The organism is Exiguobacterium sp. s46, from assembly GCF_018618875.1.
Taxonomy (GTDB): Bacteria; Bacillota; Bacilli; order Exiguobacteriales; family Exiguobacteriaceae; genus Exiguobacterium_A; species Exiguobacterium_A abrahamii.
In genome coordinates, this window is record NZ_JACSMY010000002.1 from 57,070 (window position 1) to 172,412 (window position 115,343).

The 115,343-nt window shown below is 47.9% G+C and carries 116 protein-coding genes and 2 riboswitches (2 of these 118 only partly in view); of the genes, 69 read left to right on the forward strand and 47 right to left on the reverse strand.

Annotated features, from left to right (window positions below; all coding sequences use genetic code 11):
• Positions 1-315 carry the end of a CDP-glycerol glycerophosphotransferase family protein gene (locus KNQ08_RS11890; protein ID WP_214805844.1) on the forward strand. 888 nt of this gene lie to the left of the window's left edge, so only the last 315 of its 1,203 coding nucleotides appear in the window; its start codon lies off the left edge, out of view; the stop codon is at positions 313-315.
• Between the two features lie 120 nt (positions 316-435).
• Here KNQ08_RS11890 and KNQ08_RS11895 read toward each other — a convergent pair whose 3' ends face one another.
• The 4 genes from KNQ08_RS11895 to KNQ08_RS11910 form a co-directional block, all read right to left on the reverse strand.
• Entirely contained in the window at positions 436-993 is a 558-nt protein-coding gene (locus KNQ08_RS11895) for a nitroreductase family protein (RefSeq protein ID WP_023466727.1), read from the reverse strand.
• A 124-nt stretch (positions 994-1,117) separates the two neighbouring features.
• Entirely contained in the window at positions 1,118-1,675 is a 558-nt protein-coding gene (locus tag KNQ08_RS11900) for a hypothetical protein (RefSeq protein WP_214805846.1), read from the reverse strand.
• A 130-nt stretch (positions 1,676-1,805) separates the two neighbouring features.
• Positions 1,806-3,497: a DHA2 family efflux MFS transporter permease subunit gene (locus tag KNQ08_RS11905; RefSeq protein ID WP_214805848.1), complete on the reverse strand. Its 1,692-nt coding sequence runs from the start codon at positions 3,495-3,497 to the stop codon at positions 1,806-1,808.
• 12 nt (positions 3,498-3,509) lie between these two features.
• Entirely contained in the window at positions 3,510-4,166 is a 657-nt protein-coding gene (locus KNQ08_RS11910; RefSeq protein WP_214805850.1) for an HlyD family secretion protein, read from the reverse strand.
• 192 nt (positions 4,167-4,358) lie between these two features.
• On the opposite strand from KNQ08_RS11910, the gene KNQ08_RS11915 reads away from it, so the two are divergent.
• A complete protein-coding gene (locus tag KNQ08_RS11915; RefSeq protein WP_023466731.1) occupies positions 4,359-4,964 on the forward strand; it encodes a TetR/AcrR family transcriptional regulator in 606 nt (201 codons plus the stop codon).
• Positions 4,965-5,007: 43 nt separating this feature from the next.
• Here the strand turns inward: KNQ08_RS11915 and KNQ08_RS11920 are convergent, their stop codons facing one another.
• A complete protein-coding gene (locus KNQ08_RS11920) occupies positions 5,008-6,099 on the reverse strand; it encodes a diguanylate cyclase (RefSeq protein ID WP_251133703.1) in 1,092 nt (363 codons plus the stop codon).
• Positions 6,100-6,237: 138 nt separating this feature from the next.
• The gene (locus KNQ08_RS11925) at positions 6,238-6,693 is read right to left on the reverse strand and encodes a MarR family winged helix-turn-helix transcriptional regulator (protein ID WP_023466733.1); all 456 of its coding nucleotides are present in this window, start codon (positions 6,691-6,693) and stop codon (positions 6,238-6,240) included.
• A gap of 165 nt (positions 6,694-6,858) precedes the next feature.
• Positions 6,859-7,047, forward strand: a riboswitch (Lysine riboswitch).
• A 132-nt stretch (positions 7,048-7,179) separates the two neighbouring features.
• On the opposite strand from KNQ08_RS11925, the gene KNQ08_RS11930 reads away from it, so the two are divergent.
• From KNQ08_RS11930 to bcaP, 6 genes are all read left to right on the forward strand, one after another.
• Entirely contained in the window at positions 7,180-8,661 is a 1,482-nt protein-coding gene (locus KNQ08_RS11930; RefSeq protein ID WP_214805854.1) for an amino acid permease, read from the forward strand.
• Between the two features lie 150 nt (positions 8,662-8,811).
• Complete coding sequence (locus tag KNQ08_RS11935; RefSeq protein WP_214772001.1) at positions 8,812-10,572, forward strand: solute:sodium symporter family transporter; 1,761 nt, start codon at positions 8,812-8,814, stop codon at positions 10,570-10,572.
• Positions 10,573-10,632: 60 nt separating this feature from the next.
• Entirely contained in the window at positions 10,633-10,815 is a 183-nt protein-coding gene (locus KNQ08_RS11940) for a hypothetical protein (protein ID WP_035399267.1), read from the forward strand.
• 69 nt (positions 10,816-10,884) lie between these two features.
• Positions 10,885-11,832: a peptide-methionine (S)-S-oxide reductase MsrA gene (gene msrA, locus KNQ08_RS11945; protein WP_214772003.1), complete on the forward strand. Its 948-nt coding sequence runs from the start codon at positions 10,885-10,887 to the stop codon at positions 11,830-11,832.
• A gap of 67 nt (positions 11,833-11,899) precedes the next feature.
• Positions 11,900-13,195, forward strand: coding sequence for a DUF2252 domain-containing protein (locus tag KNQ08_RS11950; protein WP_214772005.1), 1,296 nt, complete (start codon positions 11,900-11,902; stop codon positions 13,193-13,195).
• 225 nt (positions 13,196-13,420) lie between these two features.
• The gene (bcaP, locus tag KNQ08_RS11955; protein WP_047391976.1) at positions 13,421-14,857 is read left to right on the forward strand and encodes a branched-chain amino acid transporter BcaP; all 1,437 of its coding nucleotides are present in this window, start codon (positions 13,421-13,423) and stop codon (positions 14,855-14,857) included.
• Positions 14,858-14,903: 46 nt separating this feature from the next.
• On the opposite strand, the gene KNQ08_RS11960 is transcribed toward bcaP, so the two are convergent.
• Complete coding sequence (locus tag KNQ08_RS11960; RefSeq protein WP_214805857.1) at positions 14,904-16,565, reverse strand: glycerol-3-phosphate dehydrogenase/oxidase; 1,662 nt, start codon at positions 16,563-16,565, stop codon at positions 14,904-14,906.
• Between the two features lie 32 nt (positions 16,566-16,597).
• Positions 16,598-17,566 carry a Gfo/Idh/MocA family oxidoreductase gene (locus KNQ08_RS11965; protein ID WP_214805860.1) on the reverse strand — a complete coding sequence of 323 codons (969 nt, stop codon included), beginning with the start codon at positions 17,564-17,566 and terminating at the stop codon, positions 16,598-16,600.
• 57 nt (positions 17,567-17,623) lie between these two features.
• On the opposite strand from KNQ08_RS11965, the gene KNQ08_RS11970 reads away from it, so the two are divergent.
• From KNQ08_RS11970 to KNQ08_RS11980, 3 genes are all read left to right on the forward strand, one after another.
• Positions 17,624-17,890, forward strand: coding sequence for a DUF5327 family protein (locus tag KNQ08_RS11970; protein WP_050677319.1), 267 nt, complete (start codon positions 17,624-17,626; stop codon positions 17,888-17,890).
• A gap of 60 nt (positions 17,891-17,950) precedes the next feature.
• On the forward strand, positions 17,951-18,601 hold the full coding sequence (locus tag KNQ08_RS11975) for an SDR family NAD(P)-dependent oxidoreductase (RefSeq protein WP_029343173.1): 651 nt from the start codon (positions 17,951-17,953) through the stop codon (positions 18,599-18,601).
• 90 nt (positions 18,602-18,691) lie between these two features.
• A complete protein-coding gene (locus KNQ08_RS11980) occupies positions 18,692-19,387 on the forward strand; it encodes a thermonuclease family protein (protein ID WP_251133704.1) in 696 nt (231 codons plus the stop codon).
• A 41-nt stretch (positions 19,388-19,428) separates the two neighbouring features.
• Here the strand turns inward: KNQ08_RS11980 and KNQ08_RS11985 are convergent, their stop codons facing one another.
• The 4 genes from KNQ08_RS11985 to KNQ08_RS12000 all read right to left on the reverse strand — a co-directional run bounded on the left by KNQ08_RS11985 (position 19,429) and on the right by KNQ08_RS12000 (position 23,864).
• Positions 19,429-20,406 carry a cation diffusion facilitator family transporter gene (locus KNQ08_RS11985; RefSeq protein ID WP_149426653.1) on the reverse strand — a complete coding sequence of 326 codons (978 nt, stop codon included), beginning with the start codon at positions 20,404-20,406 and terminating at the stop codon, positions 19,429-19,431.
• 32 nt (positions 20,407-20,438) lie between these two features.
• The gene (locus KNQ08_RS11990; RefSeq protein WP_058265461.1) at positions 20,439-21,224 is read right to left on the reverse strand and encodes a glucose 1-dehydrogenase; all 786 of its coding nucleotides are present in this window, start codon (positions 21,222-21,224) and stop codon (positions 20,439-20,441) included.
• 17 nt (positions 21,225-21,241) lie between these two features.
• Positions 21,242-22,093 (reverse strand): GRP family sugar transporter, encoded by an 852-nt coding sequence (locus tag KNQ08_RS11995; RefSeq protein ID WP_174514744.1) that lies wholly within the window; start codon positions 22,091-22,093, stop codon positions 21,242-21,244.
• A gap of 142 nt (positions 22,094-22,235) precedes the next feature.
• The gene (locus tag KNQ08_RS12000) at positions 22,236-23,864 is read right to left on the reverse strand and encodes an ABC1 kinase family protein (protein WP_214805865.1); all 1,629 of its coding nucleotides are present in this window, start codon (positions 23,862-23,864) and stop codon (positions 22,236-22,238) included.
• Positions 23,865-24,029: 165 nt separating this feature from the next.
• Between KNQ08_RS12000 and KNQ08_RS12005 the strand changes: the two genes are divergently transcribed.
• Positions 24,030-24,635: a trimeric intracellular cation channel family protein gene (locus KNQ08_RS12005; protein WP_023466752.1), complete on the forward strand. Its 606-nt coding sequence runs from the start codon at positions 24,030-24,032 to the stop codon at positions 24,633-24,635.
• Positions 24,636-24,637: 2 nt separating this feature from the next.
• Entirely contained in the window at positions 24,638-25,006 is a 369-nt protein-coding gene (locus KNQ08_RS12010) for a DUF423 domain-containing protein (RefSeq protein WP_023466753.1), read from the forward strand.
• Positions 25,007-25,102: 96 nt separating this feature from the next.
• Here the strand turns inward: KNQ08_RS12010 and KNQ08_RS12015 are convergent, their stop codons facing one another.
• Both KNQ08_RS12015 and hemQ read right to left on the reverse strand, forming a co-directional pair.
• The gene (locus tag KNQ08_RS12015; protein WP_023466754.1) at positions 25,103-25,252 is read right to left on the reverse strand and encodes a hypothetical protein; all 150 of its coding nucleotides are present in this window, start codon (positions 25,250-25,252) and stop codon (positions 25,103-25,105) included.
• Between the two features lie 103 nt (positions 25,253-25,355).
• Complete coding sequence (gene hemQ, locus KNQ08_RS12020) at positions 25,356-26,132, reverse strand: hydrogen peroxide-dependent heme synthase (protein ID WP_058265464.1); 777 nt, start codon at positions 26,130-26,132, stop codon at positions 25,356-25,358.
• Positions 26,133-26,476: 344 nt separating this feature from the next.
• Here hemQ and pta point away from each other — a divergent pair, with 344 nt between their 5' ends.
• The 12 genes from pta to KNQ08_RS12080 all read left to right on the forward strand — a co-directional run bounded on the left by pta (position 26,477) and on the right by KNQ08_RS12080 (position 39,908).
• Complete coding sequence (gene pta, locus KNQ08_RS12025; protein WP_055969917.1) at positions 26,477-27,463, forward strand: phosphate acetyltransferase; 987 nt, start codon at positions 26,477-26,479, stop codon at positions 27,461-27,463.
• A gap of 70 nt (positions 27,464-27,533) precedes the next feature.
• Positions 27,534-27,633, forward strand: a riboswitch (purine riboswitch).
• A gap of 75 nt (positions 27,634-27,708) precedes the next feature.
• On the forward strand, positions 27,709-28,293 hold the full coding sequence (locus KNQ08_RS12030; RefSeq protein ID WP_023466757.1) for a xanthine phosphoribosyltransferase: 585 nt from the start codon (positions 27,709-27,711) through the stop codon (positions 28,291-28,293).
• Positions 28,290-29,591: a nucleobase:cation symporter-2 family protein gene (locus tag KNQ08_RS12035; protein ID WP_058265465.1), complete on the forward strand. Its 1,302-nt coding sequence runs from the start codon at positions 28,290-28,292 to the stop codon at positions 29,589-29,591. Before KNQ08_RS12030 ends, KNQ08_RS12035 begins: the two co-directional genes overlap by 4 nt.
• Positions 29,592-29,812: 221 nt before the next feature.
• Positions 29,813-31,189, forward strand: coding sequence for an amino acid permease (locus tag KNQ08_RS12040; protein ID WP_035399195.1), 1,377 nt, complete (start codon positions 29,813-29,815; stop codon positions 31,187-31,189).
• A gap of 120 nt (positions 31,190-31,309) precedes the next feature.
• A complete protein-coding gene (locus KNQ08_RS12045; protein ID WP_023466762.1) occupies positions 31,310-31,609 on the forward strand; it encodes a rhodanese-like domain-containing protein in 300 nt (99 codons plus the stop codon).
• A gap of 167 nt (positions 31,610-31,776) precedes the next feature.
• Positions 31,777-33,744 (forward strand): methyl-accepting chemotaxis protein, encoded by a 1,968-nt coding sequence (locus KNQ08_RS12050; RefSeq protein WP_251133705.1) that lies wholly within the window; start codon positions 31,777-31,779, stop codon positions 33,742-33,744.
• A gap of 168 nt (positions 33,745-33,912) precedes the next feature.
• Entirely contained in the window at positions 33,913-35,100 is a 1,188-nt protein-coding gene (locus KNQ08_RS12055) for a DUF2157 domain-containing protein (RefSeq protein ID WP_214805871.1), read from the forward strand.
• On the forward strand, positions 35,097-35,540 hold the full coding sequence (locus tag KNQ08_RS12060; protein WP_023466766.1) for a GDYXXLXY domain-containing protein: 444 nt from the start codon (positions 35,097-35,099) through the stop codon (positions 35,538-35,540). Before KNQ08_RS12055 ends, KNQ08_RS12060 begins: the two co-directional genes overlap by 4 nt.
• Positions 35,541-35,912: 372 nt before the next feature.
• Positions 35,913-36,770: an SAM hydrolase/SAM-dependent halogenase family protein gene (locus KNQ08_RS12065; protein ID WP_214805874.1), complete on the forward strand. Its 858-nt coding sequence runs from the start codon at positions 35,913-35,915 to the stop codon at positions 36,768-36,770.
• Complete coding sequence (locus KNQ08_RS12070) at positions 36,767-37,318, forward strand: ECF-type riboflavin transporter substrate-binding protein (protein ID WP_023466768.1); 552 nt, start codon at positions 36,767-36,769, stop codon at positions 37,316-37,318. The genes KNQ08_RS12065 and KNQ08_RS12070 overlap by 4 nt, the downstream gene beginning before the upstream one ends.
• 71 nt (positions 37,319-37,389) lie before the next feature.
• Positions 37,390-39,093 carry an ABC transporter ATP-binding protein gene (locus KNQ08_RS12075; protein WP_214805877.1) on the forward strand — a complete coding sequence of 568 codons (1,704 nt, stop codon included), beginning with the start codon at positions 37,390-37,392 and terminating at the stop codon, positions 39,091-39,093.
• Positions 39,084-39,908 carry an energy-coupling factor transporter transmembrane component T family protein gene (locus tag KNQ08_RS12080; RefSeq protein WP_214805880.1) on the forward strand — a complete coding sequence of 275 codons (825 nt, stop codon included), beginning with the start codon at positions 39,084-39,086 and terminating at the stop codon, positions 39,906-39,908. The genes KNQ08_RS12075 and KNQ08_RS12080 overlap by 10 nt, the downstream gene beginning before the upstream one ends.
• A 61-nt stretch (positions 39,909-39,969) precedes the next feature.
• Here the strand turns inward: KNQ08_RS12080 and KNQ08_RS12085 are convergent, their stop codons facing one another.
• The 4 genes from KNQ08_RS12085 to folE2 form a co-directional block, all read right to left on the reverse strand.
• Positions 39,970-41,763: a carbon starvation CstA family protein gene (locus tag KNQ08_RS12085; protein ID WP_029343192.1), complete on the reverse strand. Its 1,794-nt coding sequence runs from the start codon at positions 41,761-41,763 to the stop codon at positions 39,970-39,972.
• A 139-nt stretch (positions 41,764-41,902) separates the two neighbouring features.
• The gene (locus KNQ08_RS12090; protein WP_029343193.1) at positions 41,903-42,598 is read right to left on the reverse strand and encodes a LytR/AlgR family response regulator transcription factor; all 696 of its coding nucleotides are present in this window, start codon (positions 42,596-42,598) and stop codon (positions 41,903-41,905) included.
• Entirely contained in the window at positions 42,579-44,345 is a 1,767-nt protein-coding gene (locus KNQ08_RS12095) for a LytS/YhcK type 5TM receptor domain-containing protein (RefSeq protein ID WP_214805883.1), read from the reverse strand. Before KNQ08_RS12095 ends, KNQ08_RS12090 begins: the two co-directional genes overlap by 20 nt.
• 109 nt (positions 44,346-44,454) lie before the next feature.
• Positions 44,455-45,360 carry a GTP cyclohydrolase FolE2 gene (folE2, locus tag KNQ08_RS12100; protein WP_035399184.1) on the reverse strand — a complete coding sequence of 302 codons (906 nt, stop codon included), beginning with the start codon at positions 45,358-45,360 and terminating at the stop codon, positions 44,455-44,457.
• A gap of 329 nt (positions 45,361-45,689) precedes the next feature.
• On the opposite strand from folE2, the gene KNQ08_RS12105 reads away from it, so the two are divergent.
• The 9 genes from KNQ08_RS12105 to KNQ08_RS12145 all read left to right on the forward strand — a co-directional run bounded on the left by KNQ08_RS12105 (position 45,690) and on the right by KNQ08_RS12145 (position 52,886).
• Complete coding sequence (locus KNQ08_RS12105) at positions 45,690-46,547, forward strand: TerC family protein (protein ID WP_035399265.1); 858 nt, start codon at positions 45,690-45,692, stop codon at positions 46,545-46,547.
• A gap of 165 nt (positions 46,548-46,712) precedes the next feature.
• The gene (locus tag KNQ08_RS12110) at positions 46,713-47,477 is read left to right on the forward strand and encodes a TerC family protein (RefSeq protein ID WP_214805886.1); all 765 of its coding nucleotides are present in this window, start codon (positions 46,713-46,715) and stop codon (positions 47,475-47,477) included.
• 51 nt (positions 47,478-47,528) lie between these two features.
• Positions 47,529-48,662, forward strand: coding sequence for a YfbR-like 5'-deoxynucleotidase (locus KNQ08_RS12115; RefSeq protein ID WP_214805889.1), 1,134 nt, complete (start codon positions 47,529-47,531; stop codon positions 48,660-48,662).
• A gap of 11 nt (positions 48,663-48,673) precedes the next feature.
• Entirely contained in the window at positions 48,674-49,861 is a 1,188-nt protein-coding gene (locus tag KNQ08_RS12120; RefSeq protein WP_244290080.1) for a multidrug effflux MFS transporter, read from the forward strand.
• Positions 49,862-50,012: 151 nt separating this feature from the next.
• Positions 50,013-50,240: a hypothetical protein gene (locus tag KNQ08_RS12125; RefSeq protein WP_050677305.1), complete on the forward strand. Its 228-nt coding sequence runs from the start codon at positions 50,013-50,015 to the stop codon at positions 50,238-50,240.
• The gene (locus KNQ08_RS12130; protein ID WP_214805891.1) at positions 50,230-50,751 is read left to right on the forward strand and encodes an NfeD family membrane protein; all 522 of its coding nucleotides are present in this window, start codon (positions 50,230-50,232) and stop codon (positions 50,749-50,751) included. Before KNQ08_RS12125 ends, KNQ08_RS12130 begins: the two co-directional genes overlap by 11 nt.
• Positions 50,748-52,268 carry a flotillin lipid rafts scaffold protein FloT gene (locus KNQ08_RS12135; protein ID WP_023466783.1) on the forward strand — a complete coding sequence of 507 codons (1,521 nt, stop codon included), beginning with the start codon at positions 50,748-50,750 and terminating at the stop codon, positions 52,266-52,268. Before KNQ08_RS12130 ends, KNQ08_RS12135 begins: the two co-directional genes overlap by 4 nt.
• Positions 52,268-52,678 (forward strand): hypothetical protein, encoded by a 411-nt coding sequence (locus KNQ08_RS12140; RefSeq protein WP_214805893.1) that lies wholly within the window; start codon positions 52,268-52,270, stop codon positions 52,676-52,678. Before KNQ08_RS12135 ends, KNQ08_RS12140 begins: the two co-directional genes overlap by 1 nt.
• The gene (locus tag KNQ08_RS12145; RefSeq protein ID WP_149426666.1) at positions 52,671-52,886 is read left to right on the forward strand and encodes a hypothetical protein; all 216 of its coding nucleotides are present in this window, start codon (positions 52,671-52,673) and stop codon (positions 52,884-52,886) included. The genes KNQ08_RS12140 and KNQ08_RS12145 overlap by 8 nt, the downstream gene beginning before the upstream one ends.
• 68 nt (positions 52,887-52,954) lie before the next feature.
• On the opposite strand, the gene KNQ08_RS12150 is transcribed toward KNQ08_RS12145, so the two are convergent.
• Both KNQ08_RS12150 and lipL read right to left on the reverse strand, forming a co-directional pair.
• On the reverse strand, positions 52,955-53,803 hold the full coding sequence (locus KNQ08_RS12150; RefSeq protein WP_214724861.1) for a DegV family protein: 849 nt from the start codon (positions 53,801-53,803) through the stop codon (positions 52,955-52,957).
• Positions 53,804-53,819: 16 nt separating this feature from the next.
• Positions 53,820-54,641, reverse strand: coding sequence for an octanoyl-[GcvH]:protein N-octanoyltransferase (gene lipL / locus KNQ08_RS12155; RefSeq protein WP_149426668.1), 822 nt, complete (start codon positions 54,639-54,641; stop codon positions 53,820-53,822).
• Between the two features lie 145 nt (positions 54,642-54,786).
• On the opposite strand from lipL, the gene KNQ08_RS12160 reads away from it, so the two are divergent.
• The 3 genes from KNQ08_RS12160 (at position 54,787) to KNQ08_RS12170 (ending at position 58,249) form a co-directional block, all read left to right on the forward strand.
• Positions 54,787-56,094, forward strand: coding sequence for an HD domain-containing protein (locus KNQ08_RS12160; protein WP_075642766.1), 1,308 nt, complete (start codon positions 54,787-54,789; stop codon positions 56,092-56,094).
• Between the two features lie 26 nt (positions 56,095-56,120).
• The gene (locus KNQ08_RS12165) at positions 56,121-56,948 is read left to right on the forward strand and encodes a phosphotransferase family protein (RefSeq protein WP_251133706.1); all 828 of its coding nucleotides are present in this window, start codon (positions 56,121-56,123) and stop codon (positions 56,946-56,948) included.
• A 122-nt stretch (positions 56,949-57,070) separates the two neighbouring features.
• On the forward strand, positions 57,071-58,249 hold the full coding sequence (locus KNQ08_RS12170) for a NupC/NupG family nucleoside CNT transporter (RefSeq protein WP_023466789.1): 1,179 nt from the start codon (positions 57,071-57,073) through the stop codon (positions 58,247-58,249).
• Positions 58,250-58,304: 55 nt separating this feature from the next.
• Here KNQ08_RS12170 and KNQ08_RS12175 read toward each other — a convergent pair whose 3' ends face one another.
• Both KNQ08_RS12175 and KNQ08_RS12180 read right to left on the reverse strand, forming a co-directional pair.
• Positions 58,305-58,949, reverse strand: a complete 645-nt coding sequence (locus KNQ08_RS12175; RefSeq protein WP_214805900.1) for an NAD(P)-dependent oxidoreductase — start codon at positions 58,947-58,949, stop codon at positions 58,305-58,307.
• Positions 58,950-59,021: 72 nt separating this feature from the next.
• Positions 59,022-59,207, reverse strand: a complete 186-nt coding sequence (locus tag KNQ08_RS12180; protein WP_023466792.1) for a 2-hydroxymuconate tautomerase — start codon at positions 59,205-59,207, stop codon at positions 59,022-59,024.
• 168 nt (positions 59,208-59,375) lie between these two features.
• Here KNQ08_RS12180 and KNQ08_RS12185 point away from each other — a divergent pair, with 168 nt between their 5' ends.
• Together KNQ08_RS12185 and KNQ08_RS12190 are read left to right on the forward strand one after the other, a co-directional pair.
• Entirely contained in the window at positions 59,376-59,900 is a 525-nt protein-coding gene (locus KNQ08_RS12185; RefSeq protein WP_058265479.1) for a hypothetical protein, read from the forward strand.
• Positions 59,901-59,965: 65 nt separating this feature from the next.
• Positions 59,966-60,460, forward strand: a complete 495-nt coding sequence (locus KNQ08_RS12190) for a YwhD family protein (RefSeq protein ID WP_023466794.1) — start codon at positions 59,966-59,968, stop codon at positions 60,458-60,460.
• A 35-nt stretch (positions 60,461-60,495) separates the two neighbouring features.
• Here KNQ08_RS12190 and KNQ08_RS12195 read toward each other — a convergent pair whose 3' ends face one another.
• Both KNQ08_RS12195 and KNQ08_RS12200 read right to left on the reverse strand, forming a co-directional pair.
• On the reverse strand, positions 60,496-61,341 hold the full coding sequence (locus tag KNQ08_RS12195) for a metallophosphoesterase (RefSeq protein WP_023466795.1): 846 nt from the start codon (positions 61,339-61,341) through the stop codon (positions 60,496-60,498).
• A 90-nt stretch (positions 61,342-61,431) separates the two neighbouring features.
• Positions 61,432-62,988 (reverse strand): BCCT family transporter, encoded by a 1,557-nt coding sequence (locus tag KNQ08_RS12200; RefSeq protein WP_214724867.1) that lies wholly within the window; start codon positions 62,986-62,988, stop codon positions 61,432-61,434.
• Positions 62,989-63,366: 378 nt separating this feature from the next.
• Here KNQ08_RS12200 and KNQ08_RS12205 point away from each other — a divergent pair, with 378 nt between their 5' ends.
• The 3 genes from KNQ08_RS12205 to speB all read left to right on the forward strand — a co-directional run bounded on the left by KNQ08_RS12205 (position 63,367) and on the right by speB (position 66,012).
• Positions 63,367-64,038 carry an NAD(P)H-dependent oxidoreductase gene (locus KNQ08_RS12205; RefSeq protein WP_214805903.1) on the forward strand — a complete coding sequence of 224 codons (672 nt, stop codon included), beginning with the start codon at positions 63,367-63,369 and terminating at the stop codon, positions 64,036-64,038.
• A gap of 144 nt (positions 64,039-64,182) precedes the next feature.
• Positions 64,183-65,025: a polyamine aminopropyltransferase gene (gene speE / locus KNQ08_RS12210; RefSeq protein ID WP_023466799.1), complete on the forward strand. Its 843-nt coding sequence runs from the start codon at positions 64,183-64,185 to the stop codon at positions 65,023-65,025.
• Between the two features lie 114 nt (positions 65,026-65,139).
• Positions 65,140-66,012 carry an agmatinase gene (gene speB, locus KNQ08_RS12215; RefSeq protein WP_023466800.1) on the forward strand — a complete coding sequence of 291 codons (873 nt, stop codon included), beginning with the start codon at positions 65,140-65,142 and terminating at the stop codon, positions 66,010-66,012.
• 45 nt (positions 66,013-66,057) lie between these two features.
• Here the strand turns inward: speB and KNQ08_RS12220 are convergent, their stop codons facing one another.
• Both KNQ08_RS12220 and KNQ08_RS12225 read right to left on the reverse strand, forming a co-directional pair.
• Entirely contained in the window at positions 66,058-66,651 is a 594-nt protein-coding gene (locus KNQ08_RS12220; RefSeq protein WP_149426676.1) for a LysE family translocator, read from the reverse strand.
• On the reverse strand, positions 66,651-67,112 hold the full coding sequence (locus tag KNQ08_RS12225) for an Lrp/AsnC family transcriptional regulator (protein WP_244290082.1): 462 nt from the start codon (positions 67,110-67,112) through the stop codon (positions 66,651-66,653). The genes KNQ08_RS12220 and KNQ08_RS12225 overlap by 1 nt, the downstream gene beginning before the upstream one ends.
• Positions 67,113-67,329: 217 nt before the next feature.
• Between KNQ08_RS12225 and KNQ08_RS12230 the strand changes: the two genes are divergently transcribed.
• Both KNQ08_RS12230 and KNQ08_RS12235 read left to right on the forward strand, forming a co-directional pair.
• On the forward strand, positions 67,330-68,118 hold the full coding sequence (locus tag KNQ08_RS12230; protein WP_023466804.1) for a DUF4397 domain-containing protein: 789 nt from the start codon (positions 67,330-67,332) through the stop codon (positions 68,116-68,118).
• Positions 68,090-68,698 (forward strand): class F sortase, encoded by a 609-nt coding sequence (locus tag KNQ08_RS12235; RefSeq protein WP_029343216.1) that lies wholly within the window; start codon positions 68,090-68,092, stop codon positions 68,696-68,698. The genes KNQ08_RS12230 and KNQ08_RS12235 overlap by 29 nt, the downstream gene beginning before the upstream one ends.
• A 56-nt stretch (positions 68,699-68,754) precedes the next feature.
• On the opposite strand, the gene KNQ08_RS12240 is transcribed toward KNQ08_RS12235, so the two are convergent.
• The 9 genes from KNQ08_RS12240 to KNQ08_RS12280 form a co-directional block, all read right to left on the reverse strand.
• Positions 68,755-70,056, reverse strand: coding sequence for a protoglobin domain-containing protein (locus KNQ08_RS12240; RefSeq protein WP_149426677.1), 1,302 nt, complete (start codon positions 70,054-70,056; stop codon positions 68,755-68,757).
• A gap of 171 nt (positions 70,057-70,227) precedes the next feature.
• Positions 70,228-70,452: a hypothetical protein gene (locus tag KNQ08_RS12245; RefSeq protein ID WP_023466807.1), complete on the reverse strand. Its 225-nt coding sequence runs from the start codon at positions 70,450-70,452 to the stop codon at positions 70,228-70,230.
• 86 nt (positions 70,453-70,538) lie between these two features.
• Complete coding sequence (locus KNQ08_RS12250) at positions 70,539-70,745, reverse strand: cation transporter (RefSeq protein WP_035399161.1); 207 nt, start codon at positions 70,743-70,745, stop codon at positions 70,539-70,541.
• Positions 70,742-72,871 carry a heavy metal translocating P-type ATPase gene (locus tag KNQ08_RS12255; RefSeq protein WP_214805905.1) on the reverse strand — a complete coding sequence of 710 codons (2,130 nt, stop codon included), beginning with the start codon at positions 72,869-72,871 and terminating at the stop codon, positions 70,742-70,744. Before KNQ08_RS12255 ends, KNQ08_RS12250 begins: the two co-directional genes overlap by 4 nt.
• Before the next feature lie 13 nt (positions 72,872-72,884).
• Positions 72,885-73,181, reverse strand: a complete 297-nt coding sequence (locus tag KNQ08_RS12260; protein ID WP_023466810.1) for a metal-sensitive transcriptional regulator — start codon at positions 73,179-73,181, stop codon at positions 72,885-72,887.
• Between the two features lie 119 nt (positions 73,182-73,300).
• Complete coding sequence (locus tag KNQ08_RS12265) at positions 73,301-74,836, reverse strand: DHA2 family efflux MFS transporter permease subunit (RefSeq protein ID WP_050677292.1); 1,536 nt, start codon at positions 74,834-74,836, stop codon at positions 73,301-73,303.
• Positions 74,837-75,141: 305 nt separating this feature from the next.
• Entirely contained in the window at positions 75,142-75,468 is a 327-nt protein-coding gene (ytxJ, locus tag KNQ08_RS12270; RefSeq protein ID WP_029343222.1) for a bacillithiol system redox-active protein YtxJ, read from the reverse strand.
• Positions 75,469-75,473: 5 nt separating this feature from the next.
• Positions 75,474-77,102 (reverse strand): acetolactate synthase large subunit, encoded by a 1,629-nt coding sequence (locus tag KNQ08_RS12275; RefSeq protein WP_214805907.1) that lies wholly within the window; start codon positions 77,100-77,102, stop codon positions 75,474-75,476.
• The gene (locus KNQ08_RS12280) at positions 77,099-78,535 is read right to left on the reverse strand and encodes an NAD-dependent succinate-semialdehyde dehydrogenase (RefSeq protein WP_214805909.1); all 1,437 of its coding nucleotides are present in this window, start codon (positions 78,533-78,535) and stop codon (positions 77,099-77,101) included. Before KNQ08_RS12280 ends, KNQ08_RS12275 begins: the two co-directional genes overlap by 4 nt.
• Before the next feature lie 391 nt (positions 78,536-78,926).
• Between KNQ08_RS12280 and KNQ08_RS12285 the strand changes: the two genes are divergently transcribed.
• From KNQ08_RS12285 to KNQ08_RS12335, 11 genes are all read left to right on the forward strand, one after another.
• Complete coding sequence (locus KNQ08_RS12285; protein ID WP_214806092.1) at positions 78,927-80,585, forward strand: glycoside hydrolase family 13 protein; 1,659 nt, start codon at positions 78,927-78,929, stop codon at positions 80,583-80,585.
• 500 nt (positions 80,586-81,085) lie between these two features.
• Positions 81,086-81,508, forward strand: coding sequence for a YwiB family protein (locus KNQ08_RS12290; RefSeq protein WP_231681721.1), 423 nt, complete (start codon positions 81,086-81,088; stop codon positions 81,506-81,508).
• Complete coding sequence (locus KNQ08_RS12295) at positions 81,498-81,917, forward strand: hypothetical protein (RefSeq protein WP_050677289.1); 420 nt, start codon at positions 81,498-81,500, stop codon at positions 81,915-81,917. Before KNQ08_RS12290 ends, KNQ08_RS12295 begins: the two co-directional genes overlap by 11 nt.
• A 56-nt stretch (positions 81,918-81,973) precedes the next feature.
• Positions 81,974-82,411 carry an NUDIX domain-containing protein gene (locus KNQ08_RS12300; protein WP_214805910.1) on the forward strand — a complete coding sequence of 146 codons (438 nt, stop codon included), beginning with the start codon at positions 81,974-81,976 and terminating at the stop codon, positions 82,409-82,411.
• 104 nt (positions 82,412-82,515) lie between these two features.
• A complete protein-coding gene (locus tag KNQ08_RS12305) occupies positions 82,516-83,850 on the forward strand; it encodes an alkaline phosphatase (protein ID WP_075642756.1) in 1,335 nt (444 codons plus the stop codon).
• A gap of 176 nt (positions 83,851-84,026) precedes the next feature.
• Positions 84,027-86,162: a (Fe-S)-binding protein gene (locus tag KNQ08_RS12310; protein WP_214805912.1), complete on the forward strand. Its 2,136-nt coding sequence runs from the start codon at positions 84,027-84,029 to the stop codon at positions 86,160-86,162.
• 155 nt (positions 86,163-86,317) lie between these two features.
• The gene (locus tag KNQ08_RS16990; RefSeq protein ID WP_214806095.1) at positions 86,318-86,686 is read left to right on the forward strand and encodes a MerR family transcriptional regulator; all 369 of its coding nucleotides are present in this window, start codon (positions 86,318-86,320) and stop codon (positions 86,684-86,686) included.
• Between the two features lie 36 nt (positions 86,687-86,722).
• Positions 86,723-88,039: a hemolysin family protein gene (locus tag KNQ08_RS12320; RefSeq protein WP_023466825.1), complete on the forward strand. Its 1,317-nt coding sequence runs from the start codon at positions 86,723-86,725 to the stop codon at positions 88,037-88,039.
• Positions 88,040-88,218: 179 nt separating this feature from the next.
• Entirely contained in the window at positions 88,219-89,895 is a 1,677-nt protein-coding gene (locus KNQ08_RS12325; protein WP_214805915.1) for a LytS/YhcK type 5TM receptor domain-containing protein, read from the forward strand.
• An 89-nt stretch (positions 89,896-89,984) separates the two neighbouring features.
• Entirely contained in the window at positions 89,985-91,016 is a 1,032-nt protein-coding gene (locus KNQ08_RS12330; RefSeq protein ID WP_251133708.1) for an aldose epimerase family protein, read from the forward strand.
• A 70-nt stretch (positions 91,017-91,086) separates the two neighbouring features.
• Positions 91,087-91,941: a DegV family protein gene (locus KNQ08_RS12335; protein ID WP_029343233.1), complete on the forward strand. Its 855-nt coding sequence runs from the start codon at positions 91,087-91,089 to the stop codon at positions 91,939-91,941.
• Positions 91,942-91,995: 54 nt separating this feature from the next.
• On the opposite strand, the gene crcB (KNQ08_RS12340) is transcribed toward KNQ08_RS12335, so the two are convergent.
• The gene (crcB, locus tag KNQ08_RS12340; RefSeq protein ID WP_029343234.1) at positions 91,996-92,346 is read right to left on the reverse strand and encodes a fluoride efflux transporter CrcB; all 351 of its coding nucleotides are present in this window, start codon (positions 92,344-92,346) and stop codon (positions 91,996-91,998) included.
• Positions 92,347-92,745, reverse strand: a complete 399-nt coding sequence (gene crcB, locus KNQ08_RS12345; RefSeq protein WP_214805918.1) for a fluoride efflux transporter CrcB — start codon at positions 92,743-92,745, stop codon at positions 92,347-92,349.
• Between the two features lie 153 nt (positions 92,746-92,898).
• Between crcB (KNQ08_RS12345) and KNQ08_RS12350 the strand changes: the two genes are divergently transcribed.
• The 3 genes from KNQ08_RS12350 to KNQ08_RS12360 all read left to right on the forward strand — a co-directional run bounded on the left by KNQ08_RS12350 (position 92,899) and on the right by KNQ08_RS12360 (position 96,168).
• The gene (locus KNQ08_RS12350) at positions 92,899-94,368 is read left to right on the forward strand and encodes a methyl-accepting chemotaxis protein (protein WP_214805921.1); all 1,470 of its coding nucleotides are present in this window, start codon (positions 92,899-92,901) and stop codon (positions 94,366-94,368) included.
• 112 nt (positions 94,369-94,480) lie between these two features.
• Entirely contained in the window at positions 94,481-95,416 is a 936-nt protein-coding gene (locus KNQ08_RS12355) for an NADP-dependent oxidoreductase (RefSeq protein WP_050678893.1), read from the forward strand.
• Positions 95,417-95,583: 167 nt separating this feature from the next.
• A complete protein-coding gene (locus KNQ08_RS12360; protein ID WP_214805924.1) occupies positions 95,584-96,168 on the forward strand; it encodes a DUF4352 domain-containing protein in 585 nt (194 codons plus the stop codon).
• A 264-nt stretch (positions 96,169-96,432) separates the two neighbouring features.
• Here KNQ08_RS12360 and KNQ08_RS12365 read toward each other — a convergent pair whose 3' ends face one another.
• Together KNQ08_RS12365 and KNQ08_RS12370 are read right to left on the reverse strand one after the other, a co-directional pair.
• On the reverse strand, positions 96,433-97,215 hold the full coding sequence (locus KNQ08_RS12365) for a nucleotidyltransferase domain-containing protein (RefSeq protein ID WP_214805927.1): 783 nt from the start codon (positions 97,213-97,215) through the stop codon (positions 96,433-96,435).
• An 84-nt stretch (positions 97,216-97,299) separates the two neighbouring features.
• On the reverse strand, positions 97,300-97,668 hold the full coding sequence (locus tag KNQ08_RS12370; protein ID WP_214805930.1) for a winged helix-turn-helix transcriptional regulator: 369 nt from the start codon (positions 97,666-97,668) through the stop codon (positions 97,300-97,302).
• Between the two features lie 121 nt (positions 97,669-97,789).
• Between KNQ08_RS12370 and KNQ08_RS12375 the strand changes: the two genes are divergently transcribed.
• Entirely contained in the window at positions 97,790-98,638 is an 849-nt protein-coding gene (locus KNQ08_RS12375) for a VOC family protein (protein ID WP_214805933.1), read from the forward strand.
• A gap of 48 nt (positions 98,639-98,686) precedes the next feature.
• On the opposite strand, the gene KNQ08_RS12380 is transcribed toward KNQ08_RS12375, so the two are convergent.
• Positions 98,687-99,472: an NUDIX domain-containing protein gene (locus KNQ08_RS12380; RefSeq protein ID WP_023466838.1), complete on the reverse strand. Its 786-nt coding sequence runs from the start codon at positions 99,470-99,472 to the stop codon at positions 98,687-98,689.
• 272 nt (positions 99,473-99,744) lie between these two features.
• Between KNQ08_RS12380 and KNQ08_RS12385 the strand changes: the two genes are divergently transcribed.
• From KNQ08_RS12385 to KNQ08_RS12395, 3 genes are all read left to right on the forward strand, one after another.
• The gene (locus tag KNQ08_RS12385) at positions 99,745-100,326 is read left to right on the forward strand and encodes a DedA family protein (RefSeq protein WP_214805936.1); all 582 of its coding nucleotides are present in this window, start codon (positions 99,745-99,747) and stop codon (positions 100,324-100,326) included.
• 278 nt (positions 100,327-100,604) lie between these two features.
• Positions 100,605-101,972: a PepSY-associated TM helix domain-containing protein gene (locus tag KNQ08_RS12390; RefSeq protein ID WP_214805939.1), complete on the forward strand. Its 1,368-nt coding sequence runs from the start codon at positions 100,605-100,607 to the stop codon at positions 101,970-101,972.
• Positions 101,965-102,450 (forward strand): FixH family protein, encoded by a 486-nt coding sequence (locus tag KNQ08_RS12395; protein WP_214805942.1) that lies wholly within the window; start codon positions 101,965-101,967, stop codon positions 102,448-102,450. Before KNQ08_RS12390 ends, KNQ08_RS12395 begins: the two co-directional genes overlap by 8 nt.
• A 66-nt stretch (positions 102,451-102,516) precedes the next feature.
• On the opposite strand, the gene KNQ08_RS12400 is transcribed toward KNQ08_RS12395, so the two are convergent.
• Positions 102,517-103,536, reverse strand: a complete 1,020-nt coding sequence (locus tag KNQ08_RS12400; protein WP_214805945.1) for an MSCRAMM family adhesin SdrC — start codon at positions 103,534-103,536, stop codon at positions 102,517-102,519.
• A gap of 245 nt (positions 103,537-103,781) precedes the next feature.
• Between KNQ08_RS12400 and KNQ08_RS12405 the strand changes: the two genes are divergently transcribed.
• The 3 genes from KNQ08_RS12405 to KNQ08_RS12415 all read left to right on the forward strand — a co-directional run bounded on the left by KNQ08_RS12405 (position 103,782) and on the right by KNQ08_RS12415 (position 106,726).
• Positions 103,782-105,149: a hypothetical protein gene (locus KNQ08_RS12405; RefSeq protein ID WP_050676874.1), complete on the forward strand. Its 1,368-nt coding sequence runs from the start codon at positions 103,782-103,784 to the stop codon at positions 105,147-105,149.
• 63 nt (positions 105,150-105,212) lie between these two features.
• A complete protein-coding gene (locus KNQ08_RS12410) occupies positions 105,213-105,740 on the forward strand; it encodes a copper resistance CopC family protein (RefSeq protein WP_214724911.1) in 528 nt (175 codons plus the stop codon).
• On the forward strand, positions 105,674-106,726 hold the full coding sequence (locus KNQ08_RS12415) for a copper resistance D family protein (RefSeq protein WP_214805948.1): 1,053 nt from the start codon (positions 105,674-105,676) through the stop codon (positions 106,724-106,726). The genes KNQ08_RS12410 and KNQ08_RS12415 overlap by 67 nt, the downstream gene beginning before the upstream one ends.
• 51 nt (positions 106,727-106,777) lie before the next feature.
• On the opposite strand, the gene KNQ08_RS12420 is transcribed toward KNQ08_RS12415, so the two are convergent.
• The 4 genes from KNQ08_RS12420 to KNQ08_RS12435 all read right to left on the reverse strand — a co-directional run bounded on the left by KNQ08_RS12420 (position 106,778) and on the right by KNQ08_RS12435 (position 111,295).
• Positions 106,778-108,571: an acyltransferase family protein gene (locus KNQ08_RS12420; RefSeq protein WP_214805950.1), complete on the reverse strand. Its 1,794-nt coding sequence runs from the start codon at positions 108,569-108,571 to the stop codon at positions 106,778-106,780.
• Positions 108,572-108,706: 135 nt separating this feature from the next.
• Positions 108,707-110,056, reverse strand: a complete 1,350-nt coding sequence (locus tag KNQ08_RS12425; RefSeq protein WP_214805952.1) for a sensor histidine kinase — start codon at positions 110,054-110,056, stop codon at positions 108,707-108,709.
• The gene (locus tag KNQ08_RS12430) at positions 110,053-110,742 is read right to left on the reverse strand and encodes a response regulator transcription factor (RefSeq protein WP_214805954.1); all 690 of its coding nucleotides are present in this window, start codon (positions 110,740-110,742) and stop codon (positions 110,053-110,055) included. Before KNQ08_RS12430 ends, KNQ08_RS12425 begins: the two co-directional genes overlap by 4 nt.
• Positions 110,720-111,295, reverse strand: a complete 576-nt coding sequence (locus KNQ08_RS12435) for a class I SAM-dependent methyltransferase (RefSeq protein WP_214805956.1) — start codon at positions 111,293-111,295, stop codon at positions 110,720-110,722. The genes KNQ08_RS12430 and KNQ08_RS12435 overlap by 23 nt, the downstream gene beginning before the upstream one ends.
• A gap of 162 nt (positions 111,296-111,457) precedes the next feature.
• Between KNQ08_RS12435 and KNQ08_RS12440 the strand changes: the two genes are divergently transcribed.
• Genes KNQ08_RS12440 through KNQ08_RS12450 form a run of 3 tightly spaced genes read left to right on the forward strand, consistent with a single transcriptional unit; the run spans position 111,458 to position 113,886 of the window.
• Positions 111,458-112,480 (forward strand): bifunctional transcriptional activator/DNA repair enzyme AdaA, encoded by a 1,023-nt coding sequence (locus KNQ08_RS12440; RefSeq protein WP_214805958.1) that lies wholly within the window; start codon positions 111,458-111,460, stop codon positions 112,478-112,480.
• Between the two features lie 17 nt (positions 112,481-112,497).
• Positions 112,498-113,544, forward strand: a complete 1,047-nt coding sequence (locus KNQ08_RS12445; RefSeq protein ID WP_214805960.1) for a DNA alkylation repair protein — start codon at positions 112,498-112,500, stop codon at positions 113,542-113,544.
• The gene (locus KNQ08_RS12450) at positions 113,545-113,886 is read left to right on the forward strand and encodes a GNAT family N-acetyltransferase (RefSeq protein WP_214805963.1); all 342 of its coding nucleotides are present in this window, start codon (positions 113,545-113,547) and stop codon (positions 113,884-113,886) included. It abuts the gene before it with no gap.
• A gap of 40 nt (positions 113,887-113,926) precedes the next feature.
• On the opposite strand, the gene KNQ08_RS12455 is transcribed toward KNQ08_RS12450, so the two are convergent.
• A complete protein-coding gene (locus KNQ08_RS12455) occupies positions 113,927-114,505 on the reverse strand; it encodes an AAA family ATPase (protein ID WP_064300544.1) in 579 nt (192 codons plus the stop codon).
• A 132-nt stretch (positions 114,506-114,637) separates the two neighbouring features.
• On the opposite strand from KNQ08_RS12455, the gene KNQ08_RS12460 reads away from it, so the two are divergent.
• Positions 114,638-115,165, forward strand: a complete 528-nt coding sequence (locus KNQ08_RS12460; protein WP_064300545.1) for an NUMOD4 domain-containing protein — start codon at positions 114,638-114,640, stop codon at positions 115,163-115,165.
• A gap of 42 nt (positions 115,166-115,207) precedes the next feature.
• Here KNQ08_RS12460 and KNQ08_RS12465 read toward each other — a convergent pair whose 3' ends face one another.
• On the reverse strand, positions 115,208-115,343 hold the 3' portion of the coding sequence (locus tag KNQ08_RS12465; RefSeq protein WP_214805966.1) for a sunset domain-containing protein. Its footprint extends 326 nt past the window's final position; the window shows 136 of its 462 coding nt (coding positions 327-462); the start codon falls outside the window, past its right edge; its stop codon occupies positions 115,208-115,210.

The following is a 115,343-nucleotide window of genomic DNA, read 5'->3' on the forward strand; positions in this document are numbered from 1 at the left end:
GATTATTCGTCTGTCATCTTCGAGTTTGCCTTGTTGCAAAAGCCGATGATTTTCCTCGTCAACGATCTGCAGTCGTATAAAGCAGAACGCGATTTCTATTTCCCATATGAAACTTTTGTACCTGGACCAATCGTGTCGACGTTCGAAGACGTCATTGCTTGGATTAAACGTGGGCAATTCGATACACATAAAATTGAGACATTCGCGAATCAGTTCTTTACGTATCAGGACGGAGAAGCGACCAAACGAATCGTCGATCATATGTTATATGACACGATTCCAGAGGCGCCTGTCTATACGAAAACATCAGTGTGAATACAGAAAAACGTTCCGATTGCGTCTCCGTTTGGGGAGAGAGACGTCATCGGAACGTTTTTATTTTTGAATTGGGGCTTGATTGGCGCGAGCAGGGGTAGCTCGCAGAATGCGCACCTCTTAAAAGTGCGTCAACTTGTCCTTTGCGGACGTTCTAGGTTTGACAGGTGGAACGATGGCAGGCCAGCCGATTTGAATGACGCCGAGAACGCGTTCGTTTTCAGAAGCGTCAACGAGTGAGGCATACTCTGGTGTGAACCAGTGTTTCCCGCTCTTCCAACAACACCCAAGACCTCGTTCTGTTGCTACCAACTGCAGGTTTTGAATCATCGCAGCTGTTGCAAGTGTATCTTCTAGCTGTTGATCCGGTGTCCCTTGTACCTGACAAAGTACCGTTAAATAAACCGGGACTTCCCGTAATTTTTGTTCAGCCTGTTGACGTTGTTCAGACGTTTTCGTCTCGAATTGACCACGCGCTGTCAGCAATTCCATCAAGGCATCGACATACCGTGTTTGTCCGTCTTCGATTGCGAGAACAAAGCGCCAAGGCTCTCGTAATTTATGATTCGGGGCATAAATCGCCGTGTCGAGTAATGCTTCTACCAATTCGACTGGAACGGGTTGTTCCGTATAGGACCGGATCGACCGGCGTGTTTCAATCACTTGTTGGGCATGCATCCGTTTCATCTCCTCACTGAGTACTTTTTCACTATAAATGATAACGATTATCATTGTCAACGTTATTTGTCAGAAAACAAAAAAGACGATTCCCGAGAGGAAATCATCTTTCGTTGCATTCGGATTAAGAGGCTTTTCGTTTCTCGTCTTGATCTTGAGCAACAGTCGTTAGCTTCTTTTTCATAAGACGAATCCGGTATAGGGCAAATAGATAATGGGCGAAATAGATCGTAAAACCAAGGAAAATCGTTAACGCTACATGAATTTGAACGCCGGGAACAGCATGAAGCTGAATGAAGAGAAAGACAGCCATTGCCATCGTATAAAGCACCATTTCCACCGATTGTGGCATGACGCGTTGACGTTTTAAGAAAAAGGAACGCATGAGTGGCAGGACGACGAGACTGACGAGACGATCAACCAGTCCGATGACGAGCACGCTGATCACCATTGCTAAACCATTTTCAAAAGCGATTAACCGTGGGAAGACAAGATAGGTGACGAGTAATAGTGGTCCAACTAATAAAAAGATTGAAATCGAGGCACGTGCGAATACGAAGAGCCCGTTGACACTTGTTAAAAAGGCACGAACGATCTTTTGTGACCAAGGGGATGGTCGACCAACTTGCCAAGCAAAACAACAAGCAAAGATGAACGCATAAAATTGCAGAAAGGCAACCATAAAGCATCTCCTTTAGATATGAAACTCATTGTCCCTAGTGTATCGATTTTAAGGCTGAAGTGCAAAGAAGAACTTTTCGTAAAGTATAAGAAAAGACCAGCTGATAGGACATCAACTGGTCTGTCGTCAATCAATCCAGATTCGGTTCTTTTTTTCCGTGCAAGAAGAAGGACAGAATCAGTGCAAGCGCAGATAAGACGGTTGCAATCCAGAACGCATCGGTGATCCCTTGGATCGTTGCTTGTTTCGTCAGCATCGTAAACCAACTCGTCGAAGCGGCTTGTGAGCTACCCAGCTGTTGTCCAAGGTCATTTAAATGTTGCGAAAGCGTCGGGTCGAGCGTCGTGAACTGATTCGCGTCGTCTGCCAAGTGAGCCGTCGTTTGACGGGTCATGACGGTGACGAGAATTGCCGTTCCGATGGAGCCGGCGACTTGACGAAGTGTGTTTTGGGTCGCGTTTCCGTGCGGGATCATCTTCATCGGTAAAGCGTTCATACCGGCAGTCATGATCGGCATCATGATGAATGCCATACCGAATGACCGAAGCATGTAGATGCCCATGATGGAATAATACGACGTATCCATGTTCAATTGCGTCAATTCCCATGTCCCGTACGTCATCAACGTCAAACCGAAGATAGCGAGCGGTCGAATACCGAAGCGGTCAAATAAACGACCGGCAATCGGTCCGGTGATACCCATGATCAGTGATCCGGGCAAAAGGAGAAGACCTGAATCGACCGGTGAAAAACCGCGAATGCTTTGAAGGTAAATCGGTAAAAGTAACATCCCACCGAACAAGGCCATCGTAACGATGACATTGATGAAGAGGGTGAACGAAAATTCCGGTACTTTCAACACGCGAATGTTCAACATCGGATCTTCCATCGATAGCTCACGCATCGCAAAAGCAGCAATTCCAATTAAGCCGATGACGATCGTGCTGATGACGATCGGGCTATCCCAGCCGTCATTCCCGGCTTCACTGAATCCGTAAAGGAGACTCCCGAATCCGATCGTACTGAATAACACACCAAGTGCATCAAAAGAAGGTTTCGAGAGTGGCTGCGTCAGGCGGAACCAAGCCGTACCGAGTAACAACGTCACTAATCCAAAGAACGACATCGCGTAAAACATGACGTGCCAGTCATAGTTTTGAATGACATATCCCGTGATCGTAGGTCCGACAGCTGGAGCGAGAATCATCGCGATTCCGAGCATTCCCATGGCAGCACCGCGCTTATGCGGTGGGAACAATGTCATGAAGACGTTCGATCCGAGTGGCATCAAGATACCAGCCCCCGCTGCCTGAACGACACGACCGATCATCATGACCGGGAAGTTCATCGCCATCGAACAGATGACCGATCCGAAGAAAAATAGTGTCATCGAAGCGAGGAACAATTGGCGGAACGTGTAGCTTCGCATCAAAAAGGCGCTGATCGGAATCAAAATCCCATTGACAAGCATGAAGCCCGTCGTCAACCACTGGGCAGTGGACGTCGACACGTTGAAGTCATTGATCAGAACCGGTAACGCGACATTAATCAACGTTTGGTTCAAAATAGCAATGAACATACCGATTAGTAAGACCGTCAGTACTTTCGGAATACTGACGTTTTCAGTCGATATCTGTTTTGAAGGTGTTGCGACTGGTGGTGTAACGGTCATCGTCGGTTCCGTCTCGAGGGATTCCTCAAGAGTCGGTCCATCAGTCGCCAGTGCCATGTCGGATGAGCGACTTCGACGGGCGATCCAGTTGACGCCGATGATGATCAGAATCGTGAACGCACTGTATCCGAACAAGAAGGTAGTAGACATGAACGTCCCTCCTTAATCCTTATGAATGCGGACGGTCACATTCATACCAGGTCGAATGTCGAGTGATTTTTCTTGCGAGAGTGATACTTTAACCGGAATGACTTGTGCGACTTTCGTGTAGTTCGCGTTTCCGTTTGAAGAAGGCATCATTGAGAACGTGGAAGCCGTCGTCATACCGATTTGCTCGACTTCACCAGAAAGTGTCGTGTCCGGATAGCTGTCGACATAGACATCCACTGTTTGTCCGACTTTGATTTCATCGATTTCTGTTTCTTCGATGTTCGCTGTGACCCAAAGGTCGTTTAAGTCAAAACCATAGGCGAGAGGTGTACCTGCTGCGACGAAGCCGTTCTTTGTCGCCATCGACTGAACGATCGTTGCTTTTGAGGGCATTGAAACCGAGAGATCCATCGGTTTTTGTCCGGCTTGTGCCGTCATGACGTGTCCGACTGTTGCGCCACTGGCAAGTGATTCGCCTGTTTTCGCAGACCAGTCTGTTAATTTACCAGCGCTTGGACTCGCAACTGTTATCATCTTACCGTCGATTTTCGCATTGTCTGTTTTGACATAGCTCGTTGCTTGATCGTAATAGTAGTATCCGACAACACCACCACCGATTAAAACGATGAGTGTCACGATATTGATGATCAATAATTTTTTCATACTCATGGGTGTGTTAGCATCCTTTCTTGTGTACAATCGATTCAAAAAAAGTACTCCTCTGGGGGGAGGAGTAATTAATATAGTTAATTATATGGATCGTTAGCTAACAAACAACCGACAATTTCCGACAAAATGTTGGAAAAATAGATGATAACGGATTCATTAATGAAAAGATGATGAAAAAGGAGTGAAATATGGATGAATGAGAGCCGTGATCCCCGACCAAAACGGTCACGTGACCGTATTACAATGGAATTATTTCGTTTACTGAAGACGCACAGCTTCTCGAGTATTACTGTCAAAATGCTGACGGATGGAGCGGGTGTGAATCGTTCAACCTTCTACGCACACTATACGGATAAGTATGATTTACTCGACCAAATCGTTGAGGAGCAAATGAAGGCACTTGAACAAGCGATTCGGATCACGGGTACAGGAACTGTCTTTCCGACAGTCGAGCAGGTGAGTCGCTATTTTGCTCGTTTGTTCATTCATATCGAAGAAAATGAATTATTCTATCAGACGATGCTCGTTCAAGGACCGATCAAAACGTTCATCTCTCGTTTTCTCGATACATTGAAAGAGAATTATCGAATTGTGTTTCGACCACAAATCACAGAAGAAGCTACGTTCGTCGATCGGGACTTATTATTGAACTATGTCATTGGTGGACAGTTGGGATTGTTGATTTCTTGGTTACGAAACGGTCGACCGTATTCATCAGAGTATATGGCAGAACAATTAAGTCGGATGATCGTCTTTGGAACGGTTGAAAGCATCGGTTTTCCTAAAGAGACGGAATGAAGACGTAAAAAAAGACACTCCCCTACGGAAGTGTCCAATCAGTTTAAGCTTGTCGGAATTCAAGTTCTTTCGTATAGATCGTACTCCGATTCCGTCCGCTTTCTTTTGAGTAATACAACGCTTTGTCTGCCTGTTGTAATGCTTCGAGTGACGTATGCGAACCACTGGAATGTGAAATCCCAAGTGAGATCGTGATTTGCAGATCAGGTACATCTGCTGTTGGGAACAGGTTACGTGCGACCGTCAGCCGAGCTAGTTCTGCTATTTTTTGCGCTTCTTTCGCCGAAGTACTTGGTAAGATGATTAAAAATTCTTCACCACCGTACCGTCCGACGAGGTCGTCTGGACGGGTCAAGGAAGCGAGAGTCATGCCGAGTTGGCGTAACACATCATCGCCCGCATCATGACCATATGTATCATTGACATGCTTGAAGAAATCGATATCGATGAGTACAAGCGAATAGCCTTGGTCAGTCGAACCGACAAGCGAAAGCGAGTCATCCAGACGACGACGATTGGCGAGCCCTGTCAAAGCATCCGTCATGGCGAGTTTCTGCTGATACTGGATGTTTTCGAAGTGACGGCGTAATTCCGTTAGCAATCGAAAAGCGACAAAGCCAGCTAATAAATTAAAGAAGACGTACGCAATCGAGATTTTAAAGAATGTCGACCAGCTGTGCGTCAGGACGTAGATGGCGGGTAACGAATAGAGAATACCGACCAACACCATAAGCTGAAAATGACGCATCGAGACATGGACGAATCGACGAATGATCCCGATCGTCGTGATGAACAAGACGATGATCAGTGTCGATAAATAAAAGCCTTCCATTTGATCAACTGGTGTTAAAAAGTAACGTGTCCCGATGATCATTGCACCAGCAACGATGGCGCTTGGGAAACCACCGAACAGCATGGCGATCGCGACGGGAACGATACGTAAATCCACACGGGCGACATCGATTTGGATCCCATTGAACATCAATAAAACCGCAATCAGACCAGAGACTGCTCCGAGTATAAGTCGAATGCTCCATTTGGAGTTCAATGAAATACGCGGTCGATTCCGAAACGGTAAGAACAAGAGAGTAATCGTTGTAAACAGTAGACAAAAGTTAATGATGAATTGATTCATGATGGACAACAAATCCTCCCAACTCCCCCAGCTAACAGATTTCCATATATATACTTCCAGTATACTCAAGTAGATAACGGTTAGACAGAGGGAAATCTTTAGACAAAAATAGAAAAAACGGTAGAAAATCTACCGTTTTTAAGAAGATGAAGTAAGAGTATCCTCATCCATCGTCTGTAAAATTTTATCAAAGACACGAATCATCGTTTCGAGCTCTTCTTCCGTCAATGTGCCGAAGCGATCTTGTAAATAGTTTTTCCGGACGATTTCGAGATCCCGAAATGCACGTTCTCCGTCCTCCGTCAATGCGAGGACGATTGAACGACGATCTTCCGTTGAACGTGTCCGTGTGACATATCCTTGTTTATACAGCTTATCCGTCAAAGCAGTGACTTGACTCGTCGCGAGCTCAAATTGTTCCGCAAGAAGCGTCGGGCGCTGAGGACCATTTTCAGAAAGGCTTCGTAAGATGAAAAATTCACTCCGAGTCGCGGTTCCTTCAAATAGCCGGTTAAGTTCACGTCGCAGGGTACGAAGAATGACACGCATTTGTTCTTCGAGTCGATAAGTTAGCAAATCACGTTCCTGTGGCATGCAAGCAGCATCCTTTCTCTCAGTGGACTTCTACCATTTAGTGTACTAAACATATCGGATTTTTACCATCGACTACCCGATATTCGAAAAAGGCAATTGACAATTCCGTGGCGATTTGTGTAATATGGCGTAGTAATAACTAACTTAATTCAGTTCTCACTCAACCAGTGGGATGGAGGTTGCAGTTCTTAAGAGTACGGTTACGGATGTCGTCAAGCGACAGATGAGGTGGCCTGAAAGGAAGAATTGCCGAAATCAATCATCGCTTTGAAGATGATCGATTGGGATTAGATCAAATAGGTCTAATACTGTCACAAGTCGGGTATCACCTACTTGTGGAGAGCTATCTTTCACGACGGTAGAATGAGGCGCATCCATTTTATTATGTTGCGTTCTCATCTTCCATCTGGAAGATGAGGGCGCTTTTTGTTTTTTCATTCAAAAAGTGTCCTCTCAAAAAATTTATTAAAGAGAGAAGCGAACGAAATGAACAATCTAGATGTGAAACAAACAACAGATTCGACAGCAGAAGGATTAAAACGTGGATTACAAGCCCGTCATATGTCGATGATCGCCATCGGTGGGGCAATCGGAACAGGACTCTTCATTGCGTCCGGTGCTTCCGTCGCAGCAGCAGGACCAGGTGGGGCGCTCCTATCATACGCAATCGTTGGTCTGATGGTCTATTTCCTCATGACAAGTCTTGGTGAAATGGCAGCGTATATGCCAGTCGCTGGATCCTTCTCGACATATGGAACGAAATTCGTCGATCCATCATTCGGCTTTGCCCTCGGCTGGAACTACTGGTACAACTGGGCAGTTACGATCGCAGTCGAGCTAGTCGCAGCACAAATCGTCATGACGTACTGGTTCCCGGACGTTCCTGGGTTTTACTTCAGTGCCTTGTTCCTCTTACTCATGATTGGCTTGAACTACTTCTCTGTTAAAGGATTTGGGGAAGCCGAGTATTGGTTCGCGATGATTAAAGTCATTACCGTCATCGTTTTCTTAGTCGTCGGTGTTGCGATGATTTTCGGTATCTTTACATCAGAGCCACCGGTTGGCTTTAAAAACTTTGCTCTTGGCGATGCACCGTTCGTCGGTGGGATTCCTGCCGTCATCGGTATCATTCTCGTTGCCGGATTCAGTTTCCAAGGTACAGAACTGGTCGGGATTGCCGCGGGTGAATCGGAAGATCCGAAAAAGAATGTTCCAAAAGCAGTCAAACAAGTCTTCTGGCGCATCTTGCTTTTCTACGTCTTCGCGATTTTCGTCATCGGAATGCTCATTCCGTATACGAGTCCGAACTTGGTTTCCAATGACATTACGGACGTAGCGGTTAGTCCGTTTACGCTCGTCTTTGAAAAAGCGGGTCTTGCCTTCTCAGCAGCACTCATGAACGCCGTTATCTTGACGTCTGTTCTATCTGCCGGCAACTCAGGTATGTATGCTTCGACTCGGATGCTTTATACGCTTGCTCGCCAAGGGGATGCACCAAAGTTGTTCGCGAAAGTATCGAAAAACGGTGTACCGCGTAACGCCTTGCTCGCAACAGGAGCAATCGGTGCACTCTGTTTCTTGACGTCGATGTTTGGTGGACAAGTCTACTTGTGGTTACTCAATGCTTCGGGGATGACTGGATTCATCGCATGGCTCGGGATCGCGATCAGTCACTATCGTTTCCGTAAAGGGTTCCTTGCACAAGGTCACTCGTTGAAAGACTTACCATATGTTGCACCAGCGTTCCCATTCGGTCCGCTGTTCGCATTCGGTCTTTGTTTCCTTGTCATCATCGGTCAAAACTATGCCGCATTCCTCGCAGATCAAATTGATTGGGTCGGAATTGCCGCAACGTATGTTGGTATTCCATTATTCCTTGCCTTCTGGTTAGGACATAAATTCAAAAACCGGACGTCAATCGTTCGTTATGACGAGATGGACTTCCCGGAACATCCACGTCAATCATAATATGTGAACCACCTTCTAGAATGAAGGTGGTTTTTTATTCTCTTAAATGAAAACGTTTTCTAAAATATAGTTTTGAAAAAGTATAAAAAAGGAATCAATGAATACATATTCAAAAATAGAAAATATGAATAAAGAATAGGGGGGAGACGCATGACTACATCTGATTTATTTTTTACATTAGGTTCTGCAGCGTTTTTCATGTTGCTCGTTGCCTACATATCCTACCGATTGACGCGTGGGAAAACACAAGGCGTCGATGAATACTTCTTAGCAGGTCGAGGGCTAAGTGGCGTTTTCATTGCCGGATCACTACTACTGACGAATTTGTCGGCAGAACAGTTGATTGGACTAAACGGACAATCTTTCATGGGAAACATGTCGAGTATGGCGTGGGAAGTCACGGCGGGATTTGCTGCGATCATCATGGCCATCTATCTGCTTCCGAAATTTCTCGGGCTTGGGATCTCGACATTACCGGAATACTTAAGTCACCGGTATGACGAGACGGTTCGTCGGATGACAGTCTTACTCTTTTTGCTCGGATATATGTGCGTCACGATTCCTTCGATGCTTTATTCAGGTGGGATTGCTGTCTTGCAGCTATTCGATGTTCCGGAACTCTTTGGTCTCAGTTATACGCAATCCCTTTGGTTAGTCGTCTGGGTCGTCGGGATCATCGGAGCAATTTATGCGATTTTTGGAGGGCTACGTGCGGTGGCTGTCTCGGATACCTTGAACGGGATCGGGCTTGTCTTCGTCGGATTCTTAGTTCCGGTGCTTGGCTTTATTGCACTGGGTGACGGGAATTTACTTCAAGGGATGAAGACGATTGCGACTGTGCAACCGGAGAAGCTGAACGCAATCGGAAGCTCAACCGATGCCGTTCCGTTCTTCTCGATTTTCACGGGTATCCTATTTGCGAACTTATTTTATTGGTCACTCAATCAATATGTCATTCAACGTGTGCTCGGGGCAAAAGATTTGAAGGAAGGACAGAAGGGCGTCCTCATGACAGGATTCTTGAAGTTATTAGTTCCGATCTTCATGCTGATTCCTGGGATCATTGCCTATCACTTGTATGGGAACACACTAACGAGCGGTGATTTATCATATCCTCGACTCATTACGGAGTTACTGCCTGTCTCGCTGATGGGATTTTTCTTAGCTGTCTTACTCGGAGCCGTCTTTAGTTCGTTTAACTCGTTGCTAAATAGTATTGCGACACTTTTCGTCCTCGATATCTATCAGCCGGTGTTTGCGAAAGAGGCGAGTGATGAACATTTGATTCGTGTCAGTAAATGGTTCGGAACGATCGTTGCCTTAATCTCTTTCGTTATCGCTCCATTCTTGATGTACGCGCCGGACGGCTTATGGAGTTTGATCCGGCAATTCACAGGATTTTTCAATATTCCGATTCTCGTCATCGTATTAATGGGGATTTTCATGAAACGAATTCCGGCAATTGCAGCGAAAATCGTCATTGTCTTTCACGTATTCGCGTATTACTTATTCGTCTTCGGTTTTAAACAACTGTTCGGCTGGGATCATGGCATTAGCTACATTCATGGGTACGGTATTCTACTTGTGATTGAAGTGCTGTTCATGGTATTCATGGGGTATCGTTACCCGGCCGTCCAGTCAAGAAAAATCAATCGACGACAATCTGTCGAGCTCACTCCATGGAAATTTGCGATTCCAGTCTCGATCTTATTATGTACATCCATCATTTGGACGTACGTCTTGTTTTCAAAAATCGGACTGGCTTCGACAGCAGGAATCGTATCGATTTGGTTCTGGCCGGTCACGTTAGGACTTGTCATTGCAACGATCGCATTATGGCGTGTGTCGCTAAACGCTTGGGAAGCGAAGTACCGGACCTATCTCGAAGAAGAGTACCGTCAAGCCGAATAATCCTCTCGCAGAAGGCATGACATATCGGGTAAGATGAAAGAAAAACAGGAGGCGATCTTCGTGAATTACTGGTACCACTTCAAGCGTGCCTTCTTACCGATCGCATTATTGCTTGTGACGCTTGCCTTGTACCAAATGATTTATCGTTTGAATAACATCTGGTATTCGCTTGGAGGACTTCTTCTTGTCTTTGCAGCGATTTACTTCGTCATGCGTCGTCTAAAAGCGAATCCAGAGGATTGAATGAGCAGGAAAGTCGAGTCCATTCTCTGAACGCGGTAAAATAGACACATACAGAGGAGGGGAAGATAGATGGCAAAAGCAATATTTGCAGGTGGTTGTTTCTGGTGCATGGTCAAGCCATTCCATAAATATGATGGTGTAGAGCAGGTCATTTCAGGATATACCGGTGGTCATACAGAGAACCCGACTTATAAAGAGGTCTGTTCGGAAACGACAGGTCACTTGGAGGCGGTTGAAGTCACGTACGATCCGTCCGTCATTACGTACGAAGAATTACTCGAGATCTTCTGGCGTCAAATCGACCCGACAGATGGTGGAGGTCAATTCAATGACCGTGGTGAATCGTACCAACCGGCTATCTTTTATGTCGATGAAGCACAGCGTGAAGCAGCTGAACGTTCGAAAGCAGCGCTTGACGCATCAGGACGCTTCTCGCGTCCGATCGCGGTAGAGATTCGTCCAGAAAAGCCGTTTTGGCCAGCCGAAGAATATCACCAAGATTATTATAAAAAGAATCCGTTCCGTTATCAGATGTATAGTGTCGGCTCAGGTCGCGCGAAATTCATCAAGGAAGCGTGGAAGGACCACGGTAAGGAAAAAGAACTGAAAGAGCGTCTGACACCAATTCAGTATAAAGTCACACAAGAGAACGGGACAGAACCCGCTTTCCGTAACGAATACTGGGATGAAGAACGTCCAGGACTGTACGTCGATATCGTCGATGGTACACCACTCTTCACATCAAAAGATAAATTCCAGTCAAACTGTGGTTGGCCGAGTTTCGCTAAACCGATCTCAGAAGACAAGATGGAAGTCGAACTCGATACGAGTCACGGGATGACGCGGACGGAAGTGCGTTCTGCGAATGCGGATAGTCACCTCGGTCATATCTTCGATGATGGTCCGACAGAACTTGGTGGTCTTCGCTATTGTATCAACTCAGCAGCATTACGATTTATTCCGCTTGAAGAGCTTGATTCGGCAGGATATGGGGAATATAAAAAACATTTCGAGTAACACGTAAGGAGCAGTCAAACGATTTCGTTTTGACTGCTCTTTTTTCAAATGGGAGGGAGAGAATCGAATGTTTCGACCCGTATATGAAGAGATTCGACAAATGACGATTGCGAAGGTGCTTGATTTCTACGATCACGAAATCCGTCAGCTCGATGAGCAAGCACGTCAGGAAAAGTACGACAAGATGAGCTTGAGTCCGTTTCGCTTTTTCCGTGGGAGTTCGCATCTGTTTTATTATGACGTGACGCGAATCCCCCTTGGTTTTGATACGCCTCGTGATAAACCGACGTGGATTCAGGGAGATCTTCATTTTGAAAACTTCGGTGTCCATGGCAATGCGAAGGGAGAGATCATCTACGACGTCAATGACTTTGATGAAGGGTACTTAGGATCTTATCTATACGATTTGATTCGCATGGCGGTCTCCGTCCGGTTGTTCGCTGAAGAGGCAGGATACGATCCGGCTCCTGCGATTCGAAATTATGTCCTGGAATACTTACACGATTTAAAAAAGTACGCTCTCGGAAAAGATCCGAGTGATGTCTGCTTTACGCGGGATAATACGAAAGGACCAATCAAGAAGTTGATCAAAAAAGCAGAAAAGAAACGTGAGGAATTAATGGGAGAGCGGACGAAACTGGTGGGTGGCGTGAGACGTTTTTGTACATTACCGGATATGCAAGCGATAGATGATCCGACGCGAATAGCGATTGAGTCTGCTTGGTCCTCCTATATCGAGACGATTGACGCAGAGGATCGTCGTGACGAAGCGTTCTATACAATCAAGGATATCGTCCGGAAACTAGACAGTGGAACGGCATCGATTGGTCTTGAACGCTATTACATCTTGATTGAGGGGGAGGGAGGGGAAGAAGATTTGATTCTAGAGATGAAACAAGCTCAGACTTCTGTCCCTTCGTTGTTCCTTCCCGTCTATCGTCCAGAAGCAGAAACAGTTCATCAAGGACGCCGGATCATCACGTCCCAAAAAGCGATGCAGGCACATGAGGATCCATATCTTGGCTACCTGACGATTGGGAAAAAGGAATATTATGTACGTGAGCGCTCGCCATATAAGAAAAAACTAAAAGCAAAGCATATCAAAAGTCAGGAAGACCTTGAGAACGTGTTGTGTATTCAAGGTCAAATTACCGCGAAAATCCATGCGCGGGCAGATCAGGACGCCGGGATTAAAGAAAAAATTTTGACACATCATGCGGATGTTGAAATCATCCAAGCCATTGGTGTTTCGGACACTGCTTTTTTAGAGCAAATCGAGCGTTGGTCAGAAGCCTACGTGACACGAACAAAGCTGGATTACCAAGTGTTTTTAGAGTGGATGAAGACCCGAAAAACAATTTGAAAATTTAACAAACTAAGGCTCGTTAGATGGGTGTGTAACATGTGTTACATATCCATCTTTTTTGTACAGATTTTTTTGTTTAACGAATGAAAGCGTTCAACAAAATAGAAATAGGTATAATGACCTATATCAATTTATCAGAAAACTTCGTAAATTTTTGATTAAGTTCTTACGGACGACTCGCTCCGTAGGACAAATCAAAAGAGACATAGGGGGAAGTACATCATGAGCTTGACGCGGAAAAAAGATGTTTCCGCTATGATTGCTGCAAGTAAACGAAACAGTGGACTTGCTCGAAATCTTGGCGCGATGGATTTAACGTTTTTAGGAATTGGCGCCATCATCGGAACCGGAATCTTCGTTTTGACAGGAACAGGAGCATTGACTGCAGGACCAGGACTTATCGTATCATTCATTCTATCTGCCATCGCCTGTGGTCTAGCTGCTCTTGCTTACGCTGAATTCGCATCAACGATTCCGGTCAGTGGATCCGTCTATACGTACACGTACGCAACGATGGGAGAGATCTTCGCTTGGATCATCGGTTGGAACTTGATCCTCGAATATGGACTCGCCTCCAGTGCCGTTGCAGCCGGTTGGTCTGGGTACTTCCAGTCCTTACTTGCAGGATTCAACATCCATGTGCCAACAGCCTTATCAGCAGCTCCTGGAGCAGTCGAAGGAGCCAAGACATACTTCAACCTTCCAGCATTCTTAATCCTCTTTGCCATTACGGCATTGTTGTCGATGGGAATCAAGGAAACGAAACGTGTCAACAACATCATGGTCGTCATCAAGGTCGCAGTCGTCATTCTCTTCATCGTTGTTGGTGTCGGCTACGTTGAGCCATCGAACTGGACACCGTTCACACCATTTGGTTGGGGAGGCGTCTTCTCGGGTGCCGCAATCGTCTTCTTCGCGTACATCGGCTTTGATGCCGTCACATCAGCAGCTGAAGAAGTCCGCGATCCGCAAAAAAACTTGCCACGCGGGATCATCGGTTCACTCGCTGTTTGTACAGTCCTTTACGTCATCGTCGCAGCCATCATGACGGGTATCGTACCGTACCAACAGTTCGCTGGTGTCGATCATCCAGTCTCACTTGCGATTCAAATGGCCGGTCAAAGCTGGGTAGCTGGATTCATCGATCTCGGTGCGATCCTCGGAATCACAACAGTCATTCTCGTCATGACTTACGGAATGGTGCGTCTTGCGTTCGCCATCTCGCGTGACGGAATGTTCCCGAAAGTGTTCTCTGAAGTGCATCCGAAGTACCAAACACCATTCAAGGCGACTTGGATGATCGGACTGGGTAGCTCACTCGTTGCTGGATTCGTTCCGCTCGATGTCATCGCAAACCTCGTCAACATGGGTACACTCGCAGCATTCGTCTTGATCTCTGTTGCTGTCTTGATTCTTCGCAAGACACAGCCAGATCTTCCGCGTGCTTTCAAATGTCCGGGTATGCCATACGTGCCAATCGCAGCAATCGCTGCATGTCTTTTCTTGATGTTCAACTTGAAACTCGAGACATGGATTGCTTTTGGAATCTGGCTTGCTATCGGTTTAGTTCTTTACTTTACGTTTGCACGTAAGAGTTCGAATTTACACCCAGGCAACATGCCAGCAGCGGAACTCGCTGCTTCGAAAGAAGAACAGTAACACACAAGAAGACCCGATCGCCTGAAGGCGATCGGGTCTTTTGATGTTAGGAAAGTGGAACAGATCCTTTGACGCGGACCGCATCAAATTCACGACGAATACTTTCATTGGCTCTCGCTTCATCTTCTGCCGACCAGCCGAGTTCGCTACGCATCAAGGCGAGAACACCATCTGCGTACTGTTCAGCGTGAGGGAAATCAAAGAAGACGGCCGAAGCACGACGGTTCAAGAAGTCGCCAGGTTGCATGACGAGCTCAGCTTCTAATCCATATAGAAGGGCGCCGAACCAGTGTAACGGTAATTGATAACGAGCCGCCTCGTCACCACGTGTCCGAATCAACTCGTAGACACGTTCGACGTTCGTACCGTAACGTTGGATGAGCCATGTCGCCTCATTCGGTGACAATCCGAGTGCTTCTCCTTTTGGTTGTTGTTCCTTCAAGTAGCGGGCAAATCCTTTACTTCCTTGTGGATGACCACCACCAAGCAAGATATCGTGCGTACGGGAAGCGAGGTAAATCCGATTTTCTTCTGTCTTGAATTGGTCTGCGACCATATCGATGATGCGTTCTGCCATCTTCCGGTACCCGGTCAACTTCCCACCAGCAATTGACATCAGCCCGGATTTCGAGACGAAGATCTCATCTTTTCGGGACAGTTCACTTGGGTCCTTTCCATCTTCATGAATGAGTGGACGCAATCCGGACCATGTCGATTCGACGTGTTCAGGTCGTAACTCGACGTTGAACATTTGATTTGTCGCCTCTAGGATATAGTCCTGATCCTCAACGGTGACACCCGGTTCAAGAATATCTCCTTTATAGTTCGTGTCAGTCGTTCCGACATAGGTTTTCCCTTCGCGTGGAATCGCAAAGATCATCCGACCATCTGGAACGTCGAAATAAACAGCCTGTTGGAGTGGGAAATGCGCTTGATCGATGACGAGATGAATCCCTTTCGTCAGGTGGAGCGATTTTCCAGCTTTCGAACCATCTTTTTCACGTAGTTCGTCGACCCACGGACCGGTTGCATTGATGATTTTCTTCGCCCGAATCGTATACGTTTTGTCACTTAAGACGTCACGGACTTCGACACCGACAACTTTTCCATTGTAGTAGACGAGCGATTCAGCCTTCGTATAGTTGACGGCACGTCCACCGTAACCAACGGCTGCCTTTAAGACTTCGACTGTCAATCGGGCATCATCCGTTTTATATTCGACATAACGACCACCACCGACTAAGTGTTCCGAACGTAATAGTGGCTCGTAACGTAATGTTTCTTCTTTACTGAGCATCGTCCGGCGTTCATGGCGTTTGACGCCTGCGAGCTGGTCATAGACGCGTAAGCCGATCGATGTCGAGAAGCTGCCGAACGTTCCGCCTTCGACGAGTGGAAGCATCATCCACTCCGGCGTCGTCACGTGTGGGGCGTTCTCATACACGATGGCACGTTCTTTTCCGACTTCGGCAACAAGTTTGATTTCGAACTGCTTTAGATAACGCAATCCACCATGGACGAGTTTCGTCGATCGGCTCGATGTCCCTTCGGCGAAGTCCTGCATCTCAATCAATCCTGTCCGCATGCCTCGACTTTGTGCGTCAAGCAAAATACCGGCTCCCGTGATACCGCCCCCGATGACGAGTACGTCTAAAAGTTCTTGTCCCATTTCTTCTAACCAAGCTGTCCGTTCCGTACTTGAAAACATCTTGTCTTCCCCCTGTTCGTCTGAATGGATAGTTAGTCTACTTCTATCCATGTACCCGATTTTGCACTTTTTTGAGCACGATCAATGATTTTCATGACGAGTTCAGCCTGTTTCGGAGAGACAGGTGGGGTTGTTCGCTGTCGAATGGCTGGGGCGAGGTCTGTATAATAATCCCCAAATTGCCCGGAGACAAAAGGAAAGTCTTCAAGGGGACCGTTTGCTTCAGCCAATTGATACGTCGCGCGTTTCGTATCGACTTCATCGACGAAATAGCTAGCCTTTGTCCCATGTACCATAAGCGAAGGACCAACAGCCGGAACGATGGAACCGATGTGCAAAATAGCGCGTCGTGTACCGAATGCTAAAATCAGATGTGTATAGTCATCAACGATCCCGCCTTGCCGTTGGATCGTTTGGTCACAAAAGACGCGATCCGGAATTTCATCGAAGGCGACGAGTGCTTGATCGATCAAGTGTGATCCAAGATCGTACAAGAGACCAGCACCGGGTACGTCCTGTTCGCGCCAACGATTTTCAACGTCTGGACGATAGCGATCATAATGCGCTTCGAACGTTTGTATCGTGCCGAGACGTCCGGATTCGAGTAAGGTCATCAGCGTTCGAAAGTCCTTCGTATACCGACGATTATGATAAACTGTCAGTAACCGATCGTGTACACGTGCTAGTTCTGTCAACGTTTCGGCTTCTTCGAGCGTGACAGTGAACGGTTTCTCGACGAGTACATCACAGCCCGATAGCAAAGCGAGACGCGCAAGTGGATAATGTCGTTCATTTGCTGTCGCGATGACGATTAAATCGATTCGTTCTTTAGCGAGCAGGGCTTCAAGTGTCGAATAAACAGGTAGCGTCGCGTCATAAGCAGCGACTGCTTCCGGACGACTCGACTGAACAGCGACTAACTGATAATCAGGTGCGTGTAAATAAGGAGCATGTAAATGTTCACCGGCAATACCAAAACCAACTAAAGCGGTACGAATCATGGAAAACACATCCTTTTCAAGTTCATACCCTCAATCTACCATAAGGAGGAATACAAGATGATTACGGAACAACACATTATCGAAAAGATGCGTCAAGCGATGCAACGCATTGAGCAAACGACAGGAGCCGCGCAGAAAGAGCAGATTGCAGCAATGAAAACGTACTGTGAACTATTACTTGAATCTGAGGCGACATCAAGTTCAACGATATCGTTACCTACGTCAACACCTCAGGCAACACCAACAGTCGATCCGATGTTAGCGCGTTTCATGGGTGTTTCGCAGGAGAAAGAAGAAAAAGGCACTTCATTGCTCGATTTTTGAATGAAATGACGCGATTCAGGGAATAACCATCACAGTTGAAATGAGAAGGGGAGATACGTCATGAAAACAGTAATCGTCATCGGAGCAGGACCAGGAAACGGATATGAAATCAGTAAACGATTTGGACAAGAAGGCTTTCAAGTCGTTTGTGCGGCGCGGACGCAAGAAACACTTGCAGCCGTTATCACGGAACTAAAAGAAGCGGGCGTGGAAGCGGTCGGAGTGGAATGTGATGCTTCACGAAAAGCTGATATCGCATCCCTCATCGAATGGACAGAGGAGCAATACGGGCAAGTCGATGTCTTAGTCTACAATGCTTCGATTTTACATCAAGCGTCTGTCCTCGAAGTCTCGGCAGAACAGATTACGAAAGAGTTCGAAATCGACGTGCTCGGTGCACTGCATGCCGCACAACTCGTTGCTCCGTCGATGCAAGAACGGAAAGACGGCGCTATCCTGATTACTGGAGGCGGCGCTGCGATGCAAGCAATCAAATCGTTACCAGGGCTTTCAATCGGGAAGGCAGGCGTTCGCCAAGTGACGCATATGTTACACGATACGTTGAAGGAAGACGGTGTCTACGTCGGAACCGTCACGATTGCCGGGGAAGTGAAGCGTGGAACGGCACTTGATCCGAAAAATGTAGCGGAAGCGTTCTATCAACTTTATACGAACCGAAATGAAGTCGAAACGGTTCTTTCAGCAGACTAACGAATAAACAAGATAGCGTATGCGGGTTCGGGCTTTGACCGAATCCGTATTTTCATGGAAAGGAGCGAAACAGAAGTGAGACGATACGCAATGATGAGTCTACTTTTTCTATTCGTTCTCATCGGTTGTGCACCAGAGAAGACAGACTTGCTTGGCATCAAGCAACCGGATGACGAGAAGGTTACAAAGGCGACGGTCGAGCGCGTCATTGATGGGGATACGTTAAAAGTAAAGTTGGCGGATGGGAAAACGGAGGACGTTCGTTTACTGCTCGTTGATACACCGGAAACCGTCAAACCGGATACACCGATTCAACCATATGGAACGGAAGCTTCAGCATTTACGAAAGAGACCTTACCGAGCGGGACAGCGATTCGGTTGGAGCGTGATCATTCCCGGAGCGATCGATACGGAAGATTACTCGCATACGTCTGGTACGGCGATAAGATGTTGAATCAGGAGTTACTTCGAAAAGGACTCGCACGTGTAGCGTTCGTCTATGAGCCGGACACACGTTATGTCGATATGTTCGAACAGATTGAACAGGAAGCCAAGCAGGCGAAGAAAAAGATTTGGGAGCACGATGGCTACGTCACGAATCGTGGCTTCGACGCTCAAGCGATTACAGAAACGAAATCCTGCGACATCAAAGGCAACATCAACCGGTCAGGTAAAAAAATCTACCATGTACCGGGAGGTCAGTCCTACGATGAAGTGAAGCCAGAGCAACGGTTCTGTACGGAAAAAGAAGCAGAAGAAGCTGGATTCGTCCGCGCTGCACGCTAATGAATGCAAACAAAAAGCCATCGAAATCGATGGCTTTTTGTTTATTCTACAGGTGGTGAGGGGGATTGATACTGCTGTACTTTATCATCTTCATCAAAGGAAATCGTGACATCGGTGATTCCTTTAAGAATTCGGATTTGAAGTTCAAGCCGGTCCTTGATGTCGTCCGCTTGGGCAATCGTTAAGTTAGGATCCACTTCAATCTCTGTCTCGACATGGAAGTGATCCCCTTCCTTAATGACTTCAAGCTTTTCAATATCACGAACCGCTTCATCACGTAATAGGATTTCACCGATTTTAGCAGTCAGTACTTCATCAATCTCACCGAGCGCACCGGCAGCATTTTGAATAAAGACATTATAGACGACGTAGAACATCATCAGACCAATCAAAATCGATGCAATGCCCTCTGCTTGATAAAACGATGTGTAATGCGAAATCAGAACGGCAATGATCGCGATGATACCACCGAGAGTCGCAACAAGATCTTCCATGAAGACAAGACGTGTAGCTGGTTTTGCCTGCCCAAGATGAGTGAAGCTTTGTCCGACAAGCGTCAATCCTCGGGATTTGAGCCCGGTTTCATGAGCAATCTCGATCATTGCTTTATAAAAGACGCCGACTTCGAGGACAACACCAATTCCAAGTGCCGTCAAAATGATCCAAAGCCCAGTCGTCTCTTCGCCAGGACCGTGTGCGATATGCAAGATGCCTTCACGAATCGTCTCATACGCAAGGAGTGCGACGACGATGATTGCAGCAAGTAACACGAGGTTAACAAGCCGACCGAATCCGTTCGGGAATCGTTTCGTTGGTGCTTTTTTACTGAGAGCAGAACCGATATAGACGAAAAACTGATTCGCCGCGTCACCGATCGTATGCATCATTTCAGCGAACATTGCAACGTTCCCAGTCAAGATATAAGCGACGAACTTGATGATAGCAATGATCGTGTTGACGACAGCAGCAGCAAGTGCTGACTTATTGCCGCGACGGATCAATGAGAAAAAAGTGGCCATGAGCGGTTCTCTCCTTGTCTATTCAAAATAGGTTAACCGCGTCCTGCTTGGAACGATGGATAAAGTGTCATTCCGCCGTCCGCAAAGAGTGTGATACCAGTGACATAACTCGCTTCGTCCGACGCAAGCCATGCGGCAACGGCTGAAATTTCCTCAGGTTTTCCGATATTGCCCATTGGAATCATACTCTCGACTTCTTTTCGTTGTTCCGGATCTTCGAATTTTTCAGCGTTGATCGGTGTATTAATCGCACCAGGTCCAATCGCATTGACCCGAATTCCTTTTGGTGCATATTCCATCGCAAGGGTTTGTGTCATTAATTTAACGCCACCTTTACTTGCAGCGTAGTGGACGAACGTTGGCCATGGAATGATTTCATGAACACTCGACATGTTGATGATGCTACCTTTGACATCATGTTCGACGAAGTACTTCAGTGCTTCACGCGCACCGAGGAATGCCCCTGTTAAGTTGACGTCGATGACTTTTTGCCAGTCTTCGAGTGACATTTCATGAGATGCTGACGGCATCTCGATTCCTGCGTTATTGACGAAAACATCCAACTGACCAAAGTGAGCGACAGTCTCTTTGACGAGATTGATCATATCGTCTTCTTTCGAGACATCTCCTTGAATCGTGATGGCTTCGCCGCCTTTATCTTGAATCGATTTCGCAATTTTCTTCGCTTCTTCCGGATGACTGCGATAGTTGATGACGACACGCATACCTTCCTCTGCATAACGGCGGACGATGGCTTCACCGATTCCCATTGATCCACCTGTCACGATGGCTACTTTTCCCTTTAAACTTTCATACATGATGCTTCACTCCTTCATTATTGTTTCGTAAATCCAATCATGATCCCACCAGCAACGACTAAAATACAACCGATGATGACGAAGGTCATTTCTTTCTTTGTCTTCGTTTCTTTTAGTAAGAGGACACCGCCAATCGTTGAGATGACGACTCCTGTTTGAGATAAGGAGAAGCTCGTTGCGACTCCGACTTTTGCTGTGGCAAAAAGTAAAGCGACGTTCCCGACAGCCCACATGAGTCCACCGACTGTATTGCCGGCTGTTTTCTTCGTGAAGAGATCTCCTTCTCGTAAAGAAAGGAGAATCGCACTCACGACCATCCCGACAGCTTGTGGTAAGACTGCTTCCCATCCATTGATATCGAACCAACGGGCAATGACGACGTAGCCGACATACCCGACAGTCGAGATGAGAAGAAGCGTCAGTCCTTTTCCGATATTCTCATCTTCTTTACTCTTATCTTCCTTGTAAGACGTGAAAGCTGCTCCGGCAATGATCAATACAAGGGCACTGATTCCGAGAATCAACGCAGTTGTCGTTGACCACTCTCCAAAAGCGAGAACACCAAACAACGATGTTCCGACGAGTTGCATCCCTGTTGAGATTGGCATCGTCTTTGAGACACCCATTTGACGGAATGCGGCAAACTGATTTTTTTGACCGAGCGCCCAGAAGGCACCAGAAAAGAATCCGGCGACCCAAGCAGTCGTCGACAGCTCTGGGCTGACAAAAAAGAAGGTGACGATCGCGAAAAGCAACGCACCCAGAGTCGTACCGATAATTTGTTGCGCCGTTGAACCTCCGATTTTTGAGACGACGAGCGGCAACGATCCCCACATTAATGCAGGAACGATGGCAATTAAAATATCAATCAAGTGTTTCACCTCTCCTTACTGTTATCTCTCTACTTGAAGCTGTACCCCGCGAGACGCGAGGAAAAACCTCGAAGCGTGAAGAAGAATTATTCTGAAATAAAAAAACGCCCATCGAAATGGACGTTTACTGATATTTCGTTTATCGGAACGGTTCGTCAGCAATCCGGACGATTTGTCGTCCGATTCGTCGACCATTCCATAATGCGATGACGGCGATTGTCAAAGAAATGCCCATGACGTCATACTGCGTAAAATAATAGCCGAGATAGCTAAAGGGAAGACTGATGATCCCGACGAGTGAACTCGTCCACTGCCGGATTTTAAGTGATTCGATGTTCGCGACACGAGAGAACTTTTGTTGCTCCATGATCCGCCAACGCGTCGGTTCGCTGAGAGCGTCGTTGACAAGACGCGGGAAGGCGAGCAATCGCGCACCGTACGATCCAGCGATTTGCAGATAACGATTTTGGTTTTTTCCTTCATCATCGAGCCAACGCCGAACCATTGGTTTGGCTAACTCGAGTAGGTTGATTTGCGGTGAAAGAATCTGAAGAATCCCAAGAATCGTCGAGGCAGCACGACCGAAGAACGCAAACTCGGCAGGGAGCTGGATCGGTTCGTTTCGGACGAGCAATTCGATATCGGATAAGACCTTCTCAATCAGTTTCGTATCGACGTTTTCCATATCACTCTCGAGATAGAACGTGACCGCTTTTTCAATTGCTTGTCGGATATTTTGCTTATTCGCATTCGGCAACAGGAATCGTAAATCTTCGAGACCATCGACGATCGCATCATAATCTAGTGTGACGAAGGATTGGAGGATTCGTTGAATCGCTCGCATGTCATCAGGCGTTGTCGCTCCAATCATCCCAAAATCAAGCAAGACGATTTTGCCGTCGGACTGGACGAGGACGTTGCCCGGGTGTGGGTCAGCGTGAAATTTCCCGCCGAACAGTAATTGCTCACCAGCGTTCAAGAAGAGATTACGCGCTAGTTCGTCACGATCAATCTGATGTTCCGCTAAATAATCGAGATCGGTGATACGTGTTCCGTCAATCCATTCCATGACGAGCACACGATTCGTACAATGTTCTTCATAATAACTCGGAATATAGATGACAGGATTCGTCTCATACATTTTTTTAAAGTAGAGACCGTTTTTTAATTCAGTTCGGTAATTCAATTCATCACCGATGACGAAGACCATTTGGCGATACAGACTTTGTAAATCAGTCGATTTGTTTAATGAAGTCCGGCGTAACATGGCAATGACGATGCGCATGGCACGGAAATCGGTTTTGATGATTTGTTCGATGTTCGGTCGCTGAACTTTGATCGCAACTTTTTTACCATTTGATTTTAAGATTCCGCTGTACACCTCACCAATCGAGGCAGAAGCGACAGGACGGGAACTGATATCCGAGATGATCTCTTCGATCGGCATACCCCAATCCTCTTCGATGATCTTACGTGACTCTCCAAGTTTACTTGAAGGAACTTTATCGACGAGTTCGGTCAGTTCCATCAAGACGGACGGAGGAAATAGATCGGCTCGAATCGACAAGAACTGACCGAGCTTGATCAGTAACCCTTCTAACCGTAATGCTTTTTTCTTATAGTCACGCGCAATCCGGATCATGATGCGCTCAAACTCTTCGTTGTTCGTACCTGGCCGGTTTTTCCGGGTGAATCGATAGATCGTAAAGATGTAACGTGCGAACATCGTCACGATGACGATGATGCGATAAAGCGCCCAACGTTTCATACGGTCACCTAGCTTCCTGTACAGTTTGTTTCAGTATAGGTTACTTTACCTAAAAACGTCACTCGCAAACGGTCGAAACGGTGACAGAAAATTAATGCTTTACGGAAACTAAAAAGAGAGTATAGTAAGTATTGGAATTTCTTTGTAGAAAGGTGAAATGTGCGCATGTCCTGGGACTTATTGAATATCATCGGCACGGTCGCTTTTGCGATGAGTGGTGCGATTGTTGCGATGGAAGAAAAATATGATTTATTCGGTGTCTGGTTACTTGCTTTGATCACAGCATTCGGCGGGGGTGCCATTCGTAATTTACTGATTGGTGTACCGGTATCCGCTCTCTGGTCGCAAGGTGGTCTCTTTTTAGTCGCGATTCTCGTTGCGTTGTTGATCTTCATGTTACCCCAGTTGTTCTTGCCGCACTGGACACGTTGGGGCGTCCTCGCGGATGCGCTCGGATTGTCTGCGTTTGCGATTCAAGGTGCTTTGATGGCGACAGCAAAAGGACTGCCATTGTCAGCAACGATTTCAGCTGCTGTGCTGACTGGTGTTGGTGGTGGAGTGATTCGCGATTTACTCGCTGGTCGGAAACCACTCGTCTTGCATAAAGAGATTTATGCGATGTGGGCCGTCATGGCAGCACTTGTGATTGATCGTTTCCAATTGACGAATCCTCTACATTTGTTCACATTGCTCGGACTCATCACTGTTTTACGTATGCTATCGTATTATTATGAATGGAATTTACCAGCACGACGGTTAGGGGGAGAATAAGCATGAAAGTTTTCATTATGATTGGCGCGATCTCGATGATGTTATCGGTCGCACTAGGTGCATTCGGTGCACACGCCTTAAAAGATATGTTGACGGAACGGATGCTCGCGAACTGGCAGACAGGCGTTCTTTACCAGATGGTACACTCGCTCGGTATCCTAGCACTCGGGGGACTCTTATTAAAAGCATCGATTCCACAATGGTCGTTGGCTGCATGGCTGATGCTCGCCGGAATCGTCTTCTTCTCCGGTAGTCTGTACGTCATGGCATTGACGAACGTAACAAAACTGGGTGCTATCACACCGATCGGTGGCGTTTTGTTCATCGCAGCATGGATCTTTGTCGCGATTGGTGCCTACAAAGGATTATGAGGATTGACCGTTTTTCTTCCGTTATGAAGAAGAACGGTCTTTTTTGTATGAAAAACGCCTACTCGCGATGGAGTAGGCGTAGGTATCAAAACGAATTCATCGTTTTGTCGTTTGAGTTTTGTTTAGCTTCGATAATGCTTGCTCATAGCGATCCAGTACGCGATCTGCAACCGGTTTCAGCTCTTTTGAAAGCACAGCGAATTGCAATTCACGCGATCGTGTCGATCGGTTCATAGCATTCCCCATGGTAATTCCTCCTTACGTAATCAACCTACTATTTTATAGCCTGTTTTGTAGCCGCAAGGAGTATATTCCCATGAGATATTTCAATCAAACGTCATTCAACACATTAAAGTGCAAAATGAGTATTTAATTGTTCACTTTCGAGACGGTTCCCGATGAAGAACTCACCAAACTCACCGTACTTCGCGCTGACTTCGTCAAAACGCATTTCATAGACGATTTTCTTGAACTGAAGAATGTCGTCTGAGAAGAGCGTAACGCCCCATTCCCAATCGTCAAATCCAGTTGATCCACCGATGATTTGCTGAATTTTCCCAGCATAACTCCGACCAATCATACCGTGACGATACATGAGCTCTTTTCGTTTCTCCATTGAAAGCGTGTACCAGTTGTCGCCATCGCGACGTGACTTGCTCATCGGATAGAAGCAGATGTGCTTCGCTTGCGGCAAGATTGGATAGAGACGATCACGCACGTAAGGGTTCTCGTATGGGTTTCCTTCGCCTGAACCACGGTACGTACCGAGTTCGACGACAGAAACGTAAGAATACGTCGGGATCAAGTAATCATAGAGATCGAGTTTCTGCATTTTGACTTCGACGTCTTGAATTTGTTCCATCGTTGGACGAAGAACCATCAAGACGAGATCGGCTTTTTGACCGATGATTGTATAAAGTGCGTGGCTTCCGTCTTTTGCCGCTTCGACACCAGAAAGCTCTGAGAGGAAGGATTGGAATTCTTCAATCATGCGCGCACGGTCTGTCGCGTCGACTTGTTTCAAGCGTGACCAATCGATCCGGCGGAAATCATGTAATGTATACCAGCCGTCGAGTGTTTCAGCGGCTTGTTGCGTAGCAGTCGGTTCAGATGTTTGGTGTTGCATGGGATGACCTCCTGAGTCTGAAATAAATTGTCTTTTTCCATATCCTATCTTATCACATTCTATTGAAACGCTTCGCCCGAAAAGTTCTTTGTCCATGAGATCGTAACACATGAAAAAAGCAGAGAGTGGGTAAAAGGGGAAGTGGAGATTACTTTGCTTGGAAATAGTCTCTGTACCATTCTTAAAAATGACTGTAATAGTCAGTGAATATGGCTTCAGTGCTTTTGTTAGATAACTTTTTTGCAAATTGTTTTAACAACGATTGAGAACTGTGTATAATAAACGATGGAAAAGAAAATCGATCAAATCGACGACGTCGTGTTTACCTAAAAGGAGAGAAACTCATGCAATTATTCGATATGTTAGAACAAAAGATTAAAGCGCACCAACCGAAAATCGTCTTCCCAGAAGGCATTGACGCGCGTGTTCTTGGCGCAGCTGTCCGTTTGAAGAAAGACGGTCTCGTCACACCGATCGTCATCGGACCACGTGTACAAATCGAAGAAACAGCAGCAGCGAACGGAATCGATGTCACGGGACTTGATACGATCGATCCTGCTTCTTACGCTGGAATCGATGAGCTCGTCGCATCGTTCGTTGAGCGTCGTAAAGGGAAAGCAACAGAAGAGCAAGCACGTGCTGTCATCTTAAAAGACGTGAACACGTTCGGTACGATGCTCGTTCACACAGGACAAGCAGAAGGTCTTGTATCGGGTGCGATGCACGCAACAGGCGATACAGTTCGTCCAGCACTTCAAATCATCAAAATGCAAGAAGGCTATAAAAAAACATCAGGCGTCTTCATCATGGTACGTGACGATGAGCAATACGTCTTCGCAGACTGCGCAATCAACATCGCACCAGATGCGAACGATCTAGCAGAGAACGCAATTGCGTCTGCAAAAACAGCGAAAACATTCGGGATCGATCCAAAAGTAGCATTGCTCAGCTTCTCAACAAAAGGTTCAGCAAAATCACCAGAGACAGAGCGTGTCGTTGAAGCAACTCGCATTGCTAAAGAACGTGCACCAGAGCTTGCGATCGATGGCGAACTCCAATTCGATGCAGCATTCGTTCCAAGCGTCGCGAAATCAAAAGCACCAGAATCAGATGTCGCCGGTCAAGCGAACGTCTTCATCTTCCCAAGTCTTGAAGCTGGAAACATTGGCTACAAAATCGCACAACGTCTTGGTGGATTCGAAGCAATCGGTCCGATCCTGCAAGGGTTGAACAAACCGGTCAACGATCTTTCACGCGGTTGTAACGAAGAGGATGTTTACAAACTCGCGATCATCACGGCAGCGCAAGCAGTCGAAGAACGCCAAGCCTAAGCACGGTGTGAAAAAGTCTTTACTTTTTCGCTAAACCCCGTACAATGGTACACATCACGAAAATCACGAAACGTAAACGTATAGCAACGCTCGTATAATAGTGGGAATTGGCCCACGAGTCTCTACCGGATCGCCGTAACGGTCCGACTACGGGTGGTGAGTTACTGCTCTCTTTTTTGGCGTACAGTGGCTGCCCCCGGGTAGCGGCTGTACGTTTTTTCGTTTTTAAAGAGGAGAATGCATGTATGAAACGTCTACACGACATGATTAATCAAGAAGGAATCGTCTTATCGGATCAAGTATTGAAAGTGGATGCCTTTTTAAACCACCAGGTCGACCCGACCTTGATGTGGGAAATCGCCTATGAGTTCATGGACCGCTTCCAAGATGCCGGTATCACACGGATTTTGACGATCGAAGCAGGTGGTATTGCCCCGGCAATGATGACGGCGCTCCGTTTAGGGGTACCAATGGTCTATGCTCGTAAGACGAAATCCGTCACCTTGAATGAAGGAACGATTTCAGCTGAAGTCTTTTCGTTTACGAAACAACAGACGAGTACGATTACGGTTGCAGAAAAATACCTACAACCGGGGGAACGTGTCTTGATCATCGACGATTTCCTCGCGAACGGGGAAGCGGCATTTGGTCTTGCTCGCCTTGTTGAGCAAGCAGGTGCGGAAGTTGCCGGTTTTGGGATCGTCATTGAAAAGTCGTTCCAACCGGGACGTCAAAAGTTAATCGAAGCCGGGTTCCGCGTCGAGTCACTCGCTCGTGTGGAGTCGTTGAAGGACGGAAAAGCGACGTTCGTTGACTCGGTGACCGTATGAGACTATCGAACTTCAAAGCCGCTAGTCTCGGACTTCAGCATGTGCTTGCGATGTACACAGGAGCAGCTGTCGTTCCGCTGATCGTCGGGAGTGCAATTGGATTGTCGGGAGAAGAACTCGCTTATTTAGTGGCGATTGATCTCTTCATGTGTGGCGTAGCGACCTTACTACAAGTGCTCGTCACGAAATATACAGGCGTTGGTCTTCCGGTCGTCCTCGGTTGTACCTTCACTGCAGTCGGTCCGATGATCGCGATCGGTAGTCTTCAAGGGATCACGGCGATTTATGGTGCTTTGATTGCGAGTGGGTTGATCATTCTCGTCATCTCAGGCTGGTTTAGTAAGATCGCCGTCCTGTTCCCGCCAGTCGTCCTCGGTTCTGTCGTGACGATCATTGGGATTTCCTTGATTCCGGCTGCAATCAACGATATCGGGGGCGGACAAGGGGTGAAGGACTTTGGTGACGCACGTTATCTTGGACTCGCCGGACTAACGATCGTCTTGATTTTAATCTTGAATCGCTACGGCACGGTCTTTTCAAAAGCAGCAGCCGTCTTGATTGCTGTAATGATCAGTACACTCGTCGCGTTTGGCATGGGGATGATCGACTTCAGTCCGGTGGCGGAAGCGTCATGGTTCCAAATGGTGACGCCATTCTACTTCGGTGTTCCGACATTCAATGCGACGGCGATCTTGACGATGACGCTCGTTGGTCTCGTCTCAATGGTCGAATCGACAGGTGTGTTCTTGACACTTGGTGAGATCACGGATCGCCGTTTGACGGATAAAGACCTAGCACGTGGCTACCGGGCAGAGGGTGTCGCGACGATTGTTGGCGGTATCTTCAACAGTTTCCCGTATACGACATACAGCCAAAACGTCGGTCTCGTTCAATTGACTGGCGTGAAGACACGTAAAGTCATTTTATTTGCGGGTGGATTTTTAATCTTGCTCGGTTTCTTACCAAAAGTGGCGACGTTCACGACGTTGATTCCAAAACCTGTGCTAGGTGGGGCAATGTTGATCATGTTTGGAACGGTCGCAGCGAGCGGGATTCGTATTCTGTCGCGGGTCGATTTTTCGAAGAACGAACACGTCATCACGGTGGCACTCGCGCTCGGAATTGGTTTAGGAATCAGTATGAATCCTGAGATCGTAGCCGGTCTCCCGTCACAAATCCGTGTCTTGACGGACAGCCCAATCGTCGCAGGATCGCTAACGGCATTATTGCTAAATGGAATCTTCCGATTGACGAGTAAGTCGGAGTCAGTAGACGCGCCACTTGCTAAAGTTGATTAACAATTGTAACTTTCCGAAAGGAGCCGTCCTGTATACTACTTAGTAGCAGGAGGTTCCTTTTTTTATAATGCTAACGTAATCAGAATATTCCGAGTATGTGATTTTGGTAAGAAATATCATATGAAAACGTTTACAAAATCGACACATCTTCTTTATACTGACAACGTAGCGGTACGGGGAACTGCTAAGAAACAAACAGAGACGGGAAGGACGTCGTAAAAATGAAACAACAGACAGAGTTGAATCGGGGACTGGAAGAACGTCACATTACACTGATGTCGCTGGGGGCGGCAATCGGTGTCGGACTCTTCCTAGGGTCAGCAAAAGCGATCCAATTAGCAGGACCAGGGATTTTACTTGGTTATCTGATTGGTGGTGTCATCATTTTCATTATCATGCGAGCACTTGGGGAGCTTGCAGTGCGGGAGCCGGTGGCTGGTAGTTTTGCGGAGTATGCCCGGAAGTATGTCAGTCCACTAGCTGGCTTTTTAACAGGTTGGAATTATTGGTTACTCTGGATTTTTACGTGTATGGCGGAAATCACAGCAGTCGGTATTTACATGAAAGTATGGTTCCCGGATTCTCAGGGGTGGGTATGGGCACTAGCAGCACTTGTCTTGATGACGAGCATCAACTTCATTGCTGTTAAATTTTATGGTGAATTCGAATTTTGGTTTGCGTTGATTAAAATCGTCGCGATCGTCGCCATGATCATCTTAGGGACCTTGACGATTGTCATTGGTCTTGGAAACGGCGGCACACCGGTTGGAATTTCAAACCTGTGGTCACATGGTGGATTCCTGCCGAACGGATTCGGTGGAGTACTCCTTGCCATGCAGATGGTCATGTTTGCGTTCTTAGGAATTGAAGTGATTGGGGTCACAGCAGGGGAAGCGAAGAACCCGAAGAAAACGATTCGAAAAGCCGTCAATAACGTCTTCCTTCGGATTTTAGTATTCTACATCGGTGCGCTCTTCGTCATTTTATCGATTTATCCGTGGGATCAAGTCGGAGCGAACAATAGTAGTCCGTTCGTATTATTATTTGATTCACTTGGTATTCCAGCAGCAGCCGGCATCATCAACTTCGTTGTCTTAACGGCAGCACTCTCGTCATGTAACTCCGGTATCTTCTCGACAGCCCGGATGATGATGAACTTATCCGAGAACAGTGAAGCACCACGTCGTTTCTCGAAAATCTCGAAAAACGGTGTCCCGGCACTGGCGACGATTCTTTCAGGTGTCGCGTTGCTCGTTGGTGTCGCTTTGAACTACTTCTTACCGGAAGATGTCTTTGCGATCGTTACGAGTATTGCGACGTTCGGAGCCGTCTGGACGTGGGCAATGATTCTGATCGCCCAGATGCGGGCGCGGAAGGTACATGGTTCAGCAGAATTCGCTGTTCCATTCTTCCCGGTCGCGAACTACATTGCCCTCGCGGCACTTGCTGGTGTCATCGTCTTGATGGCATTTGACGCAAGTACACGCATCGCTTTGGTCGTTGGACCACTATGGTACGCGATTCTGATTGCTGTCTATTATGCACGGGGAATGCATAAGGAGACACGTCAGTCGACGCGTCGAGCATCAGGAGAATAATGAGATGGGCGGATCCGCAAACGGGTCCGCTTTTTCATCACTTCGTATCAAACGGTTTCGTTTTGTTTTGATGATGAATTTGCTACACTTACGGCAGAACCATACAGGAGGTCATACGAAATGAAAACGATTCATGTAGATGAGTTACAAGAGCGATTAGAGGCAGGCGAGGCGTTACACGTCGTTGACGTCCGGGAGCAGGATGAATACGATGCAGGACATATTCCGAACGTCCGCTTCCTTCCGATGTCTGAAATCGGTGAACGCTATACGGAGCTGCAAGAAGGTGAAACCTACTACTTAATCTGTAAAGCGGGCGCGCGAAGCGAAAACGTCGGTCGTTTCCTCGAGCAGTATGGATATGATATCGTCAACGTCGAAGGCGGCATGATGAACTGGAAGGGCGATCAAGAAGCATAAGGGTAAGCGTTACCAAGGAAGACGACTCCATACGGGTCGTCTTTTTTTCATGTGAATCAATGAACGATTATTATTTTTACTATGAATATTCTTCGCTATTCTTCCGATAAAGAAGGTAGAATAGCGAGTCCTTGCACTCGGGAATGGAGTGACACATGGAACAAAAGATGAAACGCACGATGAGCATCAAACAAAAATTAATTCTGACATCGATTCTATTATTAGTAATTCCAGCGCTCGTGATTGGATTTGTTGCCTACAATCAGGCGAAACAAACGATGACGGAGCAAATTCTACAATCGGCACATGGTGGAGTCGATCGAATGAACGATGAGATTCAGAATATCATTGATCCGATGCGACGCGATGTCGCCTTTTTTGCGGACCGAATTGACGGGACGCTCTATCAAAAAGGAAAACAAAATGCAGCGTTGAAGGAAAAAATGACGGAATATCTCGACATGCATCCGCAAGCGGCGAACATCTATTTCGCGACGACAGAAGGGGATATGAACATTTTCCCGGAACAAGTCATGCCCGAGGATTATGACCCACGTGAGCGCTCGTGGTACCAATCGGCTGAAGCAGCCGGTGGAAAAGTCGTCATAACGGATCCATACGTCGATGCTGCCTCGAACAAGATGATGGTGACATTGTCACAAACGACCGGAAACGGAAGAGGTGTCGTGGCGATTGATGTCGATGTCGACCGCATCGCGGAAATCGCGAAAAAGATTAAAATTGGTAAAGAGGGTTATGTGACGATTCTCGATTCGAATAAGAAGTTCGTTACGCACCCGACGCTAAAACCAGGTGAAAAGGCAACAGGGAACTGGGTTGCGCCACTCTACGATGACCCAGCCGGACAATTTTCGTATGAATTCGAAAATGAAGGTAAACAGATGGACTTCATGACGAACGATTTAACGAAGTGGAAGGTTGCCGGAACCCTGTACGATCATGAAATCACCGATGCGACGTCGAGTATTCTGTGGACAACGCTTGCTGTCATCGGCGGAATGTTACTCGTCGCAGCCGTCTTCATTTACTTCATCCTTCGCTCGATCTTACGCCCACTCGGTCATTTGACACGTGGGGCAGAACGGATTCAATCTGGTGATTTGACGGAACCCGTCATCGTTGAATCAAACGATGAGGTCGGACAGGTCGCGCAAAGCTTTAACGTCATGGTCGATTCACTCCGCTCGATCATCATCAATCTCGACCAGTCGATCACACAAGTGGCCGGCTCGTCGCAGGAATTAATGGCGAACTCTGCCCAGACGACGTCCGCATCGGAACAGATCGCGGGATCGATTCAACAGGTCGCAGCAGGGGCGGATCAATCGAAACGTCAACTCGATGCGAATGCCGTTTCGCTCCAGTCGATTACAGCGGGCATCATGCGAATTGCTGAGAGCTCAACCGATGTGTCAGAGCTATCACGTTCAACGGCAACAGAAGCCGAGAACGGAACGGTTGCTGTACTACAGAACGTCCAGCAGATGAAAGAAATCGATGCCTCCGTTCAAAACTTCGGTGGTGTCATCAGCTCACTCGCACATCGTTCGAATGAAATCGGGAAAATCGTCGATGTCATCAACGGCATTGCCGAACAAACGAATTTATTGGCACTGAACGCGGCGATTGAAGCAGCACGGGCAGGCGAAAACGGAAAAGGGTTCGCCGTCGTCGCAAGTGAAGTGCGTAAACTAGCAGAGCAGTCACAGGACTCAACGAAGCAGATTGCGCAACTCATTCAAAACATCAAGCAGGAGACGGATCAATCAGTCACGATGATGAAGGAAGTCTCAGGACAGACGAAAGCTGGCTTGTCGACGACAGAAGCATCAGCAGAACGATTCCAGAAGATTCTCGAACGGACACAAGAGATGACACCACGAATCGAAGACGTGACGGCAACTGTCGAGGAAATCGCAGCGAACGTTCAAGAAGTGTCAGCGTCTGCGACAGAAATCGCTCATATCGCGCAAGAGAATTCATCGGCGTCGAAACAAGTGGCGGCAACGACGGAAGAGCAGTTGAGTGCGATGGAAGAGATTTCGCAATCCGCTAAAGCATTATCCGATATGGCAGAAGAGCTACAGGTACTCGTTGCTCGTTTCCGTGTTTAACCTATCGATTATACAAAGCAAGGAAGCTAGTCTTCCTTGCTTTTTTTCGTCTGTCACTATTCTGTGACGAACTGAACAAATAGCTTGGAATCCTTGTGAATCCGGGCTTGAGATGGTACTAAATCGGGAAAATAATAAGTATCTAACACTTCGAAGGAGGTGGGTACGGTGAAGCAGTTACGCAAGATACGTGAGTGGCAGGATGCGGGTCTGTTGGATGAATCAACCGTCGAACGAATCATGAACTACGAAAAGCAACATTCAACGAAACAACGCCTCCCGCTCTTGTTGATTGTAGGGGGTACGTTCGTCGTATTGGCTGTGTTCAGCTTTTTAGCTGCCAACTGGCAAGTCATGCCGATCGGATGGAAAATCGGACTTGTCGTAGCACTCATGTGGAGCTGTTACGTCATGGCGGATCTTTCGGAACGTCGGAGTATGTTGCATCCGATTGTCTTCCGAATCGGTGGAATCCTAGCGTTTGGCGCCTCGATTCTCGTCGTTGTTCAAAGTTTCCACTTGCCGATGGAAGGATCATTACTCGGATGGTGTGTGTTTGTCGCCGCGTTAGCGCATTATGTGCTTTGGCGTCATGAAGCATACGGTGTCGTCGCCTTCCTTTCCGGATGGACGATCTTCACGAGTCTCAGTGGTTTTGGTCAAGAACAGGCGAGTTATCTCGACTGGACATCGTTCGGTCTGATGGTCGTGCTGTCGTTCAGTTGGTTTTACTTCAGTCAACGTCTGCCATCGCTTTTGTTTAGCTGGCTGTTTCTCTTCTTCAGTGGTCTCTCCTTGTTTCTCCTTGTATCATATGACGGATTCCTGTGGCCGGTCTGGACGCTATTTTTACTCGTTCCAGTTCTCTGGCTTGTTCGTGAGGAGTCCAATCGCCGGATCGTCGAAATGGTCTATCTGGTCGTTGCTGCCATCAGTTCGATCGTCTATCTGTCTGTACGTGCGGAATCAAATGCCGCATTACCATCTATGACAGAAGCGATTCTGCTAGCTATCGTATCCATCGGATTAGGAATTTTCCTCTATCAAAAACGTCGCTCCTTATTGTTTATCGTTCCGCTTGGATTCGTCGGAGTCCTGTGGCTCGATGAACAGGCAATTCTACTCGCCATCCTTTTTGAAATATCGGCGCTAGTCTATTTGTTGTATCAAGAACGCCGTCATGCGGTCGTCTGGCCAGCCTTTCTCTATTTCATTCTCGTTCAAATCGCGATATACGTCATCTATGCGTGGGATCGGTTGAACATGTCCTTATTTTTCCTCATCGGTGCGCTACTCATCTTCCTATTATCCGGTATCTTATGGTGGTTACGCCGTAGAGGAGGTGTGGCGTCATGAAACGCTATCTCATGCCCGTATTGCAGACGTGCGTCGTCGGTCTGTTGATTGTCAGCTTTTTTGCAACCTCCTGGTTCGGAACATCGTACCGTTTTCGGGCAGAACCGTTTGATCCGTTTGATCCCGTTTACGGTGAATATGTGATGCTGCAGTATCCGGATTTAAAACCAGGTCCGACGATTCAAAACGGGCGTGTTTATGTCAGCTTCAAGACAGATGCTTCTGGTTATGCTCAAATCGATCGGATTTCGAATGAACGATTCTTCGGAAGTGTTGCTGGCGACTATTACGATCAATACGTGTCGATTCCACAGTTGACGCAGTATTATGTCGAACAGGGAAGCGGAAAACAATACGAGAAAGCAAAAGCACTGGAAGTCCGTGCGGATGTGTCACCATGGGGAACGATCCGGACAACGAATTTAAAAATTTCTGAGTAAAAAACCTTGCGTCAGGAATGAAACGGTTGTACTATTAATTTAAATTTTCAGACAACTAAATCTGCATGCGTAGACGGGAAGAGTAAAGTGATCAGAAATCGATAGAGAGTCTCTGTTGCTGGAAATGAGACGATTTCGTCATTTGAAGATGGTCCCGGAGCAGTCGGAAGAACGTGAACCGTGTTCATCAGTAGAACCGACCGGTAGGACGGATACCGTTAGCATTCCATGGAGTCTCGTACTCCTAGAGGTGGCTGAACGTGAGTTGAGCCATGAACGAAGGTGGTACCACGTGATCAGACATCACGTCCTGAGAGATGAGGGCGTGGTGTCTTTTTTGTGGGGACGTTTGCGCAGGAGGAGGATGACGAGATGGCAGAAGCATTGGTATTGCAATCAGACTTTGGCGTGAGTGACGGGGCAGTGAGTGCAATGTATGGAGTTGCCCACAGCATCAATCCGGAGATTCGGATTTTTGATTTGACGCACGACATTCCGCCCTTCCACATTTGGGAAGCGTCCTATCGGTTACTGCAGACGGTGCCGTACTGGACGGAGCAAACGGTGTTCGTTTCTGTCGTTGATCCAGGAGTCGGATCAAGTCGAAAGAGTGTCGTCGCGCGGACGCATGCGAATCAATATATCATCACACCGGATAACGGAACGTTGACGCATCTTTGGCAAGCCGGATACATTGCTGAAGTGAGGCAACTCGATGATCGACGGCATCGCTTACCGCGGATGGGTGAATCGTATACGTTTCACGGACGAGATATCTTTGCCTTCACGGGTGCTCGGTTATCGAGCCATGTCATCACATTCGAGGAAGTAGGACCCGTTTTACCTGCTTCGGACATCGTCTTGCTCGACCGGACACTTGCCTCGTCGTCGGATACCGGTGTTACCGGTATCGTCGAAATTCTCGATGTTCGCTTCGGAAATGTCTGGACGAATATTCCGGTCGCTCTCGTCCGTCAGGCGGGTCTCGACATCGGTAGCCACGTCAAGGTAACGATTTCGTACCGAGAACGGATTGTTTACGAACAAACACTGCTATTTGGTTACTCGTTCGCCGATGTGCCGGTTGGTTCAGGCGTCGTCTACATCAACTCGTTGGATCAGATTGCTCTTGCCTTGAATCAAGGTTCGTTTGCGCATGCATTTGAGGTTGGGATCGGAAATGATTGGAGTGTTAACGTACAACAAATCAAAGGAGGAGATCGAACATGAAAGGATTTACGACAAAACAGATCGTCGCAACCGGGATCGGAGCAGCAGTATTCATCATTTTAAGTCGATTCGCTGTGATTCCGACAGGCGTACCGAACACGTCAATTGAGACATCCTATGCATTTCTCGCATTCATGGCAGTTTTGTTCGGACCAGTCACAGCCGGTTTGATCGGTCTGATCGGTCATGGATTAAAAGATGCGATTTTATATGGGTCCCCGTGGTGGAGCTGGGTCATCGTATCCGGGTTCGTCGGCTTTGGCATCGGATTGATCGCTAACCGGATTCGTCTAGAAGAAGGCGGATTGACGACACGTAAAATCGTCTTATTCAATGTCACACAAGCCATCGTGCAAGCGATCGGTTGGATCATCATTGCACCGGTACTCGATATCTTAATTTACACGGAGCCAGCGAACAAAGTCTTCGTCCAAGGGGCTGTCGCTGCGACATCGAACATCTTGACAGTCGGTGTCATTGGAACGTTGTTGCTCGTCACCTATGCGAAAACAAGAAGTAAAGCAGGCAGCTTGAAACGCGAAGCTTGACCGAATGAGCTATGATCCTGTGCGAAGAGACGGCAGGATCATAGCTCATTTAGCTTGGGGGGGAGAAGGACATGACAAACGTAATCGAATTTCAGGATTTTTCATTTACATATCGGAGTCAGTCGGAACCGACACTCCGACAGATTCAGTTAACGATTCAAGCAGACGAACGCATCTTAATCGTTGGACCGTCGGGTTCAGGAAAAAGTACGCTCGCCCAGTGCATCAATGGGTTGATTCCGTTCTCGTACCCTGGAACGTGGGAAGGACAGGTCCTGATCAAAGGGCAGGATGCCCGGGAGTTATCGTTATTTGATCGTTCGCTGCATATTGGAACGGTGTTACAGGATCCAGATGCGCAGTTCGTTGGTTTATCGGTTGGCGAAGACATCGCCTTTGCGCTCGAAAATAAACAGACTGGGCGACCGGAAATGCAGGAGATCGTCGAACGCGTCGCACGGATGACGGATGTCGAGATGCTCTTGCAAGCACGATTGAATGATCTATCAGGAGGACAACGACAACGGGCGGCATTAGCCGGAGTCCTCGTCGAAGATGCGGACATCTTACTGTTTGATGAGCCGCTCGCGAATCTCGATCCGGTAGCGGGACAAGAAGCGATGGCGCTTATGGATCGACTGCAACGTGATACGAACCGCACACTGATCGTCGTCGAACATCGAATCGAGGATGTACTCGTCATTCCGTTTGACCGCATCATCGTCATGGTCGATGGGGAAATCATTGCCGATGACCATCCGGATGTCATCTTAAGCAATGGCGTGCTTCAACAAGCGATTTTACGTGAACCTCTCTATGTCAGTGCCGCACGCTGGGCTGGGCTTGCCGTTCAACCTTCAGACCAGCCTAGCCGCATCGATCCCTTTTTAAAGCGATTCAACCAGACGAACGTGTTAGAGCGTTTAGAGAAAGCTGCTCAAAAAGAGACTGAAACCTCTACTGCATGGCTCGAACTTGAGCAGTTGGCGTTTCATTATCGCCAAGGAACACCGGTGCTTGAGAATGTGACAGCCTCTTTTCAAAAGGGAACGCTGACGACGATCGTCGGTCAGAATGGTGCCGGAAAATCCACGCTTGCGAAAGTGTTGAGTGGTTATCAACGGACGACAGGCGGTCGGATCCTGCTTGACGGAATCGACATCACGAACCAATCGATCGCAGAGCGAGCGGGAACGATCGGATTCGTCCTGCAAAACCCGAATCATATGATTTCAAAACACCTCGTGCAGGAAGAAATTCGCTACGGGATGCAGGCTCTCGGATTGAGTGAGGCGGAAGAAAACGAGCGTCTCGAGCAGACGTTACGTCGCTGTGGATTGTATCCGTTTCGCAATTGGCCGATTCAGGCACTGAGTTTTGGTCAGAAGAAACGGGTGACGATCGCTTCGATTCTCGTTCGACGACCGGATATTCTGATTCTCGATGAACCAACAGCCGGTCAAGATTATCGACATTATTCGGATATGATGGACTTTTTAGAAGGATTGAAGCAGGACGGGATGACGTTGCTCATCATCACGCACGACATGCACCTCGTCTTAGAATACAGCGATCAAGTCTGCCTCGTGCAAGCTGGGCGTATCCGTTATGCTGGGACATCATTTGGACTGCTGAATCAAGAACAATTACTGCATCACGCCCATTTAAAACAAACATCACTCTTTACGATAGCGCAACACCTTGAAGTCGATCCGGAACGTTTCGTCGAGTCCGTGATTACGGCGGAGCGGAAGGAGCGGGAACAATGGCTGTAGAAATGCTTGGTTATATTGAAAAAACGTCACCGATTCATCGCTTGACGGGAACGACGAAACTGATCGGATTCTTGTTATTTACGACAGCAACGATGTTCACCTATGATACACGCGTCCTACTTGTAATGGGGTTAGTCAGTATCGTGTTATTCCGCTTGTCGCGTATCCAGTTTCGGGAAGTCCGGTTCGTCTTGATCTTTACAGCGATATTCGTCCTGATCAATGCGCTTGCCGTTTATTTGTTCGAACCGGAGCAAGGCGTTGGAATCTACGGATCCCGTCACGTGTTACTTGAGGGTATTGGACGATTTACGGTAACAGCAGAACAAGTGTTTTATCTGTTTAATCTCATCTTAAAATACAGTGTGATCGTTCCGATTGCTGTGTTGTTTCTCGTGACGACCCATCCGACGGAGTTCGCTTCTTCGTTGAATCGGATTGGTGTTCCGTATAAGATTGCCTTTGCGGTCTCCTTAGCGCTCCGTTATATTCCGGATGTACAAGCGGATTTTCGGACGATTGCGAACGCTCAAGAAGCACGAGGGATTGCTGTCTCACACGGCTCCCTTTGGCAACGGGCACGCAATAGCATCCAGATTTTACTTCCGTTGCTATTTACGAGTCTCGAGCGGATTGAGACCGTCAGTAATGCGATGGATCTCCGTGGATTCGGTGCCGGACGAAAGCGGACGTGGTACAACCAGCAGACGATGACACGGATTGATTATGTCGCCATCAGTTGCGTAGTACTATTAACGGTTTTCTCCTTCGTTGTCACTTTCTATGATGGCAATCGCTTTTATAATCCGTTTTAAAAATGAAATACGAAAAAGGCAGTGGATGCGTCCACTGCCTTTTGTCATATGACCAATCCGCTTACGCAGATCGTTTTTGATTTTCCCAACGTGGTGAATTCAACAGTTCAATCCATTTCTTGACGGCTGAGATCGTGATGACGATCGCGAGCAGTCCCATCGTTACAGACAAGACCGTATTCAAGATGCTGAAACCTGGAGAATCCGGGTTTGCATAGACGTTTGCGACCATCCAGATATCCGCGAACGTTACCGTGATCAGAAGATAGACGAGCGGGATAAACGTCGTCAGGGCATAGATTTTTTTGTCGGCGATTTTCAAGATGATCGTCGTTCCGATGATCAAGCCAATCGACGCCATCAGCTGATTCGATACCCCGAATAATGCCCAAATTGAACCAATGTCACCCGAGAACAGGAGATAGCCCCAGAAGAACGTCCCGAGTGCCGAAGCGAAGATGGCACCTGGAATCCAGTCGACACGTTTGAGTGGTTTGTAGAACTCCCCGAAGAAATCTTGAATCAAGTAACGGGCGACGCGTGTTCCTGCATCGATTGCTGTTAGGATGAAGACCGCTTCGAACAAAATGACGAATTGGAAGAAGAAACCGGCAATCTCTTTGAACCATGGGATGGCGCGGAAGATGAACGTCATACCGACAGCGAGTGAGACGGCACCACCTGTTCGACCTGCCAGATCGAGACCGATTTCACGGGATAGATCATCGAGATAGACTGTGCTCATGCCGAGTGTCGCGAATACTTCAGGAGTTGAGTTGATGGCGAAGTAGTCACCGACTTCAAGCGATGTCGCAGCGATCAATGCCATGACGGCAACGAGACATTCGACAAGCATGGCACCGAAGGCAACGGGTTTGATGTCGCTCCAGCGATTGATCATCTTCGGTGTCGTACCAGAACCGACGAAAGCGTGGAAACCAGAAATCGCACCACAGGCAATCGTGATCGAGATGAATGGCCAGACTGGACCAGCAATGATTGGACCACCGCCATCAACGAACTTCGTGAACGCTGGGAAACGAATATCTGGGTTGATGATGAAGACACCAACGATCAAGGCAAGAAAGACACCGATTTTCATAAAACTCGATAAATAGTCGCGAGGTGCGAGTAAGAGCCACACTGGCAGTGCAGCGGCAAAGAACGCATAAATCGGTAAAGCAATCGCGAGTTGACGGGATGAAAGGTCGAACCAGTCACCGATGAATGTTTCCGTTAACTGAGGACCAAAACCAATTGCCGCTAAAATCAGTAAGAAACCAACCGTTGAAGCAAGTGCTAGATTGCCACCTTTACGTAAGTAAATCCCAACGAACATCGCGATCGGAATCGTCGAGAAGACAGCGAATGTACCCCATGGGTTATGTTCAAGTGCGTGCAAGACGACCATCGATAGACCGGCCATCGTGATCGTGATGATGAAGAGCATCGCCAGACCGGCACAAAAACCAGCGACTGGTCCCAGCTCTTTTTTAGCGACTTCAGACAGCGACTGACCGTCTTGGCGCATCGAGGCAAAAAGAACAACCATATCATGGACCGCTCCACCGATGACGGCACCGATTAAGAGCCACAGTAAGCCGGGGAGATATCCGAACTGAGCAGCAAGGACAGGTCCGACGAGTGGACCGGCAGCAGCGATTGCCGCAAAATGGTGTCCGAACGAGACCCATTTGTTCGTTGGGACGTAATCTTTTCCATCCGCTAATTTATGAGCGGGCGTTTCGCGATCATCTTTGATTTTTAAGACTTTCGCAGCCATGAACGTGCCGTAGAGACGATACGCGATTAATAAGATACAGATGACAGCAATAACGATTGGAGTAGCGCTCATCTAAAATTCCTCCTCTTGAATGAACTATGATGGATTTAGTATACAAGTTATGGAAGCGCTTTCTTTGATTTTTAGATGAGTTGTCGGTTTCGTTCGATGAAAGGTTGAAAATGGACCTTGAATCACAAAAAAGAAGCGCTCAAATACCGAGCGCTTCTTTCAGTAGTTTGACATACGTCCGACTGACTGGCACATCAATCTGATGAATTTTTAAATTATAGGCTCCGTTGAACCAAGGTTCGATTGCATCGATTGCTGATAAGTTGACGAGATACGAGCGGTGAACCCGTAAAAAGCGATGATCTTGAAGCTTTCGTTCGAGTTCGAGTAAGGTCTCGTTCGATGGATACGCCTCATGTTCCGTGACGATCTTCGTCTTCCCGTTCTCAGCGACGATGTAATCGATATCTTGAGGAGACAATAATTTCAGTTGTTCGCCCGTCTCGACGGCTAAACGTTCAAGTCGAGGTGCTTTTTTCGGAAGCGGTCGCGCAACTTTTTCAATCGCACGGACAATCCGAGCCGGATCATACGGTTTCAAGATGTAGTCATAGGCATTGAGCTCAAACGCTTCAAGCGCATGAGCATCATATGCCGTCACAAACAAAAGAGCCGGAGGACGTGGCATCGATTTCAAGCGTTTGGCGACTTCAAGACCACTTCCGTCCGTTAGCTCGATATCGAGAAAGACTAAGTCGGGTTGAAGGGAGCGAACGAGTCGTTCGGCTTCCTCGACACTGCCGGTTTCCCCGACGACTTCAAGACCGGCTGCAGTGACGTGATAACGGAGCTCGTCACGTGCGAGCGGTTCATCTTCAATCAACAAGGTGCGCATGCTGGATCTCCTTTCTGACTTCAATCGGGAGACGAATCGCGATCGTCGTGCCGTTTTGACCGTCACTCGTGATCGTAAACTGTCCCTTTTCACCATATAAACTTCGAATCCGTTCTGCCGTATTGAATAATGCGGTACCGGTGCCTGAGGACGGAACGACTTCTCGACCGAGACGAGCAAGGCGCGAGGCGTCAATCCCGCGTCCGTTATCGACGACTTCGAGACACAGCTGGTCTGCCTCACACCATGCCGTCACCCCGACATATCCTGTCTGTTCAGAAGAAAACGCGTGAAGGAATGCATTTTCGATCAACGGTTGTAAGATGAACGGTGGAACGAGTAAAGAAGTCGTCTCGTCTGCTAAATCAATGTCGAGAAACGGACGATTCGGAAAACGAGCGGCTTCAAGCGATGTGTATGCTTCGATGTGCTCGAGTTCCTTTTGGAGCGGAATTTTCGTCGATCGTGCGCCTTGGAGGTTACTACGGAAGAACGTCGACAATTCAAGCAACAACGTGCGTGCCTGTTCGACATCCGTCCGGCACAGTGCATAAATCGTATTGATCGCATTAAACAGGAAGTGGGGATGAATTTGTGCTTCAAGTGCCCGAATTTCGGCATCCTTGAGTAAACCGGCTTGACGCTCTGCGTTCCCGAGTGCCAGTTGTGTCGAGAACAATTTCGCTAACCCTTCAATGAGTTCGACTTCGACGGCGTCGAGCAATTCGGCATGCGGATAATAGACTTTCAACGTCCCAATCGTCGTTTCCCCAACGATGAGCGGAGCGATGATGCCGGCTTGAAGGGGACAATCCGTTACAGGACAGCCGATATCGAGTCGTTCCGTCACAAGACGAACTTGTCCGTCCTGCAAGACATGCTCAGTCGGTTTCGTCGTCCAGTGACTGCCAGCTTGATGGTGGTCGCTCCCGATACCGATATGGGCCAGGATGACGGAACGATCCGTCAGTGAGACGGCTTCGGCTCGCGTTTGCTGCAACAGAATTTCCGCGACAGCTTCTGCCGTATGAATATGTAGACCACGCGTCAGATGCGGAAGCGTCAAATCGGCGATATGCAACGACCGTTCGGCTTCTCGTGCCCGAACCGTTTCCTCTTCTCGCGCAGCAAGGCGGATGATCGATAAGAACAACCAGACACCGAGGACGTTGATCAGTGTCATCGGTACGAAGATGAACTGGACGAGTTCGACTGCCGCATCAAAGGGGCGGGCGAATAGTAAAATCAACGACATTTCAAACAGCATTAAAAAAGCAGTCAAACACACGGGCAATAACGCTTGGCTACTGAGGCGGTCGCGCCAATAGGAGCGTAAGAGACCGCTGACACCGCCGGCGATGACGGTCGAAAGCGCACAAGCGAACGCTGTGAATCCGCCGAGGGAATACCGGTGAACCCCGACGATGAGTCCGGTCATCAAGCCACCGAGCGGACCAGCGAGCAATCCGCTGATGACGACGATCATCGTTCGTGTGTTTGCAATCGCTGATGTCCCGTCGACTTCTTCGAGCCAAGCATGAGGTAAGAATTCAGCTAAGTCGACTTTGACCCCTGTATAGTTACTTAAAATACCGTACGTCGCAAAAAACAGGACGAGGACACGAAATTGCCAGCCCGCTTCCGGTTGACGCAGCAGCCGTCGTGTCGGTCCCCACTGGGCGAGGATGAACGCTAAGATGATCATGATACCGAGTCGTTCGAGTAAAAAAGGAATCAGTTCCAACATGTGCATTCCTCCATTCGAGTTAAGTGTAAACGCTCGCAAAAGGGAGAGCAATGCCGGCACACAAAAAAGCCGTACTCGCTCGGTTTAAGAGGGAGTACGGCAGACTTACTTATTGTGCGTCTTTATCGAACGTGATCCGTGCGATCGCGTCATGTTGGTGAATCGTTTCTTCGTTACGGCATTCGACGTAGAACGAAGCAATTGGGTCCATTTCGTACAAGTCAGCAGCAATCAAGCGAACCATGTCTTCTACGAAACGTGGGTTTTCGTATGCCATCTCTGTCACGCGTTTTTCATCCGGACGTTTGAGTACTGGGTGAAGTGGCGCTGAGGCATTGGATTCAGCTGCATCAAGCAATGATTGTTTCCAGTCAAAGTCTTCTGCTTCATCACGTAACGATGCTTCCATCGTGACGTAACCACGTTGGTTGTGAGCACTGTATTCGCTAATTTCTTTTGAACATGGGCAAAGTGTCGTGACGTTGATCGTCAAGCCGACAGACAACGTCGCTTCGTCCGTTTCCGTGTTGACGCTGACCGTTTGCCATACTTCAGCATTCATCAAGCCGCTAAGACCTGTTGCAGGTGCTTTACGTGTGAAGAACCATGGGTAACGGATCGTCAATTGACCTTCCGTTTGTTCCATGCGGTCTGCTAAATCACGCGCGAATTGAATGAGTGACTCGTTCGTGACCGTCCAACCTTCGTTGTGGTATTGATCGAGTTGTTCCGTTAAACGGCTCATGTTGATCCCTTTACGATCTTGTACGAGTGATGTCGACAATTCGAATGTCGCCACAGTCGCTTGTGTGTTGTCTCCGTCTTGGATGACGACAGGATGTTTGACGTTCGAGATTCCGACAGCGTCTAGTGCGAACAAGAAGTTCTTCGGTGTATTTTGCAAGTCGACCATCTTATCTTTTTCAGTCGGTTTTGTTCCTTTGATTGGTGGTACCGAACCGAACAGCTTATGGCGCTCTTCTTTTGTTGGTAACGTAATCGGGTAGGTAGACATATTCATTGGCCCCTTTGTCCTTTTGTAGTGTTTCAATAGTAATAACATGACAGGAATGCTAGAGACGAGCAAGTCTGATGATTCCGCAAATGTGTTTCATCTTTTCATCGCTAGAAGTATTGTCTTGAATTTTATCATGAACGTTCAATAAACGAAACTCGCACGACTCAAAATCAACAGTTTCCATATTTGCAGGAATAACTTGCTTGCAATCGGGTATATTATCCTATAGTATATGTTCAGGTGAACGTGTAATCATTGTTTTTTTGTCATGGTCAATAATTGAAGTTTTTTTATTTTACAGGTAGTAAGAGAAAGGGATGACAGAGATGGATTGGCAGTTACTATTACAGTATGCCTGGGTCGTACTCGTCTTGATCGCGCTTGAAGGATTACTTTCAGCGGATAATGCACTCGTACTCGCGGTCATGGTCAAGCACTTACCAGGAGAACAACAAAAGAAAGCACTTTTTTATGGACTAGCTGGAGCGTTCGTCTTACGATTCGCGGCATTGTTCGCGATTTCGTTCCTCGTCGATATTTGGCAAATCCAAGCACTTGGAGCGGCGTACTTGCTCATCATGGGACTACGGCATATTTATAAGACCGTTAAAGCCAGAAAGCTCGGTGAGAACCATGGGGCTGAAAATGAGCTAGATGAAGAACCGAAGTCGGAAGAGCCAGTTTCAAAAGGTGAATTCTGGCGGACAGTCGCGAAAATCGAATTCGCAGACTTAGCGTTTGCTGTCGATTCGATTCTTGCAGCAGTAGCACTTGCCGTTGCCCTTCCAAACTGGGGATCAGGCGAAATCGGTGGTTTGAACACAGGTCACTTCATCGTCATCTTAACAGGTGGTTTGATGGGTGTCGTCTTGATGCGTTTCGCAGCACGTGTCTTTGTTAAATTGCTCGCAGAGCGTCCAGGTCTTGAGACAGCAGCGTTTGCGATTGTTGCCTGGGTTGGTGTGAAGCTAGCCGTTCTTGCGCTCGAACACCCGAAATACCACGCATCAATCGAAGGAACAATCTTTGAAGCCTTAAAACTTCCTGAAGGATTTGCCCACAGTACACCGTGGCAGGCTTTCTTCTGGACAGTCATGGTCGGTCTTGCTCTTTGGGGTTGGTTCTCTTCACCAAAAACGAAACCAAATCCAGATGCTGAAAAGAAAGTTGATCAAAACTTATAAGAAATGGAAACGATCCGTCGATGACGGGTCGTTTTTTTGTGTTAGGTTTTCTTAAACAATGGGAATAAAACACAAGGTTAAGTACTTGAGTCGAGCTTTCATCTTTTTCTTTCCGATCGACCGGCATATAATAAATAGACTGAACAATAAAGGGGATTCGTTAGTATGGATATTGGATTAATTACACAGTATGCGACCGTCGGGCTCGTACTGATCATTTTGCAAGGATTACTATCCGCCGACAATGCGATGGTCATGGCGGTCCTCGTCCGACCGTTACCAGACGATCAACGTAAAAAGGCGCTTTTCTATGGTCTCGTCGGAGCACTCGTCTTACGTTTCGTGGCAATCTTCTTTGCTTCGTACTTAGCGACGATTTGGGAACTTCAAGCACTCGGGGCGATTTATCTCTTTTATGTCGCGTTTAAAGGAATCGTCGAGGCACGATCGAATAAACACCAAGTACCGGACACGATTGCCTCACAAAAAGCCTCACCGAACTTTTGGTGGACGGTCGTGAAAGTTGAGTTCTCTGATTTAGCGTTTGCGGTCGATTCAACGCTTGCTGCTGTCGCCATGGCAACGACATTACCGATGATTGGTGGAACAATCGGTGGTCTGAATACAGGACAATTCTGGGTCGTCTTCTTCAGTGGGATCATTGGTCTCGTCATCATGCGTTACTTCGCGAGCTGGTTCGTCGTCTTGCTCCAAAAGCGACCAGGCATCGAAGAAGCTGCCTTTTGGCTCGTCGCATGGGTTGGTGTAAAACTGGTCGTCATGACACTCGCGCATCCGTCGATTGACGTCTTGTCGCATGAGTTTCCAGAGAGTACACTATGGCAAACGATCTTCTGGGTCGTACTTGCTCTGATATTAATCATTGGTTGGTTCCGTAGCGGAAGTAGTTCAACCAAATCAGCAAAATAATACAATGGCGGGCAGGGTACTCTCTGTCCGTCTTTCGTTAGGAGAGATTTCATGCAAAACGGTAATTTCATTCGAATGCTGACGCGGATGCAAAACGTTCCACGGTGGGATGAATATGCACCACGTTTTCCGGATAACGCAGCTAGTCACAGCTTTCGTGTTGCCTTATTCAGTTTGATGGCAAGCTATTTAGAAGAAGCAGACGGGCAAACACCAGTCGACCGCCAGACATTGCTCGGAAAAGCTCTATTCCATGATATGAATGAAGTCATCACTGGACCCATTAAACACCGGACAAAAAAAGAGCCAACGTTACATGCACACATTCAGGCAATGGAACAACAAGCAAGTGAACAGCTCGTTGCCTTACTCTCAAAGTCGCTTCAACCAGCGTTCACGACATACCTCGTACATGCAGAAGATGAATCACCGGAAGGACGGATCGTCGAAGCCATCGATACGTTCGATGCGATGTTGTACGCACGAAGGGAAGCACGGATGACAGAGTCCGTCTTTTTCGAACAAAAGGCAGCGGAATTACAGGCTGTTCTGGAACGACATCCACTCGTTTCGATCCGTCGCTTGACACAGTCGGTCATGGAAGAGGACGAGATGTCTCATTTCATTGAAAACGTCTTGATGATGGATACGATTCGGCGCTGGAAAGGACGTTTCAACACGATTGATGATAACGACGCGACACATGCGTTTCGAGCAGCCTCGCTTGGTATCTTCAATGGTCTGATTGAATCAGAGAAGTACGGCGTCACGATCGACATCGAAGAAGTCGTCTCGCGTCTCTTGTGTCATGATCTCGTTGAAGGAACGACAGGAGATGTTCTTGGACCTGTCAAACATGCGACACCGGTCACAGCAGCAGCCTTCGAAGCTTACGAACGGGCAGAAGGAGAGACGTTGATTAATAATCTACCGAAAGAAATCCGAGCACCGTTCCGTCGGTTCGTCGTGGAAGCAAAAGACGAGACATACGAAGGACAGATGGTCGATGTGATCGATAAACTCGACGCATTGATTAAAATGAATATGGAACGGAAGTTGAACGGGGTCGAGTATGAGACCGGTTACCGCGCACAACTCAAAAAGGTTCAGATGACATATGAAAATCCATCGGTCGTCTTTTTCCTCGCTTATGTCCTGCATGATTTGGATTACGTGACGTCATGACGAAAGAAACCATGACCCCACGTCGCTTAACGTTGATCTTGATCCTCGGTTCACTCGCTGCACTTGGACCGCTCTCGATCGACATGTATCTACCTGCTTTTCCGGATATGTCACGCTCATTTGATGCGAGTGCATCACTAATCCAATTGAGTTTGACCGCTTGTATGCTTGGGATGGCACTCGGACAGTTGATTGTTGGTCCGCTGAGTGACGTTCGCGGTCGTAAACGACCGTTGATGGTTGCTCTGCTCGCATATCTGCTCGCGTCTCTCGCCTGTGCGATGGCACCGACAATCGAAGTGTTGATCGCGCTTCGATTCATCCAAGGGGCAGCTGGAGCGTCAGGAATCGTCATTTCCCGGGCAATCGTTCGTGACTTGTTTGACGGACCTGAATTGACGCGGTTTTTTGCTGCCTTGTCACTCGTCAACGGAACAGCACCAATTCTCGCACCCGTCATCGGGGGACAGTTGCTTCGGTTCGGTGACTGGCATTTCGTCTTCTACTTGCTTGCGATTTTAAGCACGATGATGTTACTTGCTGTCGCACTCCGTTTACCGGAAACACTTCCGCTTGATAGACGTGTTGAAGGAAACCTGACGACGACGTTGAAGACGTTCGGACGTTTGTTGACGGATCGCGTCTTCATTGGCTATGCGTTCGCGCAAGCATTCGTCATGGGCGCGATGTTCGCCTACATATCCGGTTCACCGTTCGTCTTACAAAATATTTATGGCGCTTCGCCGCAACAGTTCAGTTTTTTGTTCGGTTTAAACGGAATCGGAATTATCTTAGCAGCACAGATTGCTGGTCGCCTTGCGGGTCGTGTCGATTCAGAGCGGCTGATGCGAATCAGTTTGACGATCGTTGCGAGTGCGAGCATCTTATTGTTCCTCGCCTTGACGTTAACGAATCAGCTGATCTTCGTCATGATTCCACTGTTTTTCGTCGTTTCAAGCGTCGGTTTGATCTCGACGCTCGGTTTTACCTTAGCGATGCAAAATTACGGAGCAACGGCAGGCAGTGCCTCGGCTCTTTTAGGGCTCTTGCCCATGCTCGTCGGCTCGCTCGTATCACCACTCGTCGGAATCATGGGAGAGCAATCGGCTGTTCCGATGGGGTTGATCATCATGACCTTAGATTGCCTAGCGCTTATCCTCTATTATGGTCTGATTGTTCGTCGACCAAATCGTTCATAAACGCTAATTATTCAAAAACGTTTGTCCTCTGTATGGACGAACGTTTTTTTCTTTTAATGAAAGGAAAATAAATGGAATTCATTTTGAAACATTTTCTAAAAAATAAGCGTAGAAGAGAAAGAAAGCCAGTACTTCAGAAAGGAGTGGAGCGATGAAACAGGAGTTGCAGCGTGAACGAGAACCGTCGATTGAGGCAAGATTAGCACGTCATTTTGCCGCACAGAAAAAATACTTACGCCGTCAAGAAGAGGCAATCGATCAACGAGACAAAGAATTGGCTCGTTTATTGTTTGAGGAAAACCGGACTGCTTATCAAAGGGCTTACCACGAACTGTATGGCTCACATCCTTACATCGAGGTGAACGAAGATGGACGTTAGTACACTTTATTTATATGCGTTAGCGGCCGCTGCTTGTGGTGTGTTTGTGTCCATCCTATTCTCAGACGTCATTCCAGGCGCCGACCAAATCTTTCATCCCACGTTGATCTTATCTTTTGTCATCATCACGTCAGCGATCGGATTCGGACTCGAACAGCTCAGTCCGCTTCGTTCGATGTTGATTTTAATCATCAGCAGTGTGATTGCGTTATTAGTGACGACGCTGATGCATATCTTTTTATTCGTTCCGATGGCACAAGCCGAACAGTCGCTTGGATTTTCGGAACAGATGCTAGAAGGACGCAGCGCAACCGTCATCGTGCCGATTCCGACTGAAGGATATGGTGAAATCTTACTTGATGACGTCTCAGGACGCGTATCAAAGTCAGCCGTTCTGTTTGAAGGACATGCCTTACCACAAGGCACGAAGGTGCTCATCATCGAGATCAAACAAGGCGTCGCGTCTGTCGTGACGTACCCCCAACAATGGAAAAAGGAGATGTTTACATGAATCCAGTGTTAATCGTATCGATCGTCGCGGTCGCGTTGATCGTTGCATTGATCGTCCTATTCATTACGAAGTACCGAACAGTTGGTCCGGAAGAAGCGTTGATCGTATCGGGTAGTTATCTCGGAGGACGCAACGTCAATACCGATGAGTCCGGCAACCGAGTGAAGATTATTCGCGGCGGCGGAACATTCGTGTTACCTGTCTTCCAACAAGCGACACCACTGAGCTTGTTATCGAGTAAACTCGAAGTCACGACACCCGAAGTTTATACGGAGCAAGGTGTACCGGTCATGGCAGACGGTACAGCGATCATCAAGATCGGTAGCTCGATTTCTGAGATTGCAACGGCAGCGGAGCAGTTCCTCGGGAAATCAAAGGAAGAGCGGGAAGGGGAAGCGCGTGAAGTTCTTGAAGGACACTTGCGTTCGATTCTCGGGTCGATGACCGTCGAAGAAATTTATAAGAACCGTGATAAGTTCTCACAAGAAGTCCAGCGGGTCGCATCTCAAGACCTGGCGAAGATGGGACTCGTCATCGTTTCGTTTACGATCAAAGACGTCCGTGACAAGAACGGATACTTAGAATCACTCGGGAAACCGCGGATTGCACAGGTTCGTCGTGATGCGGATATCGCAACGGCAGACGCGGAAAAAGAGACACGCATCAAACGGGCAGAAGCTTCAAAAGATGCGAAAAAAGCAGAACTCGAACGCGCAACAGAAATCGCTGAAGCGGAAAAAGAAAATCAGTTGAAGATGGCAGACTACCGCCGCGAACAAGATATCGCGAAGGCGAAAGCCGACCAAGCGTATGATCTTGAGAATGCACGCGCGCAACAAGAAGTTACGGAGCAACAGATGCAAATCAAAATCATCGAGCGTCAAAAACAAATCGAGCTCGAAGAACGTGAAATTCTCCGTCGTGAGAAACAATACGACGCGGAAGTCAAAAAACGCGCTGATGCTGATCGTTACTCGATTGAGCAAGCTGCCCAAGCCGACCGTGCGAAGCAATATGCGGAAGCAGATGCAACGAAATACCGGATCGAGGCATCGGCAAAAGCGGATGCAGAACGAATTCGTTTGGATGGTCTTGCGAAAGCGGACGCTGAGCGGGCACAGGGGGAAACAGAAGCGGAGATCATTCGTCTGAAGGGTCTTGCCGAAGCAGAAGCGAAAGAAAAAATCGCGCAGGCGTTCGAGCAATTCGGACAAGCGGCGATTCTCGACATGGTCATTCGGATGATGCCAGAGTACGCGAAAGAGATTGCAGCACCACTCGGCAACATCGATAAAATCACAGTCGTTGATACAGGTAGTGGTGAAGGTGGCGGTGCAAACCGTGTCACCGGTTACGCGACAGATTTGATGGCATCACTGCAAGAGACATTAAAGGCGTCGTCAGGATTAGATGTCAAAGAGTTGATCGAGAACTTCTCCGGTAAAGGAACAGCAAAACCGTTGACGGTCAACTTGAATTCCCATGATGCGGTGGCAGCGTCGAAAACAGAAGACTGATGGCAATCCGTGTCTTATTGATTGTGTTCGCACTCCTACTTTTTCATGTCGCTTGGCCACTTCCATGGTATGCACTAGCGGTACTAGGCGGCGTCATTGGAATCATCAAAGGGTACACATCGGATGACGGAATCGCGAATATATTCAATATAAAGAAGGTATCTTACTCACTTTACGATCGACAAACACGTCAGGAAGCCGTTCTCGCTTTGATGTGCAGTTTGTTGACGGTCGACTTCCCGTACTGGTTCGCCGGAGTGACGACAGGAATCACGTGGCGTGATGTCGGATATGTTGGTTTCGAAGTAGTATCGACACTTCTGTTCGCTTATGTCTTATTCCGTTTCTTATGTCTGGATCTATTCCGAGCATTCTTGGATTCTGAAAGAAGGGAGCAAAGAAATGGATAGTTTATTTTTACTGCAAGAACGTTGGATGCTGTTGCTTCCGTTCCTCGTCGTCCTCTTGATCAACGTCGGGTTATTAACTGCCCTTCTGAAGAAGCGACGTGATTTACCGAAGCTGTTAGTTTTCGGAATGGGTGGGATGGCGATCGTGTTCATCGTCTCTTCGCTTGGATTAAGCATGGCATTGCTGTTCTTCGGATACAATTCATAAAAAAACGGGGCAGGCTCTAAACAGAGTCTGTCCCATTTTGTCGTACTATAAGATAAAAATGAGTGCCGTTAACGTGGAAGGTCATACCCAATGACGACAAGTCCCGGTCCGGTATGTGAACCGATCGCTGCGCCGGCGATCGTCAAGATGACTTCGCTTGGTGAAAACTGTGCTTCAATCAATTGTTTTAATTGTTCTGCGCGTTCGATCGAATCCCCATGACCAATCATGATTCGATGTCCGTCAATTGCGGGACGTGCTTCTTCCATCCACTCGACGATCCGGTTCATGACTTTTTTCTGACCACGGATCTTCTCTTTTGGAATCAACTTCCCGTCTTCGACTGTCAATAGTGGCAAGATCGATAAGAGGCCACCAATGAAGGCGCTAGCTCGCGAAACGCGTCCACCGCGCATCAAATATTCGAGTGATTCGACTGTAAACAGATGACGAATCGTATTTACCTTGGCTTCAGCATAAGCCACTGTTTCTTCAAACGAATGCGTTTGTGCGTATTCTGCGACGTCGAGAACGAACAATCCTTGTCCTGTCGAAGCGGTTTTCGTATCGAGTACGAGATAAGGAACGTTCGGATACTTTTCGGCGAGTTCCTCTGCTAGCATCTTCGCGGTTTGATATGTTCCCGATAATTCGCTCGAGAAGGCGAGGTAGAGGAAGGGATCCCCTTGTTCGAAGTGACGCGTGAACACCTCGACCATCCGGCTGACTTCTGCTTGGAATGTCTTTGGTGCTGCACCGTCACGCATCTTATCATACAGTTGTTTTGGAGATATCGATTCTCCATCGAAGAACGTGTCTTCGTCGATCAATACGCCGAATGGCATGACCGTAAAATCATAAGCATCTAACATGGCTTTTGGTGCATCAGCACCACTATCTGTGATCAATCGGATCATCACGTTCTCTCCTTTCTTAACCTAGGGCTTTTTCGTTTCGATCAAGCATCCGACTCAAGTTGACGCCGAAACGCTCATTCTCGAGTTCCGTCAAAGTTGCGGGCGTCAAATCAGCGCCGAGCGCAAGTAACGCTTCATATGCACGACGTAAGCACTCCTCGACTGTCAATGCAGTACCAAGCAGTTCCTCGAGTGACGCCATCGTTTCCGGCACGACGGTCGGATAAACGAATTTCGTCGTTTCACCTTGAAGCGCTGCCGCGTAAAAGTCACGGACTAAAGCGGCGCGTTGACTTCCACTTCCGTTGACACAAAGATAGATTTGAACGGCAACTCCGCCACGGACACGACGCTGGGAGATACCAGCGAATTTTTTACCCGCAATCGATAAGTCATAAGAACCGGGACAATACGATCCGACGACTTCACCAGCGACGATCGCGTCCGTTTCTTGTGCGAACATACGGCGGACGAGCGCAAGCATCGCTTCGTAACCACTGTCGATATCGATGCCGCCGCGTTCCGGTAGGACAAGTGAAATATTCAAGACACCGGCGTCGAGGACGACGGCAAGACCACCTGAGTTACGGACGACGGGCGAGAAACCATGTTCATGCAGAACGGCTACACCGTCAGTAAGATGAGGAAGACGGGCATCCTGGATGCCGAGGACGACGGTTTCGTGGTGAATCCAAGAGCGAAGTGCGGCTCCTTCTGTTGCAACAGAGGCACATAATGTGTCGTCCATCGCAAACGATTGTGTCGCATGGAAAGCAGTTCCGAGTGACGTTTGATCAAAAATACGATAATGTTCTTGTTTTAAGAGTTCGATTCCCATAGGCTCGTTCCTTTATTGTAGATTTGCGACATCATTATAGCACAGGGTGTGTAAAGTTTCTGTGCGAAGCGCCGCGGGAGACAGGAATCCTTGGAAACAAAACCGAACAACAACGACATAGACACGATTTAAAGGAGAGAAACATATGTATCAATCATTAGGACAATTAAAGGAAACGAAGGTCTTCAAGGATCCGGTTCATCGCTATATCTATGTCAGTGATCAGTTGATTTGGCAACTGATCGGTACACGTGAATTTCAGCGACTACGCCGGATCAAGCAACTGGGAACATCATTTTTGACGTTTCATGGAGCAGAGCACACACGGTTCCATCATTCGCTCGGTGTCTATGAAATCACGCGCCAACTGATCGATGTATTCAACGGTCGTGCCGATTGGGACGATCAGTACCGGGAGTTGACGCTGGCTGCGGCACTCTTACACGATGTCGGACACGGTCCGTTTTCGCACGCATTCGAGAACGTCTTCGGTGTTAACCACGAGACGTGGACAGAGCGGATCATCCTCGGGGATACGGAAATCAAGAAAGTCCTCGACCAAGTCGGAGACGGATTTGCGGAAGAAGTAGCGTCTATCATCAACAAGACGCATCCGAATCAACTGCTCGTCACGATGATCAGCTCACAACTTGACGTCGACCGGATGGATTACTTATTACGCGATGCGCACTTTGCCGGTGTCAGCTACGGAAAATTCGATCTCGAGCGGATGCTTCGAGTATTGCGTCCAGCCCATAATCAGATGGTCGTCAAACAATCCGGAATGCATTCGATCGAAGACTACATCATGCGGCGGTATCAGATGTATTGGCAAGTCTACCTGCATCCGGTGACACGATCGAGTGATTACCTATTAAAAGCCATTCTCGAACGGGCGCAGGAGTTGTACCTGTCCGCATATCCGTTTGCGATTGCACCAATCCATTTGATGCCGCTATTTGATCAGAAGATGGAGTTGCGTGATTTCCTTGGGCTGGATGAGACAATCGTCTACTTCTATTTTCAGCAGTGGGCGAATGAACAGGATCCAATCCTTGCAGATCTATCGGGGCGATTCGTTGACCGGAAGTTGTTCAAGTATGTCGATTATCCGGCTGAAAAACGTGAACTCGTCCACGATAAACTGTGTGAGTTGTTTGAAGCAATCGGCTTGAATCCGACCTATTATCTGCTTGAAGATAAACTCAGTCGTCTTCCTTACGATTTATATGGAGACAACGGGGAAATCAGCAAACAACCGATCATGTTACAGATGAAGGATGGACAGATGAAAGAAATTTCGCAAGTTTCACCGCTCGTTCAAGCCATTGCGACGTCACGCCAGACTGATGAGAAGCTGTTCTTCCCGCAAGAAATTTTGCATGACTTGCGCGAACATGCGAATGAGAAGATGCAAATCGACCAGTTATTGATTGGCAGCGTGACATCATGATATCGTCCGCTGTCCTTACGAAAATCTTGCAACAGCTTGGACAGGAGGGAGGAGAGGTCGAAGTCTTAAAAGGCGCGACATCCTCCCTTGTTTTTCGAGTCGGTGAGGGAATTCTTCGCGTCCATACGAATCAAGACTGGCTACATGAGGAGCCGGATCTTGTCTTGCATGAAATGTTTGCGTTACAAGCAGCAGGTGACTTAGCACCAGATGTGTTGGACTATCAAACCGATGTTAGAGACGAAGTCCCGCCGTGGTTATATATGACCCGCTCACCGGGAGAGATCCGGCTTGATCAGGTGGATGAGCAATATGTCGATCGACTGGCACAAATGCTTGCTGCGATCCATGCGCTACCGGTACCAGAATCTCGGTATGTCTATCAGCCGTATGCGACGGAACGTCACGTTCCGACGTGGACGCAGCATCCGGAGAGATGGCGTCAGCTACTGGCGGTCGAACCGGACGAAAGTCAAACGATCCGATTCATTCATCGGGATTTTCATCCGGTCAATGTGTTATACGAAATGAATGGAACGTGCCATACGATTGATTGGATTAATGCGTGTGTAGGTCCCATTGAAGTCGACCTTGCGCATTGTCGTTTGAATCTTGCCTTGCTTGAATCCATTGAGATGGCGGATCATTTTTTAAAAAGTTACCTCAAACAGACGAAACGTTCTTACGATCACGCGTGGGATATTCGGGCTGTTTTTGATTTTGGACCTGAAACGATCGACGTCTATCCGGGGTGGAAAGCATATGGAAGGCAAAACCTTAGTCAGGACAATGTTCGGGAACGCTTGGAAAAGTTTGTCTTGAAAGTCTATGAAAATAACGAAAGCGGTTACTAAATGAACTTTTCCTCTTGTAGTTCTTCGAAATATTGATTATTCTATTACTTGGAAAGAGATTAAACGTCAGACATCGTACGAATGTACAACTGATAAACAACTAATAGATAGAGGGGTACTTCATGAAATATCTTATCGCACTACTCGGACTGGCTATCGTTTTCGGCTTGGCACTCCTTGTCAGCAGTAACCGTAAAGGCATCAAATTGAAACCGCTTGCGGTCATGCTAGTTCTTCAGCTCGTACTTGGGTTCATTTTACTCAATACATCGTTCGGATATATCGTCATTCGTGGCGTCGCGAAAGTCTTTGAAAAACTGCTTAGTTATGCGGCAATCGGAATTGATTTCGTCTTCGGTGGTTTAGCGAATGAAGGCGCACAACCATTCTTCATCAATGTTTTGCTCCCGATCGTCTTCATCTCTGCTTTGATCGGGATTCTACAATTCACGAAGATTTTACCACTCTTAATGCGCGGTATCGGTTTCGTCCTATCAAAAGTCAACGGTATGGGACGTCTTGAGTCTTACAACGCGGTTGCTTCAGCTGCGATCGGACAATCAGAAGTATTCATCACAGTCAAAAAACAAATCGGTCAATTACCAGCAAACCGCCTCTACACATTGTGTGCGTCAGCGATGTCGACGGTTTCGATGTCGATCGTCGGTGCATACATGACGATGGTCGAACCGAAATATGTCGTTACAGCAATCGTCTTGAACTTGTTCGGTGGTTTCATGATCGTCTCGATCATCAACCCATACACGGTTGATCCGGAAGAAGATATTCTTGAAATCGTCGAAGAAAAACAAACGTTCTTCGAGATGCTCGGCGAATACATCATGGATGGATTCAAAGTCGCAATCATCGTCGGTGCGATGTTGATTGGTTACAACGCCTTGATCGGAATGGTCAACGATATCTTCTTGATGGTTCTAAACATCTCGTTCCAAGAAATCCTCGGATACATCTTTGCACCGTTCGCTTTCATCATGGGTATTCCATGGGCGGAAGCTGTCAGTGCCGGTAGTGTCATGGCAACGAAATTGATCACGAACGAATTCGTTGCGATGTTGAGCCTTCCAGAATACTCAAAAGAATTCTCGGAACGCACACTCGGAATCGTGTCTGTCTTCTTGATCTCGTTTGCGAACTTCTCGTCGATCGGAATCATCGCTGGTGCGGTTAAAGGATTGAACGACCGCCAAGGAAGCGTTGCGGCTAGTTTTGGTCTGAAGTTACTCTACGGCGCAACACTCGTTAGTGTCTTGACGGCAATCGTCGTCAGTGTCTTGCTGTAATCGTTACACATATGAAAGAGCAATGGATCAGCAGATCCATTGCTCTTTTTGTTTTTCATTCAGTTGATCCATGCGAAGCAATCCCGACACGGACGCGATGATGGGTTCCGTCACGATAAACTTCAAAGGCGAACTGCGCGACGTTTTCCCGGGGAATCGGTCCTGTCGGTGCAGTGAAGCGTGTCGTCTCGATCAACAGGTCGTCAGCAGCAAGTGCTTTGTCTTCCGTCAGTTGTGTTGGGCAGATGACGGTGAAGTCGACGTCTGCATCCTTTAAGGTCAAATAAGCTTTCAAGTGATCCTCTGCCGCAATCGTCGAGCGTCGACGGGACTCACTTGATTGGAAACGATACTTTCCTGGTTCTTCTGATGCATCGAGAATGCCTGCTGTACCGATGAAGACGATCCGTTCGATACCTACTTCCTTCATCTTCGTGACGAGATGTGGAATCGCTGTCGAGAGTACCTGCTGTTGATCGGTACCGAGACAACTGAAGACAGCAGTACTTCCTGCGAGTGCTTGTTCGAGATCATCTGGATTTGTCGCATCTCCCGTCAGGATATGAAGGCGATCATGGACGGGTAAGCCCGGTGACGTGGAACGGACGAGTGCACGAACGTCGTAGCCGTCTTCTAATAACCGATCAATCAAAGGTCGACCCGTTCGACCGGTCGCACCAAGTACAGTAACAGTAGTCATAAGTTTTCCTCCTTAGAGATCAAGTAGATGGGAAAAAGAGACGTACGGTAACGACCGGACGTCTCTTGTTGTTTATTTATCCGCGAACATGACGCCAGCTTGACCGTAATCTGTTTTTTCCATCTCTTCGATGAAGACCGTGATGTTTTCTTTAGGAGCATTCGTCGTTTCCGACACCGCTTCCGTGACTTTTTCAATCAAAGCGCGTTTTTGTTCGACTGTACGACCCGATAACATTTTAACCGTAACATATGGCATGACTTCATTTCCCCCTCTAACATGATGACGATACGCCATCAGTATAGCGCATTCGATAGGGGATTCGTCAATTCGAACATCGTTTTCGAAAAAGAAGGGTATAAGGTAGGAGCTATTATTGTCGGAAGCGAAGGTAGTCATACACATACGGCAGAAAAGGAGAGACATATGGACGCAATCATACGGAAGAAGATTCATACGTTACTGATTTTTGATCGGGCGTTACCGGAAGATACGAATTATCCGTTGTCTGGTGCAAAAGGACTCGAAGTCTCAGATATCGTTTTTGAACAGAACATTCCATTCGGACGACTCGTAACGGATAAAGAACTCGCTCAACTGCTGAATCAAAAAGAAGCAAAGCGATACGGGATGTTGACGTTGCTTGAAGACGATGTACGTTTCAAACCGTTGTTTCAAAATCGAAAACCGACAGCTGACATGGAAGAAGAGGTCGAGGCGAAGGTACGAGAACTCGCGCATCAGTTGCGTGCGATTCGGTCGCGGTGTTCTTCGCTGGAACGTCTCTTCTTGTTCGGTCGTGCGGCGCAAACCCTGTTTGACCGCGCTTTGCTTCATCTTGAAGAGGTCAATCCTCCGGCACATGAGGAAATTGCGTCCATGACGTGTTATCGTCTCCCGACGATTCGCCGAGCATCAGAGGAACAATTACAGTTACTTCGTTATGAGTGACTGGTTGCAGACACCTCGGAATACGGTATGATAGAAGCAACAGGATTAAAAGGGGACAAAACACGATGGAAAAAAAGATTAACTTCAATATCATTTCAGATAACTCAACAGACGGTCATGGTGGATTTGGTGTCGGGACACTTAGCTTAAATAGTATGTCACCCGTCATCATTTCTCCGGAAGACGGCGAAGCTTACATCGATATGGGCGCGATGCACGCGAAAGCAGCAATCGAGAAACGCGTCAAGTTCACGACGGACAAAGCAGATACGCCAAACGGTAAACTGTACTGGATCGTCTGGGTGACGGTCGGTCGTAAGCCAGAAGGATTCTATTACGGCGGTGTGGCTGCGTGCGATCTGCTAGTCGATGCGGAAGCGCGTCGCGGATTCAAGATTCTTGCTGATCACGTCAATAAGATGGATAAATCTCTTAAAGGACGGATTGTCGTCGATCATATGGATGAGCGTTCAAAAGAATTGTTACGTGATTTCTTGCAGACACACAAACCTGAGATGTGGGAAAATGCTGACGCTGCTTTACATGAAGCGTTGGTCTAAACAAAAGAACGTGTGCCGCGGCACACGTTCTTTTTTCATGGTCGTTTCAGCGTCAAGACGACGAGTTCTGGATGATTGAACAGACGAAACGGAAACAGGCTGTTTCCGAGACCACGACTGACGATCAGTTCGGTCTGCTGTTCCTGATAGCGACCTGCCGTCACGGTTGGAAAGAATCCTTGACCAGGCGCATACAGACCTTCCGTAAACGGCAGGCGGATCTGTCCGCCGTGGGCGTGACCGGATAAGACAAGATCAACGGAACGCTCGGCATACAAGGATTTATATTCCGGACGATGTGCAAGCAAAAGTCGAAACGCATCAGGTGATACGTCTTGCAATGCTTGATCGAGACTTTGACGAATGCCATCCGGTTCTGATAGCCCTTCGCGCCACCGTGTCGTCGTCGGGTCATCGATACCAATCAGCGAAATTGATTGACCTTGGTATTCGATGACACGTGATTGATTTCGGAGAACGGTGACACCCAGTTGCTCAAGCTTTGGCAAAATCGTTAGATTGAGCCGAACCTCATGATTCCCGGTGACGAAGTAGACCGGGTATCGATCAACGAGCGCTTTCATGAGTGTAAGGGCAGCTTCTTCACCGTTTCGCCTCGAGTCAATCAAATCGCCAGTCATGACGACGAGATCCGGCTTTTCGCGATCAATTTTCTTCAGTAGTCGTTCTTGTTCATTCCCGAACGCCTTGCCATGTAAATCTGCTACTTGGACGACACGATAACCATCAAATGCTTCCGGTAAGCGATTTGACGTAACCGTCACCTGTGAGACATCAATGATGTTATTTTCACGATATAAAAACCAGCTTCCTAATGCGAGGACGCTGAGGGATACTAACCAGCGTGTACGTTTTCGCATGAGCCACCTCATTTCTTTCTACTTCGCATAATTCAGGATAACAAAAAAGACCTCCTTCCGTATGCGACGGAAGGAGGAATTCAAAACGAGTTAGGCATCTTGTTTTAAGTCTGTGACTTCTTTTTGCGCATCGGGTTCTTCCGATAAATCTTTGAACAGAGCGATGACCATCATTCCGACGACGAAGATGAACGGGAAGGCGGCTAGAACAGCTGCTGCCTGTAGGGCACTCAATCCTCCGGCATAAAGTAAGACGGCGGCGATTGAAGACTGGATGATACCCCAAGCAAGCTTGATGCGTAAGCTTGGCATGAGACTACCACCAGACGATAGCATACCGAGAACATATGTCGCGGAGTCAGCCGAAGTAATGAAGAACGTCGTAATCAAGAAGACAGCGACGATGCTAAGGAACGTGCCTAAGCCACCGAATGTTTCAAACAGAGCAAACATACCGGTTTCGACTCCTTTATCGTTGACCGTCGAGATCAGATCGACATTTTGGAACAATTCGTTCCAAATCGCTGATCCACCGAAGACAGAGAACCAAAGGAGACCAAAGATCGTTGGGACGAGCATAATCCCGATGACGAACTCACGAATCGTCCGTCCTTTCGAGACACGGGCGATGAACGTACCGACGAATGGTGACCAGGAAATCCACCATGCCCAGTAGAAGATCGTCCAATCGTTGATCCAGCCTCGTTCGTCTGGATTAAAGGCAGATGCCCGGAAACTCATGACCGGTAAGTTTTGCAAATAAGCACCTGTTGTTTGCACGAAGAGGTCCATGATGAAACTGAACGGTCCGAGGAACAGGACGCCAATCATCAATAGAACAGCGAGAACGATGTTGGCATTACTGAGACGAACGATTCCTTTATCGAGTCCTGATGCCGCACTTATCATGTAAAGGACTGACACAACGACAATGATGATCATTTGTGTCAGGAAGGAGTTGGGAATACTACTCGTTAGGAAGTTCAGTCCACCTGAGATTTGTTGTGCACCGAGACCGAGCGACGTCGCGACACCAAATGCCGTTGCGACGATAGCGAGTACTTCGACGGTACCTTTACCGGCAGAAGCATACCGTGGCTTCATCAATGAAGCGACAGTGTCACCAATCGTAGCCGGACGTCCTTTTCGGAACGTCGAGTAAGCGATAGCAAGCGCGACGATCGCGTATAATGCCCAAGGATGTAATCCCCAGTGGAAGAATGAATAGCGCATCGCGAGGCGTGCTGCTTCCGTTGGATCATCTGTTGCGACTGGCGGTGTATGGAAGTGCGTCAATGGCTCTGAGACACCCCAGAAGACAAGCCCGATTCCCATACCAGCACTGAAGAGCATCGCAAACCAAGAAATGAGACCATATTCAGGACGGTCCGAATCCTTACCGAGTCGGATTGAACCAAAGCGGGAAAAGATTAAAAAGATAGCAATGATTAAAAAAGCACTCATGCCGAGAAGATAAAGCCAGCCAAATCCGTTAGAGACAAAGGATTGTGCTTGAGCTGTGACATTTCCGAGACTAGCTGCACCGATTAGGGATTCCGGTAAGATTCCCCATATGGTAAAGAGCACACAGAAAATGACGGATACCATAAAGACTTTTGTGATCTTACTTTTTCGATTATTTTCCATCGTGTTCAACACCTTCTTTCGAATTTTACATAGTTGTTCTGTATCAAATGATGGCAACGACATTATCATTACCCCATCGTTCCGATAACAAAACCTAATCACGCAGGGTACTACCGTAACAAACATTTGTGTGGAAAAGCAAATCGACCGGGAAATGAGAATAAAGAAATCAATGTTTTTCAAGGAAGGTTAAGCAAAAAAGATTGCAATCAAGCGTTTTTAAAATAATGTGGAAATAAAGAAAAAGAAAACGTTAATACTATTATTTCCCGTTTCGTCTTAAAACTAACGTAAAGCTTGATATGAGCAAATCAGAGGCGGTCTAAAATCAGATTTGATATAACAAAAGCAGTCATCATTTTGAAGGAGGCATTTCTCATGAAAAAACAACAACAAAAACAAACAATTCTTGAAGCATTTCAATCTCGTCATGCGACAAAGGCATTTAATGGTCAAATGATCCCAGAAGACGATTTCCGGTTCATTTTAGAAACGGCGCGTCTGTCACCGAGCTCGTTCGGATATGAGCCATGGAACATGCTCGTTATTCAAAATCCAGAAATCCGAGAAGCCTTAAAAGAAATTTCTTGGGGCGCACAAGGACAATTACCGACAGCGAGTCACTTCGTCTTGTTCCTTGCCCGTACCGGAGAACAAATGCAGGCAGATGGTCCGCATGTCACGCAGATGATGGATTTCCTTGGTCTATCCGAAGAAGCGAAAGCCGGACGGACGAAGCGTTACGGTCTGTTTTTAGAGGAGGATTTTGCGATTGGTGATAACCCAAAAGCGATGGAAGACTGGGCAGCTAAACAAGCCTATATCGCACTTGGGAACATGATGTCGACGGCAGCACAAATCGGTGTCGATTCATGCCCAATCGAAGGATTCGACCAGCAAGCTGTCGAGCAATTACTCGTCGATCGTGGACTGCTCGATCGTTCTGTTTTCACGGTGCCGGTCATGGTCGCATTCGGTTACCGGGCAGAAGAACCAAAACGTGAGAAGCAACGTCGTCCGCTTGAGGAAATCGTGACGTTCGTCGAGTAAAGACGGAAGACAAAAATTTTCGAATTATATAGAAGTTTCTTTCGAAATTCGGTATACTCGCATTTGTATGATTAAGAAGCGCCGTAAACGCCACTCGCATACGAACAACTTTTGTCTTGATGAAAGAAAGGGGTTCTATCGCAAATGGAACAAAAATTAAAGTTATGGTTCACGGAACACCAAACGGAAGATTACGGTATCACATTCCGTGTCAACCACGTTTATGAGAGCGAACAAACGGAGTTTCAACGCCTAGAGATGGTTGAAACGGACGAGTTCGGTACGATGTTGTTACTTGACGGAATGGTCATGACGACAGATAAGGACGAGTTCGTTTACCACGAGATGGTCGCGCACGTCCCGTTGTTCACACACCCGAATCCAAAATCGGTTCTGGTCGTTGGTGGAGGAGACGGCGGAGTCATCCGTGAAGTCTTGAAACACCCGTCCGTCGAAAAAGCTGTTTTAGTTGAAATCGACGGAAAAGTCATCGAGTATTCGAAAAAATACCTCCCGAACATTGCAGGTGGATTGGACGATGCACGCGTCGAAGTCATCGTTGGGGATGGATTCATGCATATCGCAGAAGCAGAAAACGAGTATGATGTCATCATGGTCGACTCGACAGAACCAGTTGGTCCAGCGGTCAACTTGTTCACGAAAGGCTTCTACTCTGGTATTTCAAAAGCATTAAAAGAAGACGGCATTTTCGTCGCACAATCGGATAACCCATGGTTCACACCAGACTTGATCCGTGATGTTCAACGCGACGTCAAAGAAATCTTCCCGATCACGAAGCTCTATATCGCAAACGTTCCGACATACCCAAGTGGTCTTTGGACGTTCACGATCGGATCAAAGAAACACGATCCGCTTGCTGTTGCACCAGAGCGTTTCCACGAGATCGACACGAAGTATTACACGCCTGAGCTTCACACGGCAGCTTTCGCGCTTCCGAAGTTCGTTAAAGATTTGACGAACGGCTGAGTTCAGTCACTATAGCACACATGAACAGAGCGGTTTCGATCTTCGAAATCGCTCTGTTGTCAGGTAAAGAGGCGTTTGCATCAGCAAACGGCAAATGAACAGGAGGAATGGATCATGCGTTTTGATGAAGCATATTCAGGAAAAGTCTTTATCGCGAGTCAACCGACTCACGAAGATGCAAAAGGAATTTTATACGGCATGCCGATGGACTGGACGGTCAGTTTCCGTCCGGGTTCACGATTCGGTCCGGCACGTATCCGTGAAGTCTCACTTGGTTTAGAAGAATATAGCCCGTACTTAGATGGTGACATCGCTGACGCGAAATTGTTTGACGCGGGAGATATCCCGTTACCATTCGGGAATGCTCAAAAATCACTTGATATGATTGAAGAATACGTCGATTCGTTACTGACAGCAGGCAAGTTCCCGCTCGGTATGGGTGGCGAACATTTAGTCACATGGCCGGTCGTCAAAGCGTTCGATAAACACTACGATGATTTCGTCGTGCTTCACTTTGATGCGCATACAGACTTACGCGATGAGTATGAAGGAGAGCCATTGTCGCACTCGACGCCACTTAAGAAAATCGCAAACTTGATCGGACCAGAGAACTGCTATTCATTCGGAATTCGTTCAGGTATGAAAGAAGAGTTCGAATGGGCGAAGACGTCAGGCTACAACCTCTTCAAATACGAGATCGTCGAGCCGCTTCGTCAAGTTCTTCCAACACTTGCCGGTAAAAAAGTCTACGTCACGATCGATATCGATGTTCTCGATCCGTCAGCAGCACCAGGAACAGGGACGCAAGAAATCGGTGGAGTGACGACGAAGGAATTACTTGAAGTCGTTCACATGATCGCACGAGCAGACGTTGACGTCATCGGCGCGGATTTGGTAGAAGTATGCCCAGCGTACGATCAATCCGATATGACAGCGATCGCGGCAGCAAAAGTATTACGCGAAATGATGATTGGATTCATTAAATGAAAAAGCAAAAGAGACCGGACGTGATGTCGGTCTCTTTTGTTTTGCTCAGAAGAAGAACTGAATGACCCCGAATGCACCGAATCCGATGATTAGACTGGCAGACGTCCACTGAATGATACGTAAAGTGGGTATCGCAAGCTGGTGCTTGAGCAGGTGCGTGATGTTCGCTAGAATGACCCACCAGGCGGCAGAACCGAGAAAAATACCGATTAGAAACAAAAACGCATCCTGTCCGTTCGTCATCGTTAACTCAAAACGTGCAAACAACGCCAGGAACAGTGTGATCGTCATCGGATTTAAAAACGTCAGGAGTAAGACGGAAAGATAGGCACTTAACCGTGACGTGGCCGTATCAGAAATCGAGGCGTTCGAAGAAGCTTGAAACATCGACCAGCCGATGTAACACAAAAATAGACTGCCAATCAATTGCATCCAAGATGCTTGGGTGAGTAAAGATTGCACGAGTGAAAAACCAGATAACGCGAGTATCCCGTAAGTGAAGTCTGCCGTAGCGGCTCCGAGTCCGGAAACGATGCCAGAAACTCTTCCATGTCGAAGAGTTCGTTGCATGCATAAGAGACCGATCGGACCGACGGGGGCGGCTAAGGCAAAACCGATACCAAAACCAGTCGTAAACATCAGTCGACCTCGGGTAACGGAAAATGGAGCGATTCCTTTTCCGTCCGCATGATGATTGTCGTTTTCGTCCGTAGGATACCTGCTAATTCTTTGATGTGGTAGGTGATGATTTCATCAAGCTGTTCCGTGTCCCGACAGCGTATTTTGAGTAAATAGTCATCGTCCCCGGCGACGTGATGGCATTCCAGTACATACTCAAGTTCTTGAACTCGTTTTAGAAACGGTGCCCGATGTTCCGGTCGCTCGAGTGAAACAGCGACGAATGCAGCAAGGCGATAGTCAAAGGAGGAAGGGTCTAGCACCGTCGTCAACTGACAGATGATACCTTGCTCTTGTAAGCGGGCGACACGTTCTGCAACAGCCGGTGCCGATAAGCCGATGTGCTGTGCAAGTGTTGACCATTTCATCCGGGCATCTTGTCTTAATAAATAGATAATATTTAAATCGTAAGAATCTATCATAATCAACCTTCTTTTCAACGGATTTACTACATATTTTATTTTGAAAATAAAGATAAAGTCAATGTGTTTTCAAAACAAGTTCATAGCACACTGAAATCTTTACACATATACGGAAGTATCTTAAGTTTAAGATGTCACCACGAAGGAAATGTTCAGAAGTGTAAGAACATTGGTTTGAGAGCGATGTACATTTGACAATCAGAAAGGTGGAAAAAAGATGAAGAAACTCTTATCGTTTGTGACCGCTACGTTACTGTTTGCACTATTCGTGCTACCAGTAGGCGCAGCAGATGACGCAATGGTTCGTGTCATTCATGCTTCACCAGATGCTCCGGCAGTCGATATCGCGGTCGATGGCAAAAAAGCGGTATCAGGAGCAAAATTCAAAGATGTCACAGATTATCTCACACTACCAGCTGGCGAACATAAAGTAGAAGTATTCGCTGCAGGAACTACGAAAGATCCTGTGCTCTCTCAAACACTCAACGTAGAAGCTGGTAAATTCTATTCGGTCGCAGCAATCGGCAAACTAGCTGATATCAAACTTGCGGTCATGGAAGACAACGGTAAAGGCGAAGATGGAAAATCAATGGTTCGTGTCGCACACTTTGCACCAGATGCACCAGCTGTTGATGTCGCACCAAAAGGTGGAGACCCACTCTTCAGTAACCTTGAATTCTCGAAAGTCTCTGACTACGGTACACTCGATGCAGGTACGTATGACCTTGAAGTCCGTCCTGCAGGCGCAACGGATGTCGTCAAAGCACTGGATGGCGTCAAACTCGACAGTGGCAAAAACTATACAGCACTCGCAATCGGCTTACTTGAAGGCGAACCGGCATTTGAAGTCCTCTTGATCCCAGACGGTGGTGAAATGGCATCAATGCCAGAAACAGGACTTGGTGGTTCATCTGATACGGCTTCTGCTACACCATGGGCAGTCGCAGCAGCAGCTGCCTTGTTAGTAGGAACAGCGTATGTCGTCCGTCGTAAACAAAACGCTTAAGAGTAGTCTTCTTCTCTTACTCGTATTAGCCGGATGTCAATCGGGATCACCTCCAGATGCTACAAAGCCGGAAAAACCAAAACAAACCGAAACAACGACGTCTTCTTCGTCCACTCCATCTGAAAAGGTGGATGAAGAGGCGTTCATACCAACGCGTATTACAATTCCGACGCTCGATGTGAAAGCGAACATCGAAGTCGTCGGGAAGGATAAACAAGGACGGATGGATGTTCCGAAACAGACTGATCAGGTTGCTTGGTACAAGTACGGAGCAAAAGCCGGGCAAACCGGAAATGTCGTACTAGCCGGGCACTTGGATGATCAAGAAGGTCCCGCTGTGTTTTATGATTTAGCCAAGATGAAAAAAGGGCAACGGATTGAAGTGACGGGAAAAGCAGGACAACAGGTATCGTACGTGGTGACGAACGTCATGTCCTATCCTGTCGATGAAGCACCTGTCGGATCAATCTTCGGTGCGACCGTCATGAATAAACTGACACTCATTTCATGTATAGGTACGTTTTCAGAGTCAAAAGGATACGATCAGCGTCTTGTCGTCACAGCAGAACAAGACGAGTAAAGTAAAATAGGCAATTCTTATTTCGGTTAAAACCGAGAATAAGAATTGCCTATTTTTTAATGTGTTTCGGAAGCAGCGACAAGATCCGTCGTCAGTGTCGTCAATCCTTGTGTCGTCTTACTGAGACCTTGGATCGTCTCGACGATTTGTCCGAGGTTTTCCTTGTTTCGTCCAAATAAGGTGAGAGAGTTTTCCATCTCACTCTTGACGGTTTGGATTCCTTGTTTGACTTGTTGCAGTTCTTGCTGAGATGCGGTGTTGGCGCGTGTGATGTCTTCCATCTGAGAAACGAGTTGTGTGATATTACCATTGTTCTTTTGAATAAGACCATTGATACTGCTACTTAATGACTTGGCATTTTCAGCAAGGTTCCGAACTTCGGTCGCGACGACAGCAAAACCTTTACCGTGTTCACCGGCACGTGCTGCTTCAATCGAAGCATTCAACGCGAGTAAGTTCGTCTGATTGGCGATTGCTTCGATGCTTTGCGTCATCTGGACGATGTCATCCGACGTCGTCTTCAATTCATGGATGCTTTCAAGCGAAGTACCGACTTGTTGTGTCGATTGAGCGAATTGTTGCTCCATCTGTTGCATCTGTCGTTCGTTGGCAATCGTCATTTGGACGAGCTGCTGACTCGTCTGCTCTGTCTGAGCTGTTTCTGCTAATACTTGTGAGGCGCGACGGCTCGTCTCAATGATGGCATGATCCGTGTGCTCGACCGAACTGGCAACTTCTTGACTGACACGAACGACGTCTGTCAAAAGTTGTCGACGCGACTCGTTCGCTGCTGTCACTTCATGAAGACGAGAATCGACATACTGGCTCGTCACGATTTGAGCATCTAAGTTCATCGCATGTGTCAAAGCGAGTACGGCTGTCGTCAGTTGCGCTGGGTCATGCTGATAATGTTCGACGATTTTTGGAATCAACAACGTCTGAAACGCAGCATACGAGGCGATGAACCAAGTGACAGGAACGAAGTTATGTTTATGCGTCTGTCCCATCCGTGTCCGCATCGCGAGGAACGACTCGTCCATGTTTCCTGTCAGTAGACTCGTGAAGTAGTCGGCGAAGACTTTCTTCAGTCGTTCGCGTGTCGATGATTGTTTCGCAATCGTTGCCATCTCTGGATTTAAGAGAAGGTGATCGAGAACTTGTTCAAGGACCTCATCTAAAATCCCTTGAACGACAGGTGCCATCGATTTGAGCGTCTGTAGCTGTTCTTCTGTATATCCCATGTATACGAGACGGGATGTGAGATCAGGATCTGCCGTCTTTGTGATGAGACGGGAATCAGGAAAGCCGATGGTAGCTTGATAAGCCGCAGTAGTCTTACTTTTAAAAGGGTTACGCACGTAGTTGCCTCCAATACTCAAGATGTGAATAAAATGATGTCTGTCTTTTATCGGTTCATCTTGACGAAGCGATACTGATTTTCGAAAAAAAGACGAGAATATTGAAAAACATTGACCGGAAACAAAAAAACTCATGGCAAGCGCCATGAGGAGAATAGAAAAAGAACAGGATTAGACTGGTTGGTCTTCCTGAAATGCTTTTTTGGCGTCCACGATGGAGCGCATTCGTTGAACGCAAGCTTGAACGAATTGAATGTCAATGGAGGTGAAACGGGTGACAGGTCCACGAGCTGACTCGGCACTGAATGTGAAGGTTCCGAGATTCCAAAGTTCGATTTTAAATCGTTTTCCTTTGTTGTCGTCGAAGTGTTCTACGAATTCGATTTTCGGTACCATACGAACCCCTCCTTACTCCGTACATTCCCGCTTTTCAAAAAATAAAAAAGCCAAACTGCGTGTTAGAAGCAGTTTGGCATGAAAATTTAAGCAGTCGGTACATCGTAGCCAATCTCTTCGATCGCATCGACGAGACGTTCACGAGGTACATCCTCGTGCTGGACTGTAACCTGGTTTTGTTCGAGTGAGACAGTTGCCTGTTGCACACCTTCGACTTCAGATAGAGCGGATTCGACACTCGCTTTACAGTGATTGCATGTCATGCCGATAACAGATAATGTTGTTTCTTTCATGATGATGTTCCTCCTTCAGATAGTGGGGTACGTTTTAATCGTAACGCATTCGTCACGACAGAGACAGAGCTGAATGCCATCGCGGCACCCGCAAGCCATGGGGCAAGCAGACCGAGAAAAGCGACCGGAATGCCAATCGTATTGTAGCCAAGTGCGAAGACGAGATTTTGACGAATGTTTTTCATCGTCTGCTCACTCAGCTCGATCGCAAGTAAAACTTGTTTCAAATCGTGTCCAAGCAACGTCACGTCGGCTGCTTCAAGAGCGACATCCGTTCCGCTACCGAGCGCGATGCCGACATCCGCTGTTACGAGAGCAGGGGCATCATTGATACCGTCTCCGACCATCGCGACACGTTTCGTTTGTTGAAGTGACTGAATGACATCTGCCTTTTCAATCGGCAAAACGTCAGCAAAGACGAACGCTGGATCCAGTCCCAGTTCTGTTGCTAAATGATTGGCGACTTCCCGGCGGTCACCGGTCAAGAGATATACTTCTTTTGTCTGGCGCAAACGCTGGATCGTTTCTTTCGCTGAATCTTTTAGCGCGTCACGGATGGCGTATCCGGCCGCGACTTCTCCATCAACAGCGACGTATACGAGAGTCGCTCCAGGTGATGTCCAATCAGGAAGAACGATGTTTCGTTCCTGCATCATTCGCGCCGATCCGACGATGAGATCATGTCCCATGATTTGTCCCGTGATCCCACGTCCTGATTCGACGTGGAACCGTTCGATATCAAAGACGACATCCCGTTCTGCTGTGATGGCGCGAGCAAGAGGGTGTTCCGATTGTCGTTCAAGCGCAGCAGCGAAATCGAGCGCTGTCTCCGTACCGAACGTTTCGACGACGACAGGGCGACCGACTGTCAGTGTTCCGGTCTTATCAAAGACGACAGCATCGACATGTTGGAGATTTTCGAGTTGAGCGCCTCCTTTAAAGAGAATCCCTCGTTCTGCCCCTTTTCCGGTTCCGACCATGATCGAAGTCGGTGTCGCAAGTCCGAGTGCACATGGACAAGCGATGACGAGCACCGCGATGGCAGGACGAATCGCTTCCGCAAAGGATCCACTGATCATCCACCAAGCGGCTAATGTCAGAAGCGCGATGGCGACGACAATCGGCACGAACACACCAGAAATCCGATCGGCTTGTCGTTGAATCGGTGCTTTTTCAGTCTGAGCTTGTTCGACGACACGAATGATTTGTGAAAGAACCGTCGCTTGTCCGATCTTTGTCGCTTCGACTTGTAAAGATCCGTTCGTATTCAGCGTACCACCAATGACGGATGCCCCAACCGTTTTATGAACAGGCGCAGATTCACCGGTTAACATCGATTCATCGAGATACGCGTCGCCTGAACGAATGACACCATCTGTCGGAATTTTGTTCCCAGGTTTTACGAGTAAGATCATCCCGGTTTGAATTGCATCGATGGAGACAGTTCGTTCCTGTCCGTCCTCTAAGATGACGGCTTCCTTTGCTTGTAGGGAGAGCAGGCTTTTAATTGCTCCCGTCGTCTGTTGTTTCGCACGGTCTTCAAGGACCTTGCCGAGCAAGACGAGTGTAATCAGAATCGCACTCGTCTCAAAGTAGAGATGCGGCATATCAGAGACGAGTAGCATTTCAGCAACGGAATAGAAGTAGGCTGCCGATGTTCCGAGTGCAACGAGAACGTCCATATTTGCGCTACCGCTCCGTAAACTTTTATAGGCCCCACTATAGAAGGGCGCTCCGATGATGAATTGAACCGGTGTCGCTAAAGCAAACTGTAGCCACGGATTCATCAAGAATGGAAGGTGGAACGGACTGTTTGGAATATGCGTCAGCATGCTCGCGAGCAACGGTAACGATAGAATGGCCGCGATCATAAAGCGATACAGCATCCGGCGATTCGATTTTGTTGCGTGTGGTGCTTGTTTGACCGTTGCCCCGTAGCCGATTTTTCGGATTTTTTCGATGATCGCTTGATCGTCATAGGCATCAGAAATCGAAACACGAGCGGTTTCAAGCGGCAAGTTGACCGTTGCTTCAACCCCGTCCATCCGGTTGAGGACTTTTTCAATCCGGGCGGAGCAGGCGGCACACGTCATGCCTTCAATATCAAATTCAATCGTTTTTGACATCAGAAAACCCTCCTTACTTTTTCAATCGAGCGATGACCGACATCAATTCATCGACGTAAGCGTCCGTACTATCTTGACGGGTGGCGACTTCATGCATGCACATCTTGACATGGCGTTCGATGATTTGTAGTTCGACTTGTCTTAGTGCTGCTTGGATTGATGCCGTTTGCGTCAAAATGTCGATACAATACCGATCTTCAGCGACCATATTAGCAATCCCGCGGACTTGTCCTTCGATGCGCTTCAATCGCTTCATCAACGCATCTTGTTCTTCATTCGTTCGTGGAACGACAGGGTGATCGTGTGTCATAGTCGTGCCTCCTTTGATGATCTTGTTGTTATCTTTACTCTAACATATAGGTATGGGGGGTACCAGTATATAGCTTAAGAAATAAAAAAAGCAGTCGCGAGAGGCGACTGCTTTTGCACTTATTGATTGGAAACTTGTGGTTTGACGATCGTTTCGTTCAATGAGCGTTGATCGCTGATGATATCTTCGGCTTGTGTCGCCCGTTTAATGAAGAAGGCAAGGACGAATGCTAGACCAGCGATGAACGTCGAGATGAAGAACGCATAGTTGATTCCGTCAAGCGTCGCTTGCATCGTGATCTGCTGTTTCAGAGCAGCAGCCGCTTCAGCTGTCGGTTGACTCGTCATGTTCTTCGCCGCTTCAGCCGCGAGTTCTGTCCCACGCGTCTTGGCATGCGTCGACATGATCGTTACGAGCAAGGCGGTTCCGATCGCACCGGATACTTGTTGCAACGTATTGTTCATCGCTGTTCCGTGTGGATAGTAGCGCGTTGGTAACTGGTTTAAACCATTCGTCGATACTGGCATCATGACCATTGACATCCCGAACATCCGTAACGAATACAGGACGATCAGATGTGTATACGTCGTATCCATCTCAAGCTGACTGAAGTAGTAACTGGTAACGACTGTGATGAACAAACCAGTCAACGCAAGAGGACGTCCACCGATCTTATCAAACAGTTTCCCGTTGATTGGTGACATGACGGCCATCAAGATGGCACCCGGTAATAGCATGAGACCCGCATCGAGTGGTGAAATACCGCGAATCGTCTGGACATAGATCGGAAGCAATAACATGCCCGAGAACATCGCCATCGTGACGACCATCGAGATGGCAGAAGATAAGGCGAACATCGGGTAACGGTAAATCTTGAAGTTGAGCATCGGACGTTCCATATGGAGCTGACGATAAATGAATGTTACGAGTGCGATGACTCCGACAATCAGCGCTCCATAGACGTGGAAGCTGTCCCAACCTTTAGAGCCGGCAGAACTGAAACCGTACAATAAGCCACCGAAACCAAGTGACGAAAGTGCCACGGAAGCGAGATCGATCCGAGCGGCAGACCGTTCCTTGACGTCACGAAGTAAGAAGAAACCAGCGACGAGCACGATCAAGGCGATTGGTGTGATGAAGTGGAATAACATCCGCCAATCGTAGTGCTCGATGATCCAACCAGACAACGTCGGTCCGATCGCTGGGGCACCCATCATGATTAATCCGAAGAATCCCATTGCGGTTCCGCGTTTTTCAATCGGGAAACTAACAAGCATGACGTTCATCAGTAACGGCATCATGATTGCAGAACCGGATGCTTGAATCATCCGTCCTGCGAGTAACACAGGGAAGACTTCTGCGAAGCCGGCAAGAATCGTTCCGGCCGAGAAGAGGGTCATCGCGAGTAAGAAGAGGCGACGAACCGAATATTTTTGAATCAAGAACGCAGATGTCGGAATCAAGACACCGTTGACGAGCATGAAACCAGTCGAAAGCCATTGAGCAGTTGATGGTTCGATCGCTAGATCCTTCATGATGGAAGGCAGGGCGATGTTGAGCAAAGTATTATTTAAGAAAGCAATGAATGCCCCGATCATCAAAACGGCGAGAATGCCGTAAGGAGCTCGAGCTGTGTGAGTTACACTTTGTTGCATGAATATCCTCCTAACTAAACTAACGGTACATATTTCTATACGGTCGTTCTATCTGTAGTTTATCTTAATCCGATTTAGTTCGAATTACAAATAATAATAGCTAAGAAAGATAATTTTATTTTTTATGTAAGATTGAAAGCGTTTTTCTAGTAGGCTAAACGAGGAGAGAAGCATTTTGTACACTCGAAATCGCTTCCTAGGATAACGATTCGTGGTAAACAAAAAAAGCACAATCCTTCTCGTTAAAGAAAAATTGCGCTTTGTCTTCAGTTTGAAACAGCCGGAGGCTTGTTTCATAGCTAGCATTACTGGACGTTCGTTTCGAGTGCATCTTTCGTGATGTCGTAATGAGAGGCTGTCCAGACCGATTTACCGTCTTGAATGAACAACACTTGTGGTGACTCGTGTCGAACGCTGTAATGTTCGGCGATGTGATTCGATAACGTCCGAGCTTCTTGGACGAAAAGATACGCCGTTGGAACAGACGTTTCATCCGCGAACTTCGTATACTCCGAGAATCCTGCGGCACTGATCGGGCATGTCGTGCTGTGTTTGCAAATCACGAACGCGGTATGTTCGGACGCAAATTGATCAAAATCAGAAATAGATTGCAGTTTACGTGGTTGTGTCATGTATATCACCCTCCATACGTCCGGAGACGTTCACTTAACTTTAGATTTTCCCGGTAATCGACCGGACAGTCAATTAAAACGGGTCCATCACTTGCAAATGCTTGGTCAAGACAATGTGCGAGGGAACCGTGTTTACCGACACGGAGACCGAGTGCGCCGAAAGCATGAGCCAGTTGAACGAGGTCTGGATTGTCAAACGTGATGTAAGACGAACGCCCAAACGCTTGTTGTTGTTTCCATTCAATCAGTCCATAGGTACCGTCACGCCAAATCAATACGACGAGCGGCAACTTCAGACGAACGGCGGTTTCAAGATCTTGTCCATTCATCAAAAAGGCACCATCTCCAGCGGCACAGACGATTCGCCGGTCCGGATATAACAGCTTGGCTGCGAGCGCACTCGATAAACCATAGCCCATCGAAGCAAATCCGTTGGAAATGAATAACTGATCCGGACGTGTCGTTTGATAATGGCGTGCGAGCCAGACTTTGTGTGCACCAACGTCCGAGAAGACCATGCCATCCTCCCCGACAGTTCGTTCGAGTTCACGAACGATACTTTGAGGATGTAAAGGCAAGGCAAGCGAGTACGTTTCTTGAATCTCGTCGCGTAACTTATCGCGATCTTGTTGCCAGTCGTTCCAAGCACGCTCGGGCAGTAAAGGAGTCAATACAGTCAGCATATCGACGAGTGGCCCGACTACGTTCGCGACAACCGGATAATAAGCATCGATTTCGTGAGGATTCGTATCCAAATGGACGATCGGTGTCTTTTTCGGATTCCATTTTTGCGGAGGTAACTCCGTAATATCGTAGCCCACCGTAATGATGAGGTCACTCGCATCGAGAATCCGCTGGTTATAATCGACGTCTGGTAAACCGATCGTGTGTGCAGCAAGCGGATGGTGTGAAGAAATCGCTCCTTTTCCCATCATCGTCTCGACGACGGGAGCTTGGAGCTTTTCGACGAATGCTCGAAACGCATCAAGTGCTTGTTGCCGATGAATGCCAAATCCAGCAATGATGACCGGACGTTTTGCTCGTTCGATTAGACGTAAGGCATCGGGATCATCAATCGTCAAGGAATGGAGATGCGTTGGTGTACTGTCCTGCTGTAGAGGAATCGCTGCTTGATCACGTTCTTGTGTTGCGATGTCTTCTGGAAAAGAGATATGGGTTGCCCCTGGTTTTTCACTTTTTGCTGTCGCGAAGGCACGTCGCACGATTTCCGGAATGACCTCCGCCGACAGAACGGATGTACTAGACTTCGTGACCGGACGATAGAGGTCTACGAGATCAAACATTTGATGCGATGCTTTGTGTTGCCGTGCTGTCGCGCCTTGACCTGTGATCGCGACGACAGGGGAGTGATCCATCGTCGCACTTGCAATACCGGTCATCATATTGGTCGCACCGGGACCCAGTGTCGACAGGCAGACACCCGGTCGTCCACTCAGGCGACCGAACATCGCTGCCATGAATGCAGCGTTCGTTTCGTGACGCGTCGTGATGAACGTGATCGACGAACGACTGAGTGATTCGAGCAATGTGATGTTTTCCTCACCGGGAACACCAAAGATATGCGTGACGCCCTCTGCCTCTAAACATTGGACGAACCAATCCGCGGCGTTCACGCTAGTCCACCGATGGAAATGTACTTCGTCTCAAGATACGCTTCGAGTCCTTCACTACCACCTTCGCGTCCGAGACCGGATTGTTTCATTCCACCAAATGGTGCTTGCGCAGCAGAAGGAACACCATCATTCCAGCCGACGATTCCGTAATCAAGCCCCTCGATTGCACGAATCGCACGCGCGTAATCCTTCGTAAAGACGTACGAAGCGAGACCGAATGGTGTTTGGTTGGCGTAACGAACCGCTTCCTCATCAGAACTGACACGCTGGACGGGAGCGACAGGTCCGAACGTCTCCTCGTTCATGATCAGCATGCCGGGTTTTACGTCCGCGAGAACGGTTGCTTCATAATAATAGACATCGTTCTCCTCATTCGTCGTTCCTGTTCCGCCCGTGACGACTCGCGCACCAGCGGATGTCGCATCATCGACATGTTTTTTAACTTTATCGTAACCCGCTTTATTGATCATCGGTCCAATCTTCGTTTCAGCATCCAAACCATTTCCGGTCTTCAGCTTCGCTGTCTCTTGCCCGAGTTTTTCAACGAACGCGTCATAGATCGAGTCGGATACGTAAATCCGGTTTCCGCAGACACAGGTCTGTCCGCCATTACGGAATTTCGACTTAATCGTCTCAGCAACAGCTAAATCAAGGTCACAGTCATCAAAGACGAGAATCGGTGCATGTCCGCCGAGTTCGAGCGACATCGCCTTGATCGTCTCTGCTCCTTGAGCCATCAGCGTCCGTCCGACTTCGGTTGAACCAGTGAAGGTGATCTTATCGACATGTGGATGTGTCGCAAGTGATTCACCGAGTGCTTTCCCGCTACCTGTAACGGCATTAACGACGCCTTCTGGAATCCCGACTTCCTGACAGAGTTCAAGAAGACGAAGCGCGGTAAGCGGAGTCGCTGTTGGTGGTTTGATGACAAACGTACATCCGGCGACGAGTGCCGGAGCAAGCTTTCGGGTAATCATGGCAGCCGGGAAGTTCCATGGTGTGATCGCAGCAACGACACCAACCGGCTGTTTGATGACTTGAAGTCGTTTAGAAGCATCATGTGTCGGAATGACACGTCCATAAGCGCGTTTTCCTTCCTCTGCAAACCATTTGACGAAGTTTGCGGCATACTGCACTTCACCTTCTGATTCAGCGAGCGGTTTCCCCATTTCAAGCGTCATCAGGCGAGCCAGTTCATCTTTTTTCTCAATCATCTTCGCATATAACTTCTCGAGCAGTTCGGCACGTTCGTAGACTGTCCGTTTCGACCAATCAGGAAATGCCTTCCGTGCTGCTTCTACTGCGTCGTTGACGTCTGATTTTGTTCCGTTTGGTACACTACCGACGACTTCTCCAGTTGCTGGATTCGTAACATCCGTCCGTTCTCGTCCGTGATCTAGCCATTGTCCACCAATAAAGAATTGTCCCTTCATCCTGAAAATCCCCCTTTTTTACATGCATTGGTAAGGGTATACCCGAACGAAGAAAAAAAGATTCACTTTCGGAAGGAAAGGTTATGCAAAAGGGTAGAAATCGACCGATAAACAGTGTAGGATAATTCAGTAAATGTAATGTAAAACGATCTGAAATATTCAGTGTGAACGAAGAGTGACAACCGTTGATGTGAAATGGTGGAATCACCCCCGAAACATTGACTTTAAAAGTGGATTTGATAAGATGAAGGTAGAGGAATTGCGCAATCGGTTGCGCTATGTGTATAGAAGTTCAATAACTGATGAAAACAACACCCCAAAGACTGACCTACGAGAGGATTCACGACACATGACACAAATGATACCGCGCCCTGAAACGGCCCAACAAACAATTACACGAGCTTGGTGGAAAGAAGCAGTTGCTTACCAAATCTATCCACGCAGCTTTTACGATGCAAACAACGATGGAATCGGCGATATTCCGGGTATCATCGCAAAATTGGATTATTTGAAGGATCTTGGCGTCGACGTTCTTTGGATTTGCCCGATGTTCAAGTCACCAAACGACGATAACGGATATGACATTAGTGATTATGAAGACATCATGGATGAGTTCGGTACGATGACGGACTTCGATCTCTTAATGGAAGAAGCGCATAAGCGCGACATCAAGGTCTTGCTTGATCTCGTCGTTAACCACACATCGGATGAACACCCGTGGTTCCTTGAATCACGTTCGTCGAAAGACAATGAGAAACGCGATTGGTACATCTGGAAAGATGCCGTTAATGGTGGAGAACCGAACAACTGGGAAAGTATTTTCGGTGGATCAGCATGGGAATATGATGAAAAGACAGAGCAGTACTTCCTGCACGTCTTCTCTCGTCGTCAACCAGACTTGAACTGGCAAAACCGCGACATGCGTCAAGCTGTCTATACGATGATCAACTGGTGGCTCGATAAAGGCATCGATGGTTTCCGAATCGATGCAATTAGTCATATCAACAAGGATCAATCATTCGCTGATCTCCCGAATCCGCTCGGTATGCCGTATGTCCCTTCATTCGATATGCATATGAACGTCGAAGGCATCCATGCGTATCTCGAAGAGTTGAAAGATGAGACGTTCTCGAAATACGATATCATGACAGTCGGAGAAGCAAACGGCGTCACACCGGAAGAAGCGGATCTATGGGTCGGAGAAGAGAATGGCAAGATGAACATGGTCTTCCAGTTCGAGCACATGGATCTCTGGCGTGCAGATGCGGAAAAAGGCGTCGACGTCGTCAAACTGAAACAAGTGCTGACGAAATGGCAAAAAGGACTTGAAGCAACAGGTTGGAATGCGTTGTACCTCGAAAACCACGATAAGGTTCGTTCGGTCTCCCTTTGGGGTGACGAGGAACAGTACTGGAAAGAGAGCGCGAAGTCGCTTGCGATGATGTATTTCTTCATGCAAGGCACACCGTTCATCTATCAAGGACAAGAGATCGGGATGACGAACGTTCAATTCCCGGACATCTCGGATTATGATGATGTTGCGACAAAAAACATGTACGAGATGCAACTCGCTTCCGGGAAGACACATGAGGAAATCATGGAAGTCATCTGGAACTCGTCTCGTGATAACTCACGCACACCAATGCAATGGACGAACGAGCAAAACGGTGGCTTCTCAAATCAATCTCCATGGTTCGGTGTCAACCCGAACTACGCGGACATCAACGTCGCGTCGCAAGAACAAGATGAAGATTCGATCTTGAACTTCTACAAACGAATGATCCAAATCCGTAAGATGGAAGAGACGTTGATTTACGGAGCGTACGATCTCATCTTACCGGAAGATACGAAAGTCTACGCGTATACACGGACGCTTGGTGACGAACAGTTCTTGATCGTTACGAACTTAAAAGGCGAAACAGCAGAAATCGATACGGACATCATCTTGCACTCGGACAATATGTTGCTTGGCAACTATCCGACGATGCACCATGAAGGAACAGAGCTGGAACTTCGTCCATTCGAAGCTCGTCTGTACCGTGTGCGCTAATATGTTTTGAACGGATTCGAAGTACATCGAATCCGTTTGAGACTGAAGATAAGTGCAATTGTTCTCTAACGAGAAGGATTGCGCTTTTTTTGTTCGTCTCGCATCGTTTTCCTGGGACAAGCATCGCGCCGCTTCGCTTCGCTGCAGGGTCGCTCTTGCTTGTTTTTCCCTAGGAAGCGATGTCGAGTGAACAAAACGCTTCTCTGATTGTTCTTTCGATGTAAAAAAATGATACGTTACACGCCACTCCTACAGGAAAAAGCGCAATTTTGCGCTGTCAGAGACAAACAAGACCCGTTTTCCTGCTCGAATGGAGCGGGAAAACTGGCTTGTGTCTCGCCTGAGGAAAGGGCGTGAAAAGGTGCGTCATTTTTTGAGTCAGTCCATTTGTCTACAATCTGGAATGGATTCGAAGTACATCGAATCCGTTTTTTCTTGCATGTAAGCAGAAGGTGCATCAGACGAAAAAATCGTGTACGCTAAACGATGAGGTGATAGAAGTGAAACCAGTAAAGTACCCGGTGTCATTACGACAGGTGACGACGATCGAAGATGGTCCGATGCGTGAATCGGTCGAACTTGAGGCGGACGGCACGTTGTTCGAAACAAAAGACGGTTTTGCCGTGAAGTTCGTTCAGCCAGATGAACAACCGATCGATACGACGATCAAATGGTCAAAAGACCAGATTGCTTTGAATCGTAAAGGTCCTGTTGCGATGCATCATGTCTTCATTTTAGGAGAGACGACCAAAAGCCAGTATGGCAGTCAATTCGGTCAGATGTTGATGGAAACGGACACGGAGACGATTGAGATGAAACGGCAGCAGATGCAGTTTCGTTATACATTAAAAATGAATGGACAAGCAGTCGGTACGTATACGATTGATTTAACTTGGGAACGGAGTGAGACGAATGGCATTTGAACAAACAGTACGTCAAATGGAGCAGATGTTGGAAGAGGAATGGTTTGAATGGCTCGAGAACGATGAGCCGCGTTACAACGAATGGCGCGATCAACTCGAAGGACTCGCAGAACAGGTCATCACGGAATACAATCCGAAGGTCGACCCGGAGTCCATCGATACGCTACTCTTAATCAATGAAGAACTACCCGTCTTATACGGCGAAGATACCGTCATGCTGTATACAGCGCTTTTGAAAGCACGTCAGGAAGACGATCAAGTATACGAGCGTTACTTGACGATCCTTGGTGCGTTCGCGGACGAACAGCATCCAGCAATCCGTGAAGTCGAAAAGTTAGTCGCGAAAAAGGATTATAAAAATGCCTTCGCACGTGCAGTTCGTCTGCCACAGTCGCTCGGTTTAGAATAAACATTCAGTGGACCATCTTGTTTTTAGGCAAGGTGGTCTTTTTAGGAGGAAGCGTCATGTATCCACTCTATCGAATCATCGTCGCGATCATCAGCAAGGGCGATCAACTGCTCATCGTCAATAATCAATCGGGTCAGGAGAAGCGCTGGAGCTTACCTGGTGGACAGATTGAATCTGGAGAGACACTCGAGCAAGCACTTCGTCGCGAGGTGGAAGAAGAAACCGGCTTGACGGTCACATCGTCGTCGTTTGCTTTCTTAACGGAGAACTTCATGCCGACCTATCAAGCGCACAGCCTCGTGACTTATTTTGATTGCGAAGTGAGTGGTGTACTTGATCCAAATGATCCCGATGAAGAAATCATTGAGACGAAGTGGATCGATCAAACGGAGTTAGCGGAGTACATCACGAGTGAAGACGTCCGTCTTCCGTTATCGGCATATTTAGAAGAACAGCACAAAGGCTATTACATGTTTGAAGAGATGAAGTGGTAACTCGGCTGTCATCGTTTCTTTACATTCCTTAAAGCAGTCTCCATCGTTCATTTACATTCGCTCGGTATGATGAAACCATCATCGGGAACAGGGAGGAAACACAAATGAACAAGAAATGGATGGCGACAGGTATTCTCGGTACAGTGCTTATGACGGGAGTTGCGGGCTATACATATGAATCGGCTCAGCCAGTCGAGGCAAAACAAAACACGAAACAAGCGAAGGTTAAAAATGTCATCTTCATGATTCCAGATGGTTATTCGGCTGCCTATGCAACGAATTATCGCTGGTATCAAGGAGGCGAGGAGACGGAACTCGACGGTCACTTAAAAGGAATGATGCGGACGTATTCGGCAAACACGAAAGTGACCGATTCAGCAGCTGCCGGAACGGCGATGGCAACAGGAACAAAAACGAACAACGGAACAATCGGTATGGATCCAAGTGGAAAAGAAGTAGCGTCTATTCTTGATCGAGCGGATCAGGCCGGCAAAGCAACAGGACTTGTCTCGACATCAGCCATCACCCATGCGACACCAGCTGTTTTTGCATCGCACGTCGCAACGCGTGCGAACGAAGCGGACATCGCGAAACAATACATGGATGAAATGAAAGTCGACGTCTTACTTGGTGGCGGTCAGAAGTTCTTTTTTGATCAAAAGAATGGCGGCGTGCAAGAGGCTGGTAATCTAGTGAAGAAAGCAGAACGAGCAGGATACCAGTATGCGGATTCACTCGAAAGTCTGAATGAGACGGATGGTCGTAAAGTTCTTGGATTGTTTGCAGAAGAAGGAATGGCACCAGAACTGGACCGGGAAAACACGAATCAACCGAGTCTTGCGACGATGACGTCGAAAGCCTTGCAAACATTGAAGAAAGACCGCGATGGCTTCTTCTTGATGGTAGAAGGAAGTCAGATCGACTGGGCGGGTCATGCGCATGATGCTGCTTGGGCGATGAAGGATGCAGAAGCGTTCCACCAGGCAGTCGAAAAAGTGCTTCGTTTTGCAGCAAAAGATAAACACACATTGGTCGTCGTCGCCGGTGACCATGATACAGGTGGTATGTCCGTCGGTGGATACGATGAGTACGTAGCGAAACCAGAAGTCTTGAAAAACGTCAAGGCGACGGGGGATGAGATGGTTCGTCAGTTTAACGACGACTTATCGAACATCGCATCTGTCGTCAAACGAGAAACGACGTTTGATTTGACGGCTGAAGAAATTCAGACGTTGCAAAAAGTAGATGCAAAGAAACGCGTCATGACATTGAATGAGATGATCAGTAAACGAGCGTATGTCGGCTGGACGACTGCCGTGCATACAGGTGTAGACGTTCCGCTCTACGCTTACGGTCCACAAAGCGAACAGTTCAGTGGGTTGCATGAAAATACGGACATCCCTGGTCTGATGGCCAATGCAATGAAATTAAAAAAATGACGTATTGGACGTGATTAAATCAAGCGGTGGATCACCCACCGCTTGATTTTTTTGAGTACTTATCTGCTTGTGTGACGCAGTAAAAACTAAATGAAAAAAATGAATGAATAGCCATTCATTATATGCTATACTCATTTCAACACAACTGCTTTAGGGGGAAAGGGGTTTGTTCGAACATGAATACGTTTTTACTCATTAACTGGATTGCCTTCCTACTCGTCATCGGCTATGCAGGCTATCTGTTCACGTCACTCGTCAAAAGTCGTTATGCCGCCATTAAACGGGGGAAAAAGGCGGAATGGACACTGACGAACAAAGAACGACTAGACGCGGTCTTAGTCAATGTCTTCGGTCAAAAGAAATTATTAAAGGATAAGAAAAGTGGCGCCATCCACGTCATGATGTTCTATGGCTTCTTACTCGTTCAATTCGGAGCGATCGATTTTATCTGGAAAGGACTCGCCGTCGGTCAGCGTTTCCCGCACGTCCCACTCGGTCCGCTCTATCCGATTTTTACATTCTTCCAAGAAATCGTCATGCTCGTCATCTTGATTGCCGTCGTTTGGGGATTTTATCGCCGGTACGTCGAAAAACTCGTTCGTTTGAAACGAAACTTCATGGCAGGTCTTGCGTTGATCTTCATCGGTGGTTTGATGGTCGCCGTCCTGTTCGGAAACGGATTCTTCCTTGTTTATGAGAATCATTCGACGCTCGGTGAACCGGTTGCTTCAAGCATCGCGTTCTTATTCAGTTGGGTGCCGGAATCAGTTGCGTTCGGATTATTCGTTTTCTTCTGGTGGGCGCACTTACTGTTCTTACTTAGCTTCATGGTCTATATCCCGCAAGGTAAACATGCACACTTGATTGCCGGTACAGCAAACGTCTGGCTCGGTCGAACGTCGAAAGTCGGGCGTTTGGCACCGATCGATCTATCGGTCATGGAAGAGGCAGAAGACGACGAAGCGGAATTCAGCTTCGGAGTCAACCGAATCGAAGATTTCAATCAGAAACAGCTCGTTGATCTATATGCTTGCGTCGAGTGTGGACGCTGTACGAATATGTGCCCAGCGAGTGGAACGGGGAAGATGTTGTCGCCGATGGATTTGATCGTTAAATTACGGGACCATCTCAACATGAAAACGGCAGCCATCACACAGCGCTCGCCATGGGCACCTGCCTTTGCGTTTGAAGGATCGCAAGGCAATCAGATCGCTTCACTGGCAGCAGCCGGGCAGATGGATATCGTTCCGGATTCATTGATTGGGAACGTCATTACGGAAGAAGAGATCTGGGCGTGTACGACATGCCGGAACTGTGAAGATCAGTGTCCGGTCATGAACGAACATGTCGATAAGATCATCGACCTCCGTCGTCATCTCGTCATGATGGAAGGCAAGATGGATCCAGAGATGCAACGGACGATGGCGAACATCGAACGTCAAGGTAATCCATGGGGGATGAACCGGAAAGAACGCGAAAACTGGCGGAAAAACCGTGATGAACTCGTCGTTCCGACAGCAAAGGAGAAGAAAAAAGCGGGCGAAGACTTCGAGTATCTGTTCTGGGTTGGCGCGATGGGATCGTACGATAACCGAAGTCAAAAAATCGCGATGGCGTTTGCACGTATTCTAAATGAGGCAGACATCTCGTTTGCGATTCTCGGAAACGATGAGAAAAACTCAGGTGATACACCGCGCCGGATCGGGAACGAAGTCTTGTTCCAGGAACTCGCGGAAGCCAACATCAAATCATTTGAGAAATATGGTGTCAAAAAGATCGTCACGATTGATCCGCACGCCTACAATACATTTAAAAACGAGTATCCAGACTTCGGACTGAGTCCGGACGTTGAAGTCTATCACCATACGGAATTGCTCGCACGACTGATTGACGAAAAACGGATCACACCGCTCCATAAAGTCAAGGAGCGTGTCGTCTATCACGATTCGTGTTATCTTGGTCGTTACAATGATATTTACGACGCACCACGTTATATTCTCGAGAAGATTCCAGGCATCACGCTCGTCGAGACGGAACGCAACCGGGAAAAAGGGATGTGTTGCGGTGCTGGTGGCGGCATGATGTGGCAAGAAGAAAAAGTCGGCGCACGCGTCAACGTCGCACGGACGGAACAATTGTTGACGGTCCAACCGTCTGTCATTGGGTCAGCATGTCCGTACTGTCTGACGATGCTCAGTGACGGCACGAAGGCGAAGGAAGTCGACGAGGCGGTTGCTACGTACGATGTCGTTGAATTACTAGAACGCTCAATCGTCGGTATACCAGTCGAAGAACCTGTCGTAACTGTATAAAAAAGTAGGATGAAACGATTATTCTCGTGCAAACGGGAGTAGTCGTTTTTTTCTCTGAAAAAGCGCGACGTTTTACTGTATGGTTTTGACGTGATAAGATAAAAGAACTAGCTATGGAAAGGAGGTGAGAATCTTTTGGGAAGGCGTTACTTCGAATCGGTCAGGTCGCGGAGACCACCGGCTTATCAAAACGAACGATCGATTACTACACATCACTCGGTCTGTTAATACCAGAGCGTACCGCGTCTGGCTACCGTCTGTATGACGAATCGGTCATTCATCAAATCGAAAAGATTGAATATTTGAAGTCTCAACGGCTTTCCCTGCAAGAGATTCTTGCTTCTTTTACGGAACGGGAACAAAAAACAGGGGAGACGATTTATCAGGAAGTGAAACAACTTCAGGCGACGGTTGAAGGACTCGAGCAGCGTTTGTTGTATTCGACGGACGTCGAAAAACAAGCGATTCGCTTAGAACTGTCCCGGCGTCTAACATTGATTGCTTCCTTGATTGCACAGCTTTAATACAAAACAATGGAGGTGACCCCTGTTTAGGGGATTTTGGATACTATATTATTCATCAATTTATTTTTAGTGGTCTTGTTGATTGCGTTGACGGCGTTTTTCGTCGGATCGGAATTTGCTGTCGTTAAGGTTCGGATGTCGCGTTTGGATCAAATGATTCAAGAAGGGAACAAAAGTGCCGTCCTTGCGAAAAAAATCGCAGGCGATCTCGATTACTACTTGTCTGCCTGTCAGCTTGGTATCACGGTCACGGCACTTGGTCTTGGGGCACTTGGTGAACCAACCGTTGAAAAGATCTTGCATCCTGTTTTCGACGACTTCGGAATCTCTGCTGCTGTTTCGACACTCTTGTCGTTTGGTATCGCATTCGTATCCGTAACGTTCTTACACGTCGTCATCGGTGAACTCGCTCCGAAGACGCTTGCGATTCAGTATGCAGAACGCATGACATTGTTGTTTGCCCGTCCACTTTATGTGTTCGGTAAAATCATGTATCCATTCATTTGGTTACTCAACGGTTCAGCGCGCTTATTCCTCGGTCTGTTCGGTGTCAAACCAGCAGGGCACGAACAAGCCCACTCGGAAGATGAATTGAAAATCATCATGGCGCAAAGTTTCCAAAGTGGTGAAATCAACCAAACGGAACTTGCCCTCATGCAAAACGTCTTTGCGTTTGATGAGCACATCGTCAAAGATTTGATGGTGCCGCGGATGCGGATGGAGACGATCTCGGAACGTTTGACGAAAGATGAACTGATGGAAATCTTCATGGATAATCCGTACACGCGTTACCCGGTCACAGAAGAAAACGATAAAGACCGGATTCTCGGATACGTCAACGTCAAGGAAGTCTTGACGGATTATGCGAACGGGAATGAGCATCCGGTGACGCATTATATCAAGGATTTACCGGTTGTTTCGGAAGTGACGTCGCTTCAAGAGACACTTCGCAAGATGAAACGGACCCGGACCCATCTCGTTCTCGTCGTCGACGAATACGGTGGAACGGCAGGTCTCGTCTCGATGGAAGACTTACTCGAAGAAATCGTCGGTGAAATCCGTGATGAATTCGACGCAGATGAAGTCGAAGAAATCGAACAGGTCAAATCGGACGAGTTCCTACTCGACGGTACAGTCTTGCTCGCTGACTTGGAAGAACGTTTCAACATTCGCTTTACGAATGTCGAAGATGTCGATACGATCGGTGGCTGGATTCAGATGCATAACATCGATCTTCAGCCAGGTGAGCATATCGACACACCAGACTTCTCCGTCGAAGTGATGGAAATGGAAAACTATCAAATCAACCGCGTCAAGATTTGGTTGCATCCAGCTGAACAAGCAGAAGCATAAGATGGTCGGTTCCTCATGGAGGAACCGGCTTTTTTTTCATCGCATCAGTCAAAAAATCAAGAATGGACGGATTGTGCGAACTTTCGGCAGGCATGATAGGAGAATGCAGAGAGGAGCGGGAATGTAATCTACAGCTACTTTATTGTTAAATCGCGTCCTATGAAACGAGGAGGTATTCCGTGCTCGAGCAGATTCCATTCTTACTGAGTCGTTTAGGTATGTTAGCACTGTTAGCCTTTTTATTGTCCCAGTGGCGCATTTCCCGATACATATTCAAGATGGACCGCGGAATGAATCTTCCACTGCTCTTCGCATTCGTGTCATCCGGTATTTTAATGAACTACGCAGGAATTGAACTTTCGCAAGATACGACGATTGATCCGTTACTCGGATTAGCCGTCGAAAAGGATGCCCTATTGCTCGATACCCGACTCGCTGTCATCGTGACGAGCGGATTGATTGGTGGACCAGTGATCGGCGGCATCACGGGATGTTTGGTTGGTCTACACCGCTACGTACTCGGTTCGTTAGGGGCAGAAGCAGGTTGGATCATCGCCATGCTTGCTGGACTTGCGAGCGGCTGGTATCGAAAACGCTGGCGTTTGCATGATAGTTATGCGCTCGTTCCACCAATCGGGATCGTATTGACGGCATTATTGTTCGAAAGTGGGATTACGTTATTACTTGCCCCCGATACAGCAGAAGCACTGGATTTGATGAGTCGTGCCGCTTTTCCGTTACTGTTCGCAAATATATGTGGGGTCGTACTGTTCATCATGATTTTACGGACACAACTTCGACTCGAAGGCGATCTCTTCGTCCGCCAGACCGAGCGTTCCGATCGTCTACTGCAAGCATTACAACCCTTACGAAAGCAGGGATTGACTTCGGAAGTCGCACGGCAGATTGGAGCGACGTTATTGAAGGAGACAAAGATGCAACGGATCGTCGTGCTCGGGGCGACAGAGGTCGTCATCGATATGACGGACCAGCAACCAGCAGTCTGTGGCGAGCAACCGAGACGTGAGGAACAACGATGGATCGAAGCAGAAGAACCCGTCCGACAGGAAGACGAGCAGACGGGACAAATTCTAAGTTTTCATCCGATGCGCATTAACGGTCAAAAAGCAGGTGTCATCTGTTACTTTTCGAAAGACTTATTTGACGACACCGTCGAGCGAATGACGGAACAACTCGTCCGTTTATTAGCACGAGAGCTGCATATGCATCGAGAAGATCAGTTGCTCCGGTTAAGCGGAAGAAAGATGAAACCGATGTTACACGTCAGCTATCTAAAAGGGATCATCGAGGAAATCCAGCGGACAGCTGATCCGGGAACTCCTGTGAAACATCAATTGAATGCGCTGCTTCAACTGTTGACGGCAGCGACGCGTCATGATGAACATCCACTACGCGAGGAACTGGCGACCCTGAAGGCCTATTTATCACTAGAAGGAACACGGCGTCGCCCGAATCAACTGACCTCCACTGATATCACGGTTGATCTTGATATCGAGACCGCTGTTGAAGAATACTTCGTCTTTCCATTCCTTGTGACGCAGCTTGTCGATAATGCACTGCGTCATGCGTTCGTAAAGGCAGGACGCCATCACCGGATTGATGTCCGCGCCTTCAAGGCGACGACGGATTGGGTCATCGAAGTCACGGATAATGGACAGGGGATGCCGCTTGCCGTGATGCAACAACTGAATCAACAGGAGGCGGGGGATTCGAATCTGTTCCTGATTCGACGCGCATTAGACGTGACATACGGTCCGACTGCAACATTACACGTCCACTCGATCATCCATCAAGGGACTCGGATCGAAGTGCGATTACCACTTCCGTCTCTGTAACAACAATGGTCTTTTGCCATTGTTGTTTTTTTGTCTCGTTCCGAGGGTAAATACGAAAACAGGAAAACGTATCGTACAGGAGGAAGCAAATGATGATTACGACAACAGAAGTAGGGCAACTAGGAGATCAGTCCTTGTTACGATTCACGTTACAGAATGTGCATGGGCATAGTATCGATATCTTGAACCGAGGCGCAAAAATTCTTGCCATCCGGGTTCCGGATCAGCATGGAATGATCGAAAATGTCGTACTCGCGTTTGACGACCTATCAGAATACCAAGATGATCCGCATCACTTAGGCGCCACGATCGGACGCGTCGGAGGACGAATTGCGAATGGTGCGTTTGCGCTAGAAGGAATGACGTATGTACTCGAACAAAATGAAGGTGAACATCACCTCCATGGAGGAAGCGAAAATTGGGCGAACCGAATGTTCACGCACGAAATCAACGACGACAAACTTGTTCTACGTTTAGATAGTCCGAGTGGGGAGAACGGCTATCCGGGGCACTTGTCGTTCACGCTGACGTTCGAATGGACGGACGAGAACGTCCTGCATATCCATTATGAAGCGGAGACGACAGCTTCGACACCATTCAGTCCGACGAATCATACGTACTTTAACTTGACGGGTGAGGCGAAGACGACGATTGAACAGCATCTGTTACGAATGGATGCACCTTTTTATGTTCCGTTGACGAAAGATGCGGTACCGACCGGTGATATTCTCCCGGTGACAGACACCGTCTTTGATTTTCTCGATACCCGTCCCCTGCATGAAGTGACACATGCATCAGACGAACAACTGCGCCAAGCAGGTAGTGGGGTTGATCATCCCTTCCTGCTTAGAGAGGGTGGGGAAATCGTTCTCGATGAACCAATCAGCGGGCGGCGATTGCGCGTCGTGACGGATCAACCGGGAGTCGTCGTCTACACTGCTAATCATTTGTCGGGCGAGTTTACGATTTGTGGAAGACGAGCAACCCCATACCTCGGAATCTGTTTTGAGACACAAGGGTTGCCGGATGCGATCAACCAACCGAATTTTCCTTCCGTCGTCTTGCATGCCGATGAGCACTATCATAAGCGTACATCGTTTCATTTTCAGATGATGTCATGACGTTTCTTGCGATTTCCACTTCTGTATATGGTAGGATAAAGCGAGAAGAATCTAACGGAGGCTAAGGAAAATGACTAAAATAGCATGGGTGACCGATAGTATGGCCTATTTCACGAAGGAAGAGGCAGAAGCGATCGGCGTCAATGTCGTACCGATTCAAATCTTACTCGGTGATACGGCGTATCAAGAGAATGCGATCACGGTCGAACGACTGTTCCGTGCCCTAGATGCGGACAAAAAGCTGATTGCCAAAACATCACAACCAATCTTTGGAGAGTTCGTCGGAACATACGAACGCTTGAAAGAAGAAGGTTATGACTGTGCGATTGCAGTGCACTGTACGAATGGATTATCGAGTACCGTCCAAAGTTCAGCATCAGCAGCAGAAGCAGCCAGCTTCCCGGTTCACATCATCGACTCTCATACGGCGTTTGAGAACCAACAGGAATTCATTCGTTACGGGATGGAGCTCGCGGCACAGGGGAAATCCGTCGAGGAAATCGTCGCTGCCTTACAAGCGTTGACGAAAAAGACCCACTTCTATATGATCGTCGGTAATATGGAGACGATGCGTCGGGGTGGACGTGTCTCATCAGGAGATCTGTTCCTGGCGAACCTACTCAGCATCAAGCCGATCATCACGACGGATGAAGCAGGAAAAATCGTACCATTTAAAAAAGCACGTTCTTTAAAGAAAGCTTACATCGAAATGGTTAAACAAATCGACGAATCGATGCGTCAGCACACGTTCTACAAGAACCGGATTTATGTCGCGACGACGATGGCACCGGAAATGGCAACGGAACTGCGGCAACAAGTCGCAGCGAAGTTCCCGGATTTGACGATTCTCGAAGGCACGTTCGGACCAGCAATCGGGACGCATGCCGGAGCAGAGACGGTTGGTCTATTCTGGATGAATGATTAAATTAAGACGGATACGACAAGAGGCGACGGATTTTTCCGTCGCCTCTTGTTTTGTTCAAGCTGTAAGTGTGATTCCAAGGAAAGCTGCAAGAATTCCGAAACCGTAGCTCGATATGAGATAGAGAGTAAGTACTTTACGATTTCCGTCCTGAAATAACTGTAATGTCTCGATTTTGAACGTCGAGAACGTCGTGAACGATCCAAGGAAACCGGTACCTAAGAGTAACGTCCAGGTCGTATCGAGATGCGCACCGATGACAAGACCAAGCAAAAACGAACCGAGTACATTAATCAGGAACGTCGCCAGAGGAAATTCGCGTTTCCAAAACGTCTTCATCCATTGACTGACGGCAAACCGACTGATAGCACCACAAAAAGCACCGATGGCAAGGGCGAGTAATTCCATTCACTCACGTCCTTTCGTCACGTGCCGCAGTCGTCGTGTCCCAAGCGCGTAACCAAGATAAGACAGGAACAGACCGCCGAATAGGCTGACGAGCATATAGAGAAACGCGTCCGCTAAATGATGTTCGTTGAGTAAGGTCACGGTCTCGACGCTAAATGTCGAAAACGTCGTAAATGAGCCGATGAAACCCGTGCCGATGGCTGTGATCGCATATTGATGTAAGAGTTTCGTTCGAAATAAAAAATGTGTCGCGTAGCCAAGGAGAAAGCTCCCGATCAAGTTGATGACAAGCGTCGGCCACGGGAACGGACCAGTCGTCAAGTCGCCAATCAGCAGTCCGAGTCCATACCGTGCGGAGGCACCGAGAACACCTGCGAGACCTACGAGTACATACAGCATAGAAATCCTCTTTTCTGAAAAAGTCTACGTTAACCGTACTCCCGCTTTCAAGAAAGCGTCAAGAAAAAAAGTCACGCGAGGGACTTAAAGAATGAATTCTTTCTGCCGATGAACAACTGTATGACTTTAATAAGGTGAAGGAGTTTGAACAAGATGGTATCTGCCCTCGAGCAACAAAGTACAAAGATTTTGTCCCGCCTGATTGCAACGTTAATTACGATTGCGCATCCATTGATTTTCTTATTTGCGCAAATGAATTACGTCCCAATCAGTGTGTTTTATCAGTTTTTAGTCGGTGGTTTGATCTTGACGGTCGCGTTGCTGGTGGGCAACCGCCTACTTGGACATCGTCCGAGCGGGAAGTACGTCCAAGTGACGTTAACGTATTTCGTCCTCGCTCTCGTTTTGATGACCTTGCCGTCTCCGAGCATTTGGACGATCGCCTATCTCTACTTGACGATTTCAATCGTCTATTTGATTCCACGTTTGGTCATTCTCGCCGGAATCCTTGGACTCGTTGAGATGGCAGTATTCACAATGCTAGGAAAGATTGTCTTTACGAATACATTCGATTTGATCGTCGCCTATGTCATCTATTTGATGATTTTCTCAGCGGCTGTTTTTGTCGCCGTCTTTGGACGAAACGTCATGTTAGCCGTCCGCCAAGAACAAGAACGGTCGGAAGCCTACGCGGCAACGTCGCAAATTGCCCTCGAGCAGACGGCAGCAACCGCAACGGAAGTAACGACGTTCACGGAAGAGATGAGTGAAACAGTCGATGCGGCGAAGGATTCCTTCAGTCAGGTTGATCTAGCGATGCAACAGCTAGCACATGATGCAGCAGGAAGCGTTCAAGCGATTCGTGAAATTCGTCAATTGAATGATCAGCAAGTCAACCGGATGGAGGATGTGACCGTTTCGGTCGATCACGCACTCGAGCGCAGTTCGTCCTCGCGAACGACAGCCGAAAAGAGCAGACAGACGATTGGTCTTGCCGGACAATCCTTACAACAATTGACGACGAGCATGGATGATTCGGTCACGTCGTTCGGACAACTTGCTGGACGGTTCCAGGAAATCGTCGCCATCACGTCGAGCATCAATGCGATTGCGGCGCAAACGAACCTGCTTAGTCTTAACGCATCGATCGAAGCGGCTCGTGCGGGCGAGTTCGGAAAAGGCTTTACGGTCGTTGCGCAAGAAATTCGTAATCTATCAGCACAGACGGCAGAAGCGTCGAAGGAAATCAATGCGATCATCGAACGTGTTGATCAGGACGTTACGCAAACGGGGAACTCCATTCATGCCAGTACGACATTGCTACGTGAGCAGGAAGAACGAATGGCCGAGAGTCAGTTAGCGCTACAGACGATTGAGATGGATGCAACGGAAGTCGTCGGTTCGATCCAGTCGGCGCAGACCCAGTTCGCGACGATGACGAGTAGTCTTACTGCTATCACGACAGCAACCGGTCAACTCGACACGTTCATGAATGCCTTGCTTTCACAAAGTGAGTCATTGTCCGGTTTGACGCGTCATCAAGTTGGTCAGGTCATGGAACTGCAGCAGGCGATTCATGCCTTGAATGAGACGGCATCAACCCTTCAACAAACGAATGCTTAACGAAACAGCTCCTCACCGTTGGATGGGGAGCTGTCGTGTATCTTCAGACTGTTTGTCGTTGTTACGGACGGGGAAGAAGATAGGGAACGATTATCGAAGGAGGAGTCAACGGATGAAGGCAGCTTACATCGAACAGTATGGTGGATCGGAACAATTTAAGGTCGGAGAACTGGACAAGCCAGTCATTGGACCAGATGATGTTTTAATCGAAGTCTATGCCGCGAGTGTGAACCCGGTCGATTGGAAACTACGCGAAGGCTATTTGCGTCAGATGTTGAGCTATGAGATGCCGCTCGTCATCGGTTGGGACGTTGCCGGTGTGATTCAGGAAGTCGGAGAAAACGTCTCGGATCTTCAAGTCGGGGACGCCGTTTTCAGTCGCCCGGAAATTGCTCGTCAAGGAACATATGCAGAGTATGTCGCAGTCGATGCGCACCTCGTCGTCAAAAAACCAGAATCGCTTAGTTTTGCTGAAGCAGCGTCTCTTCCACTCGTTTCGCATACAGCATGGCAAGTCATGTTCGAAGTGATGGATGCGAAGCCGGGTGACCGGATCTTTATTGGTGCCGGATCAGGGGGCGTCGGAACGGTTGCGATTCAACTCGCAAAAGCAAACGGTTTGCACGTTATCACGTCAACAAGTACGAAAAACGTCGACTGGGTAAAAGCGCTTGGAGCCGACGAAGTCATCGACTACAAACAGGAAAATCCGGCCGATCGTGTTCGGGATATCGATTTTGTATTCGATACGATGGGTGGCGACAAGCAAGGGGAGCTGTATCAGATGCTGAAGCCGAACGGAATGCTCGTCTCAATTTCTACACCACCGGATGAAGAACAAGCGAAGCAACATAATGCACGTTCTGCGTATGTCTTCATGCAACCGACGGGTGAACGTTTGCGACATATCGCTAAAGCTGTCGAGCGAGGCGAATTACAGCCCGTCGTCGACCGAATCTTTGATCTGGATCAAATTAAGGAAGCACATGATTATGGCGAAGAAGGGCACGCAAAAGGAAAAATCGTCATCCGGGTCAAAGGAGAATAAGGAGAGGAGGACGCTGAAATTAGCGTTCTCTTTTATTTTTGTCAATCTTTTTATCGGACCTTAAACAAAAAATAACCTGGTTAAAAAAGTGTAAAGGATAAGGGGTTGCTTCTTTCTATACTAGGGCTATCAGACGTGAGTCAGCCAAATTAAAAGGAGGAAGTAACATGAAAAAAGGATTGAAGTGGGCAGGAATCATCGTGATCGGCGCAGTCATTTTAGGAAACCTAGGAGATGACGAAGAACAAGCAGCCCCGGAGAAAAAAGTAGAAGTCGAACAAGAAGCAGTCAAATCAGAAGCAAAACCAGTGAAAGCAAAAGCAGCCGCGAAGCCGGTCAAGAAAACGTACGGGGTGAATGATCAGGTAAAGGTTGGGAAACTGACGTACGTCGTCAACGACGTCAAGATGGTCGATTCGTTGTCGAACGTCCTCGGCGAAAAGAAAACATCAGGACAATTCTTAGTCATCGGTCTGACGATTTTAAACGGAGATAAGGAAGAGCGATTCGTCGACAGCAACATGTTTAAAGTCAATGTCGGTGATACGGAATACTCAGCCGATACGGAACTCGATCTTTATGCAAATGAAGACGGGATGGGCTTCTTCTTAGAGACGATCAACCCGAATATCGAGAAAACCGGCAACATCGTCTTCGAATTACCGAAACAGGTGAAAAATCCGAAGCTTGAAGTCTCATCTGGCTTTGGCTGGGCAGGTGGACAATCAAAAGAGATTCAATTGACACGTTAATTAGCGAGCATAGAAGGAGCTGACTCCCAAAAAGTCAGTCTCTACAAAGATAAGGGTGGCAGAATGATGATCTGCCACCCTTATCTCGTAAAAAAGAATGACGCGTCACACGCCACTCCTACAGGAAAAAGCGCATTATGCGCTGTCAGAGACAAACAAGACCTGCTTTCCTGCTTGAATGAAGCCGGAAAACTGGCTTGTGTCTCGCCTGAGAAAAGGGCGTGGAAAGACAAGTCATTCTTTTTTTGAGTCAGCCCCTTATTGTTACCGTCCTGATTGTTGGATCGAGAGTTCAGGCGTTAATCGATCGAGTAAAGCGAGCGTCTCCGGATGAGAGGCAAGCGTCTGGTCGAGGGCGCTTCGTTCGGTCTCTAAACAAGCCAAATAACGTTGAACCGCTTCAGCGTGCGTTGCGGGTGTCAGGACGTCGTAGATTGCTTCAAGAGCAAGGCGTGGATGGTCTGGCAATGTCGTCGGAATCGTCTTTAATCCGAGTTGTGCTCGTTCAGGAGCATGATGATGGAGTAATACTTTTGCGAACTTGATCAAGGCGCTACGGAGCATCTCGACTGCCCATAAGTCATTTCCCCGTGCTGCTGCTTTTTTATATTGGAACAAGAACCAGACTGCATCGATCGCTTCATCGGTCGCTTCTTGAGCAGAAAGCGCTAAGTCGCAAGTATCGGTAAAGTCCGTCAACTGTTCTTGTGGATCATACAAGACACGCAATTGATCCTTATGGTTCAGCGAGTCAAGCGTCACCGTAAACAAATCGATATGTAGCAGATCATCATAGACGACGATCATCTGCGGCGCGATGATGTCGATCTCATCTTTCCAGATGATCGAACGATAAGCAGAAAGGTGGGACAAGCGACGTGATAAGAATTTTGATTGACGTTCTTCCGATACGAGACAGTATAGATCGATGTCTGAATGAACATCTTCTTCTCCCCGTCCAAAAGATCCTTTCAAGAAGATGGCTTCGACTGCGGGATCTTGTTTGAGTCGAGCAACCAGTTGCTCGATCGCATGAAGTTGATGCATGAGGACTCATTCCTTTCTAAAAACAGAAGTCTATTACGTCAGTATACGGGAAAATAGACAGTTTATTCCATAAAAAATGAGAAATCACATCGAAGTGGATTTCTCATTGGGAAGCAGAAGCGAGTTTTTTTTATGTTCGAGATGAAGGACGTGTTGTTCCCCCCATGCATTGATCGCGTCAAGGACTGGAATGAGCGTCCGACCATAATCCGTCAGCGAGTACTCGACGCGGGGTGGGACTTCTTGATAAATCTCGCGATGGACGATATCGTTCAGTTCGAGCTCACGCAGTTGAGCCGTCAGCATCTTTTGCGTAATGTTCGGCAATTGTCGTTTCAATTCACTGAAGCGGAGCGTTCCGTGTGTGATCAAGACGAGTAAAATCGACGGCTTCCATTTTCCGGTCAAGATTTCGAGCGCTGTCTCGACCCGACAGCTTGGTGTCTCTTCCATCTGTCTTCCTCCTTCATGGTATCGTTTAGGATACTATACCACTTATTCGTGCCTACTTCCGCTTCGATCGCTTCCGCGTAATAATAGGGATACGAGCTATTTCATTGAAGGAGGAAACAAGATGTCCATTCATCCACAAATCACACTCGGTCCTGTTCGCTTGCGTATCACGGACCTCGACCGTTCGATTTCATTTTATACAACGTCACTCGGATTACGCGTGCTAACGCAAACGGATCAGTTGACGGTGCTCGGCGCACAAGATACACCACTCGTTGAACTTGAAGTTCATCCGAATGCCCGCCGTTTTCCACCGAACTCGGTGGCCGGATTATATCATTTTGCGATTTTGCTACCGAACCGAAAAGAACTTGGTTTCGTCATCCGGAATTTAATTGCACAAGGGATCGAGATTGGTCAAGGCGACCATCTTGTCAGTGAAGCCTTTTATCTATCGGATCCAGACGGGAACGGGATCGAGATTTATGCCGATCGTCCACGTGAGACATGGACGTATGAAGCTAATGGTGATGTCAAGATGACGACGGATCCCGTCGATTGGCAAAGTATGCTCGTCGAAGCTGGAGAAGAAGATTGGTATGGCATGCCGAGCGAGACGGTCATGGGACATGTCCATTTCCACGTCAAGACACTCGAAGCAGCACGGTCATTTTATGTCGAGACGCTCGGCTTTGAAGTTGCCGCTGACGCTTCGCGGATGCGTGCATTGTTCGTTGCTGCCGGTGGCTATCACCATCACATCGGTCTGAACGTCTGGTCTGGTGTCAACGCACCGACGAATCCGGAAGATGCGGTCGGACTCGTCTACTGGACACTACGTTATCCGGATCAAGCGACGCTCCAAGCAGCGATCGAGGCGTTGAAGTCTTCCGCTTATACCGTTACCGATCAAGCAGGCGATTTCTATGTCACCGATGATGCCGGAATTACCGCTCGATTGACAACGTAACCGAAAAAAATCCCCTTACAGTGAAAACACTGTAAGGGGATTTTTGGTTTACCGTGAAGACGACGTTGCGTTACCGTCGTACCGACTGATCAGTTCATACGGTCTGACTTTATATAAGGCATGCGGGAAGTAATGGGGATCCATCGCATCAAGCGTCCGCAACTGGAAGTGTTCCCGTTTGATATACTCACTCAGCGAGTCACGTGTCAGTGGGAAGAAGCCGACATCCGTCGTTTCGCCTTCTTGTGTCGCGAGTTCACCACCAACGGCTTTCCCACGGAAGCAGACACACAGGACGTGACTTGAGACATTTTGATAGATACCGGTGATGCCATCGATTGTGACATCAACACCGGTTTCTTCTTTGACTTCCCGTTTAATGGCGTCAAGAATCGACTCGTGATTTTCGACTTGTCCACCCGGCATCTCATACGTATCACCCCGGTGGAGGTTGCGGACGAGCAGGACTTCACCGGCATCGTTCGTGATGTACGCGGTCACGCTGACGATCGCGCGAGGGGGAGCATACGTACCGGTCGCTGTCATGAAATCTTCATAGGATTTGATATAGAGGTTTTTGCCGAGACGCGCGCGCTTCTTCATCGCTTCGCGACGTAAAGCACTGTTGCGGACATCACGATCGACTTGTTCGTAATGTTCACGGTCGCGATATTCCCAAATGGCGATGACTTCATCTTCTGCCTCGGTCACCCAGCGACCAACAAGACGGGCACCATGGCTGACTTGGAGCGGGTACAAATAGGTATGGAAAAACTCAGTGAATTCTTCTAGGCGTTCGGGACGAATCGTATAGGTCTTCCGGCGATGTAACATGGAAATTCCTCCTATCAGATGAGCGTTCAGATGTACGTTGTACCCCTTCTCGAACGGACGGATGAAACCCTTTTTCTCGATGTGGGAAAAGGATTTTTTATTGAACGGTTGCGTATACATGTCTTACGGTCTACGTGACTTTAAATCATCGATGATGATCTCTTTTGATCGGAAAAGTATAACTAAAGAAGAACTTAAGAAATGGATAGGGCTCAACTTCAGAAAAATCGGGGATACTGAAAGTAGAGAGAAACAGAAAGAAGGGATACGTGATGGATATCATGGCACTCGTCCGCCTGGCTGGCGGAATCATGTTCACCCCATTGTCGGACGATGTCTTGATGATGAGTTTTGCAGCACTTCGATTACGAGAGGGGATGTACCCGGTCGTCATCTGGTTGACCGCATGGCCGGTCTTCTTCATCGCCTTTACGTGGTTTTATCTACTTGCTCGGTTCTTCCGTGAGATTCCGCTCATCAAACGCTGGATGAAATCACGTTTCTTAGAACGAGCAGAAACGATCATTGAACGACGGGGATTATGGGCAATCGGACTATCGTTCTTCTTACCCGGCGTCAGACACCCGATTCATTATGTCGCCGGACTCCTCGGTTATCCGTTACCACGCTATTTAGTAATGACATTCTTAGCAGCAGGCGTGTATACAGGACTCTGGACCTTTTTGATCGTCCGGATCGGAGAAGCCGTGACGTGGTCGGAATTGTGGAACTGGCTCCAAGTAAATCCAGGAATCGTCGGCTCTGTCGTGATCATCGTGATCGGGATTGCAGTCATCGGTATCGTGCATCATCGTCGTCAAAAGGATTCCGTCGAGGAAAGTTCTTCAATATAAAAACATCACACGAGCAAGCGAATCCAGATCAGGGTTCGCTTTTTTTTAGATGAAGTTTGGTTTTATGAATAAGAATAGTTTTTTGAAATAAGAAGTAATCTACAAGAAAAGTGAAATCATTGTCAAAAAAAGACGTTTTTCACTTCTTAAAAGCTACCTGATTTACACACTGTATTGGCAATTTATCGTCACAAGCAAGTGGCTGAAATTGGATTGTAAACGCTTATACTAAGAGGTGTTCACAGAGTGGACATATTTATTGCCAGAGGAGGATACATATGAATCTCATGCAGACGGAAGAGACGGTCAAAAAAGCACCGACTTCTTCTGCTTACCGGACGATTTGGCGGTGGCACTTTTATGCTGGTATCATTTTTGCACCGTTCCTAGTCATGCTTGCTGTGACAGGATCCATTTATCTTTTTAAGCCACAAATCGAAAACGTCCTGTATCAATCGTATTATGAAGTTACACCACAAGCAGATCGCATCACTGCGACGGAACAGATTGATCGCGTCAAAGCGAAGTATCCCGATGCACTTGTCACGTCGTACCGACCGGGTGAATCCGACGATCGATCCAGTGAAGTGAAGGTCTCGTCACCAGACATGTCGGCGACGGTCTTCGTCAATCCGTATTCTGGTAAGATCATCGGAACATTATCTGACGATGACCGGATCATGAATAAAATCGAAGAGATCCACGGGGAACTGATGGCGGGAACGACTGGCGATCGGATCGTTGAACTCGTCGCCTGTTGGGCAATCGTCTTGATCGTGACGGGACTGTTCCTATGGTTCCCGCGTAAGCAAAAGGGACTGTCAGGTGTCTTGTTCCCACGTCTTCGTCAAGGCAAGAAGTTATTCCGTCGTGATCTCCACGCTGTTCCAGCATTCTGGATGACAGCAGGGATGCTGTTCCTGATCTTGACTGGCTTACCGTGGTCCGGTTTCTGGGGAACGAACTTCCAGTCCCTTGTCACGAACCAAGGGCTTGGTTATCCACCGTCCATCTGGGGTGGGGAGGCACCGACGTCAACACTTCAAACGAAGGATATCGCGGAAGTCCCGTGGGCTGCCGAAACACTTGATGTCCCGCAATCAAAAGTCGAAGGTGCTGTTCCAGCTTCGATCGATGACATCGTTGCAATCGGCAAACAACAAGGGATGGATCCAAGCTTTAAGATCAGTATTCCAAGTGACCCGAGCGGTGTCTATACGCTGTCTGCATATCCAGCGAAAGCACAGAATGAAGCGACGATCCATCTCGATCAATATTCCGGTGCCGTGCTCGCTGATTATCGTTATGACAACTATGGTGTCGTCGGAAAGATCGTCGCGACCGGGATCACACTCCACAAGGGAACGGAATTCGGCTGGTTCAATCAGTTAATTAGTCTGTTGATTTGTCTCGGAATCATTCTCGTGGCAGTCAGTGGTTTCTATCTCTGGGTGAAGCGAAAACCAAGTAAAGGGATGGGGGCGCCGAAAGGACCGAAAGCATTCATGTTGAAAGGATTCCTCGCTGTGCTTGTCGTGCTGGGAATCGTCTTCCCGCTCGTCGGTCTATCGTTGCTCGTCGTCTGGCTGGTCGATTTCCTCGTCATCCGTCGTATTCCGAGTGTAAGGAGGTTCTTCAATGCGTAAATCGATACAAACACTCATGCTCGGCGGACTGCTCGTCACGACGACGAGTCTTGCTGGCTGTGCGGTCGATTCCGATGCAGCAGAACAGTATGCCGTAGCTAAGCCGTTATCGATCAAAATGAATATCCCAAAGGACTTACAACCGGATGCCAAGAAAAAGCAGACGTTTGAAGCAACAGTCTGGCGTGAAGCCAAACCGGTTCAAAAAGTCGATTATGTACATTTCGAAATCTGGAAAGCGGATGGAACAGTACGCTATAGTATGGAACCGGCAGAGGAGACAAAGCCAGGTGTCTATACGATTGCGAAGGCACTACCGAAATCCGGCTTGTATTATGTCAAAGCGCATGCAAGCAGTGAAGGTGCGATGATCATGCCAACACGGCAGTTCATCGTCGGTGAGTTATCGAAAGAAGATTTAAAAATCTTAAAAGGTGGAGCAAAACCAGCTGGCGGAAGTAGCGGTCACCATCATTGAAGAATAATGAAATACAAAATGAGAGGGCGGAATACTATTCTGTCCTCTCATTTTTCGTATAGACGATTAATCGTCATCACCATGATCTCCGTGATCATCCCCGTCATCGTCTCCATGATCGTCTGAATCATCATCTTGATCATCATCTTCTGAGTCATCCGAAGAATCATCGTCATCCGAGTGCTCATCTTCTGATTCGAGTTCCTGTCCATTATAGAACTTGATCTGGACGTGTAACGTTTTGATGTTTGGTAATTGAAGCGCCTGTGCGACTAACGTTAATAATTCTTCTTCCGTCATCGATGGTGTGACGAGAAGACGATCTTTTAACGTCGCAACGTCAGTAATACCGATCTCGTCTTTAAAGCGCAATTCTTTCCGTTGATGTTCATTACTGTAACGCCACTCGAACTTTTTCTTATTCGTATTCGTCACTTTGATCATGATCCGTTTGAGTTCTTGGTCATTCTGAACTCCGTCTTGATCCGTATCTTCCTGATCATCTCGAGTCCCGTCATGATCGCTGTCTGCTTTGGTTGGATCAGAACCAAGTTCGAATTCGTCTTCATTCAGAAGCGTATCTTGATCGCGGTCCTCTTCGTTATCTTTGATGCCGTCACGATCTGAATCATTTTTCAGTGGCTGCGTACCCACGATGAATTCTTCTCGTGTCGTCAATCGATCCTGATCTTGATCTTCTTTATCATCAGAAATACCATCTTGATCGGAATCCTTCTTCAATGGATTTAGATGCGCTGTGTATTCTTGTTGATTCGTAAGTAAGTCGCGGTCCGAATCCTCTTTCCCATCCTTGATTCCGTCGCGGTCCGAATCCGATTTAGTGGGGTTGAGACGAAGTTGATACTCTTGTACATTCATCAAACCGTCGCGATCGTGATCTTTTGTTGCGACTTGTTTTCCATATCCCAAATGATATTGTTTTTGCCAAGCATCTGGAATTCCATTTTTGTCTCGATCGACTTGCACGACAGGTTTCTTCTTCGCTTTACTTTTTGCTTCGACAGGTCCAACTGCTTGCGAGACGACGAGCGAAGCAAGTACTGCGCCAATGACAATCCGTTTCATAAGTCCACTCCTGTTCTATAAAAGATAAAAGATGAGGTTATAAGAAGATTCTAATGAAATGATTAGAAAATAAGTTGGCTGTTTCGCGAAATGAGTAAATAAAAACTAAAAAATAATGAAAGTGCTGCATAAGTTTATTTCGTCAGAAAAAATATTTTAAATAAAAAATGTAAAAAGATAAAACCATTCGTGAACTCCTTACGTTATCTATGTGAAGTCCAAAAAATTAAAGGGGTGTTCATAAGATGAAGATGAAAAAGTCGTATCTCGCTGTTCCGCTTAGTGCCGCATTGTTGATTCCAGCAGCAGGTGTTAGTGCACATGGTCATGAGGACCATAGTAAGATGTCTCACAGTTCAGGAAAAGTCTCCCTCGATGTCTCATCTCCAGCATCGGATTTACGAGCGACACTCGATCAAATTCTATCTGAACACGCGTATCTCGCAGTCGTTGCGATGCAAAAAGGAATTGATGGTAAAGAAGATTTTGAGCAGGCAGCCGGTGCCTTGAATCAAAACACGGATGATTTATCGGCAGCTGTTGGTTCCGTCTACGGGGAAGAAGCAGGCGCTGCCTTCAAAGAAATCTGGGCGAGCCATATCGGTTACTTCGTCGATTACGTCAAAGCAACTGGTGCCAAGGACGAAGATGCGAAGCAAAAAGCATTGAAAGAGCTTGATGAGTATCGTGTCGAACAGGCTGCATTCCTTGATAAGGCAACGGAAGGACGTCTGAAGGCAGCGGATCTCGAAGCAGGACTAAAAGTCCATATCACGCAACTGTTAACATCGTTTGATAGCTACGTTGCTGGTGATTATGATGCTGCCTACAGTAATCTACGTAAAGCAATCGAGCATATGTATATGGTGGGAGAAGGGTTATCTGGTGCGATCGTCGATCAGTACCCAGATAAATTCAAAAATACGAAAGTTGATACACCAGCAGCTGATCTTCGTGCCGGACTGAACCGAAACTTCTCTGAACACGCGGCGCTTGCAGTGCTCGCGATGCAAAAAGGAATTGACGGAGCAAAAGACTTTGACGCTGCGGCTGGTGCCTTGAATCAAAATACGGATGACCTGACAGCTTCGATTGGCTCTGTTTATGGTAGTGAAGCAGCGCAACAATTCAAGAAGATTTGGTCGAGCCACATCGGCTACTTCGTTGACTATGTCAAAGCAACAGGTGCGAAAGATGATCAAGCACGCGACATGGCTGTGAAGGAACTCGATGAGTACCGTGTCGAACAGGCAGCATTCCTTGATGCAGCAACAGAAGGACGTTTAAAAGCGAAAGATTTGGAAGAAGGATTGAAGGTTCACATTGACCAACTCTTACTTGCCTTCAATAGCTACAATGAAAAAGATTACGACAAAACGTACCCAGCAATTCGCGAAGCGTACGCGCATATGTACGGCGTAGGGGAAGGAACTGCGACAGCAATCGTCGATCAGTTCCCAGATAAATTCAAAGGTGCGCCTGGAATGCCAAACACAGGTCTCGGTGGTATGCAAGAAGAAGCATCGACGACAGGTATCGTCTGGTCATTGCTTGGTATCGCAGCAGCATCGATCCTTGGATTCTTCGCACTCCGTCGTCGCCCGCAACAATAAAGGACGACCCGCTGGCAACAGCGGGTTTTCTTTTACACATCAAGCAGAAAGGAGGTAAACGACATGCGCATCATCCGATTTGTACTCCTATTCCTCGTTTGTCTGTTGCCCATATCGGTCGAAGCACATACGAGTTTAAAAAGCTCGAATCCGGCAGAGGGATCGGCATTATCTGAACCCGTCGATCGAATCCGCTTGACGTTCAGTGAGGCTGTTGAAAAAACAAGCACCTTACGTGTAGTAGACGCGAATGGCGTCGAACAGTCTCTCGCAAAACCGCTCATCATCGGAAATGAACTGAGTGCTGTCGTCTCAGAGCCTTTAACGGAAGGAAAATATACGATCAAGTGGGCATCGATTTCAGATGATGGTCATCCCGTTAAAGGAACGATTCGTTTTACGGTACTAGGTGAGGAAAAAGCTGAAACAAGCACCGTAGAAAAGGCTGAGCCGATGGAAACAAAAGCAGCAGTCGTTCCTGAAGCGGAGCCAGTTTCAAAAGGACTCGTTCCGACACTGCTCCCATGGATCGTCGGGGGACTGTTAATCAGTATCGTCATCCTTCTCTTGTTACGTCGTCGCACGACATGAGTGCGTTTCTAGGAGAACTACTCGTCTACATGGGTGGAGCGCTTTGGATGGGCTATTTGGTATTATGCTTCATCCCAAGGAAACGGAAACCGCCATTAATGGACGGTACGTCGTGGGCGGTAGCGGGACTCGGGATGCTCGTTCTTGGAACGAGCATCCCGGTCTTTGGTGCCGTTCGTTTTCTACTTTCGACGCAAACGATGACAGAAGCTCTACGAACGGGGTTACTGGAGTTGCATATCGGTCGGATGTTTCTTGTCGTTTACTTCTCTGCTTTACTCCTGTTGATTATATTCGCATGGCAAAAGCAACGGTCCATCCTGCTCGCACTCTTGACGATCCCATTATGGATTGGTATCGCAGGAACGAGTCATGCGGCGGCCAAATACGGTGCGCTCGGGTGGACGCTTCAATTTAGTCACTTTTTATGTGTGACAGCTTGGATCGGTGTCGTGTTTTGGATAGCCATCGGTGCCTGCTCGACCGCTCATTGGTCTGCCTTTTTAAGTTGGTTCAGTCCGTTTGCCCGGATCGCCTTTACGGGTGTCATCCTGTCGGGTCTGTTACTGATGCAACTGGCGATTCCACTTGAACGTTATACGAATCTCTGGGGTGTGCCATACGGTCAAGCGTTGTTGCTGAAGCACCTCTTGCTGTTGCCACTTTTATTCTACGCCTTCTGTAATGGAACGCTCGTCCGGCGCCGGTTGCGTTTCGACTCAACGTACGATCCGCGTCCACTACTCCGGATGGAAAGTATCATTTTAGTATTGCTGTTCATGGCGAGCGCTTCACTCAGTCGTCTGGAACAACCGACGCTAGGGCAACTACCGGTCAGTGGTCCAGCAGGGGACGGATGGGTCTTGATGATTGGCATCGCCACGCTACCATTGCTTTTACTCGGATATCGTCGGCATGCAGTGGGTGTCTTGCTGAGTTTATTCAGCGTCAGTTTGATCTATCTTGGGCTGCTGGCGACAGGGTGAGTACAAAAAAACAAGGTAGCGGATCGTTCCGCTACCTTGTTTGACGTGGTCTTATTTCGTTGAAACAGCACAATTCGTCGCTTTCGCAAGAATCTTCGAATAGGCACGTGCTCCCTTGATATTCAAATGGACACCATCTGCTTCGAAGTAAGATGGATGTTTGATGGCAACGGCATGCCAGTCGATCAGTTCGACACGCTTCCGCTTCGATGCCTCCCGTAACATCTGATTGACTTCTGTTTCCCACGGACGCGGGACGCGTGCAGTGACCAGATAGACATGATCGGCATTTGCGAATTGATCGAGCAAACTATTCAATTGATCCTTACGGAAGCTACCGTTCGTTCCGAGGTGAATAATGACTTGGCGTCCGTGCTGATTGTACGCCGCATACTGCTCACTCAGCGGAATCGCTTCTCGCAGCTGACGACCGAGTTTCGCATCAATCGTCAATTGCTTGAGTGTACTGCCGAGGTAATCTTCGACACCGAGTAAGACCGAGTCGCCGATCGCAAGCGTCGGGCGACAGATTTTTCGTTGATCGGGCTTTGCTTTCGGTGTCGTCGGTTTGAGGATCGGTTTCGGTTTTTCTTTTGGCGCCGCTATCTTCTCGAAAGCAGGTTCTGGCTTCGGCGTATCGGAGACAGCAAGAATCGATAAGTTACCGATGAAGCTGACGATAAGAATCGTCAACACGGCAACACTCGTCCACTGCATCGTTGAAAACTGACGTAACTGCCGCGGATGTAACGATAGACGTTTTAAGTAACCGGACAGTCCATCCTGACGAATCGGACGTTCGATGAAGCGATACGATACTTCGGTCAAGGCGACAAGCACGACGACGATCAGCACGGTCCGGAGCAACGAGAACGTTCCGATCTGCTCGACCGGTGTCATCAGCGTGATGACGGGAAAATGCCAGAGATATAAACCGTACGATCGTTTGCCAATCGCAACGAGTGCTGGATGTGCAAACCACCGACTCCAGATCGACGCCGGGTGGGCGATCGTAGCAATCAATAACGCAGCAAGAAGCGAGACGAGGAAAAAGCCACCCCGGTATAAGAAGCTTCCGAACTCACTTGTGACGATCATCAGCATTAGCAAGAGTGGTAAGGTAACGGCACCTGTTTGATTCAGTAACCGGACACCACGTTTTGGGATATCGAGCTTAAAGCGGGTCGGCTGCCACGCGAAAGCGAGCAGACTGCCGATCAACAAGGCGAATAATCGAGTATCCGTGCCGTAGTAGACACGACTTGGATCTTCACCGGGTGTGAACTGAATCGCCATCGCGAGCACGGATGCGCCGATCGCAACGCCGATCAATTGCAAAAATAAGCGGCGATTTTTCATTCCGAACCAGAGTAAGATCGGGAATAACAGATAGAACTGCTCCTCGATTGCGAGCGACCAAAGGTTTTGGATTGGTGACGGTTTACCGAACGACTCGAAATACGAGACGTCATGGAAGATATACCACCAGTTCGTCCCGTAAATGAGCGCAAAGGCACTATCTTGGCGAACTGTGTGCAACAGCTCGCGTTCAAAGACGGTCACGTACCCGAGAACGAGTAACAGCATGACGAATAGGGCTGGGAATAGGCGACGGAAGCGATGAATCCAAAACCGTTTTAAGTCGAGGCGTCCGGTCGTTTGCCACTCGCGTAACAAGAGTCCGGTAATCAGGTAACCAGATAGGACGAAAAAGAGATCAACACCGAGGAAACCACCGGAGAAGAATGAAACCGACAGATGGTAGAGAATGACAGATAGAACAGCAAAGGCACGTAAGCCATCAAGCCCTGGCATATATGTAATCGAACGAGACGAGGATTTCATAAAACACGAACAACTCCTTTAAAACGACAACTAATTTCTAACAGTCTTTAGTGTATCGAATTCCAATTTCAAAGAAGTGTCTAAGAAGTAACAACCTGACTAAAAAAGCACCCGATGCGAACATCGGATGCAATCTTAAGAAGCATGTGGAAAACGACAGGTCACGATGAAGCGGTTGTCTCGTGAAGTCAACGCGACGCTCCCCCCATGACGCGCCATGATTTGCTGAACGATTGACAGACCGATGCCGGAGCCACCAGACGAGCGGGAAGCATCGGACGTCCCGAACGGTGTTAGCCATTCGTTTAGTTCCTCTAGCGTATAAGTCGATTCAATCGCATTTGAACAGATCAGCTGGATACCTTCTGCGTCGTCGTTGATGGTAATCCGAAGATCACCGGTCCCGTGAAGCGTCGCATTGCGAATCAAATTCTCAAGCAAGCGTCGTAAGAGCATCGGATCGGCGAAGAGAGTCGCGTGTGCAGGACCATTGACAGTAGAAGAAGTGCCAGGAAACAGTTCCAGGACTTGTTCCGTCAGTATGACGAGATCAAGCGATGTCCGTTCGACTGGATAATCGGTGTTCGATAGTTTAGCGAGCGTGAACAATTCGTCGATCCGGGAAGCGAGCATTTCCGACTGTCGGGTGACAATCGCTAGAAGCTCCGTCCGTTCCGTCGCGGATAACGTCTCGTGTTTTTCCGTTAGCCACTGGATGAAGCCTTGGATTGAGGTCAACGGAGTCCGTAGGTCGTGCGACAGACTCGTGATCAATCGCAACTGCTCGACGAACCGCTCCTGGTCGCGTACGCGTAAGGTGCGGAGTTCCTGTTCGATTCGTACGATCGATTGGGCGAACAACTTGAATTCCTTCGGTCCTTTGACGGGAGGTAACGGTTCTGTTGGCGCTGGTTCGACCGTCAACCGCTCAAGCCGTCGCTCGAGTTCGCGGAACAAACCAGCGATCCAACGTGTTAAAAGCAGTAGAAAGACGATGAACAAGACGACTTGTAAGATGAAGAAGGCGTTCGAATTACCGACTTGATATTCATTGAGTGTTGGTTTATCGGACTGAACAGTCAAAAAATAGCCAGGCTCACGGGTTCCAAGATTGATCGCTTCGATATGGTGCAATGTCCTAATCTTTCCTGTGTCTGATGGCTCCCGCTCGGTTGGTGTTTGCTCAGCAAGCAGTCGGCTCGGTGTTAAGTCTTTCGGATACTTGTCGGAAGCGCTGACCAGACGACCATTGGCATCGTATACTGCCCACTCATAGGGCCCGGTCGGTATTTGTCCATTTTGATAACGTGTAATGTCCTCTTTAACAGCGCTCACCGTGTCTTCTTCCGTCGTGTAGTAGTAACGGGGAACCGTTTTTCCACCAAGCGGCAATTGACTCGCCAGCAACCAGGCAAGTGCCGTACTCAAAAATGCAGCGAGCAGAAGTAAAACAAGCATCCAGACCGTCAATTTGATCCGTCTCATGGTTCGACCTTATAACCGACGCCCCAGACCGTCTGGAGGTAGCGTGGTTCTTTCGGAACGTCCTCGATTTTATCACGGAGCTTATGGATCAAGACCATGACAGCGTTCGATGCGGAACCAAGTGCTTCCTCCTGCCAAACCCGCTCATACAGGTCGTCAGCCGAAAAAACACGACGCGGATGATTCAAGAAGAGCGCCAGGCAATCAAATTCACGGCGGGTCAGGGCAAGCGGCACATCATACTTAAAGATGACGCGTTCGTCTTCTTTAAGTGTGAACGGACCGACCTGAACGGCTGAAGCCGTAGTTGGGACATGATACTGACTGACACGTCGCAGCAGTGCCTTAATGCGGGCGACGACTTCGAGTGGATTGAACGGTTTACCGATGTAATCGTCCGCTCCGAAAGTCAGACCTTGAATTTTATCCATGTCTTCGCGTTTCGCCGTCAGCATCAAGACGGGTAACGTGTGACCGGCAGCACGCACCGCTTGAACGGTCGAGAAGCCATCGCGAACGGGCATCATCACGTCGAGTAACATCGCATCAACCGGACGCGTTGCAAGAGTCGCTAACGCTTCCTCACCATTTTCGGCTTCGAGGATTTCGTACCCTTCATTGGTTAAATAGAGTCGAAGCAATTGACGGATGTCTGCTTCATCATCAACGATCAAGAGCGTGGGCATGTGTAAATTCCTCCTGTTGTACCCCCTCGAAGACGTAAGCGGGGGGCAGATTGTAGAGCGTGTGCGAATAACTGTGTTCTTGGAAATAGTCCCGGAACATCTTGAACTGAAACCGGGTGTATTGAAAGGCGATGAAGTGACCGCCTGATCGTAGTAACGTTTGAAATTGTGCCAATAAATCATGCCGTAACGCTGCCGGGAACGACGCGAACGGGAGACCACTGACGATGACGTCGATCTGTCCGCTCCATGAATCGGATAATCCTTGAACGTCACCAATGAAGAGAGTGACATTCGTTTCCTGAGCCAGTAATTGTTCGAGTGCCGGGCGGAACGTTTCGCTCCGTTCACAAATCAAGAGATGTGTTTCTGGTGAACGAGCGGCCAGTAAAGCTTTGGTGATCGCTCCGTCACCCGCTCCGACTTCAAGAATCTGACGCGGACGATCGGCGACGGCGCGTCGTGCCATCATCTCGGCAAGACGTGGACTGCTCGGTGCGACGGCTCCAACACGGAGTGGTGCGTGAAGTGCTTCTTTTAAGAAATCAAACATGAAAACCCTACTTTCCGTTGAGTATATCATGTAGTATGCACGTCGTCCCTTTCGAAAACAGGACGATGTTTCTTAAGTGAATCTTAAACATATCAATGCCTGATTTTCGGCGACATCGTGACCGGACAAGCCGGTATACTAAGGACAAAGGAGGGGAAGGCGATGGAACATCACACGTATTATGAAGCGCTCGTTCGCCGGGACGCGACGTACGAAGGGACGTTTTTCGTCGGCGTCAAGACGACCGGCATCTTTTGCCGTCCGACGTGTCCGGCACGAAAACCGAAAGCGGAGAACTGTGAGTTTTTTGAGACGGCGCAAGAGGCATTACTTGCCTCTTATCGACCGTGCCGTCGTTGTCATCCGCTTGCTTATCCCGGAGATCATGGTACGATTCAACGCTTGATCGAAGCGGTCGAGGCAGAACCGGACAAACGATTCAAGGAAGCCGATTTTCGAGCACTTGGTCTGGATGAATCAACGGCACGTCGCCAGTTCAAGAAACGCTTCGGGATGACGTTCGTCGCGTATGCCCGGGCACGGCGGATGGGTCTGGCGATGAAGGAGATCCGGACCGGTAAGCCGGTCATCGAAGGACAGTTAGTAGGAGGTTATGAATCGAGTAGTGGTTTTCGTGAGGCGTCAGCACGGATTCTCGGACAGGCACCGTCGCGCTTTGACGGGCAGGTCTTACGCGCCAAATGGCTCGACACGCGACTCGGCTCGATGCTGGCGATTGCCGACGATCAACTCTTACATCTGCTTGAGTTCGTCGACCGACGCGGACTGGAACGGGAAATCGAACAATTGCGTAAGAAAGCACGTGCTGTCATCGTTCCCGGGGAGTCACCAGTCTTTGGACAGATCGAAGCGGAGCTCCGTCGTTACTTCAAAGGAGAGCAGGTATCGTTTCAGACGCCACTGATGCGGTACGGAACACCATTTCAACGCCGCGTCTGGGAAGAACTCGAGCGGATTCCGAGTGGAGAGACGATCTCGTACCAAGAGCTGGCGATCCGGATCGGTCAACCGACCGCTGTTCGTGCCGTCGCACGAGCGAATGGAGCGAACCAACTGGCAATCGTCATCCCGTGCCATCGAGTCATTCGGACGAATGGGGATTTAGGTGGATACGCGGGTGGACTCGCACGCAAGGAAACATTGCTCAAACTAGAGCGCACATAGAGGGGACTGGATGAAAGATGAGTTTGATTAAAGATGTGTTTTCACCGAGTTGGCTCGACCGCTTAGGAGAAGCGGTCGACGTACCGGATTTTCGAAGACGAGTCGAACAGGGAGACTGGAATGAACTCGCGTTTAAACAACGTGTCCGCCGTGTGGCGGAGACACTAGAGACGATTTTGTCACCGTTTCCGGACTCGGTGCCGGAGCTAGAGCGGCTTGCACCGCAGTTTACCGGTCTACCGGGAATCGTCTTTCCGGAGTATGTCGAACGGACAGCAACACTCGCCGACTGGACGCTTGCGTTAGCGACACTCGCCAAGTTGACGCCGCATTCGACGTCAGAGTTCGCCGTTCGCCGTTTTCTACTTGCTGATCAGGAACTCTATCTTGAGCAGGCATTCAAATGGACCACATCAGACGATGAACATGTCCGGCGCTTAGCGTCTGAAGGGACACGACCGCGTTTACCATGGGGACAAGCGATCCCGCGTCTGATTGCTGATCCGCGTCCAGCGTTACCGATCCTTGACGCCTTATTACAGGATCCGTCACTTTACGTCCGAAAAAGTGTCGCCAATCACTTGAATGATATTTCAAAAACGCATCCGGAATACTTGATCGAACGAATTGGACGTCACTTAGGAACAGATCCGAACACGGACTGGATTTTGCGTCACGCCTCCCGGACGTTACTGAAGCGCGGAAACCCAGACGTGTTGCAATTATTCGGACACGTTACGCAAGGCGAGGTTGCGGTTACGGACTTGGTCGTCTCACCAGTGACTATTGGTCAAGAGTTACAGTTTTCGTTTCAAGTAAACAGTTCCGTCGAGCAACGTCTGCGTCTTGAATACGCGATCGATTACGTCAAACAACGTGGAACGAGTCGGAAGGTGTTTCAACTGCGGGAGCGGGAAGTTAAAGGTGTCTTACAAGTTGAACGACGCCAATCGTTTCGGAACATGACGACGCGTGTCCATTATCCTGGTACACATACATTAACGATTTTAATTAACGGAGAGATTTACGCGACAGCAACGTTTGAGGTCGAGGAGGAGAGCTGAATGCAAGGACGACATCCGGATTTTACGACGTCACGATTGTTTGTCGAAGCAACGGATGAAGAATCGGGTTGCAAGTGGACGCTGCATGCGTTGCGTGAGAAAACGATTGTCGGGACGATTACCTTCACATGGAATGCATCGACCGGAAACTTACGTTATACGACGACTGATGAGGATGATCAGCGCGGGTACATCACAGAAGCGTTGACGTCGATTTTGTCGTATCTCGCACGGACGTTATTACTGACGCGTATTTACGGCGAAGCGGGCAGTGCGGCGGTCTGGCGTCGGAACGGATTCCAGTTGCAGGCGAATCGATATGAACGCAAACTCTATCATTAAAAAAGCCCCGCCTGCTGAGCAGGACGGGGCTTGTTTGTGATTAGACCGTTGTTTTGGACCAGTTGAAATGGTCGCAAATCGCTTCCGCACTTTCACGTGCGCTTAACGGTTCCGTATCGAGGAAGAGGTAGTTGACGTCCGGCAATTCGCCTGGCAATGAACGTGTTCGGTAACCGTCCGCCGTTTCGCGTAAGTCTTGTTCAGAAGCAGCGAGGTCACGCTTCGTTACTTTGTGCGTCAATCGGTTTTCAGTCGTGTTTCGGTGCAGGCGAGTTGCGACCGGCGCATCCAGTTCAACGATATAGACGTCAGCACCTGCTTGTTCGAATAACTCAACTGTCTCTTCGATGAACTCAAGACCACCGCCTTCGACGCCGAATAGACAGAGGAACGTAAACAGGACACCTTCGAGCGAGCTGTTCGCCATTTCCTTGAACATCTCGCGCCGGATCGTATCTTTTAGGCGATGGTGTGCAGGTTCAGAGAAATCAAAATAAGGCAATAACAGATCGATTGTCTGGTGGTTATGGAAAACTTTCATCTCCGTCAACCGTTCGATTTCCTGACCGATCGTCATCTTTCCGACCGCTTGCGGACCAAGTAACAAGACAAATTTCATAGACGAACCTCATTTCCTTTTTCTGCTAAGAATAGCATATTCCGACGAGTGACATCACTAGAACGTTTGTTCGTAATTTGATATAATTCAAGTATGAAGTCCCGTCGTGTCCTTGTCTGAAGGAGGACAACCATGCAAGAACAATGGAAAGCCGTCATCGGCTATGTAGGTATATATGAAGTCTCATCACTTGGTCGCGTAAGGTCGCTCGACCGGACGATCGTGACATGTCGCGGTGTCCAGCAACGACGAAAAGGTGTCTTGCTCCGTCCACGGCTCAATCGGGAAGGATACCGCAAAGTCACGCTCTACCAACGTGGTCGAGGAGAGCGGGTGCAGGTCGGATTGCTTGTCGCACAAGCCTTTCTGACGACAGATGTCATGGAAGCGCGACTCGTCCGGCGCAACGGCAAACGGGCTGACGATCAGTTGTCGAACTTAGAGGTTCTGCCTTCGATCGATCAGCAGTATACTGAACTACTTGGTGAGTTTGATCTCTTGTTAGGTCAACATGTGACGCTGTCACCTTTTCAGATTCGAACGATTCGCGCGCAGTACGAAAAAGGGAAAACAACCCGTCAATTGGCAGAGCAGTATCAGGTGACGGAGAACCGGATTCGCAACATCATCGATAAGAAGGAAGCGAAATTTATTAGCTAACTAAAAGTACCGGATATCAAATGAGATATCCGGTACTTTTAGTTAGATTTTTGATTTGCGATATCCAGCACTTACAGCTGCACCTTCTGTACAAAAAACTTGTTCAGGGTCCGTTTTACTATAAAACCTTTGATTAGGAAGGTGATATATTTTCTCACCTGAACTAGAGATATTACCC

Coding starts and splice junctions, on each gene's coding strand:
- lipL (WP_149426668.1), bottom strand. CDS start 54,641: ATGGGAATCGAACTCTTAAAACAAGAACATTATCGTATTTTTGATCAA.
- KNQ08_RS12190 (WP_023466794.1), top strand. CDS start 59,966: ATGGAAAAAAAGATTAACTTCAATATCATTTCAGATAACTCAACAGAC.
- KNQ08_RS11975 (WP_029343173.1), top strand. CDS start 17,951: ATGAAAACAGTAATCGTCATCGGAGCAGGACCAGGAAACGGATATGAA.
- KNQ08_RS12460 (WP_064300545.1), top strand. CDS start 114,638: ATGCAAGAACAATGGAAAGCCGTCATCGGCTATGTAGGTATATATGAA.
- pta (WP_055969917.1), top strand. CDS start 26,477: ATGCAATTATTCGATATGTTAGAACAAAAGATTAAAGCGCACCAACCG.
- KNQ08_RS12380 (WP_023466838.1), bottom strand. CDS start 99,472: ATGTTACATCGCCGGAAGACCTATACGATTCGTCCCGAACGCCTAGAA.
- KNQ08_RS12440 (WP_214805958.1), top strand. CDS start 111,458: ATGGAACATCACACGTATTATGAAGCGCTCGTTCGCCGGGACGCGACG.
- speB (WP_023466800.1), top strand. CDS start 65,140: ATGCGTTTTGATGAAGCATATTCAGGAAAAGTCTTTATCGCGAGTCAA.
- KNQ08_RS12220 (WP_149426676.1), bottom strand. CDS start 66,651: ATGTTTACGACTGGTTTTGGTATCGGTTTTGCCTTAGCCGCCCCCGTC.
- KNQ08_RS11920 (WP_251133703.1), bottom strand. CDS start 6,099: ATGAATCAATTCATCATTAACTTTTGTCTACTGTTTACAACGATTACT.
- KNQ08_RS12425 (WP_214805952.1), bottom strand. CDS start 110,056: ATGAGACGGATCAAATTGACGGTCTGGATGCTTGTTTTACTTCTGCTC.
- KNQ08_RS11915 (WP_023466731.1), top strand. CDS start 4,359: ATGAATGAGAGCCGTGATCCCCGACCAAAACGGTCACGTGACCGTATT.
- KNQ08_RS12305 (WP_075642756.1), top strand. CDS start 82,516: ATGAACAAGAAATGGATGGCGACAGGTATTCTCGGTACAGTGCTTATG.
- KNQ08_RS12070 (WP_023466768.1), top strand. CDS start 36,767: ATGAAAGGATTTACGACAAAACAGATCGTCGCAACCGGGATCGGAGCA.
- KNQ08_RS12185 (WP_058265479.1), top strand. CDS start 59,376: ATGGACGCAATCATACGGAAGAAGATTCATACGTTACTGATTTTTGAT.
- KNQ08_RS12105 (WP_035399265.1), top strand. CDS start 45,690: ATGGATTGGCAGTTACTATTACAGTATGCCTGGGTCGTACTCGTCTTG.
- KNQ08_RS11970 (WP_050677319.1), top strand. CDS start 17,624: ATGATTACGGAACAACACATTATCGAAAAGATGCGTCAAGCGATGCAA.
- KNQ08_RS12430 (WP_214805954.1), bottom strand. CDS start 110,742: ATGCCCACGCTCTTGATCGTTGATGATGAAGCAGACATCCGTCAATTG.
- KNQ08_RS12125 (WP_050677305.1), top strand. CDS start 50,013: ATGAAACAGGAGTTGCAGCGTGAACGAGAACCGTCGATTGAGGCAAGA.
- KNQ08_RS12150 (WP_214724861.1), bottom strand. CDS start 53,803: ATGATCCGATTGATCACAGATAGTGGTGCTGATGCACCAAAAGCCATG.
- KNQ08_RS12160 (WP_075642766.1), top strand. CDS start 54,787: ATGTATCAATCATTAGGACAATTAAAGGAAACGAAGGTCTTCAAGGAT.
- KNQ08_RS12375 (WP_214805933.1), top strand. CDS start 97,790: ATGTCCATTCATCCACAAATCACACTCGGTCCTGTTCGCTTGCGTATC.
- KNQ08_RS12410 (WP_214724911.1), top strand. CDS start 105,213: ATGCGCATCATCCGATTTGTACTCCTATTCCTCGTTTGTCTGTTGCCC.
- KNQ08_RS12000 (WP_214805865.1), bottom strand. CDS start 23,864: ATGAAACGTTGGGCGCTTTATCGCATCATCGTCATCGTGACGATGTTC.
- crcB (WP_029343234.1), bottom strand. CDS start 92,346: ATGGAATTACTCGCCCTTGCCATCGGTGCTTTTTGTGGTGCTATCAGT.
- KNQ08_RS12260 (WP_023466810.1), bottom strand. CDS start 73,181: ATGACACACGATCACCCTGTCGTTCCACGAACGAATGAAGAACAAGAT.
- folE2 (WP_035399184.1), bottom strand. CDS start 45,360: ATGTCTACCTACCCGATTACGTTACCAACAAAAGAAGAGCGCCATAAG.
- KNQ08_RS12005 (WP_023466752.1), top strand. CDS start 24,030: ATGTCCTGGGACTTATTGAATATCATCGGCACGGTCGCTTTTGCGATG.
- KNQ08_RS12250 (WP_035399161.1), bottom strand. CDS start 70,745: ATGAAAGAAACAACATTATCTGTTATCGGCATGACATGCAATCACTGT.
- KNQ08_RS12420 (WP_214805950.1), bottom strand. CDS start 108,571: ATGAAATCCTCGTCTCGTTCGATTACATATATGCCAGGGCTTGATGGC.
- KNQ08_RS12060 (WP_023466766.1), top strand. CDS start 35,097: ATGAAACGCTATCTCATGCCCGTATTGCAGACGTGCGTCGTCGGTCTG.
- KNQ08_RS11930 (WP_214805854.1), top strand. CDS start 7,180: ATGAACAATCTAGATGTGAAACAAACAACAGATTCGACAGCAGAAGGA.
- KNQ08_RS12390 (WP_214805939.1), top strand. CDS start 100,605: ATGAATCTCATGCAGACGGAAGAGACGGTCAAAAAAGCACCGACTTCT.
- KNQ08_RS11990 (WP_058265461.1), bottom strand. CDS start 21,224: ATGTATGAAAGTTTAAAGGGAAAAGTAGCCATCGTGACAGGTGGATCA.
- KNQ08_RS12280 (WP_214805909.1), bottom strand. CDS start 78,535: ATGAAGGGACAATTCTTTATTGGTGGACAATGGCTAGATCACGGACGA.
- KNQ08_RS12450 (WP_214805963.1), top strand. CDS start 113,545: ATGCAAGGACGACATCCGGATTTTACGACGTCACGATTGTTTGTCGAA.
- KNQ08_RS12180 (WP_023466792.1), bottom strand. CDS start 59,207: ATGCCATATGTTACGGTTAAAATGTTATCGGGTCGTACAGTCGAACAA.
- KNQ08_RS12395 (WP_214805942.1), top strand. CDS start 101,965: ATGCGTAAATCGATACAAACACTCATGCTCGGCGGACTGCTCGTCACG.
- KNQ08_RS12115 (WP_214805889.1), top strand. CDS start 47,529: ATGCAAAACGGTAATTTCATTCGAATGCTGACGCGGATGCAAAACGTT.
- KNQ08_RS12140 (WP_214805893.1), top strand. CDS start 52,268: ATGGCAATCCGTGTCTTATTGATTGTGTTCGCACTCCTACTTTTTCAT.
- KNQ08_RS12365 (WP_214805927.1), bottom strand. CDS start 97,215: ATGCATCAACTTCATGCGATCGAGCAACTGGTTGCTCGACTCAAACAA.
- KNQ08_RS12385 (WP_214805936.1), top strand. CDS start 99,745: ATGGATATCATGGCACTCGTCCGCCTGGCTGGCGGAATCATGTTCACC.
- KNQ08_RS12080 (WP_214805880.1), top strand. CDS start 39,084: ATGGCTGTAGAAATGCTTGGTTATATTGAAAAAACGTCACCGATTCAT.
- KNQ08_RS12145 (WP_149426666.1), top strand. CDS start 52,671: ATGGATAGTTTATTTTTACTGCAAGAACGTTGGATGCTGTTGCTTCCG.
- KNQ08_RS11935 (WP_214772001.1), top strand. CDS start 8,812: ATGACTACATCTGATTTATTTTTTACATTAGGTTCTGCAGCGTTTTTC.
- KNQ08_RS12400 (WP_214805945.1), bottom strand. CDS start 103,536: ATGAAACGGATTGTCATTGGCGCAGTACTTGCTTCGCTCGTCGTCTCG.
- KNQ08_RS12200 (WP_214724867.1), bottom strand. CDS start 62,988: ATGGAAAATAATCGAAAAAGTAAGATCACAAAAGTCTTTATGGTATCC.
- KNQ08_RS12445 (WP_214805960.1), top strand. CDS start 112,498: ATGAGTTTGATTAAAGATGTGTTTTCACCGAGTTGGCTCGACCGCTTA.
- KNQ08_RS12050 (WP_251133705.1), top strand. CDS start 31,777: ATGAAACGCACGATGAGCATCAAACAAAAATTAATTCTGACATCGATT.
- KNQ08_RS12370 (WP_214805930.1), bottom strand. CDS start 97,668: ATGGAAGAGACACCAAGCTGTCGGGTCGAGACAGCGCTCGAAATCTTG.
- KNQ08_RS12225 (WP_244290082.1), bottom strand. CDS start 67,112: ATGATAGATTCTTACGATTTAAATATTATCTATTTATTAAGACAAGAT.
- KNQ08_RS12415 (WP_214805948.1), top strand. CDS start 105,674: ATGGATCGTCGGGGGACTGTTAATCAGTATCGTCATCCTTCTCTTGTT.
- KNQ08_RS12205 (WP_214805903.1), top strand. CDS start 63,367: ATGAAAAAACAACAACAAAAACAAACAATTCTTGAAGCATTTCAATCT.
- KNQ08_RS12360 (WP_214805924.1), top strand. CDS start 95,584: ATGAAAAAAGGATTGAAGTGGGCAGGAATCATCGTGATCGGCGCAGTC.
- KNQ08_RS12090 (WP_029343193.1), bottom strand. CDS start 42,598: ATGCGCACCTTGTTGATTGAAGATGAACCGCTCGCACGTGACGAGCTC.
- speE (WP_023466799.1), top strand. CDS start 64,183: ATGGAACAAAAATTAAAGTTATGGTTCACGGAACACCAAACGGAAGAT.
- KNQ08_RS12235 (WP_029343216.1), top strand. CDS start 68,090: ATGTCGTCCGTCGTAAACAAAACGCTTAAGAGTAGTCTTCTTCTCTTA.
- KNQ08_RS12265 (WP_050677292.1), bottom strand. CDS start 74,836: ATGCAACAAAGTGTAACTCACACAGCTCGAGCTCCTTACGGCATTCTC.
- KNQ08_RS12175 (WP_214805900.1), bottom strand. CDS start 58,949: ATGACTACTGTTACTGTACTTGGTGCGACCGGTCGAACGGGTCGACCT.
- KNQ08_RS11925 (WP_023466733.1), bottom strand. CDS start 6,693: ATGCCACAGGAACGTGATTTGCTAACTTATCGACTCGAAGAACAAATG.
- KNQ08_RS11905 (WP_214805848.1), bottom strand. CDS start 3,497: ATGTCTACTACCTTCTTGTTCGGATACAGTGCGTTCACGATTCTGATC.
- KNQ08_RS12015 (WP_023466754.1), bottom strand. CDS start 25,252: ATGGGGAATGCTATGAACCGATCGACACGATCGCGTGAATTGCAATTC.
- KNQ08_RS12170 (WP_023466789.1), top strand. CDS start 57,071: ATGAAATATCTTATCGCACTACTCGGACTGGCTATCGTTTTCGGCTTG.
- KNQ08_RS12405 (WP_050676874.1), top strand. CDS start 103,782: ATGAAGATGAAAAAGTCGTATCTCGCTGTTCCGCTTAGTGCCGCATTG.
- KNQ08_RS12295 (WP_050677289.1), top strand. CDS start 81,498: ATGGCATTTGAACAAACAGTACGTCAAATGGAGCAGATGTTGGAAGAG.
- KNQ08_RS12085 (WP_029343192.1), bottom strand. CDS start 41,763: ATGAGCGCTACTCCAATCGTTATTGCTGTCATCTGTATCTTATTAATC.
- KNQ08_RS12350 (WP_214805921.1), top strand. CDS start 92,899: ATGGTATCTGCCCTCGAGCAACAAAGTACAAAGATTTTGTCCCGCCTG.
- KNQ08_RS11965 (WP_214805860.1), bottom strand. CDS start 17,566: ATGATTCGTACCGCTTTAGTTGGTTTTGGTATTGCCGGTGAACATTTA.
- KNQ08_RS12230 (WP_023466804.1), top strand. CDS start 67,330: ATGAAGAAACTCTTATCGTTTGTGACCGCTACGTTACTGTTTGCACTA.
- KNQ08_RS12330 (WP_251133708.1), top strand. CDS start 89,985: ATGATGATTACGACAACAGAAGTAGGGCAACTAGGAGATCAGTCCTTG.
- hemQ (WP_058265464.1), bottom strand. CDS start 26,132: ATGCAACACCAAACATCTGAACCGACTGCTACGCAACAAGCCGCTGAA.
- msrA (WP_214772003.1), top strand. CDS start 10,885: ATGGCAAAAGCAATATTTGCAGGTGGTTGTTTCTGGTGCATGGTCAAG.
- KNQ08_RS12075 (WP_214805877.1), top strand. CDS start 37,390: ATGACAAACGTAATCGAATTTCAGGATTTTTCATTTACATATCGGAGT.
- KNQ08_RS11960 (WP_214805857.1), bottom strand. CDS start 16,565: ATGTTTTCAAGTACGGAACGGACAGCTTGGTTAGAAGAAATGGGACAA.
- KNQ08_RS12310 (WP_214805912.1), top strand. CDS start 84,027: ATGAATACGTTTTTACTCATTAACTGGATTGCCTTCCTACTCGTCATC.
- KNQ08_RS12130 (WP_214805891.1), top strand. CDS start 50,230: ATGGACGTTAGTACACTTTATTTATATGCGTTAGCGGCCGCTGCTTGT.
- crcB (WP_214805918.1), bottom strand. CDS start 92,745: ATGCTGTATGTACTCGTAGGTCTCGCAGGTGTTCTCGGTGCCTCCGCA.
- KNQ08_RS12095 (WP_214805883.1), bottom strand. CDS start 44,345: ATGTTGGAACTGATTCCTTTTTTACTCGAACGACTCGGTATCATGATC.
- KNQ08_RS12035 (WP_058265465.1), top strand. CDS start 28,290: ATGAGACTATCGAACTTCAAAGCCGCTAGTCTCGGACTTCAGCATGTG.
- KNQ08_RS12335 (WP_029343233.1), top strand. CDS start 91,087: ATGACTAAAATAGCATGGGTGACCGATAGTATGGCCTATTTCACGAAG.
- KNQ08_RS12195 (WP_023466795.1), bottom strand. CDS start 61,341: ATGCGAAAACGTACACGCTGGTTAGTATCCCTCAGCGTCCTCGCATTA.
- KNQ08_RS12435 (WP_214805956.1), bottom strand. CDS start 111,295: ATGTTTGATTTCTTAAAAGAAGCACTTCACGCACCACTCCGTGTTGGA.
- KNQ08_RS11895 (WP_023466727.1), bottom strand. CDS start 993: ATGCATGCCCAACAAGTGATTGAAACACGCCGGTCGATCCGGTCCTAT.
- ytxJ (WP_029343222.1), bottom strand. CDS start 75,468: ATGACACAACCACGTAAACTGCAATCTATTTCTGATTTTGATCAATTT.
- KNQ08_RS11950 (WP_214772005.1), top strand. CDS start 11,900: ATGTTTCGACCCGTATATGAAGAGATTCGACAAATGACGATTGCGAAG.
- KNQ08_RS12120 (WP_244290080.1), top strand. CDS start 48,674: ATGACCCCACGTCGCTTAACGTTGATCTTGATCCTCGGTTCACTCGCT.
- KNQ08_RS11910 (WP_214805850.1), bottom strand. CDS start 4,166: ATGAGTATGAAAAAATTATTGATCATCAATATCGTGACACTCATCGTT.
- KNQ08_RS12135 (WP_023466783.1), top strand. CDS start 50,748: ATGAATCCAGTGTTAATCGTATCGATCGTCGCGGTCGCGTTGATCGTT.
- KNQ08_RS12040 (WP_035399195.1), top strand. CDS start 29,813: ATGAAACAACAGACAGAGTTGAATCGGGGACTGGAAGAACGTCACATT.
- KNQ08_RS12065 (WP_214805874.1), top strand. CDS start 35,913: ATGGCAGAAGCATTGGTATTGCAATCAGACTTTGGCGTGAGTGACGGG.
- KNQ08_RS12300 (WP_214805910.1), top strand. CDS start 81,974: ATGTATCCACTCTATCGAATCATCGTCGCGATCATCAGCAAGGGCGAT.
- bcaP (WP_047391976.1), top strand. CDS start 13,421: ATGAGCTTGACGCGGAAAAAAGATGTTTCCGCTATGATTGCTGCAAGT.
- KNQ08_RS12455 (WP_064300544.1), bottom strand. CDS start 114,505: ATGAAATTTGTCTTGTTACTTGGTCCGCAAGCGGTCGGAAAGATGACG.
- KNQ08_RS12355 (WP_050678893.1), top strand. CDS start 94,481: ATGAAGGCAGCTTACATCGAACAGTATGGTGGATCGGAACAATTTAAG.
- KNQ08_RS12255 (WP_214805905.1), bottom strand. CDS start 72,871: ATGTCAAAAACGATTGAATTTGATATTGAAGGCATGACGTGTGCCGCC.
- KNQ08_RS12010 (WP_023466753.1), top strand. CDS start 24,638: ATGAAAGTTTTCATTATGATTGGCGCGATCTCGATGATGTTATCGGTC.
- KNQ08_RS12245 (WP_023466807.1), bottom strand. CDS start 70,452: ATGGTACCGAAAATCGAATTCGTAGAACACTTCGACGACAACAAAGGA.
- KNQ08_RS12045 (WP_023466762.1), top strand. CDS start 31,310: ATGAAAACGATTCATGTAGATGAGTTACAAGAGCGATTAGAGGCAGGC.
- KNQ08_RS12110 (WP_214805886.1), top strand. CDS start 46,713: ATGGATATTGGATTAATTACACAGTATGCGACCGTCGGGCTCGTACTG.
- KNQ08_RS11980 (WP_251133704.1), top strand. CDS start 18,692: ATGATGAGTCTACTTTTTCTATTCGTTCTCATCGGTTGTGCACCAGAG.
- KNQ08_RS12030 (WP_023466757.1), top strand. CDS start 27,709: ATGAAACGTCTACACGACATGATTAATCAAGAAGGAATCGTCTTATCG.
- KNQ08_RS11985 (WP_149426653.1), bottom strand. CDS start 20,406: ATGGCCACTTTTTTCTCATTGATCCGTCGCGGCAATAAGTCAGCACTT.
- KNQ08_RS11900 (WP_214805846.1), bottom strand. CDS start 1,675: ATGGTTGCCTTTCTGCAATTTTATGCGTTCATCTTTGCTTGTTGTTTT.